The following is a 115,343-nucleotide window of genomic DNA, read 5'->3' on the forward strand; positions in this document are numbered from 1 at the left end:
GCCAGCCCGACGGCAACCGGCATTTTGTTTTGTAAGACTGCCATCGCAATCAGCATTTCGCCCTGAAATTGCGGCGGCAACTGACGCTGCAACCGCGCGAGGCGCTCGAAGTCGCCGCGCAATAAGGCTTGCCAAGCAACGAGCCCCATCAATTGCGGCCAGCTGTTGGATTCCTGATCCATCTGCTGACAAGCGTATTCGTACGCCAGACGGCAATCGAGTAACTCCCAGTTCGCTTTGACAAAAATATCCGTCAGCACCATGCCCTGATCAATCGGCCGGAGTTGAGAAAATAAGCGGATACCATCTTCATGCTGGAAAAATTCTGCACCAGGAATAAGCGCATGATCGTTTTTAACACTGAGAAATTTTTCACGCCATAGCAAGGCCTCATCTGTTCTGCCAAGCAGCACGGAAAACAGCATTTCACGACTGTAAAATTCTGCATCGTAGGATTTCCAGTGCTGATATTCGCCGTGCTTTTTCAATAAATCACGAATCTGGCTGATCCATAATTTCATACCGCCACTCTGCTGCAAACGCAGCAATACCGGCATGCGCCAGTCATCACGCAAGATATAACCCAGGCCAATTTCCTGCCGCAAAACCTGACGCTTGCACAAATCCAGCATCAGATCTTTGAGCAGCTTCGCATCGTAGGGATTACCCATCAGGGTTTTCGCACCGCGCAACTGCATTAACTCCAGCGCTTTGGTCTGGCTCAGCGGTGCGGTATATAAAGCCGTGGCATATACGATGGGTAATTCGTCGTCGGTGAGGCGGTCAAACAAATCCATAGAAAGTCAATGAGCTGAAATGAAGGATAAGAAAATTGGCAGACATGTACAGCATCTGTGTTTTATCACGTTTCCAATGGAAGATCACGCAAACAGATCAATGTGACGACAGCCACTTTTTTAATGCACGGTTAAGAAAAATACGCAGGCGGCAAGCAACGCCAATACGAACAGCCAGTGCAGCACCAGCATCAGAAAAAACCATCGCAGGAACGATCGCTTCACCGACTTGTGGCGTAGAAATTTGTGTGCCAGCAACGCCCCGGGCCAGCCACCGATCAGACTCAGCAACAATAGTTTTTTTTCGGGAACGCGTGATCTGCGCTGTATCGCCGCTTGCTTATCGTAAAAATAAACCAGAAAACACAGCAGACTGAGCAGCAGGTAGTAAGACAGCGTCAGCGCAAGTATGAGTAGATAGGACACCGGCTATGTGGAAAAAGAGAAACCATGCGATTCAGCGACATAAAAATACTCCCCCGGAGTATCCTAAAACCACCTTTATTTATAAGGACATCAGGGGTGTTTTACAAAAAACAGGGGGGAGTATCCAAATTTTGCTTCAATACCGCATGTATCATGCGGTATTGAGTGCTTACAGCATTTTTGCCAGCAAGGCTTTTTCGTATTTCGCATCCAGCGGAATGCGCACAGTATGACCTGCACCGCCAATGATGTTGAGTGACTGGTTTTCTTTGTTACGCATTTCGGACAGCGTCACGATTTCATTGCCATTCGGCGAAATGATTTCGATCTGATCGCCGACGGCGAAACGGTTTTTCACTTCTACTTCCGCCCAGCCATCAGCAACACTCAGCACCTGACCAACATACTGGCTGCGGTGCGCCTGCGATACGCCTTCCATGTAGTTCTGATGGTCTTGCGTGTGATGACGCTGATAAAAACCGTCGGTATAACCACGGTTCGCCAGACCATTCAACTCACCCAGCAATTGCGGGTTAAACGGACGACCAGCCACCGCATCGTCAATCGCACGACGATACACCTGAGCAGTACGCGCCACGTAATACAGCGACTTGGTACGACCTTCCACCTTCAGGGAATCCACACCGATTTTCGCCAGACGCTCGACGTGTTCCACCGCGCGCAAGTCTTTGGAATTCATGATGTAGGTGCCGTGCTCATCTTCCAGAATCGGCATCAGGCTGCCCGGCTTACCGGTTTCTTCGATCAGGTAAGGACGGTCTGCTAGTGGATGACGCTTCATATCGCCCATCGCAGAGAACGACTGATTCGCATCTTCCAGGGCTTTATTGAAATCGAACTTGATGGTTTCGACCGGAATATTCACCAGATCGCCGGTTTCGTTTTCTGATGCATTGGAAACCTTGTAATCCCAGCGGCAGGAATTGGTGCAGGTGCCTTGATTCGGATCGCGGTGATTGAAGTAACCGGACAACAGGCAGCGGCCGGAGTACGCGATACACAGCGCGCCGTGTACAAACACTTCCAACTCCATATCCGGGCATTCCTGACGGATTTCTTCGATTTCATCGAGTGACAGTTCGCGTGACAGAATCACACGGGTCAGGCCCATTTTTTTCCAGAATTTGACGTCTGCCCAGTTCACCGCATTCGCCTGTACCGACAAATGCACAGGGACTTCCGGCCATTTTTCACGTACCATCATGATCAGACCAGGATCAGCCATGATCAGCGCATCCGGTTTCATGGCGATCACCGGCTCCATGTCGCGCAGATAGGTCTTGAGCTTGGAGTTATGCGGGAAAATATTGCTTGCAACAAAAAACAATTTGCCACGTGCATGGGCATCATTAATCCCTTGCTGCAACACTTCCAGCGTCGAAAATTCATTGTTACGCGCACGCAGGCTGTAACGTGGCTGACCGGCATACACCGCGTCAGCACCGAAGTCGAAAGCGGCATGCATTTTTTCCAGCGAACCCGCTGGCAGTAAGAGTTCAGGGGCTTTTAACATAGCAGAACCATCCGAAAAAAATATTGGCGACTGATAATCGTACAAAATAACTGTACAAAAATAATCGCACTAAATAATTACATTAACAAATATAACAACAGGCTGGCACCATTACCGGACAACGCTGCATTATTCAGGATGCACTCTCGCGCATCGACGCCAGTTCATTCAGTATCAGCGCAATCAATACGATCGCCCCACCGGTGATCGTTGCCTGTGCGGGCATTTCACCCGCCCCCAGCCATGCCCAGATCGGTGCCAGCAGTACTTCCAGCAGGCACAGCAGGGAAATTTCCGGCGCGCTCAGACTGGCGGAAGCCCTGACCATCAACATGCACGGTAAGCCCAGTTGAAAAAAACCCAGAATTGCCAGCAACAATACATCATGCAACGATGCCTGCAATGGCAAGGCAAACGGCAGCATTACCAGCGCAGAAATAGAACCACCCAGAAATACTGCCGGAATCAGATCAACCGCATGCCCGCCTTTTTTCATCAGGATCACATTGACGGAAGCGGCAACCGGCACCCCCAGTGCAATCAGCATGCCGAGCAAACCGCGCTGATCGACCTCTGACAAACTGCCCGCAAACATCCATCCCATGCCGAGGCAGGCGGCAGCGATTGCCCACCATGTGCGTGCCGGTATCCGTTCACGCAAAATCATCCAGGCCAGAAATGCGGTAAATAAAGGCGCAAGGCTTTCCATGATCGAGGTATTCGCCACTGTCGTCATGGTCATGGCGATCATGAAACAGGAATACATGGTCGCCCACATACAACCGGATAAAAATCCCAGCTTACCAAGCAGGCGTAAGCGCGGAACAAAGCCACGTCCGTATTGTTTCAACATCACCACCATGACGAACACGGCCGCAAACAAACTACGCCAGAACGTTACTTCAAACCCTTTTGCCGAATCCAGATGCCGCGTAAAGACCCCGGCAATACTCCACAAAGTGGCGGTCACTATCATCAGAATCACCGCGCCACGGTGGCTTAGCTTGTTTGACATTCCCTACCTGCTTATCAATTGATCCAGCGATTACCGGTTCCGCAGTGTCGCTGTCGCCGCCCGGTGAATCAAACCCGGAGGCAGCCCGGTCTGCTCAATAGAAAAACCCGTTTGACTCCCACCTGTGGCAAGAGCGAAACGGGTTGATCTTCATGCGCCACAGCGCATGAATACCTCAGCAATTACGCTTCGCGTGATGCTTTTTTACGCTCGTGTTCTTTCAGGAAACGCTTACGCAAACGGATACTCTTCGGTGTCACTTCAACCAGTTCGTCATCCTCAATAAACTCAACTGCATACTCGAGCGACAATTGAATTGGCGGAACCAGACGCACAGCTTCATCTGTACCGGAAGCGCGAACGTTAGTCAGCTGTTTACCTTTAACCGGATTCACAACCAGATCGTTATCGCGGGAATGGATACCGATGATCATACCCTCGTAAACCGGGTCATTGTGGCTGACGAACATACGGCCGCGATCCTGCAGTTTCCAGATCGCATAAGCCACGGCTGCGCCGTCTTCCTGAGAGATCAGCACACCGTTACGACGACCAGCCAGCTCACCTTTGCTGTTGTCAACCGGTGCATAATCATCAAACACATGACTCATCAGACCTGTACCGCGAGTCAATGTCATGAATTCACCCTGGAAGCCGATCAGGCCACGGGCCGGAATACGGTATTCCAGACGTACACGACCTTTGCCGTCCGGTTCCATGTTTTGCAGATCGCCGCGACGACGACCCAATTCTTCCATGACGCCGCCCTGATTGGTTTCTTCAACGTCCACTGTCAGGTTTTCGTATGGTTCGTAACGCACACCATCCACCATTTTGAATACGACACGTGGACGGGAAACTGCCAGCTCAAAGCCTTCACGACGCATGTTTTCGATCAGAATTGTCAGATGCAACTCACCGCGGCCGGACACTTCGTAGCAGGAATCATCGCCTTCAGCCTGAACAACGCGCAACGCCATATTCGATTTCAGTTCGCGTTCCAGACGGTCACGGATCTGACGTGTGGTCACGAATTTACCTTCGCGGCCGGCCAGTGGTGAACTGTTGACCATGAAATTCATCGTCAATGTAGGTTCATCGATCTTCAGCATAGGCAAGGCTTCTGGCGCGTCCGGCGCACAGATCGTGGAACCGATGCCGATTTCTTCAATACCGTTAATGAGGACGATGTCACCTGCTTGTGCCTCATCAACCAGTACGCGATCCAGACCTTTGAATGTCAGCACCTGATTGATACGGGCTTTGGTTGGTTTGTCTTCCGGACCGTTCATCCAGACGACGTCTTGCAGACCACGGATACGGCCACGCAGGATACGGCCAACACCGATTTTACCAACGTAAGAGGAGTATTCGAGAGATGTGATTTGCAGTTGCAACGGACCATCCGGATCATCTTCGCGTGCCGGAACGTGTTTCAGAATCGCGTCAAACAATGGCTCCATGTTACCTTCGCGCACTGTGTCTTCCAGACCGGCGTAACCTTTGAAACCGGATGCGTAAACAATCGGAAAATCCAGTTGTTCATCGGTTGCACCGAGTTTATCGAACAGTTCGAAAGTCGCGTTAACTGCTTTTTGCGGATCAGCATTTTCACGGTCGATCTTGTTCACAACGACGATAGGCTTCAGACCCAGCGCGAGTGCTTTACGTGTCACGAAACGGGTTTGCGGCATCGGACCTTCTTGCGCATCGACCAGCAACAGAACCGAGTCAACCATAGACAATACACGTTCCACTTCACCACCAAAGTCAGCGTGGCCCGGCGTATCAACGATGTTAATGTGCGTACCTTTGTATTCCACCGCGCAGTTTTTGGACAGAATCGTGATACCACGTTCTTTTTCAATATCATTCGAATCCATCACGCGGGAATCGACCTGTTGGTTTTCGCGGAAAGTGCCGGATTGACGCAATAATTGGTCAACCAGTGTGGTTTTGCCGTGATCAACGTGGGCGATGATGGCAATGTTACGAATAGCGCGTTTTGTAGTGGACATGGTAACGTTCATTTGGGGTAAATCGGATAACCGACGATTATAACATGCTGCAACGCAAAAGCATAAAACACCTATTATTTCAAGGAGTTGCTACAAAGCGATGACAACGATAATGATGACTGGCGATGCTGTTGCAAGCTCACACCTGCTGCACAACATCCACAGTTAAACCTTATACGGATAACTATGATTCCTGCGTATTGATCAGACGTTCCGGCGCAAGGATACCGAATTCCTGTAACTGGGCTGAGCCCAGCAATTGCCCGTCAGAGTCCCGATACACCCGGACTCTGCCAATGACCTGCGGCAGACTGACAGTTTCTTTGCCCAACGCCAGCCTTTGCCCATGCAGAAAACGTCGGGCCAGTTCTTGATTCAAATGTACTACCGGAAAACTCGACAGCAAAGCGTCCACAGGATCAAGCAAGGCCAGTCGTTGCTCTTCAGGCAAAGACTCCAGAAAGTCCAGCGTAATGGACTTCTCCAATACCAGATGACCGACCTGAATCCGGCGCAGCTCTTTCAGATGCGCACCGCATCCCAGCGCCGCGCCGATATCTTCACCCAAGACGCGAACGTACGTCCCTTTACTGCATTTCACTCTCAGGCTGAGCAAGGGAGCATCATAAGCAAGAAATTCCAGCTCATGGATCACCACATGACGCGCCTCGCGTTCAAGGGTGACGCCGGCTCTTGCGTACTCATACAAGGGTTTACCATCACGCTTCAGCGCCGAATACATAGGAGGCACCTGCGCAATCGGGCCAGTGAATTGTTTTAAAACCTGCCGTATCTGCTCTTCAGAGACATCCACGCTTCTGGTTTCAAGTACATCACCCTCAGTATCCCCGGTCGTCGTGGTGACACCGAGATGGACGACAGTTGTATAGGTCTTATCAGCCTCCAGCAAGTCCTGAGAAAACTTGGTTGCCTCGCCAAAACATAGAGGCAACAAGCCAGTCGCAAACGGGTCCAGCGTACCCGTGTGACCCGCCTTCATCGCATTCAGCAAGCGTTTCGCTTTAATCAAGGCGTCATTACTGGAAAAGCCAACCGGCTTATCCAATAGCAAAACACCGTGCACAGGTACACGGGGACGTTTTTTAGTCTGAGTTGTCATAAGCCTGGAAAGCCGGAGAGAACTCCGGTCAGAGATCAGTTTTCGCCATCGTCTTTAGCACGGGTGGCATTCGCTTCATCAATCAGCTTAGACATGGCCATACCACGTATCGTTGATGTGTCATGGATGAAGTGCAATTGCGGCAGAGTATGGATATGCAAACGCAAACCCAATTGGGCTCGCAGAAAACCAGCGGCGCGCGCCAGCGCATCACTTGTTGCTTTAATGGCAGCCGGATCGTCTGCCAGTGTCGTGAAGAAAATTTTTGCGTGTGCATAATCAGGTGTGAGCTGCACCTCCGTCAGCGTGATCATACCAACGCGCGGGTCTTTCAACTCAGACCAGATGATTTCAGCCAGATCCTTCTGAATCTGATCAGCAACGCGCAAACCACGACCCGGTATATTTTTACTATGTTTTGCCATAAATTATTTTTTGCCTCTATAAACCAGAACCCCGGCCTGGGCCGGGGTTGGCTTGACTTACAGAGTACGTGCAATTTCCTGTACTTCAAATATTTCTAGGTTATCGCCAACCTGAATGTCGTTATAGCCTTTCAGCGACAAACCGCATTCCATACCGGCGCGAACTTCTTTAGCGTCATCTTTATAGCGTTTCAGGGAATCCAGCTCACCAGTCCATGTGACGACATTATTGCGCAACAGACGGACAGACGATGTCCGTTTCACCATACCATCAGTGACCAGACAACCTGCAATCGCACCGACTTTGCTGACCAGGAATACCTGCTTAACTTCAACCATACCGATGATCTGTTCACGTTTTTCCGGCGCCAGCATGCCGGACAAGGCCGCTTTCACTTCATCGACAGCATCGTAAATGATGTTGTAGTAGCGAATATCCACACCATTCGACTCTGCCAGCTTGCGTGCAGACGCATCAGCGCGGGTGTTAAAGCCAATAATAACGGCCTTAGAAGCAACCGCCAGATTGACGTCATTTTCAGAGATGCCACCAACTGCCGCGTGCACAACCTGCACACGCACTTCGCTGGTAGACAATTTCTGTAAAGACTGAACCAGAGCTTCCTGGGAACCTTGTACGTCGGTTTTGACGATGATAGGCAGATTTTTAACTTCACCCTCGCCCATGTTTTCAAACATGTTTTCGAGTTTAGCGGCCTGCTGTTTCGCCAGTTTGACATCACGGAATTTACCCTGACGGAACAAAGCAATTTCACGTGCTTTGCGCTCATCAACCATCACCATGACTTCTTCACCTGCCGCCGGCACTTCTGTCAGCCCCTGAATCTCCACCGGGATCGACGGACCAGCTTCAGTAATATTGACGCCATTCTCATCCAGCATCGCACGAACGCGACCGTAGGAAGAACCCGCCAGTACTACGTCACCACGTTTCAGAGTGCCGGACTGCACCAGAATAGTGGCAACCGTACCGCGACCTTTATCCAAACGCGCCTCAACAACCAGACCTTTGGCAGGCGCATCTTTCGGTGCTTTCAATTCCAGCACTTCGGCCTGCAGCAACACGTTTTCCAACAGCGAGTCGATACCAAAACCGGTTTTTGCTGACACCTGAACAAATGGTGAATCGCCCCCGTATTCTTCTGGGACGACGCTTTCAGCGATCAGCTCTTGCGTCACGCGATCTGCATTGCCACCCGGCTTATCAATTTTATTGATAGCGACAACCAGTGGCACACCTGCTGCTTTTGCATGCGCAATCGCTTCTCTTGTCTGCGGCATAACGCCGTCGTCGGCGGCCACGACCAGAATCACGATATCGGTCGCTTGCGCACCACGTGCACGCATCGCAGTAAATGCCTCATGCCCCGGAGTATCAAGGAATGTGATCATACCGCGCGGAGTTTCAACGTGATAAGCACCAATGTGCTGCGTAATACCGCCTGCCTCACCCGATGCCACTTTGGAACGGCGAATGTAATCCAGCAACGATGTTTTACCGTGATCGACGTGACCCATCACTGTTACCACAGGCGCACGCGGGAAAGACTCGTACTCAGTATGTTCAGCAGCATCAGTCAGCAAAGCTTCCGGATCGTCAAGTTTGGCGGCAAATGCTTTATGCCCCATTTCCTCAACCAGAATCATTGCTGTTTCCTGATCAAGAACCTGGTTAATCGTGCACATCTGGCCTAATTTCATCAGATGCTTGATAACCTCAGACGCCTTGACCGACATCTTGTGTGCTAACTCCGCGACTGTCAGTGTTTCCGGTACATAAACATCTTTTACTATCGCTTCAACAGGTACCTGGAAGTTGGACTCACGTTCTTCGTGATGACTATTACGGCGTCCTTTCGGACCACCTTTCCAGCCTTCACGACCACCGGAAGTATCGCCACGGGTTTTCAGACCACCGCTGCGTTTTTTAGAATCTTCCTGCCACGTAGAGGAGACATTCGCGGATTTAATCGCCTTCTTATCTCCGGTCGCCGGCTTTTTGTCATCCTTTTTGTCTGCACTTGCCACTGCTGGCTTTTTATCTCCGGCTTTTTTATCTGCCGGTTTATGCAAGGTACCTTCAGCCTTAGCTGTCACCGCAGGCGCAGATGGCGCTGCTTTAACTGGACGACGCGCTGCATTCATCATTTCTTTGATCTGCGCAACTTCGTCAGCTACTGCTTTTCTTGCCTTTTCTGTAGCCGCTGCACGCTCTGCGGCTTCTTTTGCTTCTAAGGCAGCTTTTTTCTTTGCTTCTTCTGCTTCCAAACGTTTTTTCTCTTCATCTGACTGGGAAGGCTTCGCCTCCACAGTTTTTGCTGCGGCAGCAGCGGCTGCGGCTTGCTCAGCCTTCAGCCGCTCTGCCGCTGCTTTGGCAGCTTCTGCTTCCGCAGCTTCACGCATTGCTTTTGCCTGAGCTTCCTTTTCAGCTTCCAGCTTGGCAAGACGCTCCTGCTTCTCACGCAACTCAGCCTCCTGACGTGCTATCAGTTCAGCTTCGCGGCGGGCCTCTTCTTCACTGACCGCTGGTTCTACCGGCTCGGCTGCAACAGCTCGTGCTGCAACATCATCCGCGGCCACTTCATCGCGTTTGACAAACGTACGCTTCTTACGGACTTCAACCTGAATGGTGCGAGATTTGCCTGTCGCATCCGCCTGCTTAATCTCCGTTGTCTCTTTACGAGTCACCGTGATTTTTTTCTTTTCAATGTCAACCGAAGATCCATGTGAACGACGCAGATGTTCCAGCAATCGGTCTTTATCTTCTTTTGTCAACGAATCTGACGTCGAATTTTTTTCGACACCCGCTCCACGCAATTGCGTGAGCAACAATTCCGCTGACATTTTCAGCTCGGTGGCAAATTGGGCAACGTTGTTACTCGCCATTCAGTCCTCTTTTTCTATGTGCGCGTTATGAATATGAAACCCGTGAATTACTTTGCTTCTACGAGTTTCCAGGCATTGGCTAACAAAGCCTTGGCCTGATCATCATATTTAGCGTCGATGAGCTTCATCTCATCATCGGTCACATCTTCAAATGCTTCTTTAATTAAATGGCGTGAACGGTCGGCAGACAATGCCAAAATCGCGCCAAATTCGTCGTACGCCAGACCAGCAAAGGCTTCCAGCGTCTTGATGCCAGCCAGCCCCAGCTTACCGGCGATCACACGCGTCATTCCTTCCAGGTTGATCAGTTTTTCGTCCATGCCCTCGAGCCCTTCTTCAGAAGCAATCGCTTCCGTCAGCAGCGCATCTCGTGCACGGTTACGCAGCTCATTAACCGTATCTTCATCAAACGCCTCAATTTCCAGCATTTCAGTGATAGGCACATAAGCTATTTCTTCCAGACTGGAGAAACCTTCTTCGACCAGAATCTCTGCAACTTCCTGATCGACATCGAGTTTTTCCATGAACAAAGCGCGAATACCGGCAGTTTCCTGCTCCGCTTTGCTGGCAGACTCTTCCGCCGTCATGATATTAATTTGCCAGCCAGTCAGTTCCGACGCGAGGCGTACATTCTGACCGCTGCGGCCGATGGCAATCGCAAGATTTTCTTCGTCAACCACCACATCCATACCGTGCTTGTCTTCATCGACCATGATAGAAGACACGTTCGCCGGCGCCAGTGCACCGATCACGAATTGAGCAGGATCTTCAGACCACAACACGATATCAACACGTTCGCCGCCTAGTTCGCCAGTGACAGCCTGAACGCGGGAACCGCGCATACCTACACAAGTACCGATAGGATCAATACGTTTATCGGCAGTATAAACAGCGATTTTCGCCCGAACACCTGGGTCGCGAGCTGCAGACTTGATTACCAGAGAACCCTGCTCAATTTCGGGCACTTCCAGCTCAAACAATTTCATGATGAATTCGGGCGCTGTACGGGACAAGATCACCTGCGGTCCGCGGGCATTGCGATCAATACGCAAAATATATGCACGGACACGATCACCAACACGCAAATTTTCTTTAGGAATCATCTGATCGCGTGGTAGGCGAGCCTCAATTTTACCAGACTCAACCACCGCGTCACCACGCTCCATACGCTTAATCGTACCGGTAACAAGAGAATCGCCGCGTTCAAGGAAGTCCGCCAGAATTTGTTCACGCTCAGCGTCACGGATGCGCTGCAATACCACTTGCTTGGTATCTTGTGCAAAACGGCGCCCGAAATCAACAGACTCGATTTCTTCTTCGATATAGTCGCCAATCTGAATTTCAGGGTCATCCTCAACCGCTTCGAAATGCAGAATTTCCTGATCCGGCAATTGCAAGCCAGCCTCATCAGGAACGACATGCCAGCGACGGAAAGAACGAAACTCACCGGTGTCGCGATCAATTTCAACGCGAATATCCACTTCACCTGGAAAACGCTTTTTTGTCGCTTGCGCTAAAGCATGCTCCAGCGCGCCGAAAACAACTTCTTCATCGACGTTTTTTTCGCGTGCCAGCACATCAACCAATAACAACAAATCACGACTCATGCTTTGCGACTCCTAAAATCCACTTGCGGCACCAGACGTGCCTTATCCACATCGGCGAGCGTAAACTCCAGCATGGCCGACCCATCTTTTACTTCAAATTCCAGCTTCAGATTATCACCCTCAGGCTCATGCAAAATGCCTTCGAAAGTTTTACGGTTTGGCGTACCAGGTAAAGGCATACGTAATTTCACGTTGGCTTTTTCACCGGCAAAACGCACATAGTCTGCAAGCTTCTTCAGCGGCCTGTCGAGACCCGGCGAAGATACTTCCAGACGATTGTAATTAACATTTTCAACCGTCAGCACATGCGACAACTGATGACTGACCTTCTCACAGTCCTCAACTGTGATGTTGCCCTTCTCAATATCGTCCGGCAAAAAATCGATGTATACCCTGAACAGGCCACGTTCAGCCTGCTCAAAATCCACCAGATCATATCCAGTGCCGTTGACAGTCTTCTCTATTAAATCCAGCAAAACCAAACTATTCTCCGAAAGTCACAAACCTGCACTCACACAAAATCAGTCATACCAAACGATAAGACCAAAAAAAAATGGGCAACTGCCCATCTTTTTTTCGTAGCACCCGAGCCAAACAACTCTTCAGGCATAATCCGCTAACTACCAGATTATAAACGATTATTTACCCCATCGCAATGGAAGACAGGGCAAAACAACGATAATTCATGCCACTAAATCAAGCACCACGCGCACGTCTGCGTGCGGCAATCCCCTGCCCTATCGCCTGTCCGCTGCCACGGATTGTTGGCCCACGGCGCTGTTGCCCCACATCAGGAAAACCCAGTGCTGTTTGTAGTGGATCAGGCTGCCTGCTGCGCTTATTCCCGGAACCTCCTGCGCTGCCAGACTTATTGCCACTAGTGTTACTACCACGACCTGAGCCATATTCACCACGCCCGCCGGACATAGGGAAAGATGATTGCTTTTGCGTAAAGGGCGTGACACCAAACGGCACTTTATTGCCGTAACTTTTGCCACTTTTTGCCGCAGGTTTATCAGAAGCCGCTTTTTCCAGCCCGCTTAATTTCATCAGGCTACGGACAGCATCCTCACCCAATTCTTCCCAGCGACCACGCTTCAGGTTGGCAGGCAATGTCATTGCACCGTAACGGGTACGGATCAGACGTGAAACGGTCAGACCAACCGCCTCAAACATACGACGCACCTCACGATTACGGCCCTCGCCAATAATCACGCGATACCACTTATTCACCCCCTCACCACCACCATCGGTAATTTTGGAGAACTGCGCCATACCATCTTCCAACTCCACACCAGCCAGCAGACGCTGACGCATCCCTTCTTCGAGCTCACCAAGAGTGCGGACCGCATATTCACGCTCAATACCGTAACGGGGATGCATCAGTCGGTTCGCCAGATCACCGGACGTGGTAAATAAGAGCAATCCTTCTGTGTTGTAATCGAGACGGCCAACTGCCAGCCACTTGCCGACCTTCATCGTCGGTAGGCTTTCAAATACCGAATTGCGTCCCTCAGGATCATTCGTACTGACAATTTCACCGGCAGGCTTATGGTAAATCAGGACGCGCGGCGGCTTTTTACTCACCTTGCGCATAATCGGCTTACCATTAATCCGCACCTGATCGGTAGGCAGAATACGCTGCCCGATATGCGCCGGCTCTCCGTTCACCGACACGCGACCGGCAACAATCAGATCTTCCATATCACGCCGCGAGCCAAGTCCCGCTTCCGCAAGAACCTTGTGCAACTTAGGCGCATCATCATCCGCCGTCAGATCACGACGCACAGACTTGGCATTACGCCCCTTCCCCTTCGACTTTTCATCTTCAGCAACGTCGGCATCAAACGCCTCGGATGTGACAAATGAAAACACATCATCCGGAGTATCAGCACCGCGACGAGCACCTTTAACCTGCTGCGGACGACGCCCGTTACCACGCGCACCAGCGGAACCCGCTTCACGTGCAGAGCGCTCAGCGCGGGCAGATGACTGTCCACCGTCAGCACGATCAGTACGCGACTTACGCTGACGATTCTGATTCGGGGAACGCGAACGCTCAGCAGCAGCATTTGACACAACAGACGACGCAACATCAGCGGACTCAGTCACCTCTGCTGACGCAACAACATCCGGTTTAGCTCGGGTTCTGCGCATATTGCGCGGACCGCGTACGCCGCGTTTGACTGGCTTTCCATTATCGGCGCCATTTTGCGCCTGATCGTTATTCACATCTTCAGGATTCATTGGATTCATTCTTCAATTCTATTTGAGACTGCTGAAGCAGATCAGCACCCGATTCCGTATCCGGCACCAGCCCTCCGGTCGCCTGATCACTTGTATTTTCAACAGCAACAAGCTCAACACCCACAACTTCAGGTGCATCTTCCTGCTCAGATGCAATCTCTTCAGAGGATGACTGCATCAAACTAAAACTTTCCTGAGCACCCGCACTCAACTGCTCCGCGAGACTACCCGGCACTGACTCTTCAGCGGACGCCTCAGGAGACTCATCCGCATCAGCCTTCGTAATTTGCTGCAGAGGCGGCAACTGATCCAGCGAGGCGAGACCAAGATCACTTAAAAACTGCTTTGTCGTTGCAAACAGAGCCGGACGCCCGGGGACATCACGATGACCGATCACCTCAATCCAGCAACGATCCTCCAGCGCCTTGATCATTTGCGAGGCAACAGTCACGCCACGAATTTCTTCGATATCACCCCTCGTCACAGGCTGGCGATAGGCAATAATAGCCAAGGTTTCCATCGTCGCCCGGGAATATTTGGGTGGCTTCTCAGGATTGAGCCGGTCAATATACGCGCGCATTTCAGGACGACTCTGGAAACGCCAGCCATTCGACAGACCAACCAGCTCAATCCCCTTATCCGACCAATCCAGACGCAGATCTTCCAGCATCGATTTAATGGTATCAGCACCGACCACGTCACCTTGATCATCAGTTTCCTGAAACAGCTTTTTCATGGAATTCACGGTCAGCGGCTCAGGCGCGCATAACAAGGCTGTTTCGAGGACTCGCTTTGCCTCAGCAGTATTCATGCAAATAGTAATTACACGGGTTTAATAGATGTCATACAGCAGGACGAAGCAGCAATGAACTTGCTTCAACCCACAACTTTATGCATTTAATTTTGTCGCACCCCATTCAGGTGACGACGCCCATCAAGAGGGCAGATCAGGGTGTATTTGAGAGCACAAAAAAATAAGTGGTGCCCGACCCGTCAAATCAGTAGATGCTAGATTGTAGTCCATATTGTGGAACACAATCAAAAATAATCATCGTTCAAATAAAAAAAAGCCACGTAACAACGCGGCTTTTTTTGTAATTTTGGTTGCGGGGGCAGGATTTGAACCTACGACCTTCGGGTTATGAGCCCGACGAGCTGCCAGACTGCTCCACCCCGCGTCTGAAGGGATAAACTATACACGTTTTTGCTGCTTTGCGCAAATCTTTCGCAATGCAATGACAATTACCAGTCAAAGCACGCCAAACGCGCGATGAATTGATACACTGCTGAGACCGCTTAATTTTTTCACCATTTACCATGAAATTCTGTTCCGATTGCGCGGCTCCCGTCGAGCTGAAGATCCCCGCTGACGATACCCGCGAACGTTTCGTCTGCACGTCTTGCGGCGCCATCCATTATCAGAATCCCAAGATGGTAGTCGGCTCAATACCGGTATGGGAAGAGAATGGCGAATTGAAAATCCTGCTTTGCAAACGGGCGATCGCGCCACGCTACGGCTACTGGACTTTACCGGCAGGCTTCATGGAAAACAATGAAACGACCGCACAGGCAGCACAAAGAGAAACGGAGGAAGAAGCCGGCGCCAATATCCAGTTACACGACTTATTCTCTATTCTGAATGTGCCGCATGTGCATCAGGTACATCTGTTTTACCGCGCCACTTTACTGGATCTGAATTACGCAGCAGGCACGGAAAGTCTGGAAGTGCAACTGTTCTCAGAAAAAGAAATCCCGTGGAATGAGATTGCCTTCCCAACCATCAGCTATACCCTGAAATTCTTTTTTGAAAACTACAGCCGTGCCCAGCAAGGTGAATGCTACAAACTCTACGCGCATGACATCTTTAAACCGATGCGACAAGAGGATTAAGCGATACCACGCAAAGATGCTTCAAAATAAAAAAGGGTGGAAATTCCACCCTTTTTTATTTTGAAGCCTCACCTCTCTCGCTGATACTCCAGCACTGCGATCGCCATCTTCAGCAGATATTACCAACTGGATTCGCGCTCTGCCGTCGATGAAATTTTATGTATCGACAAATCAGCCCCCTCGAATTCCTGCTCAGGATCGAGACGGATGCCCATGGTTTTTTTCAACAAACCGTAAATCGCGTAGCCACCGGAAAATGCAATCATAATGCCGAGCACGGTACCAAAGACTTGCGACAACAAACTGACGCCGCCCAGCCCGCCCAGCATCTTCTGACCAAAAATACCGGCAGCCATCCCGCCCCACGCGCCGCACAAACCATGCAAAGGCCAGACACCGAGCACATCATCCACCTTCCATTTATTTTGTGTCCAGGTGAACATCCAGACAAAAATAGCACCGGCCACACCACCGGTGATCAGCGCCCCCAGAGGATGCATCAGATCAGAGCCGGCGCAAACCGCGACCAGTCCCGCCAGCGGGCCGTTATACACAAAGCCGGGATCATTCTTCCCCATCAGCAAAGCGACCAGCGTTCCGCCCACCATCGCCATCAGGGAATTAATCGCCACCAGACCATTCATCTTATCCAGCGTCTGTGCGCTCATGACGTTGAAGCCGAACCAGCCCACCGTTAATATCCACGCACCCAGCGCCAGAAACGGAATACTGGAAGGTGGGTGCGCCGCAATCGCGCCATTTTTCATATACCGGCCACGGCGCGCGCCCAGCAGCAGCACCGCAGGCAACGCGACCCATCCGCCAAAAGCATGCACCACAACAGAACCAGCGAAATCATGGAACTCCTCAGAAAAAGCCGCTTTCAGCCAGTCCTGAATGCCGAAGCGGTGATTCCAGGCGATGCCTTCAAACAAAGGATATAAAACACCGACCAGCACTGCCGTTGCAATCAGTTGTGGATAGAATTTAGCGCGCTCGGCAATACCACCGGAAATAATTGCCGGTATCGCTGCCGCAAAGGTCAGTAAAAAGAAAAATTTCACCAGCTCAAAACCATTCTTTGCCACCAGCACTTCAGCGCCGGAATAAAACTGGATGCCATAAGCGATGCTGTAACCGACAAAGAAATAAGCAATCGTCGATACCGCGAAATCGACAATAATCTTCACCAGTGCGTTGACCTGGTTTTTTTTGCGCACAGTGCCTAATTCCAGAAACGCAAATCCTGCGTGCATTGCTAGAATCATGATTGCACCGAGCAAAATAAACAAAGCATTGGCGCCATCGATTTGTACGTTCATGCTGATACCTCCCATTAAATGTGCACTTCTGAATTAATTTCACACAGATAAAGCAATAAACATTCCAATTTGGTGCAAACACTTTAAGTCATTGAATTTTATGGATAATATCAATTTAACACGCACCATGCACAAGCATTTTGTACGCCACAAAAGCGCAGTTTTAGTGCAAATGCAGAAAGGAGTGCGATGATTCCCTGGCTGGAAGCGGAAACGCCCTTTCCTGATGCGGCGGCGGCACTTACTGAGCGGGATGGTGCGGCTGGCCTTCTGGCAGCAGGAGCAGATCTGTCGCCGCAGCGCCTTTTAATGGCGTACAAACAAGGTATTTTCCCCTGGTTTTCTGAAGGCCAGCCGATATTGTGGTGGTCCACCGACCCGCGCATGGTGCTGCAAATATCGGACTTCAGAATTTCAGACAGTCTGAAAAAAAGCTTAAAAAAAATCCGTACCGATCCTCGCTGGGAAATCCGCTTTGACTCGGCTTTTGAACAAGTCATGCGCGCCTGCGCGGCACCGCGCAAAGATGGCAACGGCACCTGGATATCCGAAGACATCGTGGCGGGCTACTCCGGCCTGCATCAGCTCGGCTATGCGCACTCATCCGAAGTCTGGCTCGATGGTGAGTTAGTCGGCGGCGCTTACGGCGTTTGCATCGGTCGCATGTTTTATGGCGAATCCATGTTTGCACGGGTATCGAATGCCTCCAAAATTGCGCTGAGTCACCTGGTATTTTTCTTACGTGAACACGGAGTGAAAATGATAGACTGCCAGCAAGAGACCGCGCACCTTGCTTCACTGGGCGCAAAACCCATCGCCCGCGCCGAGTTTATCCGTTGGATAGCACAGGCGACCACACAACCGATGATCGAGGAATGGCAACCGCTGAGGGCGCTATATCAATGACAGCAAAGTAAATCACCGTGACGCAACTCAACGAACTTCCTTTTGCGAGCATACAGTTTTATGCAACCGCGCCCTACCCTTGCAGCTATCTGGAAGGGCTGGAGGCGCGCTCGCAAGTGGCGACACCGGCGCATCTGATTAATGCAGACACATATTCAGAACTGGTCAGAAAAGGTTTCCGGCGCAGTGGTATTTTCATCTATCGCCCGTATTGCGACGCCTGCCGTGCCTGCACGCCGGTCAGAGTCAGGGTGGATGAATTCAGCGAAAACCGCAGCCAGCGCCGGGCGTGGAAAAAACACGCGAATCTGACAGCACGCGTGACGACACTCGCGTATTCGCACGAACACTATGAACTGTATCAGCGCTATCAGAATCAGCGTCACACCGGCGGTGGCATGGATAACGACAGCCGCGAACAATATGCGCAGTTTCTGTTGCAAAGCCGGGTCAATACCCGTCTGGTTGAATTCCGCGACGAACACCATGTACTGAAAATGGTCAGTATCATCGACGTACTGAGCGACGGCTTATCATCCGTCTATACTTTTTTTGAACCGGACGACGCGACTGCCTCGTATGGCACGTACAACGTTTTATGGCAAATTCGGCAGAGTGAGGAATTAAAACTGCCTTACGTTTACCTTGGCTACTGGATTGCCGCCAGCGCCAAGATGGCTTATAAAACCAATTTCAAGCCGCTCGATGCACTGATGCATGGACACTGGCAAACGCTGTCAGCCTGACTGGCTGCAAACTACCCGAAAATCTACCAATAATGCCGACAAACAGCACAAATATACTCCCCCCAGTATTTTTTAAAACTCCCTATTTACGCTGACAATCAGGCATTTTTCTTATATACCCCCATTTTCTATCAATATCATGGCAAATAACCTACTTTACTCGCTGGCACGTCCGCTGCTGTTCGCAATGGAACCGGAAGCCGCCCACCACTTTGCGCTGCCGGCTCTGCGAGGTTTCTGCAAGCTCGGTCTTGGTGGTCTGATCAGCAAACCTGCCGACGATGTGCGCACCGTCATGGGGGTGCATTTCCCGAATCCTGTCGGGCTGGCGGCGGGATTGGATAAAGATGGCGCCTACATCGACGGGCTCGCCGCGCTGGGTTTTGGCTCGATAGAAATCGGCACCGTCACGCCGCGTGCGCAGCCGGGTAATCCGCAGCCACGCATGTTCCGCCTGCAAAAAGCAGAAGCGATCATCAACCGCATGGGATTCAATAACGGCGGCGTTGATGCATTCGTCAACAACGTACAGTCGTCACGCTTTTATCAGGAAAAACAAGGCGTCCTCGGCCTGAACATCGGCAAGAACGCCGACACGCCGATAGAACGTGCCGCCGAAGATTATCTGCACTGCCTGCAAAAAGTGTATCCGTACGCGAGTTATGTGACGGTAAATATTTCCTCACCGAATACCAAAAACCTGCGTCAGTTACAAGGCGCTGGCGAATTAGACAGCCTGCTGTCGCAACTGAAAGACGCCCAGCAACGCCTGGCCGATCAGCACAAACGTTACGTGCCGGTGGCACTGAAAATTGCACCGGATATCGATGCCGAGCAAATCAAAACGATCGCTGACACCCTGTTACGTCACAAAATAGATGGTGTCATCGCCACCAACACCACCATCACACGCGATGCGGTGCAAGGTCTGCCGCATGCAGAAGAAGCCGGCGGTTTATCCGGCAAACCGGTCTTTGAATTATCGAATCGCGTGATCCGCGCGCTGAAAGCAGAACTCGGAGAAGAATTACCTATCATCGGCGTCGGCGGCATTTTCTCCGGCGAGGACGCGGTAGCAAAAATACAGGCGGGCGCATCGCTGGTACAACTGTATTCCGGCCTGATTTATCAGGGCCCGGCGGTGATCAGAGAATGTGCCGCCGCGTTGCACAACGTACGCTCGTATTAATTTAAAAATGCTGGAACAATGCTTGATGAATAATCGTTGAGAGAAAAAATGCAAACAACACACCTCGGCAACAGTGATTTAAAAGTATCCAAAATCTGCCTCGGCACCATGACCTTCGGTGAACAAAACACCGAAGCTGAAGCACACAGCCAGCTTGATTACGCCTTGGAACGCGGCATCAATTTTATCGACACCGCAGAAATGTATCCGGTCATGCCCCGCGCCGAAACGCAGGGAAAAACTGAACAATACATCGGCAGCTGGCTCAAAAAATCCGGCAAACGCCGCGACATTATTCTCGCCACCAAAGTCGCGGGTCCGGCCCGTGGCATGCAATGGATACGGCAAGGTCAGAATGATCTGAATGCAGCCAATATCCGCGCCGCTGTTGATGCCAGCCTCAAGCGATTGCAAACCGATTACATCGATCTCTATCAGTTGCACTGGCCAAGTCGCAACGCACCTATCTTCGGACAAAAGCAGTTTGACCCGGCGCTGGAACGCCCGCATACCGCAATTGCAGAAACGCTAAGCGTATTGGATGAGCTGGTCAAAGCAGGAAAAATCCGCGCCATCGGCGTCTCAAATGAAACTTCATGGGGCGTCAGCGAATTTATCCATCAGGCGGAAAAGCTGCAGGCACCACGCATCGCGTCGATACAAAATGCCTACCATCTGATGAACCGCGCCTTTGAACAAGGGCTGGATGAAACCTGTTTCCGTGAAAATGTCGGCCTGCTCGCCTACAGCCCGCTGGCCTTCGGCCAGCTGACCGGCAAATATGCGGATGATCTGAATGCGCATGGCCGGCTGACCCTGTTCCCGCCAAGCTGGAGCCCGCGTTACACCCGTCCGCTGGTATTGGAAACGGCGAAGCGTTATGCCGATCTGGCACGGGCAAACGGCCTGACGCCCACCCAGCTCGCACTCGCCTGGTGTTACTCACGCTGGTTCGTCGCCAGCACCATCATCGGTGCAACCAGCCTGAAACAACTCAAAGAAAATATTGATGCTTACGAAGTCGAACTCAGCGATGAGCTGATTGCCACGATAGAAAAAATCCACGAGGAGAGCCATAATCCGGCGCAGTGATGTAAATAACATCGATACAATCGCGCTCAAGGGCAGACGTACAGGCATCGATACGCCTGCCCGTTCTATCAATAAAATTGATCAAACTTTTTTGAGGCAGGATGTTTTAAAAATCATATTAAAAATCGTCGGCATATGCTGTCAGTCTCTGTAATTTGATAGATGTCTGCGCATTTTTTTGTCAGATCAAACCAGATCCTTAGCCACTGAGGAGCGCCATCAGATGCATCATAAAACAGATACCAATGCAAAATGGACGCACCGGCTTCTGGCGATTTTTTTTATTTCCTTGCTCGCTGTTTCCGCAATCCGCACAGCAAAGGCTGAGACGCTGGTTCTGGCCGCAGCAGACAGCCGGCCAACGGCCTACATGAAAAATGGCAAACCTGCAGGGCTATTGGTCGATATCGTTACCGAGGCATTCCGCCGTGCTGGCTATCCAATCAGAATAGAATTAAAACCATGGGCGCGTTGCCTTTCCGAAGTACGCGATGGCACCGTTGACGGCGTATTTTCTTCGTTCAAATCCCCCGAGCGTGAAGCATTTCTAAGTTTCACCGCCATACCTGTCATGACCCAGGTTGAAGCGCTATTCGTTCGCACAAATTCCACGATCCAGTTTGACGGCGACTTATCAAAATTAGCGCCGGTAAAAATCGGCGTCATTCAGAGCACCAGCTACGGCGAAAAAATTGATGGCATGATCAATACCGGCACTTGGAATAAGGTCAGCAAAACAATCAGTATCGATTCTTTAGTCAGAATGCTGGCAGCAGAACGTTTTGATCTTGCTCCCAGCTATCGCGATGTGTTTCTGACTGCAGCAAGAAAAGCAGGTGTGGCAGATCAAATCAGAGAACTAAGTCCCAGTGTTGAATCTGTCCCTAGCTATCTGGCATTCAATAAGAAAAAGGATTATTCCAGGACCATCACCGCCTTCAACAAAGCCATGGAAGAAATGAAAAAGGATAAAACTCTGGACATCATCACGGAGCAATACACAAAATAATCTGCATATCTATTAAGCTTCTGCTGGTTCAACAACACGGCCCCATCATCTGCAGGTATCAATAAAAAATATTTGCACAGTACTTTGTTTCACGATAGGCTTGATTACTGTCGTCATTTGCAAACTTCGTAGTCTGTCTTTTCGATCAAATCAAAAAGGAGTACCGACATGTTGCGCTCGTCATCTATCCTCAGCAAATCCCTGATTTGTCTGACTGTACTCACAGGCATTATTCTGATGTTCGCACAAAGTGCGGTACCGGATGTATCAGTCTGGAAAGTCCTGTTGTACGCATCTGGCATGATCAGCGCGCTGGCGATCTGCCTGTTATCGGTGATATTTGTGTGCGCCAGTTTCAATCAATGGAGTCTCAGACATCGTGCCATCGATACAGGGTGGCTGTGGTTCAATGCCAACCCGCCAGGCTTGGACACACTCAGAAAACCGGCGGGTGCTGTGACAGAAAATAAGACAGAAAAAATTCAGTAATGTCAGAGTGAATTTTTCCTCGCAATAAAAAAAGCACATTCAATGTGCTTTTTTTTATTTGTCGTCCACTTGATAGCAACAAGGAAGTATTCAGTTTTTTTGCTGGCGTACCGGTAAAGGCACATTGCATAAATCTATATAACCTGCCGGGACTTTATACCATTCGCCACCACGATTTCTCTGTGCTGCGACAATCGCTTTAAACGTCGCAGATTCAGTACGAATGATTTCCAGTTTGCTGCGTTCCGCTTCCGGCACATCCGCCGCAACTTTCATCGCAACGATAGGTGTTCGTTGTTCCGGCTTCTCATAAAAGCCCAGTGCCCCAGTGCCGCGTGGCAGTGTCGTCAGCAATTCCATGCCTTGCATGACGCGCCCGACTACGGTGATATTCCTGTCTAACTGACGTGGTGCATGGCCGGTCACCACATACAAGGACGTGCCGTTGCCACTGTTTGCTTCATTACCACGGGCAACGCCAACGCTGGCATAACAATGTGCGAGCCAGGCTCTGCCTGACTTAGGATCTCTGCCCGCTGCAAAGCCATTCGCATGTCCCACCTGCGGCGCATAACCATCCGCATCCGGCAAGCGAGTGAATGGCAATAGCGGGGAATAAGGCACCGTAAATTCCGGCTCCAGATTTTTCTTCGCGGTTTTCAGTTCCCGTTTTTCATCCGGGTCCGCCCATTGCACGACATAATTTTCCTGTGAACGCACAATAGCTAAACCATCGAAATAGCCTTCGCGTATCAGCGCCTTGATATTTGCCGCATGTTGCGGGGCGAAATCCGGTGCAAGCTCAATCACGACGCGGCCTTTTTCCAACTCCAGATACAAAGTATTTTCCGGATTCAAAGCACGCCAGTCCGCAGCAGAGGACGCCTTGATCAGTTCGGGCATGGTCTTCGCCGATTTGACTGGCAAATCTTTGGCCAGCGCCGGAATTGCAAAACTCAGCGCGGCGAGCATGGTTCCGGTAAGAACACGGGAAGCAACAACAGTACGGCGAGAAGACATAGACAGGCTCCTGAAGAAATGAGAAAAATAACTGCGCCGCCCGATGTTAATACAAATAATATAAAACAGAGCAACAATTTCCCGCTGGTGTGTGATCACATCAAACTGGCTATTACACTAAAAAAATATCGCTCATCTGATACCGCTCCGGGTTGACAACAGCACAGCAAATCGATCTGACATCCTGTCGCCATCGTAGCCGGTCAGACTGAAAAATTCGCCGAGCATTTACCTGAATTGCGTGCCAGCACGCCTGTTCTTCTTCAAGGATGAAGGAATCATTTTTACGAATCTATCGATCAGGCGCATCCCGAAAGCGACATGACCAAAAGACTGCATTCAATGCGTCTTGTCTTTTTTAAGCAATAAAAATTCCAGATATTTTTATCGTTTTTTTCTTATGACAAATTCTGTCGCTGCGTTTTACCTGTGACAAAGTCTCTGCGGAAATTAACTGGCACTAAATCATATATGCAAATATAAAAATAATAGTTCCTTGTTTTTTCTATCGAAGATTAAATCTCGTCTGAACGCCATTCCGCATTTAATCAGGAGCGTGGTCAGATTGAAATCTGCCTGCTCTGTATTTAACGAGACTTCTATGAAACAAGCAAAATTACAATTCAACATCATGGCATTGAGCTTGCTGACGGCATCCACTGCCTTTGCTACCGACGGCTATTTTTCTCATGGCTATGGTGTTAAAACTCAAGCCACCGGCGGTGCGGGCATCGCCTTGCCACAAGACAGCCTGGCGGCGGCCAGCAATCCCGCCGGGATTGCATGGACAGGAAACCGTGTTGACGGCGGGCTCAGCTGGTTTAGTCCCAGCCGCAATACCGAGATCACCGGAAACGGTGTTCCCGGAGTCAATGGCAGCTACGACGGAAATGATAAAAAGAATTTCTGGTTACCCGAATTGGGCTACACCAGACAGTTGAGCCGGGATATCAGTGTTGGTATTGCGGCTTATGGCAATGGCGGCATGAATACCGATTATGGTAAAAATCCTTACGCCGGATTTGGCAGTAAAGGCAGCGCCGGTGTCAATCTGGAACAGTTATTCATCTCACCGTCACTGGCATACAAAGTCAATGATCAGCATGCATTTGGTGCAGCCGTCAATTTTGCTTATCAACGATTTTCAGCAAAAGGCGTCAGTGTTTTTTCATCTGCGTCCATCGACAGTAAAAACCTGACCGATAACGGCAATGACAGCTCGACCGGCTGGGGACTGCGCTTGGGCTGGACCGGACAGATCACACCCGAGCTGACACTGGGTGCGACCTGGGCATCGAAAGTCAAAACAGGCAATTTTGAAAAATACCGTGGCCTGTTCGCGCAAGGCGGCGGATTTGATATTCCGGAAAATTACGGTGTTGGTCTGGCATACAAGGTACATCCGCAATTAACGCTGGCAGCCGATCTGCAACAAATCAAGTACGGCGATATCAGTTCCATCGCCAACCCTCTGGCAAACTTATTTGCCGGTAATCCACTCGGTTCTGAAAAAGGAGCAGGCTTTGGCTGGCGCGACATCACTGTCGTCAAAGTGGGTGCAATCTATGATTACAGCAATGATCTGACCCTGCGTGCCGGCTATAATCACGGCGGTCAAGCTGTTCCTGCAAGCGAAACTTTTTTCAACGTTCTCGCACCGGGTGTGGTGCAGGATCATCTGACGCTGGGCGCTACATACAAGCTTGCGAACGGTGCTGAGCTCAGTTTCTCTTATACGCACGGCTTCAAAAAGACTGTCAATGGCAACAATTCGATTCCTGCATCTTTTGGTGCCGGGAATGCGAATATCTCTCTCAGCGAAAATATTGCCGGCGTCGCTTACGGCTGGAAATTCTGAACGCTTCTGAGGTAGCAGTCTGCTTTCCTTACCTCAGCACATGTTCCCCCTGTTCCAGTTCAAAGGAACCACGGCTACCAGTGGCAACGAAAAGCGGTCGCACTCTTACAGCAAAGAAATCCCGACGCACACCCCAGCCAGCGTGAAATTGGAGTATCTGCCAGCGATAACATCAAAGAAACATGAAATACAAGCCGTATCCCTGAATGACACAGGAATACGGCTTTTTGACAGCTGCAATCAGAATTGACTGATGCCGCGACGCTGATTTGTCAACGACAGCCAGTCATTTTTTCTCAGCTTCGGCGGGTCGCCGACAAGCGTTTGACCACCGCGATCAGGCGGTCAATTTCATCGCAGGTATTGTAGAACGCGAACGAAGGACGCACGGTTGCCTCAACACCAAAGCGACGCAATATCGGTTGTGCGCAATGGTGCCCTGAACGTACCGCAATGCCTTCCTGATTCAGCGCATGCCCGACTTCTTCCGTTTTGTAGCCAGCGAGAACAAACGATGCGACACTCGCTTTGGCATGAGCCGTGCCTATCAGGCGTACGCCAGGTATGCTTTTCAGACCATGGGTTGCATACTCAAGCAAAGCATGTTCGTACAAAGCAATTTTTTCAAGACCGATACGTTCCACATAGTCGATCGCAGCGCCCAAACCTACGGCATCGGCAATATTGCCGGTACCAGCCTCAAAACGTGCTGGTGCAGGTTGATATTGGGTGTGTTCAAACGTCACATCCGCAATCATATTGCCGCCGCCCTGCCACGGTGGTAATTGCTCCAGTAAAGCCTTTTTACCGTAGACAACACCGATGCCGGTAGGGCCGAATACTTTGTGTCCGGAAAACACATAGAAGTCGGCATCCAGCGCCTGTACATTGACACGCAGGTGCGACACTGCCTGCGCACCATCCACCAATACTCGGGCGCCGGCACTATGCGCCAGCGCAATGATTTCCTGTACCGGTGTGATGGTACCCAGTGCATTCGACACCTGCGTGATCGAGACCAGACGGGTCTTGCTGTTGAACAGTTTGCGATATTCATCCAGCAGAATCTGGCCGCTGTCATCCACCGGAATCACCCGTATCACTGCGCCCTTTTCTGCCGCCAGCTGTTGCCAGGGAACGATGTTGGCATGATGCTCAAGTTGCGACACGATGATTTCATCACCGGCACCGATAAACTTTTTACCGAAAGTATTGGCGACCAGATTAATCGCTTCCGTTGCACCGCGAACGAAGATAATTTCCTCTGGCGACGCCGCCCCCAGAAAGCGTGCCACGGTATTGCGCGCACCTTCGTAAGCATCGGTTGCCCGCGCTGCCAATTCGTGTGCAGCACGATGAATATTGGAATTCTCGTGTGCATAGAAATAGCTGAGCCTGTCGATCACTGATTGCGGCTTTTGCGTCGTCGCGGCATTATCAATCCAGACCAGTTGTTTGCCATTCACACGCTCGGCCAATATCGGAAAATCGCGCCGTACGGCATGGATATCAAATGGTGCGGCCAAAGCAGGATTCGCAGCGCGGGGAGCAGCATCCCAGTAATTTTGCTCGCCTTGCTGAAAATAATACGTGGCCGACAATTCATTTGCCGGTGTGGTTGGCGTGGCTGTCGCCGTTTTTGCCGGATACAACTCTCCTAACAAACGCTGCAATTGATCCTGTCCTGGTAAGCCAAAAGCGCGGGCGCTGACCTGATCGCTTCCTGCCGCCTGCGCCGCCAGACTATCCAGCCCCGTATCCGCCGACGGATCAGCATGTTCCCCGCTTAAAAAATAATACGGCGAACCTGCCCCACCAGTCTGAGGCCGGGACGGCACAACGCTGCTACCACCGTTGTGCGGCAAGGCCGCCGCATAGATCGCGGGTACACCTTGCGCGATGCTCGGTTCTGCCACTGGTGCTACATGTGCAGACGAACTGATTTGTGGCTCGATAACAGGTGCTTTCCCGGCAGGAGACACCGGCGCTGGCTGCGGCTCGTTCAGGTACGACAATCCCGGCAGGAATTGCGCAGCCGCCTGAGCAGCACCTGGCACCAGCGCGAAGAATTCAGATGCCATGCGATTCAGCAGTGCCTCATCCGGCACACCGTCCGCAGACACCTGACTATTATTTGTAGGTGTCAGGATAGTCATGGTATTTACCGATCTCAACATCATCCAACACAGCCAGGGCATCATCCGTCAACACTGCCAATGAGCAGTAAAGAGAAATCAGATAGGAAGCAATCGCATTACGGTTAATGCCCATAAAACGTACTGACAAACCAGGGCTCTGTTCACCAGCCAGCCCGGGCTGGAACAGACCAACCACCCCTTGCCGTTTTTCACCGACGCGCAGCAAAATGATTTTGGTTTTGCCGTCTTCAATCGGTAATTTGTCAGATGGAACCAGAGGAACACCGCGCCATGTCAGGAATTGCGAACCAAACAGGCTGACTGTCGGTGGAGGAACACCGCGACGCGTGCATTCGCGGCCGAACGCTGCAATCGCCAACGGATGCGCGAGGAAAAAGCCTGGCTCTTTCCATACTTTGGTCAGCAGATCGTCTAGATCGTCCGGTGTCGGTGCGCCAGTCAGCGTCGATATGCGCTGATCATCATGCACATTCGCCAGCAGACCATAATCAGGGTTATTAATCAGCTCGCTTTCCTGACGCTCTTTGATTGTTTCTACGGTCAGACGTAATTGTTCTTTAATCTGATCGTGCGGGCTGCTATACAAATCGGAAATACGGGTATGCACATCCAGTACGGTAGCAACTGCATTCAGGAAATATTCGCGCGGTTGCTCTTCATAATCAACAAACGTTTGCGGTAATTCAGATTCGTCACGCTGAGAACAGGCAACGCGCACATCCTTAGGATTTTTTACTTTATTGAGCCGGTAAATACCTGCTTCAACAGGCAGCCATTGCAGCAGATGCACCAGCCAGCGTGGAGAAATGGTTGATAACTGCGGAACGGTTTTGGTTGCATTGGCTAACTGACGGGCAGCATTATCGCCCAGTGCAAAATTCGGCGAAGGTACATCAGACATAGGTCACTCCATGAGTAAGTGGATTTATCGGACTGCAAAAAATAACAACAAAAAAAATTCATCGGATAAGACAGTGTCTGATTCCCATCGCCCTCATTCAACATGCTATCGCCATCAAGGACATCTTTTGCATTGCCTGGGCATGGCGTACATCCTCACAGCGAGCCAGCAGTTCTGACATACGCAGACCTAATGCCAGCGCCAGCTTTTCCATCGTCACCAAAGACGGAATCACTTTTCCGCGCTCAATCTCGCCTATATAAGACCGATTCAGATTTGCTTTTTCCGCCAGCATCTCCTGCGACCACTGATGTGCATCTCGCGCCTGACGAACGGCAATGCCAAAGCAATTGCAAAGCTCTTTCATCATCACTCCGGACGAGGCGCTTCGACATTCTGTTCATGGCGCAAACTCGCCTGACTGACATGGCTGCCGGGTGCTACGTCATTCGTGACCCAGACATTGCCACCAATCGTCGCGCCACGTCCCAGCGTGATCCGTCCTAAGACGGTCGCACCGGCATAAATGACGACGTCATCCTCAACGATGGGGTGGCGCGGCAATCCTTTCTGCAAGTTGCCTGCTTCATCGGCGGGAAAACGTTTCGCTCCAAGTGTCACGGCCTGATAAATACGCACGCGCTGACCAATGACCGCGGTTTCACCAATCACCACACCAGTACCGTGATCAATGAAAAAACCGGGGCCAATCTGCGCACCGGGATGAATATCAATGCCGGTCTGGCTGTGTGCAATTTCTGCGACGATACGTGCCAGTAAAGGTACGCCCAGCAAATACAATTGATGTGCAACCCGGTGATAAATCATAGCCAGCACGCCGGGATAGCAGAGTAATACTTCATCGACACTGCGGGCGGCAGGATCGCCCTGATAAGCGGCAATCACATCGCTGTCGAGCAGGCTGCGTATCTGTGGTAAACAGCGGGAAAAAGTGCGTACGATAGATACCGCCTGGTCTTCGGTATGCAGCACATGATGATTGTTATAGCGCGACGCATAACTCAGTTCCAGTCTCACCTGCGCCAGCAATGAATGGAGAACAGAATCAAGGGTATGCCCGACGTAAAAATCTTCACTTTCCTGACGCAATTCAGGCGGACCAAGCCGCATGGGAAATAGCGCTCCGCGTAAATCTTCGAGTATTTTTGTCAATGCGTCCCTTGATGGCAGCTCGCGTCCACCCGGTTCTGCTGAGCGCACTTGGCGGCTGCGCCATGCCTGACGAACAGTAGCCAGCTCACTGACAACCTGCTCGATACCGAATAACGAACTACGCTGCTTTATGGGCGTATTCGATTGATTATCCGTTTTAATATTAGTCATCACTCTGCTCAGTTCAGGTGAGAAACAGCTTGCGGCTGACAAAATCAACAGGCGCCGTTGCTGGCTCTTTGCAATCCTTGATATCTGCCTAATCCTGAACCCAGGGTAAGGAATGCAGGCGCCAGCCGCCGATCTGACCGCGTTGCTGATTCTCATTAATTTCACCCTCAAACCCCTCGGTGATATTAAAGACGTTCACAAATCCAGCCTTAGTCAGCACTTCGGCCGCTGCTGCCGAACGTTTACCACTGCGACACAACAATACAAATACGGCGGTCTTATCTTTAAGTTTGCTTTCAAATTCCTTGACGAAGCGCGGATTACGGGTCAGCGCGGTACCTGTCGCCCACGCAATGTGCTGGCTGCCGGGAACATGGCCAACAAACTTACGTTCTTCATTTGTACGAACATCCACGAGAGAGGCGGCGCCAATCTGCACAAGACGCCATGCATCCACCGGTGTCATGCTGCCGGCAAAAGGTAATTGTTGTTGAATAGCATCCGCTTTTGCATAGGAAAGCAGGTTTGCTGCATCGTCAATGTGGTCAGCAGACGTAACACTGGCGGAAGAATAAGCATCATTAGGAGTCATCGCAGAATCTGTCATCACTATCTTTCAAAGCAAACGATGTATTGAATAAACATCGTTATGACAAAACTGTAGCGAAATCCCTAAGAGTGGAAAACGAATTAAAACGCGATTATTTATACAAATTCCGATGAACGATTTCTCTCGTCACTGCCGGCGTGCAGGCGACGCCAGTCAGCAAACGCAGATAAACGCCGGGATGAGCGCGTTAAAAAGCCCCCGCTAATGACGGCAGAGGCTTCAGATTGATCGTTCAGCATCTTCAGTTGTTGTTGCAGATAAGCAGAAAAAAGTCATCATTCATTTTTCAGCTTTTCACATCGCCCATCCTGATAAGGTCCAGCAACGCGTTCCCAGCCTTCACCGGGCGAAGTCTGCGAACAGAGTTCTGCCTCTTTGATTTTGCTTTTCCACTTGTACCACGCAGCAGGTAAAGCAAATGCCGTGCTTATCAAAAGAACGCAGCACACTGCCGTGAAAAAACATCGCTTGTTGTCAGTGATCGAATTGCGCATGATGAATACCCTGCTATGTCGTCGTTGCAACGCATTGCCCATCAGTCAATGGGCTGCTACCGTGACCAGAAATCATATTATCTCAGTCAGGCGAATTCCGGATACCCCGGTCTGTGGCGATAAGGCCCTGATTTGAAGCGAATCGCGCCCCCCATCCGGAGCGTGAGGAGCACAGCATCGCGATCAAACATCAGCAAATATCGATATATCAAAACAACATATAAGCAAATAAATACTAAGTAGTTTGGAATAGCGCTGAATTTCATTACGATCCCATGTACTTATTGTGGGGCGACATGAATTTAACTTATATATTTTCCGGTTTTGCAGTTGGCACCCTGGTCGGACTGACAGGTGTCGGTGGGGGCTCGTTAATGACGCCCCTGCTGACCCTGTTGTTTGGCGTTTCCCCGACTGTAGCAGTTGGCACCGACCTTGCATTCGCCTCCATAACCAAGGCCACCGGCACATTGACGCACCGTTTACGCGGTACTGTGGAATGGCGCGTGGTGCGCCTGCTGTGTTTAGGCGCTTTGCCTGCGGCGATCCTCGCCACCTTCGGTCTCAAGTATTTTGGCGGATTGAACAAAGAAATTGGTCAGCTCATCCGTTACTCTATCGCTGGCTCCGTCTTACTGACCGTGCTTGCGCTGCTCTTTAAAAGCAAGATGCTGGCGTGGCTGAATGAACATCCGGAAAAACAATTGTACGGGCGCAAACTGGATATGGCCACCATCTTTTCCGGTGCGCTGCTCGGTACACTAGTGACGATTTCCTCCATCGGTGCGGGTGCTATTGGCGCAACCTTACTGGTGATGCTGTATCCGAGAATGTCGTCAGCACATATTGCAGGTACAGATATCGCCTATGCCGTTCCACTGACCGCGATTGCTGCGTTCGGACACTGGTGGCTGGGATCGATAGACTGGGCATTGCTGGGAGCATTGCTGATAGGCTCGCTCCCCGGCATTACCTTGGGCTCGCTCGCAGCACGGGCGGTACCGGAAAAATTGTTACGTGGCATACTCGCGACAACGCTGACGCTGGTTGCCGCCAAACTCATACTGTAATCAATCATTCAGACAGCGCGATCCCAAGCGTATTTTAAGGACACACAAGATGTATCGTTACGACCAACACGATCACCAAATCATCAAAGAACGTATTGCGCAATATCGCGATCAGGTACGTCGCCGTCTCGCCAACGAATTGACAGAAGAAGAGTTTCTGCCTTTGCGTTTGCAAAATGGTTTATACCATCAGCGCCATGCATACATGCTGCGTATCGCGGTGCCGTATGGAATGCTCTCTTCTGATCAGTTGCGCAAGTTTGCGTTTATTGCACGTAAATATGATCGTGGTTATGGCCATTTCACGACACGTCAGAACATTCAGTTCAACTGGATTAATCTGGAAGACTCGCCAGCGATTCTGGAAGAATTAGCGACCGTTGAAATGCACGCAATTCAGACTTCCGGTAATTGCATGCGCAATATCACGTCCGACGAATTTTCCGGTGTTGCGGCTGATGAGCTGATTGATCCGCGTCCGTATGCAGAAATTCTGCGTCAGTGGACCACGTTCCATCCGGAATTTGCGTACCTGCCGCGTAAATTCAAAATTGCGATTAATGGCGCCAAAGAAGACCGCGCTGCAATTGCGGTGCATGACATCGGTCTGACAGTGGTGCAGAACGATGCTGGCGAAATCGGCTTTAAAGTCATGGTCGGCGGCGGTATGGGACGCACGCCTATCCTCGGCACCGTGATCCGTGATTTCCTGCCGTGGCAACATGTGATGACGTATCTGGAAGCGATACTGCGTATTTACAATCAGTACGGCCGCCGAGACAACAAATACAAAGCACGCATCAAGATACTGGTGAAAGCGATAGGTGCCGATGTCTTTGCGCAGCAAGTGGAAGAAGAATGGGCGCAAATTAAAGATGGTCCGGCGACGCTGACCGAAGCGGAGTTCCGCCGCGTATCCTCTTATTTCACTGCGCCTGCCTACGCAAGCCTGCCGGCAAGCGATGCTGCTTACGAACAACATCAAGCAGATAACAAGGCCTTCGCTAACTGGGTCAAACGTAATGTCAAACCTCATAAAGTCGCGGGTTACGCCAGCGTCGTTTTATCACTGAAAAAACCCGGCGTTCCGCCAGGTGATGCGACAGCAGACCAGATGGACTTTGTGGCAGATCTGGCTGATCGTTACAGCTTTGGTGAACTGCGTGTCACGCATGAGCAAAATCTGGTACTGGCCGACGTGCAGCAATCAGCGCTGTTCGATTTGTGGCAAGAGGCAAAAGCACATGGTCTGGCAACACCGAATATCGGCCTGCTGACCGATATGATCTGCTGCCCGGGCGGCGACTTCTGCGCACTAGCAAACGCGAAGTCGATTCCGATTGCGCTGGACATCACCGATCGTTTCAACGATCTGGATTACCTGCATGATATTGGCGATCTTGAATTGAATATGTCGGGTTGCATCAATGCCTGTGGTCATCATCACGTTGGCAACATCGGCATACTCGGCGTCGATAAAGACGGCAGCGAGTGGTATCAGGTATCGATAGGCGGCGCGCAAGGCAATAATGCAGCGATCGGTAAAATCATCGGACCTTCGTTCTCTGCAGGGCAAATGCCGGAAGTCATCGATCGTATCATTCAGGTGTATCTCCGTGAACGCATCGATAACGAGCGCTTCATCGATACCGCACAACGTCTGGGCATCGCACCGTTCAAAGACTTTGTCTATGCAACACCGATCAAAACGACCGAACACTATGGTGAAGACGCTGGTTCGCCGGTGGCTTATTAAACTGCGACAGAAGAAAGTAGATGATGCAAGAGATTATCAAAGACAAAGCCATCGTTCAGGATGACTGGACAGTATTGCGGCTGGCAGAAAATGAGACACCGGATGCAATTGATGTCCCGGCAGGCAAAGTCATCGTGCCACTCAAAGTCTGGCTGTTACAACGAAATGTGCTCGAAAAGCGCACAGATATTGGGGTTTGGTTTTCCAGCGACGAACAGGCAAAAGATTTAGGGGGCGACATTGCCCGTTTCAACCTGCTCGCGGTGGATTTCCCGAAATTCGCTGATGGGCGTGGCTATTCCATCGCTTATCACCTGCGTTCACGCTTTGGTTTTAGCGGCGAGTTGCGCGCGATTGGTGATGTGCTGCGTGACCAGCTGTTCTACATGCAGCGCGTAGGCTTCAATGCCTTCGCTGTGCGCGCCGACAAAAATATCCATGATGCGATCAAGGGTCTGACCGATTTCTCTGAGAAATATCAGACTTCCTGGGATGAAAAAAATCCCCTGTTCCGTCGCGCTGAACGTCCAGGAGTCGCCAGATGACTGACTTTGACACACGACTGGCAACAACCAAAGCAACGCTCGAAAAAATTGCTGCAGAATTTACGCCGGCAGTTTTCGCATCGAGTCTGGCGGCAGAAGATATGGTGCTGACCGATCTCATTTTGCGCAACAAACTGAACATCGGCATATTTTCTCTGGAAACCGGTCGCCTGCACGCAGAAACACTGGGGATGCTGGATGCGGTTAAAAATACTTACGGTACTGCGATCACGCTATTCAAGCCGGAGGCCGCGGCCGTTGATGCCTATGTCCAGCAACACGGCTTGAATGCATTTTATGACAGCGTGGAACTGCGTAAAGAATGTTGTCGTATTCGCAAAGTCGAACCACTGAATCGCGCGCTCGCAGGAAAAAAAGCCTGGGTGACAGGACAGCGCCGCGCGCAGGCTGCCACCCGTACCGAACTCGCGGTACAGGAAGACGACATCGCGCATGGCATGCAAAAATTCAACCCGCTGGCGGACTGGTCGGAAGAAGATGTCTGGCACTATATCCGCAGCAATCATGTTCCGTACAACCCTTTGCACGACAAAGGCTTTCCATCGATCGGGTGCGAGCCTTGTACGAGAGCGATACAGCCAGGAGAAGATGTACGCGCAGGTCGCTGGTGGTGGGAAAATCCTGAATCAAAAGAATGTGGTTTGCATGTCGTCGATGGCAAACTGATCCGTATAAAACCGGCAAACTAAATAAGCAAACCGTGCAAGCGGGCTGAAACTGCAGACCCTGAGTTGACAAAGAAACGAGAAGTGATCATGAATACTGTCGTCGAACACCATTTTATTGATGCTGCGAGCAATCGCCATCTGGACTGGCTGGAATCTGAAGCCATCCATATCATGCGCGAAGTCGCTGCTGAATGCAGTAACCCTGCCCTCTTATTTTCCGGAGGCAAAGACTCCATCGTCTTATTGCGTCTGGCTGAAAAAGCTTTCCGTCCGGGTAAATTTCCGTTTCCGCTGGTACATATCGATACGGGCCATAACTTCCCTGAAGTGATCGCCTTTCGCGACAAACGCGTCGCTGAACTCGGTGAGCGGCTGATCGTCGGCTCGGTTGAAGAATCCATCAAGCGTGGCACCGTGCGCCTGCGCAATCCGGCAACGGATTCACGCAACGCGGCGCAGGCGGTGACATTGCTGGAAACCATCGCTGAACACAAATTTGATGCCTGCATTGGTGGCGCGCGTCGCGACGAAGAAAAAGCCCGCGCAAAAGAACGCATTTTTTCTTTCCGTGATGAATTCGGTCAATGGAATCCGAAAGCGCAGCGCCCTGAATTATGGGATTTGTATAATACCCGCGTACATCCGGGCGAAAACATGCGCGTCTTCCCGATTTCAAACTGGACCGAACTCGACGTCTGGCAATACATCGCGCGCGAAAAACTCGAACTGCCACAAATTTATTTTGCCCACGAGCGCCAGGTCATTCCGCGTAACGGCCTGCTGGTGCCGCTGACTGATCTGACACCGCCACGCGACGGCGAAACCATAGAAACGCAGATCGTCCGTTTCCGCACCGTTGGCGATATCTCCTGCACCTGCCCGGTCTCGTCCGATGCAGCGACAGTTGAGGCAATTATTGCCGAAACAGCGATCACACAAATTACCGAACGCGGCGCAACCCGCATGGATGATCAGACATCAGAAGCATCGATGGAAAAACGTAAAAAAGAAGGATATTTCTAATGAGTGCCGTTGAACAAATAAACGCCAATATCAATAAAGAACGCGGCTTGTTACGTTTCATTACGGCAGGCTCAGTTGATGATGGCAAGAGCACTTTAATCGGTCGTCTGCTGTTCGACAGCAAAGGTATCTTTGCGGATCAACTCGATGCAATTTCCCGCGCCAAACATAAGCGCACTGTCGGGGACACGATAGACCTTTCTTTACTGACCGATGGTCTGGAAGCGGAACGCGAACAAGGCATTACAATTGATGTCGCCTACCGTTATTTCGCCACGCCCAAACGTAAATTCATTATCGCGGATACTCCAGGTCACGAGCAATACACACGCAACATGGTGACAGGTGCATCGACTGCCGATGCCGTCATTATTCTGGTCGATGTCTCGAAAGTGAAGCTGAATGCGGATGGCAGCGTTGATCTGCTGGTACAGACCAAACGTCATTCAACAATCGCCCATTTACTCAAAATTGAACACGTAATCGTCGCAGTCAATAAAATGGATCTGGTCAACTATGATCAGAGCGTCTATGACCGCATCGTCGCTGAGTACAAGAAATTCGCAACGCAATTAGGACTGACCGATATTCATGCTGTGCCGTTGTCCGCACTGGCAGGTGATAACGTAGTAACAGCGACCGATAAAATGCCCTGGTATCAGGGACCAACTCTGATTGACCTGCTGGAATCACTCAGCGTCTATGATGCCAGCCACGATGAACCGTTCCGCTTTCCAGTGCAACTGGTGGCGCGTCACAACGGCCATGAAGCAAACGACTTCCGCGGTTATATGGGTCGCATAGAAGCAGGAAAAGTCAGCAAGGGCGATAAACTGATCGTTCAGCCTGGTGGCCAGACTGGCGCGGTCAAAGACATACTGACACTGGATGGCTCACTGGATACCGCAGTTGTGGGCCAGTCTGTGACGATACTGTTGAATGAATATCTGGATATTTCCCGTGGCGACATGCTGGCAGGTGCAGATCGTCCCGCGACACTGCTAAAAACAGTCAAAGCAGATTTATGCTGGTTGTCAGAAGATGCTCTGGATGTGCGTCGCAAATACATACTCAAACACACGACCCGCCAAGTATCTGCCAGAGTGACTGCCGTTGATACGCTGCTCGACATCAATACACAGCAACGGCATCCGGCCGACAGTCTGAAACTGAATGATATTGCGACGGTCTCCATCAATGTTCAGCAAGCATTGGCGGCCGATGCTTACGATGATTTGCGCTCGACAGGCGCATTCATCCTGATCGATGAAGTCACGCACCAGACCGTTGCGGCAGGCATGATTCGTCTGGAAGCTTAACGCGATGACAGCGTCATACGGCAAGGTCTATCTGATTGGTGCGGGACCGGGTGCCGCCGACCTGATCACGGTGCGCGGTGCTCGCTTGCTGGCGAGCGCAGATGTCGTGCTGTATGACGCTTTAGTCACTAATGAAATGCTGGAACTTTGCCGGCAAGCAGTCCAAATCCCCGTTGGTAAACGGAGTGGTCAGCGCTCAGCCGCACAGGAACATATCAATCAGCAGCTGATCGAGAACGCATCCAAATACCAGCTGGTCGTACGACTGAAAGGGGGAGATCCTATGCTGTTCGGACGTGCAGATGAAGAGCTGACTGCGTTAGAAAAAGCGGGGATTGCATACGACATTGTTCCGGGCATTACGACGGCACTCGCCGCTGCAGCCAGCATCCGCCAACCACTGACCAAACGTGGCGTCGCACGCAGTGTCGCCTTATTCACGTCCAGTACCGCCCCGGGGGAAACAGCAGATACCCGCATTCCTGAATGCGACACCTTGGTTCAGTATATGGGTGGCCGCGAGGCGATGCTGACAGCACAGCGTATGCTGGATGCCGGCTACCCAGCCAGCTGGCCTGTCCGTATCGTTGAAAACTGCAGCCGGAAGGATGAGCATCAGGCCAGCCTGAATCTCGGTGAATTAGCACGGGGTTTGCCAACCGGTAGCGGCCCGGTGCTGGTGATGATGGGGGAAGCGATGCGCCCCCGTCAAACTGAGCAAACAGATTACCAGCAGTCATTAGATAATAATGCTGGTAATACTGCCTGATAGCGCCGAATACTGCTTATATCTGGCTGAGGCAATAATCCCGGATCGCGTTCAGTACAGTTTCATCCTCGCCGACGGCTGTTGACAGCTTCAGTTCAAGCGCGGGATATTCGGTACGTAACTGATCCAGCAATACCGGTAAATCGCGTAAAACGTGACCACCCTGTCCCAAAAAAATCGGTGTGACAGTGATATTGCGAATTCCATCCGCTGTCAGACGGCGCACAAGCTCAGGCAAGGCCGGTGACATAAATTCTAAAAATGCCAGCTCCACACTGATGTCCGGAGAGGCTTCCTGGGTCATTTTTTGTAAGCGCTGAAACGGACCAGCCCAGCGCGGATCGCGGGCACCATGCGCAAAAAGTATCAATGCCGAAGTTTTATTCATCAGTTTCTTTCAACATAGCGCAGGCCTGCCAGCGCCAACCCTAAAAATAAAACACTGGGTACCAGAGCGGTCACGGCAGCTGGCCAGGTGTTCAGTAAGCCTATATGTGAAAATAAGCTGTTAATCAGGTAAAACACCATGCCTATCATGATGCCGCTGAATATCTTCAGACTGATCCCACCACTGCGCACATGCAGATAGGCAAACGGTAAGGCTAAGGCCATCATGACCAGCGTTGCAAACGGATAGGTCACTTTCTTCCAGAATGCGATTTCATAACGTTCACTGTCTTGTTTATTGTCATTCAGATGCTGAGTGTAGGCGGCCAGATCCAGTGCGGACATACGATCTGGATCAGCGAACAAGACCGAAAGAATATCCGGCGTGACCTCAGAGACCATGTCGCTGGTGCTTAACGGCTGGCTTTTTACGTTGGCGATATCTTCGGCTGACAATGTCTTGGGAAACGAGGTTTCAATCACATCCGACAAGCGCCAGACGTTACTGCCCTGATATACTGCACTGCCGGCAGTAACTTCTCGTACGAGTTGAAAATTTTTATCAAACTCAAACATCTTTACGTCTTTTAATTGACGATTAGGCAGAATTTCCCTGACATTCAGAAAACGCGAGCCAATCACTTCACCGCTGAGACCATGTTCACGAATCAGGTCTTTCGTCCACAGGCCCGTTCTGAATTGCTGAGTTTCAGATGCACCAATCGCTGTCAGTTTGATGCGCTCGGCCAGCTTGGTCGAATAAGGTGCAATCACCTCACCAAAAAGAAAAGTCAGAGCAACGAATACCAGGCCGATTTTGATTAATATCGTTCCGGCCATCACCGTTGACATACTCGCTGCCCGCATGATGGTGAATTCAGAATTCGATGCAAACTGCGCAAGCACATAAATCGTTCCGATCAGAACCGCAATTGGCATAAATTCGTAAATGTAGCCCGGCATACCAAGACTGACATACAGCAGCGCATGTTGCAGACGATAACCACCTTTATTCACTGACGGCAATTCGCTCATCAGATCAAAAAAGGAAAATAAGGCAAGCAAGGCGACCATGACGAAGAGAACCGCACGCACGATCTCTGAGGCAAAATATTTTTGCAAAATTCTCATGCGACGCTTTCTTTCTCTTTGCTACGTAAACAAGCTTTACCTCTGGACCACAATACCAGCGGATGCCAGCGATGATTGACTTCAATTCGCCAGAAAAACAAGACTAATGTCATCAAGATAGCTATCAGATGCACTGGCCACCATGCCATAGAAAATTCAATGCGTCCCTGCGATACCATCGCCTGAAAGATGTTGACCACGTTCAGATAAATAATCACGACCAGCAAGGCGACAATTAAATTCGCCGAGCGTCCCACGCGCGGATTCACATACCCGAGCGGAATCGCCAGTAACATCAACGCCGTACACATCAGCGGCAGTGAAATCCGCCACAAAAATTCCGCTTTTTTATTAGCATCAGGCTTATCGAGCAATATTGTCAGCGGCATCGATTTGGCCGACTGATCGCCAACGATAGGACCGTTCTGACTTGAGACGAGAACGCCGTATTTTTGGAACTGCATCATTTGAAAGTCGGGCGCGGTAGGCAAGCCATCGTAACGACTACCCTGGCTCATCACCAGAAATTTATCACCGTATTTATCAATCTCTATCATGCCTTCTTTGGCGACAACCACACTCGACTTTCCATCGCGTACGGTATTGATAAAAATATTCTGCACCTTGCTCAGATCGCCGGCGACTTCTTCAACGAAAAACACACGATCCGAAGACGAAGATTCCTGAAATTTACCCGGCGAGACTTTGGCAATATCCGAGCGTTTATCGTAGCGCTCACGAAATTCCACACTTTGCTGGTTCGCCCACGGAGTGACGATAAAACTGAGCAAGCCCGTTAAAACTATCCATGGCATACCGAAGCGTAAAACCGGGCTTATCCATTGCCGCAGACTCAGCCCTGAAGCAAACCAGACCACCATTTCAGAATCCTGATATGCCCTGGTCACCACCAGTAGCACCGAAATAAAGCCGGTCAGAATCAGCAAAATCGGCATGTTCATCAGAGACGTGAACGCGATCAGCGCAAGTACATCGCCAGATGCAACTTTTCCGCCGGCGGCTTGTCCGAGTATTTTGATGAGCATCACCGTAATCGTGATGACGAAAAGTGTTGCAAAGACGGCGCCTGCGGCACTGAGTAATTCGCGTCTGAGCGAGCGTTGAAAAATCATGGGAGGGATTATAATGCCTGTTTTACGAGACTTACCAAGAGGAGTAATAAGTGGACTTTAGCATAAAAACAATCGACGCAAAAAGTGCCTCAACTGCCTACAAGACGATGAAAACTGCCTGTATCGTCGCCGGCGTATTCGAAAATAAAAAACTGTCTGCCGCAGCAGCAAGTCTGGACAAGCAAGGCCTCATTGCCGCAGCATTGAAATCCGGTGACATCAGCGGCAAACCGGGTTCCTCATTATTGCTCCGTAACGTCGCAGAAACGGCAGCAGAACGGGTGTTACTAGTTGGTCTCGGTGAAGCAGCCGATACGGTTTCAGAAAAAGCGTTTCAGCAAGCAGTGCAAGCCGCGGCCCGCAGTTTAGCAAACCTTGGTGCAAATGATGTCGTTATTGCGTTGCCGGAAGTAAAAGATCGTGACATTTCATGGTCTGTGCGCACAACCGTTCTGGCTTTCCGCGAAAGTACTTTCCGGACGGACGGCTTGAAAAGCAAAAAAGACACGGCAACTACCGGAGTCAAAAAAATCACTGTTGCCGTCGCTTCCACTCAAGCGGCAGCGGCTAAAACTGCTTTATTGCAAAGCGAAGCCATGGCGAATGGCATGGATCTGACCAAAGAACTGGGTAATCTTCCACCAAACATTTGTACACCGACATATCTGGCAACCACCGCCAGAAAAATTGCGACCGATTATAAAATGGTCGCTGAGATTCTGGATCGCAAACAGATTCAGGCACTCAAAATGGGCAGCTTCTTGTCGGTCACCAACGGCACAGTCGAACCACCTAAATTTATCGTACTGAAACACAATGGCGGCAAAGTCAAAGACGCTCCAGTTGTATTGGTCGGCAAAGGCATCACTTTTGACTCTGGCGGTATTTCCCTGAAACCCGGCGCAGGCATGGATGAAATGAAATACGATATGGGCGGTTCTGCGTCCGTACTCGGCACGATGCGCGCTATCGGTGAGATGAACCTGAAACTGAATGTGATCGCGATTATTCCTACGTGCGAAAACATGCCTTCCGGTAGTGCCACCCGTCCTGGTGACATCGTCACATCGATGTCTGGTCAGACAATTGAAATCCTGAATACGGATGCCGAAGGTCGCCTGATTTTATGTGATGCACTGACGTATGCGGAGCGCTTCAAACCGGCGGCAGTGATTGACGTCGCCACACTGACTGGTGCCTGCGTTACAGCACTTGGCCATCATAATTCCGGTTTATTCACACGTCACGATGATGCACATGACAAACTGGCGGCAGAATTGCTGGCTGCTGGTAAAGAGACTGGTGACACCGCATGGCGTATGCCGATAGAAGAAGCATATAACGAGCAACTGAAATCAAATTTTGCCGATATGGCCAATATTGGCGGCCCGGCTGGCGGCAGTATTACAGCAGCCTGCTTCCTCGAACGCTTCACCCGCAAATATACCTGGGCGCATCTGGACATCGCTGGTACGGCATGGAAATCAGGTGCAGCAAAAGGAGCGACCGGACGTCCTGTGCCCTTGCTCACGACATTCCTGATCAACCGCGCAGGCTGATGAGATAAACACTCTTCATTTGCGATCCGCTTAATCCACGGACAAGCCGCGCTCCCGGAGTGATCCTGAGTGCGGTTTTCTTTTTTTATATCAATGCCATGAAACTAAGCACCTGGAATGTGAATTCCCTGAAAGTCAGATTACCTCAAGTCCTGCAATGGCTGGAAAGCAATCCTGTGGATGTGCTGTGCATACAGGAGACAAAACTTACAGACGATAAGTTTCCAAAGGCAGAAATTGAAGCCGCTGGCTATTACGTTGCTTATACAGGGCAAAAGACGTATAACGGCGTGGCGATTTTATCCAGACACCCTATGTCGGATATACAAAAGAACAATCCTCGGTTTGAAGATGAACAGCAGCGAATTATTGCCGCCACAATACAAGGTATGAGGATAATCTGCGCCTACGTACCCAATGGTCAGGCCGTCGGTTCCGATAAATTTCAGTACAAACTGCAATGGCTGGCTTCACTGAAAAACTGGGTGGAAGGAGAATTGCAGCGCTATCCTGAACTTGCTTTGCTCGGCGATTACAATATTGCGCCGGAAGATCGCGACGTACATGACCCGGCAGCGTGGGAGGGGATGAATCTGGTCTCCCCGGAAGAACGCGCAGCGTTGCAGGCATTGCTGGACTTAGGAATGACGGATAGTTTCAGGCAGTTTGATCAGCCGGAAAAATCCTACAGCTGGTGGGATTATCGTGCTCTGGGATTCAGATTAAATAAAGGTCTGCGCATCGACCATATTTTATTATCCAAACCGCTGGCTCTGCGCTGCACTGCATGTGTCATCGACAGAATTCCGCGTAAATGGGAGCAACCATCCGATCATGCGCCAGTGATTGCCACCCTTGATTAAATGCAGAGAAAGACGGTTTATTCGTCGTAATCCAGCCTTGGAGTGCCAGAATGCTGCGCTCCCCGCTTTACCATAGCGGGGCGCACCGATGGCTGGCTTTGCTCCATACGGAAAGCAGACATCGCGGTTTTCAGCAGATTCGCCTGTTCCTCCAGAGATCCAGCTGCCGCTGCGGCCTGTTCAACCAGCGCCGCATTTTGTTGTGTCGCTTCATCCATATTCGCCAGAGCCAGGTTGACTTGCTGGATGCCATCACTCTGTTCAGCTGATGCAGACGTGATTTCAGAAATAATCGCAGCAACCTGATCAACCGCTGCAACTATTCTGGTCATCGCCTCACCGGCCTTGTCGACAAGTTCAGACCCCTCAGTGACCTTCGCGACAGAATCCTCTATCAGGTTTTTGATTTCCTGCGCAGCCGCTGCACTACGCTGGGCAAGTGTGCGAACCTCGCTGGCGACAACGGCAAATCCACGCCCCTGCTCTCCCGCCCGCGCTGCTTCAACGGCAGCGTTCAGCGCCAGAATATTCGTTTGAAAAGCAATACCTTCAATCACACTGATAATATCGACAATCTTACGCGAGCTGTCTGAAATTCCATGCATTGTGGTCACAACCCGGCTGACAACTTCACCTCCATGCGTGGCAACATCAGACGCATTGACTGCCATCCGGTTAGCTTCGCGGGCATTGTCGGCATTATTTTTGACTGCAGCGGTCAATTCTTCCATGCTCGCTGAAGTTTCTTCAAGGGAAGACGCCTGTTGCTCAGTTCGTCCTGATAAATCCATATTACCGGTTGCAATTTCTGTTGCACCGACAGTAATTGATTCCGTTGCCTTGCGTACTTCAACCACCATCACGCGAAGCTGTTCAATGAAGCGGTTAAACGCGTTGGCCGTCTGAGCAACTTCGTCTTCACCTTCAACCTCAATTTTTCGGCTCAGATCACCACCACCGGCAGCGATCTCTGACATCGCATCGCGAACCCTCTGTAAGCCTGCCATCATGCGACCAACCAACCATGCCGACAGCGGTACCATCACGCCCAGCAATACAGCAAGAACTACAGCTGCGATCAGCAGCAGCTGATCCAGTGAAGCAAGCGCTTTATGCTTATCCACCACCAGCGCCAGATACATATCGGAGCCGCTGATGGGCTGTAAAAACAGAAAATTGGTTTTGCCGGCAATCTCGACCTGAGTCGGATCTGTGCGCTTTGACAGGTTACCCAAATTATCCAGATTCAATTCGACCGCTATCTCTTTCGCGGGCTTTAATACTTTGGTCTGGTCTGCATGCGCCAGTACCTGGCCAGACTTATCCAGTAAAAACGCATAGCCATCACCCGCCAGTTTAATGGTCAGAATCTGCTCCACTATTTTCGTCAGAAAGACGTCAGCAGCAACCACGCCAGCCTCGCCGCCGTTGACAGGCGCGGCAAACGAAATCATCAGTCCGGGAGGATTGACGCCCATGTAAGCCGAGGTAACGATAGGCTTCTTAGCATCCATTGCCGCCTTATACTAGGGGCGAACGGTGGGATCGTAACCAGCCGGCGGTGGATTCGCAGGGAAATTAGTAAAGGTCTTATCTGGCTGCCCGAGATACACGCTTAAAAAATTACCGCCGCGGCTGACCATTTTAAGGCTGGCCTGCAAATCATTACCTTCTGTCAGGCCTTTGGACAAACTATCGACCAACGAGGTATTTACCTGTATCCAGTTGCTGAGCACGGCGTTATAGCTCGACGCGACGCTGCGTATCTCATTACTCAGGTCATTCTCAATCTGTGCTTTCATCCTCAGGTAGCTGCCAATGGTAAGCACTGCGGTACACAGCGTTACAAGCAAGGCAATCACTACTATCAGTCTGGTTTTAAGTGACTTCATCGTTCGCACTCCATTCATGATCAATCAAAAAACATATCTCAGATGGTTAGCAGATAAGATAAAACCGTCCGCACCGTTTAATTAATATTACACTTCAAGTATTGAACAGAACGAAATTTTCCCGAAGAAACTGTTGTTCGTATTGTCAAAAAATGTTACCTGGCCGATGATAAAAATCGGCTTTTGTCCCTTATCTGACTCATTTTATGCACATCATTTCAAGCAACAGACTGATTTTAAGACTCTTTAACACAAGCGATGCAGCCTTCGTGCTTGAATTGCTGAACGATCCGGGCTGGATCAAAAACATAGGTGACCGGGGTATACGCAATCTCGATCAGGCGCGCGACTGGATACTGACAAAACCGCTGGAAAGTCAATCCAGATGCGGTTTCAGTTTTTACGTAGTGGTACTCAAAGATACGCAGACAGCGATCGGCATCTGTGGTCTGATCAAGCGCGAAATGCTGCAAAATGTTGATATCGGCTATGCATTTTTACCGCAGTATGGCGGACAGGGTTACGCCATAGAAGCAGCCCGAGCGACGATGCAGCATGCCAGACAGGATTTAGGTCTGAGCCAACTTGCTGCAATTACCTCTCCGGGCAATGTCAAATCAAACAGTCTGCTCAAAAAACTGGGTTTTACTTTAGAAGAGGTACTGGTACTTCCGGGAGAGGAAAGGGAAACAAATTTGTACGCTTATCGTTTCCCTGTGCAGGAATAACTGCATCTGAATCGCGTATTACAAGAAACGGTCCAGAATTTTACGGCTGTGTTTATCCATACTGAACATATCCCGGATTAAAAACTGGATGCCGTGATTATCCGTGACCAGCAATGACATCCCGCCGATACGACGAATGTCTTCGTCACCTTTTAAAACAAATTCTGTCTCGCCACGGTCGGTAAGCACTTTCCATGTACAAGGTAAAGCAAAGCTGGTGACATCAAGAATCTGTTGAATTTCAGGCATGAACTCTCGTCCCTCGAGCTCTTCCAGAACCAGTTTTTTTGTGTCATCAGACAAATCAGATAACTGATCTATCCACGCGACCTCGCGCCCATCCCCCTGAACCATCGAGATACTCATCAGTGGCGACTGAATCGGGAATGCACGCACCGGGCTGACCCCTTCAAACACTTCCCCCTCTTCAGTGGTCAGTATCAGTTTTCCGAAAGAGTTGCGCCGTAATTCAAATTTACTTGTTGCCATGCTGATTATTCTTCCCCGACCAATTCTGCGTTTCTAGCCTGCGCCTGATACAAATCATAGTAAGCCCCCTGGTTCGCCATCAGTTCATCATGACTACCGACTTCAACGACCTGCCCGCGATCCAGCACGACCAGACGATCCGCTTTATGCAAGGTGGACAAACGGTGGGCAATCGCAATCGTAGTACGACCCTGTACCAGATTATCAAGCGCTTTTTGTATTTCTTTTTCTGTTTGCGAATCAACAGATGATGTCGCTTCATCCATAATGAGAATACGTGGATCAATCAGCAGCGCCCGTGCAATCGAAATACGTTGCCGTTCTCCTCCGGACAAACCCTGGCCACGTTCACCAACCATGGAATCGTATCCTTGCGGCAGGCGCAATATGAATTCATGCGCATGAGCAGCCCGTGCCGCTGCGATAATCTCATCCCGTGTTGCATGTGGTTTGCCATACGCAATATTCTCAGCAATCGTACCAAAGAAAAGAAAAGGCTCTTGCAACACAAGACCGATCTGACTGCGGTAATCCGATACTGCGTATGAGCGTATGTCTTTTCCATCGAGCAGAATCGCGCCCTCTGACACGTCGTAAAAGCGGCAAATCAGATTAACCAGAGTACTCTTGCCAGAACCACTGTGGCCGACCAGTCCTATCATTTCACCGGGTTGTATGGTGAGGGAAATACCGCGATTCACGGCACGATTACCATAACGGAAGCCTACTTCACGCAATTCGATTTTGCCCTGAACGTCTTGTACTTTGACCGGATCCTGCGGATCAGGCACGCTCGACACATGATCCAGAATATCGAAAATACGCTTGGCAGCCGATGCCGATTTCTGGGTTACCGATACGATACGACTCATAGAGTCGATACGGCCATAGAAGTTACTGATAAAGGCGACCGCCGCGACCAGTGCACCGACTGTAATCTCTTCATGGGCAACCTGCCAGATACCGAAGGCCCAGACCACCAGAATCCCCAGATCGGTCAGGAAAGAAACCGTTGGCGAGAACAGTGACCAGACTTTATTCAGACGGTCATTCACCGCCAGATTATGTTTATTCGCCTCACGGAAACGACCTGCTTCACGCTGTTCCTGCGCGAAGGCCTTCACCACACGGATACCGGGAATGGTATCAGCCAGCACGTTGGTCACTTCCCCCCAGACCCGGTCTATCTTCTCGAAGCCTGTACGCAATTTGTCACGGACCAGATGGATCATCCAGGCGATAAACGGCAGCGGTAACAAAGTCACCAGCGCCAGCTTGGTATTGATCTGTAACAGTGCGACCGCAGTCATGATAAACATCAGCACATCGGTTGCGAAATCGAGTAAATGCAGCGACAGATACACACATATACGGTCACTCTCGCTACCAATACGTGACATCAGGTCGCCGGTACGCTTACCGCCGAAGTATTCGAGTGACAATTTCAGCAAGTGCTCGTAAGTCGCAGTCCGCAGATCGGCACCGATACGCTCCGATACCAGTGCAAGTATGTAAGTCTTACCCCAGCTCAGCAACCAGGCGATGACGGCCGATCCGAGCAGCCCGCCGATATACAGATACACCAGCTTAGGGTCAACAAAATCTTTATGCTGGAACGGAATCAGGACTTCATCTGTCAGTGGCTTGGTCAGGTAACGCGGAATCATATGCGCCGCAGTTCCCAGCAGCATCAGGGCGAAACCGATAAATAACTGCAAGCGATAAGGATGAGCAAAACGCCACAGACGTAATAAGGTCCAGGTCGAGGGCGGTGTATAAATTACTTTTGTGCAGACCGGACATTCTTCCTGATCCGGCTCCAGCACAGCTTTGCAACTTGGGCAAATATTCTGCTCCGCCCGGATCACGGGCTGACCAGTCAGAACACTTTGCAATTGTTCATTGAAATGATCTAACAGCCGGATCGCGTGCAGATTTTGCCCCAGCGTAAAACGCCAGCTTGCCAGCAAGCCTTGTCCGTCACTCAGTTGTAAATGACCGACACCGGCATGATCATGATGCGTCAGAGTCATGCCAGGTTTGTAATCCCAGCTCTGCCATGCACCGCCGCCCGCCGGAAATGTGCGTATGCCTTTGTCGGTAACAACGATCAGGCCCTTGACAAAGCGAAGCTTATTATCAAGGTCAACCTCAAAAGCACTTAAAACGTTTTCATTGTCAGTAATTTGCTTGCTCAGCTCACTTTGCCATTGCGGCGAAATTGATAAAACTGGCTGCCCGGCACTGATTTTTGTTGTGGTCATTGTGAAGCAAACTCCGGCTCAAGAGCGTGTCCCGTGTGGTTAGACAAGGGCTGAATTTTTGAAAAAAATCGATTACTTGAATCCGTTAGAGGCGCAAGCCATATCACGGAAGCAGCAATTTACGGTATTCTATCGAAAGAAGAATAATCAGATGAAACTGATCAAGAGGATTAATGCTGTTTGCGCTAAAGCGCAAGTATATCAGTAAGACCGTCTTTCTATTCTGCTTTGTAATGAATAAATGAATACCGGTAAAGTGAAGCTGGTTCGTTTGTTTAAACTCAGCAAAAATTTTTCCTGACAAGAGAAAATGCTCTACATTTGACAAGATCAGGTCTGTTGCTCCCGATCTATAAGAAATTACTTACATGACGACAAAGAAGAAAGACATCAGCATTCTCCGTGTAAATCATTTGCGCGGACCGAATATCTGGACTTACCGGCCAGTCATAGAAACGTGGCTTGATATAGGGGCGCTGGAAGATACGCCGTCTAATATGTTGCCGGGTTTGTACGAGCGTTTAATAGCCTGGCTGCCGGGCTTAATCGAACATCGCTGCGGTGTGGGTGAACGAGGCGGATTTCTTGAGCGCCTGCGTGAAGGCACCTGGGCTGGTCACATCCTTGAGCATATCGTACTGGAATTACAAAATCTCGCCGGAATGCGCACAGGTTTCGGACAAACCCGTTCAACCGGGGTTACCGGTGTCTACAAAATGGCGTTCCGTACACGTGAAGAGCAAGTCGGCCGTACAGCCCTCGCCACAGGACGCGATTTGCTGATGGCAGCGATCGAAGATCAGCCATTTGATCTTGAAGCCCGACTCAATATATTGCGTGACATGGTTGACGCTCGTTGCCTGGGACCGAGCACTGCCAGCATCGTCGATGCGGCAACGAATCGCGGCATCCCTTCGTTGCGTCTGACGGATGGCAATCTGGTGCAACTGGGGCATGGTGCAGCACAGCGCCGTATCTGGACAGCTGAAACTGACCGTACCAGCGCCATTGCCGAAAGCATTGCCTCAGATAAAGATCTGACCAAAACTCTCTTGAAAGCCTGCGGCGTCCCTGTACCTGAAGGATGTATCGTCCGCAGCGCCGAAGAAGCATGGGAAGAAGCGCAGGACATCGGCCTGCCTGTCGTTGTCAAACCCTATGACGGTAACCACGGACGCGGCGTATCACTGAATCTGATGACGCAGGCAGACGTGGAAGCAGCCTATCATCTGGCAGCACGTAAAGGTGACAGCAAAAGTGTGATCGTCGAACGCTTTATCGCTGGAGATGAACATCGCGTCCTCGTGGTTGGAAATAAAGTGGTTGCCGTTGGCAAGGGGGAATCACTGTGGATTAAGGGTGATGGAAAATCCACTGTTCAGCAACTGGTTGATACTCAGATTAATACCGATCCGCGCCGCGGCACGACAGAAGAATTCCCACTCAATATTATCCAGCCGGCCGTTGCTGCAGAAGTAATTCTTGAGCTTAAGCGTCAGGGCATGGATGCCGATTCCGTACCGCAGGAAAATCAAAAAGTATTAATTCAGCTCAATGGCAACGTCGCTCTGGATGTGACTGAGATTATTCATCCCGATGTTGCTTATGCAGCCACGCTTGCTGCGCGTATTGTCGGTCTGGATATCGCTGGTGTTGACCTTGTCACCGAAGATATCAGCCGCCCGCTGACTGAACAACGTGGTGCCATCATCGAAGTCAATGCCAGCCCGGGTTTACTGGCACACATCAAACCGGCCAACGGTGCAGGACGTGATGTTGGCAAGGCGATCGTCGATCATCTGTTTGCCGAGGACGAAACCGGTCGCATGCAAATCGTCGGCGTTGCAGGTACACGCAATACCGACCTGATTTCTAGACTGATCGGCGGTCTGCTGAATATCGCCGGAAAGGAAACCGGCGTTGCCTGCCGTCAGGGTCTGTACCTGAATAAACGTCTGGTCACCGAAGGCAATTGCGCAAATTGGGAATCCGGCCAACGTTTGCTGATAAACCGCTCAGTGGAAGCTGCGGTGTTTGAAACTAATGCGCGCGCGCTGTTGACGGACGGTCTGCCCTACGACAAGTGTACTGTCGGCATCGTCACAGATTTTGATGGTCACGAAGATCTCGGTGAGTTTTATATCAGCGATGCCGAGCAGATGCGCAAAATTATGCGTACCCAGGTTGATGTTGTGCTGCGCACCGGTACTGCGGTTTTGAATGCCGCAATACCTGCCGTAGCGGATCTGGCCGAGTTGTGTGATGGCAAAGTGATTTTCTACGCACTGGATGAACATCTCGATGCTCTCACAGCACATCGTGCATCGGGCGAACGCGTCGTTTTCATACGAGACAATAATATTGTCCTGGCAAGTGGTGCAGAAGAAACAGCGCTGCTGCCGCTATCGTCACTGAAACCGACCAAAGCTGCACAGCCTGAAAGTATCATGGCTGCGGTCGCAGGGGCCTGGGCTCTGGACGTCAGTCCGGAGCTGATCGGTGCCGGGCTCAGAACTTTTGATTCCAGCCCGAAGACAGTATATTGAAACAGGGATGCTTCATCGCTCTATCAATTTCGCTGAATTAACTTAAATAAAAAACACAGGTAGCCTGCCGCTTTTACGGATGAAAATATATCGCCCCCGGCAACGCTACCTGATTAACTGCCCCTTTCAACAGGACTAAGTTTTATGGAAGTATCACGCATCCGTGCCCTGCGTGGCCCGAATCTCTGGAGCCATCATACGTCGGTAGAAGCCATCGTTGCCTGCAACGAAGCTGAATGTTCAATTGCAGAACTGGTCGGTTTTGAAGACCGTTTGCGTGCGTTATTCCCCGAGCTGAGCATTTTGCAACCGACTGGCTACAATGATGCAATCTCGATTGCGCATGTGTTTGAACTGACTACCCTGGGCTTACAGGCACAGGCAGGATGTCCGGTCACCTTCAGCCGCACGACACAGACCGTCGAGCCCGGAATTTTTCAGGTCGTCGTTGAATATTCCGAAGAAGCCGTCGGTCGTCTCGCGCTCGAACTGTCAGAAAAACTGATTAATGCGGCACTGAATAACACGACGTTTGATCTGCAAGCCGCTCTCGATCAGTTGCGCGAACTCGATGAAGATGTGCGCCTCGGCCCATCCACCGGTTCCATTGTCAACGCTGCTGTTGCGCGTAATATTCCGTATCGCCGTCTGACCGATGGCAGCCTCGTTGCGTTTGGCTGGGGTTCGCGGCAGCGTAAAATTCAGGCGGCGGAAATGGATGGCACCAGCGCCATCGCAGAAGCGATCGCGCAAGATAAAGAATTAACCAAAAAACTGCTGCATGCAGCCGGTGTACCAGTACCGCTTGGCCGTTCTGTGGATGGCCCCGACGATGCCTGGGCTGCTGCGCTGGAAATCGGCTTGCCTGTGGTGGTCAAACCTAAGGATGGAAATCAGGGTAAAGGCGTCACCGTCAACGTCACTACACGTGAACAGTTGGTTGCAGGCTACCATGCTGCAACCGAGTTCCGCGACGACATTCTGGTTGAGCGCTTCTTGCCGGGCAACGATTTCCGTCTGCTCGTGATCGGCAACAAACTGGTCGCCGCTGCACGTCGTGACCCGCCGCAAGTCGTCGGCGACGGCAAACAGTCAGTGCGTCAGCTGGTGGAACAGGTGAATAAAGATCCGCGTCGCGGCAGCGGCCACTCCACCTCGCTGACCAAGATCCGTTTTGATGATATCGCGCTTGCGAGTCTCGCCAAACAAGGTCTGGAGGCTGACTCCATTCCACCGAAAGGTCAGCGCGTGATCTTGCGTAACAATGCGAATCTCTCTACCGGCGGTGCTGCGACTGACGTGACCGATGATGTCCATCCTGAAGTCGCAGCGCGTGCGGTTGCCGCAGCGCAAATGATCGGTCTCGATATCTGCGGCGTTGATCTGGTGGCAGACAGCGTGCTGAAACCAATAGAACAGCAAAATGGCGGTATCGTCGAGGTTAATGCTGCGCCGGGTTTACGTATGCATATTTCCCCGTCGTTCGGCAAAGGACGCGCTGTTGGCGAGGCCATCGTCAGCGCCATGTTTGAGGATGGTGACGACGGTCGTATTCCTATCATTGCCGTCACCGGTACCAATGGAAAAACGACGACTGTCCGTCTGATCGCTCATCTGATGACGACCAGTGGCTTACGTACCGGCATGACTAACACCGATGGTGTTTATATCGGCAACCGTCAGATCGATAGCGGCGACTGCAGTGGTCCGCGCAGCGCACGCAATGTGCTATCGCATCCTGATGTGGATGCCGCGGTCTTTGAAACCGCCCGTGGTGGTGTCCTGCGCGAAGGTCTCGCTTATGACCGCTGCCAGGTTGCCGTCGTTACCAATATCGGCTCCGGTGATCACCTCGGTCTGAATTACATCACGACGGTGGAGGATCTGGCCGTTCTGAAACGTGTCATCGTCCAGAACGTGGCAGATAATGGTTATGCCGTTCTGAATGCGGCGGACCCTATCGTTGCCAGCATGGCGGCAAATTGCCCGTCGGCAGTGATTTTCTTTGCTGCTGACAGTCAGCATCCGATCATGGCAGCACATCGTGCACAAGGTAAGCGTGTCGTGTATATCGAAAACGGCGAACTGATCGCTGCCGAAGGCAAATTCCGCCACAGTATACCGCTGGCCGACATCCCTATCACCCGTAACGGCAGCATCGGCTTTCAGGTCGAAAACGTCATGGCCTCTGTTGCCGCAGCATGGGGCGTCAATCTTGGCTGGGATGACATCCGCACCGGCCTGAAAACCTTTGCGAATGAAGCAGATAATGCACCTGGTCGTTTCAATGTGTTCCAATACCGCGGTGCCACCCTCATTGCAGATTACGGTCACAATCCGGATGCGATTCTGGCGCTGGTGCGTGCTGTCGAAACCATGCCAGCCAAACGTCGCTCGGTTGTCATCAGTGGCGCCGGTGACCGCCGCGATCAGGACATTCGCCAGCAAACACAGATTCTCGGTGAAGCCTTTGATGATGTCGTACTGTATCAGGATCAGTGTCAGCGCGGCCGCGCTGATGGCGAGGTGATCGCCCTGCTGCGTGAAGGCTTGAAAAATGCTTCGAAAACCAGCCGAGTTGATGAAATTTACGGCGAATTTATCGCGATTGATCTGGCAATGGACAGACTGGAAGAAGGTGATCTGTGCCTGATTCTGATTGATCAGGTCGAAGAAGCACTGGCCCACATCGCGAAACGGGTTGCAGCAGACTGATTCCGCTTTTCACTCTGACAGCGTATCAATGCCGGGTTAATCCCGGCATTTTTACTGGATGATCAATCCCGTACGCAACCGCTCGATGCTTTTCAGCACCGCCTGTCATCAGACAACGCAGGCTTTCAGATGCCGAATACGATCTGCTCGCAGTCGATTGCGCGTATCACCGGGCCAAAGCTGGTGATATTTTCCAATGTGATTTGTGATGCCAGCGTATCTGTAAGGCACTCGCATGTGCCTTGTCGTGTGTGGTGTGCGCATCGGCAGCGATGATCACAGGATAACCAAGTGCGGCGGCACGGCGGCTGGTGGTATCGACACAAAATTCACTGGCATACCCGCAAATCACAAGCAACTCGGTTCTCCACTTCGCCAGCAGACTACCCAGCTCGGTACGCAAAAAGGAATCCGGTGTCGTCTTGCGCAAAATGGTGTCACCGTCTTCCAGCACCAGCCGCTGCTCCAGTTGCCAGTTGTCGGAGCCAAACGCCAGTTCGTCATTCTCTGTTTCATGCTGAACGAACACAACCGGGGTTCCGGCATGGCGCGCACGGTCAGCGAGCACATTAATGCGGTCAACGACCACGTCGGCTTCATAAGGTCGCGGCTCGTGATCAAACAAACCGCGTTGCACGTCGATAATCAGCAAAGCACATTTCATCGTGAGCCTTTATGCAAGTGAAGCATTGATCTTAGCGCATAACATCATGGAAAAGCATCTTCCACCTCCAGACCAGGCCATCGACCATCACGTTTCGCGGGCATAAACGCCGCTATTGTTCATCGACTACGCAGATAGAGCACTCCCGGTACAGAAATAAAGCAGCGCGATCTTACGATGGTCGATAGCGGAATCAGCGTCAAGTGGAAAAGAATAAGCTTGCGGGCGTTCACAGAGCAAAAATATACTGGGGGGAGTATATTCAAAAGCCCTTTGTTCATCTTGAGAAGAAGGCGAAAATGACGTTTTAAGGGGGGAGTATGCGCTCCGCCGCAAAAAAATACCGGGCTGACTGCACCCGGTGAATTTGCGCTGCTGCTAAACAGACATCAAATTAAAAAGCGAGTCATCTCCTGCTGCGATTCCCGTACACCTGCCAATGGCAGATTTTTATCGGTGGAAATATCTCCTTCCACCATCAGCGATGTGTACCGCAGACAACAAACGCGCAGAAAAGAACTGAAATTATCGATATGACCGCGATATTCAATCAACTCATCATAGAGCCTGGTAATGAGTTGATTGGTGTTCATACCATCGCGTTCAGCGATTTCCTGCAGGGTCAGCCAAAACAGTTTTTCGAGACGAATCGAAGTAACGACGCCATGTAAGCGCAGCGAGCGCGCTTTGGATTCATACAAGCCAGGGTCGGCTTTGACAAAAATTTCACACATGATGTACCCCGCAAATCGTCAGGCAAACTTTCTGTTGATGATTATACGGGTAATGTCATTTTTATAAATGGATTTTTGTTCCAAGCAAAACAAGGAATTGCGCAAGCCATGCCGGATGCGCAGGCCACGCCGGTGCGGTGACAAAATTTTTGTCGGTGACGGCCTCGGTCACGGCAATTGGTGCATATACGCCGCCAGCCAGCTCCACTTCGGGCTGACAGGCGGGATAGGCTGAACAGCGCACGCCATCCAACACCTTCGCCGCCGCCAGAATCTGCGCACCGTGGCAGACTGCGGCAACCGGTTTCTGTTGCTGTGCAAAATGGCGTGTAATTTCGATCACGCGCGGATTCAGACGCAGATATTCCGGCGCCCTGCCGCCGGGAATCAACAAGGCATCGTAGTCGTGTTCGTTAATGCGGGCAAAATCATGTGTCAGAATAAAACGATGCCCTGGCTTTTCTGTGTAGGTTTGCTGCCCCTCGAAATCATGAATGGCCGTAGCAACGTAGTCACCGGCTTTTTTATCCGGGCATACGGCATGTACTTCGTGTCCTACGGCAAGCAGCGTCTGGAAGGGTACCATTACTTCGTAATCTTCGACAAAGTCCCCTACCAGCATAAGAATTTTTTTTGCAGCCATGATGTCTCCTGTTATCGGTGAAATGCGGAAACTGATTGTTAAGCGGATTTCCATCCGGATGGTAATGACGGGATACTACATGTCGCCGTATCCTCCTGTAATCGATGTCAGTGATCAAACATCCGGACGCTCAGGTGCTGTTAATTCCGCTCAATAACAGCGAACAACATGGTTATGTCTTTTTTTCGCCATAATTTTATTTTTGCCGCTGAGGAAATCAGATATTTCAGCCGGAATACAAAAGATGGAGAGTAATCTCGTATAAAATTCATCACAGCAACATCGTTTCATTTAATGGTATTACGCCAATGTGCGCGCATACGGAGAAGCAATGGCAGAGGCAGGGTTGTTATTTAAAAATCAGGTAAAACTGCTGGCACAAACCTTTTTCATTAAAGATAATAAAAAAGAACTTCTGCTCTGCGCGCATAAGTACGATTTCGACATACGCTTTTTCGATCAGATGAGCGATTTTGTCAGCGCCGTCGAGCATGCAGCTGATCAGGATTTATTTGTGATTGATCTCGACGTGCTCTACAACATGCAAAACGACATGCAGCAACAACGTCGTCAGACCATGTTCCTCAGCGATCTGTTGCAAAGACTGCCCGCGCACCACAATTATGTTTATCTGCAAACTGTCAGGCAGGGTGAACGCTTTTTACTGCAACAAAAACTGGTTGAAAGTCATTGTCTGGCTTATGCTGAAAAGCCAATCAGCAATGAAGTGCTGGTCGATAAACTATTCAACCTGTTTGGCCGTCACAAACGCGGCGATACCAATACCATCGTCTATCTTGGCGATAAGCTGCCGCTCAACACGGAGTTACTTGCAGAGCACAGTGTTCAGTTGCTGCATTCACAGGATGCACGCTCATTACACGTCAAAGTCAAAGAAATGCAGCCGGACATCGTGCTGATCGATCAGGCGCATTTCTTAAATACGGAAGCACTGGTACGTGTATTAAAAAAGAATATTGAATTCGATCAGAGTCGTGAAATCATCATGCTGCAGCAACATGCAGATACCGGGCTCGCCCGTCATGCACTCGACAGCGGCTTCGATGAAATCATACAAAACACAGACAGCGACATACTGACCCGCCTGTTGCTCAATCGTATCGATAAAATCCGCGCCAGCAAAGATCTGATCAGCCGCGACCGCGCAACCGGCCTGCTGAATAAAATCGGTCTGCAAAAGAAGGCGCAGGAATTAATCCGCCGCGCCAATCGCGAAGGAAAATGCCTGGCCTACGGCATCCTGGATATCGACAAATTCAAGGTCATCAACGATACCTGGGGACATTATTTTGGCGATATCGTCATTAAACGTTTGTCGCTGGTGCTTTCAGGCTTATTGGGTGAGCATGACTTGCTAAGTCGTTTCGGTGGCGAAGAATTCGTGGTGATATTCTGGGATTGCGACCGCGAACAAGGCAAGCAAAAGCTGGATGCAATGCGTGAGGCTTTCAGCAAGATCATGTTTACGACCAGACCTGGCGAAAACAAGCAATTCACCTTCAGCGGCGGCATCTCGGATTTCCCTTGCTGCAAGACTGAAAACGATATGTTTCTGCAAGCCGATGCAGCACTGTATCAGGCCAAACAAGCAGGACGTAATCAGGTTTGTCTGATGCAGGATTTACCCGAAATCAGCAATAAACGCTGGCAGTATTAATGCCCGTCATTATTGGTGTCCGCATGACGTCCACCTGCAAGTAACAGCGGAGTGCCGGGTGAATATGACTGGCGTCATATTTACCCCGTGCAGCAAGCGTACTGTGTTTTATCGGGTCCTCATGCTGGTACATTATCGCTGCCACCTGCTCCAAACAATTGTTGTTTCAAATGGGCGAGTTGATCCCGCACTTGTGCGGCTTTCTCGAATTCCAGATTTTTAGCGTGATCCAGCATCAGTTTTTCCAGGCGCTTGATTTCGCGACTGATTTGCTTCTCACTCATGACTTCGTATTTTGCCTGCTCCTGCGCGGCGACAAGATCGTCCCTGGCTTCCTGCTGGTGATACACGCCATCAATAATGTCTTTAATCTGTTTGCGGACACCGGTAGGAGTAATGTTATTTTCGAGGTTAAACGCGAGCTGCTTGTTGCGACGACGTTCAGTTTCACCTATGGCACGACGCATGGAATCGGTGATTTTGTCAGCATACAAAATTGCTTTCCCGTGCAGGTTACGTGCGGCACGACCTATGGTCTGAATCAGGCTGCGCTCTGAACGCAGAAAACCTTCTTTATCGGCGTCCAGAATCGCGACCAGCGAAACTTCAGGAATATCCAGCCCCTCACGCAGCAAGTTAATACCGACCAGAACATCAAAGGTCCCCAGACGCAGATCACGGATAATCTCGACCCGCTCAACAGTATCGATATCGCTGTGCAAATAACGGACTTTAATACCGTTCTCAGTTAAAAATTCGGTTAATTGCTCTGACATGCGTTTGGTCAGAGTCGTGACCAGTACCCGCTCATTTTTCTTTACGCGATCGGTGATCTCACCCATCAAGTCGTCAACCTGCGTTAATGCCGGCCGCACTTCGATTTCAGGATCGACTAAGCCAGTCGGACGCACAACCTGCTCCACCACCTGATCGGCGTGCTCGTGCTCGTAATCTCCCGGTGTCGCTGAAACGAACACGGTCTGCCGCATTTTGCTTTCAAATTCGGCAAACTTTAAGGGGCGATTATCGAGTGCAGAAGGCAAACGGAAACCGTAGTCAACCAGATTCGTTTTCCGCGCCCGGTCACCGTTATACATGCCGTTTAATTGTCCGGTCAGCACGTGTGACTCATCCAGAAACATCAAGGCATCGGCTGGTAAATAATCAACCAGTGTCGGTGGTGGTTCACCCGGCTTGGCACCACTCAGATGACGCGAGTAATTTTCAATCCCTTTTGTAAAACCAATCTCCGCCATCATTTCTAGGTCAAAGCGGGTACGTTGTTCGATGCGTTGCTCTTCAATCAGCTTGTTTTCGCGCCGGAAGAAATCCAGACGCTCACGCAACTCTTCTTTAATGGTTTCTATCGCCCGCAAAACCGTCTCGCGTGGAGTTACGTAATGTGACCCCGGATATACGGTGAAGCGAGGGATTTTCTGCTTAATACGCCCCGTCAACGGATCGAACAGCTGTAAATTTTCAATCTCGTCATCGAACATTTCCACACGAACCGCGAGTTCGGCATGTTCGGCGGGAAAAATATCAATCGTATCGCCCCGCACCCGGAAAGTGCCGCGGCCAAAGTCTACGTCATTACGTGAATACTGCATCTGTATCAGACGCGCAATAACATCGCGCTGGCTGACTTTGTCTCTGGCACGCAGAGTCAGAATCATTTTGTGATATTCGTTAGGATTACCGATACCGTATATGGCCGACACGGTAGCGACGATAATCACATCCCGGCGTTCCATCAGGGATTTAGTGCACGATAAGCGCATCTGCTCGATATGCTCATTGATCGCAGAATCTTTTTCAATGAACAAATCCCTTTGCGGTACATAAGCCTCGGGCTGATAGTAGTCGTAGTAAGACACGAAATACTCAACCGCATTGCGCGGAAAAAACTCCCTGAACTCGCTGTACAACTGCGCCGCCAGGGTTTTATTCGGTGCAAATATAATCGCCGGACGCCCCGTTCTGGCGATGACATTCGCCATCGTGTACGTCTTACCTGAGCCTGTCACCCCCAGCAGAGTTTGAAAAAATAGCCCGTCATTGATGCCCTCCACCAACTGAGCAATGGCTGCTGGCTGATCACCAGCAGGCTGAAATAACTGATATAACTGGTAAGGAGAATCAGGAAACGATATAAACTTTGCTTCATCCAATTGATCAGATAAAGCGACTGAATTCACGGGAGCAACCGCCATGGTTCTGTTACCTTTGCTAGAATATGAGGCTGATAGGATTTACGCAAAACAAACGTGAAAACGCGATATCCCCGCGTTAACTCTTTAGTATCACCCTTACTGATAACCACTGTCTTGTTCAGCATACCTGGTCTGAACGATTTTACGTAAGCCCTATGACATTCGTATTTTTTACCATTCCAACCATTACTGTCGGCAACGGCAGATAATTTTCAATATTATCATGACAGCTTCTACCTCCTCTCCTCTGTTCTCCGCCATTGAGATGGCTCCCCGTGATCCTATCCTGGGCATTACCGAAGCATACAACGCCGATCAGAATCCGGCGAAAGTCAATCTCGGTGTTGGTGTGTACTATGATGATAATGGCAAGGTTCCGCTGCTCGAGTGCGTTAAAAAAGCCGAAGCCATTCTGATCGAAAAATATTCCCCGCGCACATATTTACCGATTGAAGGGCTTGCTGCCTATGACAAGGCAGTGCAGGAATTAGTCTTCGGTGCAGACAGCGCCGTGGTAAAAGAAAAGCGCGCAATTACAGCACAAGCAATTGGTGGGACAGGTGCATTGAAGTTGGGCGCTGACTTTTTACATCGTTTCACGCCAGACTCTCAGGTCTGGATCAGCGACCCAAGCTGGGAAAATCATCGTGCGCTGTTCGAGTCCGCCGGCTTCAAAGTCAACAACTATCCTTACTATGACGCTAACACCCGGGGCGTGAATTTTGCAGGTATGTTAGATGCATTGAAAACTATGCCTGCTGGCTCTATCGTGTTGCTGCACGCCTGCTGCCATAATCCAACCGGTGCAGACCTGACGGACGATCAATGGACACAAGTTATCGAAGTCGTCACCCAACGCGGTTTAATTCCCTTCCTGGATATGGCTTACCAAGGTTTTGGAGATGGTATAGAAGCCGACGGTAAAGTGGTGCGCCGTTTCGCTGAAGCAGGTGGTGCGTTGTTTGTATCGAACTCCTTCTCCAAGTCATTCTCGCTTTATGGCGAACGCGTCGGCGCACTCAGCATTGCGGCATCCAATGCAGATGAAGCGGTGCGCATCATGTCGCAATTAAAACGCGTTATTCGGACGAACTATTCAAATCCACCGTCACACGGCGGACAAGTTGTGGCAACAGTATTAGCCACGCCAGAATTACGCCAACTTTGGGAAGAAGAGTTGGCCGGCATGCGCGTCCGCATACGTGAAATGCGCCACGCTTTCGTTGCTAAACTGAAAGAAAAAGCCCCTGCTCACAACTTCGATTTTGTTATTCAGCAACGCGGTATGTTTTCTTATTCTGGTTTAACTAAAGAACAAGTCAGCAAACTCCGTGAAGGCAATTCGATTTATGCCGTTGACACAGGGCGCATCTGCGTCGCTGCTTTGAATAGCAAAAATATCGATAACGTCATTGATGCTATCGCCAAGGTTTTGTAAGTTTGAATGGCTTGAGTCGTTGACAAGTGAAGGGGCAACGAATATAATCTTTGTCTCTGTTCCCTGATAGCTCAGTCGGTAGAGCGACGGACTGTTAATCCGCAGGTCCCTGGTTCGAGTCCAGGTCGGGGAGCCAAAGAATTTGAAGTAAGCAGTGAACTTAATAACAAATCACTGTGCATAAAAAGCTAAATGAAGATGTAAATCTTCTATTCCCTGATAGCTCAGTCGGTAGAGCGACGGACTGTTAATCCGCAGGTCCCTGGTTCGAGTCCAGGTCGGGGAGCCAAAATACGTAGGAAAATAAAAAAGAGTTACTCGCTTAGGCTTGTAACTCTTTTTTATTCTGCACACATTTTACGTCCGGGGAGTCGCTCTCTCCGGACGAAGGATGATAAATTTCGGGCTCGACTTGCCGGATAGTGCGGTATCGCCGGTTTAGGTACCTCTCCGGTTAAAGAAAAACGTACACCCCCATCCAATCAAAAAACTTATTGACTTCCCGAGCCGTTACTAGCCCCTGAAGATTCATCGTAACACTCTTTTGAGTCTGCAATACCTTAGTTCCCCGTAGCATTATCTGCACAAGTTTTCAAATCTGTATCGGGATTACAGATGCGTGCACGGCCGAGAAAATTGACTTTTACCCGCCGGATTGCAGTTCCAAGTTTAAATGATACTGTACCTGCCTGAGGTTGCTGGCTGCTCGTATTCGTTCTGCTTCGGCCATTTCCTGTAAATGAAACATAAGGTGATGCTGAGTCTGTAAATTGCCCGGTCACTTCCATATTTTTGGTAGTCGCATCATGAGTGAAGATCGTTGTTTCACCAGTATCCGGACGAGCGTTACCATTCGTATCAACAAATACTGTCCACCCTGAAGTCCAGCTGGCCCCGTCGTTAGCAGCAAGTGTTACCTGCGCCCCTCTTTTGATTGCTTCAGACCTGGTCATATTGACCGCGGAATAAAACTCCGTAGCCGTGGTCAATAGTTTCTGGTTATCAATGAAAATTTTAAAACTAGGCGCTGCAATTGCCATTAAGATCGCCGCGATAGCGACGGTCACCATAAGTTCGACCAGAGAAAATCCGCTTCCTCCGATAACAGATTTAAATATTTTTTTCATTTTACCAACACTCTTCTTTTGTTCCAGTTGTGCTGGTAAAACCCTTTACTCCTGTGCTTGTTAATGTCAGGTTGCCACAAACAGTGTCCTTAAATTTACCATCAACATTTGTTGTGCCCGGTGTTGCCGTCAATAAAACACAATTTTGTATGGTATCTCCCGTACAAGCCGTCGCCTTAATTTCATAAGCACTCTTCTTTGCTGAATCGCCTGAAAACCAGTTAAATTTGGTTTCGTTCGCGTCAGTGGATGCCTGAGAGAATACGATATAGCTATTATTTTGCGTATAAAAACGTTCCTCCTGCTGCATCAACTTCATCAATGCAGATTTTCCTTCAGAACGCTTTGCTTTTGTCATCGCAGAACTATATGAGGCATAAGCAATCGCAGACAAAATACCCATAATGGCGATTACAGTCATTAATTCAATCAAAGTAAAGCCAGCTTTTTTATTTTTTTCCATATCATTCTCAATTATCAAAGATTACTTTCCGCCCGAGATCATCGTTTTACGCATTTCATCGTAATTTTCCAGCTCCCTCCAGCTTAAACGACCTGCTCGGGTTGTTGCACTCGGAGCGGAGACGTTTTCACTGCCTTTAGGCCCACTACTTCTTACGGAAATACCCGTAGTGATTCGACGACCTCCGACTGCATTTCTATCTCCGACTGTGGTCGACATATTGATAACAATCGGTGACGTCAGCAAACCGATGGTCGACAATGTTCCGGTAACGTCAGAACTTAAACCAGTTAATACATCGACCATGTACTTTCTGCCAGTACCTCCGGAGCAAGGATCATTACTAGGGATTAGTGTATTAAAGAAATAATAATTTCCCGCTGTTGTACCTGGCAACGTGTGATGTATACGCTCGCCGGTATTTTTAGAATCATAGAAATCAAAATACCAGCCTTTTTTGGTTCCAGTCGCGGTTCCATAGGTAAATTTATCGCCAGTTAAGGTTAAACCGGTACCAGAGAGAGTCACAGTTCTCGGCACTAACTGGCTACGCCCCGTTACGGCATCCGCAGCATATGTAGTATCGAGTATTGCGTAATAAGTATTAACAAGATAATTCGCTGGTGTAACATCATAGGTTTCTACGTATTTACCAGTACCGAATAACAGAATATATCCGCCGCCTGGGGCAAAAACGATCTGCGGCTGCACAGTAATCGGCTGCGTTTCGCCTGTCGGTGTTTTTGCAGTGAACACAGGTGTAGTTGCAGTTTTGGCTTTTGTTAAATCGTTACCGGCAAATTCAAAACGCCACATATTCCCCTGTAAATCGCCTGCATAAGCGAAATTAACAGCACCATCATTACCATAAGTAATATTTGGGGCTCCCAATCCGTTTTTCTGTGTAACGTCTTTAATCGGGGTCATTAACTTGAAATAATTCGAATTAATTACCCAAGGATCTCCTGGGTTTTTATCCAGGGAAAGTAAAAATAATGCGCCCTTGCCCGTCGCAGACGGATTCGAATCGTAATTATTAAAACCACTGGAGATGACGACGAAATTCGAATAAGTTGGATTGCTTGCGGATCCGCCAGTTCTGAATTTCGCAATGATAGGAGGAGCGAGCACATATCCCATATCCGCATCATTCTTATCCGAGAACTCCCAAATTGCTCCTAATCCACCGGAAAAATTAGCCGGATTCGTCACATCGAGTGCAAAAACACCTTTGTTCCCTGCGCCAAACCCGGAAATTAACAAAGTTTTCCAATTACCTTTGACTTGCGCTTCTTTCACCGTAATCCGGCCATCGACAAACGCCTGATGATTATAGTAAGGATCGGTCAGTTGATTTAATTTTGAAATTAACGCGTTTGGTACATAAGCAAACAACTCATTACCATTAACGGCATCAAATGCGTGCAACATGCCGTCATTCGATCCAACATAGACAGCTTTCTGACGGTTCACATATGTTTTGTAAAAATCGGTATATCCCACACCGGAAATATTTTTTGCTGGGGCGCCGTAGTAAACGGGTGCACTATTGATAAGGTCGCCTAAAACGCTATCTCTGGCCCTGAATTTACCGATGGCATTACCAGCAGCATCTTTAGATTGCTCCTGGCTACGGTCTCCGCGTAAAAAATTAATCCTGTCCGTCGCAAAGTTATCAACCGTCCCAGTGTGCGGATCTGTATTGAGCGCCTGAAGATCTGCGACACTAAAGTTTCCACCCGAGGAGGTAAATGGTACTAAAGACAGAGACCCATCTGCTGCGACTTTTGACGTGTAAATATTGCGACTGTCTGGCAAAGGAGATGGAGCTACGGCAGGTTTTGCAACGGGGTCGCCCGTCAGAATCACGCCAGCATCCCATACAGGTGTTGGATTGGTTCCGATTGCCGATATTTTCTTCAGGCTACCAGACCATTTCTCCGCCATGAATCCTGGTTCATAAACATATGGATTATCACTCGCGCTGGTCGAGGAAATTCCCACACCAGCGAGATTTCCGCCACTCGATGCAACCGTCTTAAAAATGTTATCAATCGCTGACATCATTTTCTTAGGTTCGCTGGCAAGGAAGAAATTGTCAGGATCAGTACCATTGCCACTCGCCCATTCTTTATTATTATTGACGACGGTTTTTCCGTCTGAGCCGAATGTCTTGAACGGATTTAAATCAAGATTAAGGTCATTAAAGCCACCATATTTTGCCGTCAGATAAAGCTGAGACAGTCGCGGAGCCGTAGCGTCTCTCGACGCATAATCGATAGAGCCATTCCCATTTTCATCAACGTCAATCGTAAAGGTTTTAACGCGCACGGGCTTATCAAGGCGAATATCATTTGTATGCGCCCAATAGGCGGCACCAACCATATAAAAAGTACCCGCCCCCGTCCCTAACTTCGACCCCGACCCGGTATATGTCGTCGCCATATTAGCCAGTGAACTAGCTGGTGCCGAATTACCCGACGAAGATGAAGACTCCAAGGCTGCAACTAGAGCAGTCTGCGTTGCCACATTAAAAGCCGGCCACTGTGTTGTTGCTGTATCTGCTGCACGTTTACTACGACTGGCTCCGGTTAAAGTTCCGCCTGGAATATAAGTATCTTGGTGAGTATTGGCGTCACCAATAACAATAATATAATTTTTTTGACATGAAGCCTCTACCGGATCAACCCAGTTTGTCAAAACCTGAAAGTTATCTTGCTCCGTCGTTGTCATGGAGGAATAAGCGTTTGATGTAGGCTGTCTTCCTTGTAAATAGCGGATACTCTCATAGTACAGTTCGCTCAAAGGATCATAACCTTTGTAATTTCCGGTACGACCAAACTTATTGAGATAGTTAATAACACCACTGTTTCCGGTAGTATCATTTTCTGGATTAGCAACAAAAATCCCTGTATTAGGGTCCCATTCAGGTCGATCATTCACTTCTTCGGTAAAACCATTGGCGACACGATATTGCTTGCTTCCGACATACTTCAACGGAGCACGCAACACACCACCATAGCGAGTATTCACGTTATTCATCAGATAACCAAACGCACCATACCTGACGTTATTCTGATTTCGCTGCATATTTCCTACAGGCTTATAACTACCGTTAGGATATTTGAGACACAAATCCGTCCTCGTAGATGCTTCGTTTGCATCGCAAACTTGTACGCGAACAAGAAACTCTCCCAGCGTTCTGTCCGTACCAGAAATCAATTTTGTGTCATTTGCCGAAACATTCGTGGGATACGTCCTATTCGTTGAGCAGCCCTTTGTCGTTGAAACGTCATTGAACAGAATTTTATTGTCACAATTTAAAATATACAAAGTCGTCACCGAATACGGTGTAACCTTATTCGGAGCGCTTTGCGTTGCCGACGCGGCGATAGATTTTTGCTTGAAATACCCCGAGCTATAAAACGAGTTATATAAAAAAGCGCGTTGCAGTATGGTTTGTGTCGCACCATCGTATATTCGGTCACCGCCAGTCAGCGAAAGACGCAACATATCAATAGCTGATGAGGAAGCCCAATTCATAAAATTTCCGCTGAATGAACTTCCGTTACATTCATAATTACTATCAGCATCGCCAGAAATTTTAAAAAAAGAATCGGGAGCATTTTCTACCGTTGGTTGCGTATTAGACCAACTTGCCGTCTTAGGCCCCCCACTAACGGATTTTCCTGAAGTGTCAACCAATGCGTAGCTCTTGGTACCACCATTCACATAGCATTTCTTAGAATTAAAATATCCTAGGTATTCAATAGTTTTGTTGTAATCACTCGCATTATTGTATGCCGCCTTTACTGTCGGAAACTCAACAGAAAGATCCAGCAGTAAATTAGGTCTAACGCTACCACCGCCTGAATAAAGAGGAATGTTGGCCAGATTAACTACAGGTGGTGCTGCAAGCGCGAAAGTATTAGCAAGTAAAAAACAACTTGAAATAACAGATTTGATTATTTTTTTCATATCAGCTCTCCGGCCAGAGTCTTATCTTCAACTCTGGTAGTGCAAAATTTTATGACTTAACAGCTTTTCTGTAGAAAGATTGCAAAACGACCTTGGCATTGGAATTCGGACCAAAACCCACCGCAGTTATGCGAAAAATATATTTAGTTTGATCATCAGCCTTTCCACCCGGATCAACGTCCTGTACTGCCTCAATAATATAACGCGGCAATTTTGCAGGAAAAGAACCTTTTCCAGTCACCATCGTCTGTCCTGTAAAACGTCCGTATTTAACCGAGGGAGAACCGGCACTATCGTCAGCAATATCAGCGGTTATCCATGTTGGCTGTTGTCCTTCAGTTGCAGCTGCGCACATCCCCTGATAAAGATTACCGTCGCCAGACGCACAACCTGCTTCAAAAAACAATGTGGATGTCGCATCAAATAAATCACTTCTGCCGTTTGCCAATGCGACCTGAGGATCAATGTCCATTTCAGCATCTTTCAGCGCAGCTTCGGCTGCATTCAATGCAATCTGACGATCCCGATCACTCCTTGAAGCTTTCTCTCCCTGCAAAGAAACCATTGCAAGAGAAATACTTAACATCAAAACGACAATTAGCATCAGCAATGAAACAATCAGAGACGCACCTCTTTGCCGCTTACGCAGCAGCAACCGAGGGAAATCAAGACCTTTAACAGGCATTTTTTTTACTTTACGCATATTATTGAACTCAGTTTGGAGGAAGGCAGGTACCGCGATCTGGATCTACATTACATACGTTACGTACCAAAACGGTTGCGTTATAAACTTTACGGATACGGTTTTGTCGTGAAGCTGGCAAATCGGCTTCTCTAATTGTCGTTCCCTTATCAATACCGGAATTCGCAGCGGCGTAGCTAGCCCCAAACAAGTTGTAAGTAGTTTTCGCATCATCTTGTCTCGAATTCTGCGCACCACTCACGAGCAAAGCGATTTTTATTTCAGTAATTTTTTTCCAATAAGTTTTACGATTCAGATCTTCCGCTTTTTGATCTGCCGTATCGCCAACGAGAACCAGTGTGGCATCTAAAGCATTTAAAGCGGTCGCAGTTAAAAATTTGTTAGCACTACCATCAGTGGGATTACTTGTATCGACACCATAAAGTACCTGGAACGACTCAACGCCTCTAACGATAGATTGAGCATTCCATTTTCCGGTATCCGGACTATAGTACTTACAAAAAAGTTCTGGTTCACCATTCGCATCATTTGCGACGTAATATATACTCCAGCCGCGATCCTGATCTGCAGTGTTTGAAGAGACTGGTTCTGGGACCGAGAATCCCGCGCAATTACTCACAGTTCCATCTCCACTACCCGTCTTACCTGATCCAAAAAACCGGATTGCCAATAAATCACTGAAATTTACAGCTGACCCGGTTGGCGATGAAATATCATCCGAAGTTGCGGTAACACTGTTTGCATCCATTCCAATAATGTCGGCCTTGGCCTTGGCGGGAGTTATTTGGAAAGAGTTACTAAAATCATAATTAACATAACCAGCACGGCGAATGGAGCGGGAAATGTTGTCCAACGCAAAACGCGTAGTATCCTGAGTCTCATTTCCTTCGGTCTGACTCAGAAACAACTTTTTCGTTGAGACAACCAAGCCAGTTGCAGCCAACACCACAAGCAAACCGACGGTAATTGAAATTAACAATTCAATTAAAGTTAAGCCATACTGATTAGCTTTTGCGGGATTGGCGAAGGAAGATTTATAAGTAATTTTAGACATAACTATTTCACGTAGGATTCAACTGTCAACGCAACACTTGGAGGTGTGACACCACTACTTGTGACAAAACTTCCATCTGGATTTTTACTTTTCCAACCAATTTTTATCGTCAGTCCCGCGTTAGAATCTGCGGTACAAGTCCATGTCAGCGCTTTACTGGAGGTGTCAAATGGCGCTGAATCGCGACAAACTAAAACTCTGCCGCCAGGGAGTAGTTTTTTGACGTTGACTAACCATTCGTAAATATCTGCATTTGCCAGATCCGTTGTACTGCAATTAGCTGATGAGCTGTAACACAGCGTCGGGGCCGTAGGATCTGAATCAGAAGTAGAGTCATATTTAATATTTGCAAACACATTTGCCGAATCGGGTAACTTCATTTGAGCATCACTTGATCGCATTTTATCCGCCAGCTCATTTGCTAGTTCTACGGCAATAGTTTGATAGCCACTTTGCTGAGACGTACGAACAGCTGCGAGTTGCAATCCTGCTGCACCAATCACCCCTAGCGCCAGCACAAATACAGCAATAAGCACCTCGACTAAAGAAAAACCTTTTGCTTGGGTAGAAATCATGATTCTCATGTTAGATATTTTTCGATAATCTATTTTAAGCGCTCCAGCGTATCAATCTTTACCACTCATCAAGTAATTATTACCTCTCGTCGGATGCGGGAGGTAACGTTCTGATTATTACTGAGAGAAGCAAGGACAAGACAAAGGAATTGATACAGAATCATAATGTCCTAGGGCGAAATGAAATGGAAGACCATCGAAGAAGGGGCGAAAGCCCCCTTTTTATTGTTACGTTCAGGAATCAGTGTCCGGCATCAGGCAAACCGGCTGAGAGTGAGCCTGTACGAACCGATCAACGGCCATCACAGCACCGCCAATGCGTAAGGACATCGGCGATCAGATGAACGCATTCAAAGCAAAGCCTAAAAGCAAAACCCCCCGTTACGCTGGGTAACGGGGGGTTCGCAGAATACAAGCCTGACGATAACCTACTTTCACACTGGTTGCAGCACTATCATTGGCGCAGAGTCGTTCACAATTGGCGTATGGCCTTAAATCGTTTTATGATTGAGTTTGGTGATCGCATTCAAAAATACGATCACTGACTTGTTCCGTGGCATTTACACAGAAATTCTTACAGGCTCGATAAATCATATTTTTCAGCATCGCATAAAGCCTTAATAATTTTCAAAAGAGTATTTCGTTCTCGAGAAGAAAAATCCTTTTCATCATCGAGATCACCAGTTAATAATTGGTCGGATACCTTTGGTTCTTGGTCACCAGGTTCAGAAACTGAATCAATCAAACTTCCCGAAGCAATTAGAGGATGCGAAATATCTAAATTCATGCCACTTGCTCGCTCAAATCTTTCAATTTCTTCCCTCAGGAAGACAACATAATCAGAATCACCAATATGATCATCCCCACAATTAAATTGAACCGCTTCATCCAAACGCCACATTCTGCCACCCCATTCAGCTGATGGGTGTCTGTCCCTAACATGATAAGCATCAAGCTCGAGTGGAGATTGTCGCTGAAACCTCAAGTAATAGTATCCATTTACTTCTGTGGCTCGGAAATTATCGTCAAACTCGCTTTCGATTTGTTGAACTACCCATTTCATATAATCATGTTCTTTCGCGATTAACTTCCAACCACGACCCTGATCACCAGATTCAAACACATCATAGAATCCATTTAAAAAAATCGAAGGAAATAACTTTTTATCTGCTATCAGATGAAATAGGTCAGTTTTATTAATTTGCCAGCGTTCTAACAATTCACTAAACGTCAAATGTCCTTTAATAAGCGAAGTCATTTATTCCCCTACCCCCTTTAATTTGAAACCATGCCAGAAGCAAAAAAGGGGCAAATGCTTTTTTCCGTTGATCCAGTAGACATGATTTATTTGCACATACCGAACAGTAAAGGTATGTTTCGAAGGTGTTAATTTAGGCCGCCGCCTTTCCAAATGAGCCAATAAGCACATTGCCACGCTCAATTTGCTCCAGGTAATCAGCATAGTGTTGCATCATCTCTTTGCGCTCCTCTAAGAACTCCTCGCGATCATAGGCTCCACCGTATGCTTCCCCAGAGGCATGGGATAGCTGACGCTCGATTCGATCAACAGGATATTTCAATGTTTTCAACACCCCCTTAGCAAGTGATCTAAAGCCATGGCCTGTCATCTGACCTCCATATCCCATTCGCTTTAGTGCCTGCAAAATCATACCGTTACTCAATGGCTTTTCATGATCGCGTCGATTCGGGAATAGATGTTTGCTGCCACCTGTGTATTCGTGCAACTCTCTTAGCAATTCCCAACCTTGACGCGGCAAAAATGGATGGTGATCGACCATACGCGGGTTAATTCGTTTCGCCCCCATCTTCATCCGCTGCCATGGAATGATCCATTGTTCATTTTCAAGATCAATTTCACTCCATGGCGTTTCTATCAGTTCACTTGTACGCACGAAGGTTAGCAACATCAGGCGCAAAACTATGCGGTTCGGCGGGTACATGCGACCTTCATTTTTACCAATAGCTTTGAGTAAGTCGGGCAACTCTGCGACTGTAATGGCGGCATGGTGCCCTTTTGTTCTCGGTTTCAAGTGGTCTTTTAACGCGGGGATAGGATCATATTTCCGAAATCCTTTGACGATTGCATATCGGAATACTCCACTAGCAAGAGCTGCAATGCGCTTTGTTACTTCCAACGCTCCCCGCTTCTCCACCTGCTGCAAGACTTCCAACATGAGCGGAGTTTCTATTTCCGATATGGGCAATCTGCCGATTTGGGGAAATAAATCCCTCTCCATTGCTTTAATGTTCTGGTCCGCGGTCTGGGGTTGCCATGCGCTTTCAGCTTTCTTCTTATGCCACTCTCTTGCGATGACCTCAAAAGTATTCGATGCCAATGTATTTGCAGCGCGTTTTTTTTCCTCGCGGTCTTTGGCAGGGTCTATACCGCCCTTGAGTAACTTTCGAGCAGCTAGGCATTTATCCCTGGCGTCAGCTAGGGAAACCAAAGGGTATTCACCAAAAGTTAAGCGATTATTCTTACCATTAGGCTGCCTATATGCCATGCGCCATCTTTTCTTACCCGTGGGCATTACTTCTAAGTACATACCATTACCATCAGCTAAGGTATAGGTCTTATCCTTAGGTTTGGCATTTCTAACTTGAATGTCAGTGAGTGGGGTCGCTAGTTTTGGCATTTTGCATCCATGATTTTTGTATCCATAAGGCTATGGATGAAAGCATGGATGCAAAAAACATGGGTGTCAATAGTCAAACTTTGGCGCTATTGGCGTAAAAAAACCCCTAAGTGTTTGATTTCTTAGGGGTTTCTGGGCAAACTTGGTTAAAGTTTGCGGTGTTCTTGGCGGAAGCTGTGAGATTCGAACTCACGAAGGCTTTAACACCTCGCCAGTTTTCAAGACTGGTGCATTCAACCGCTCTGCCAAGCTTCCGAGCCTCGCATTATATCCTGATAGCGATATGCAAAACAAGCCTGGAGGGAAACTTTTTGTCTTAAAAGACTTTGGTTATCAAATTCGTGATCTCTTGCGGCGATGTCGGTCGGGAAAACAAGAAACCCTGCACCTCGTCGCAAGATGCAGCGCTCAGGAATTGATACTGTTCCGGTGTTTCAACCCCTTCTGCGACGACCTTCAGTTGCAACTGATGCGCCATGACAATAATCGCACTGGCAATCGCACAGTCACTCGCATCCGCCGGAATTCCCTGCACAAAAGAACGGTCAATTTTAATTGATGAAATTGGAAAGCGTTTCAGATACGAGAGACTGGAATAGCCAGTGCCAAAATCATCCAGTGCCAGGCTGACACCGAGCGCGACCAATTGCTCCATAATCGCAATCACGCTCTCGGTGCTGTTCATCAACATGCTTTCGGTAATTTCCAGTTCCAGCCAGGCGGGTGAAATCTGATGCTGCCGCAGCAGTGCTTCAATTTTCGATGGCAAAGCGCTGGTAAATTCTTTGGCTGACAGATTCACCGCAATTCTGAACGGCGTCAGACCTGTATCCTGCCACGACTTTGCTTGCCGACAAGCAGAGTTTAAAACCCAGGCATCAATCTGCAGAATCAGCCCGGACTCTTCGGCGATCGAAATAAACTCGACTGGCGAAATTAAACCGCGTTCAGGATGCTGCCAGCGTAGCAGCACCTCGACACTGACCAGAGTACGCGACCGGACATCAATCTTAGGCTGATACACCAGAAAAAACTCTTGCTGATCAAGCGCCTTGCGTAAGCCTGACTCCAGAAATAATTTGCCGGCAATATGTGCATCCATGTCCTGACTGTAAAACGCGTAACTGCCTGAAATACCTGCGCTGTTGCGTTTTGCCTTAAACATCGCAATATCTGCACGCTGCAATAAACTGTCCGCATCCATTCCGTCTTCCGGAAACAGGCTGATACCAATGCTGGCACTGACGCGTAATTCATGTATGCCAATATCAAATGCAGCATCAAGCGCAGAAAGAATTTTTTGTGCGACGAGACTGGCGTGATAATACTGATTCACATCGGTCAAAGCGACCGCAAATTCATCACTACCCAGCCGGGCAATCATGTCTTCGTTCCGCAAAGTCTGCTGGATACGTCTGGCAACTTGCGTCAGCAAAGCATCACCGACCTGGCGTCCAAATGTATCATTTACCGGCTTGAATCGGTTTAAATCGATAAAGAGCAAGGCACCGCTTGTTTGCTTGCGTCGCAATTGCTGCAAAGACTGATCGACCAGTTGTTTGAACAAGCTGCGATTCGGAAGCTGCGTCAGCGTGTCGAAATAAGCAAGACGATTTATTTTTTTCTCAGCTTCTTTGCGCTGGGTGATATCGCTCAGGTATCCGACGATGCCGACCGGCTGATTGTCAGGATTGATCAGCGGAGACAAAGTCAGACTTGCCCAGAATACCTCGCCTGATTTTTTGCGACGACGCACTTCCATTTCGCGGCCACCGTGCTCCAGAAAGTGATCGAAAAATGCTGACATACCATCGTCTGACTCTTCGTCGTCATATAAAAACAGTATGTTTTTTCCAAGAACTTCGTCAGAACGGTAACCAAATAATTTTTCAGCACCACGATTCCAGCTGAGTATAAAGCCGGCCAGATCCATCGTAATCACGGATTCATGTATCTGATCCAGTATCTGCATCTGCAGCATCTGCTGCTGCAAATTCAGGTCTTGCTGTTGCAACAGATGCTGACGTTTGGCAAACAAGCGCGCCGTCAGCGCTGCCAGGGCATTCATTTTCTCCAGATCCGCCTCGGAATAAATTCCCTGTCTGGCGGCAAGCAGATAATACGTTTCAGGAGACACAGAAATGCGAAATCCTTGCTCAGACATACCGGATGTGACATGACCACGCTCGTAAGTGACGGCACCATCAGAAAATAATGTGTGCGCAATCCGGTTGATTTCGTTGTCCAACGCGCTCTCGTCCAGACTGAGAACCGCCTCCCCCAGAGTAACACCAAGGCCCAGATTCACTAGATCCGCAGATGTTTTCATCATCACATATCCCGGCAAACATGATTGACCCACACATAAGCGTCAAAAACACAATCGCAGTAACTATCAGCTTCCAACTGCAGCGATGCGGATTGCTCGTGCAAAGCGATGTTGTTCGTGCGGTCAGCTAATTCAACCAGATGAAGACACTGCCCCAGTCTGCCAGATTTGTATAGCAAGGCCTGCAGAATATCCTCTCGCAAGTGTAAAGGACGCAATACCTCGGTCAACTCGCTGCCAAATAATTTATCGAGCAAGGAAAACATACCGACCATGAATGCACTATCGAGATCGTCTTTCGCTGCGCCAAGCCTCAGAAATACAGCTTCCATCATACTGGCGCGAAAAGCAGCCCGCACCATCAGGGGATTAAGGGCGCCGCCCTGGCCCTGCTGACGTGCGTACAGAAGTAACTGCAGCCACCGCTGCAGTTGCCTGCGCCCTAATAAATTGAGCGCCTGAGCAAAAGTCGAAACACGCACCTGCTGGCTGAACGCAGCAGAACTGACTAACTTGAACAGCATAAAAGACAAGGTGGGATCTTGTTTAATCAAATTTTCAAGTTCATCCGAGTCGGCATCGCGCGACACCAGTCCAAGCAGTTTCAGTAAACGGGTTCGTGCTGAGCTGTCCGCTGCTTTATTTTGTGCTGGCGGGTGAAATGCGTAATCGCCTGAAAATAAAGTAAAACCTGCCTGCACTGCCTGCTCCAGATCATGTGACGACGACAGATGTTTAGCCCAGTGCTGGCCGTTATTGAGGCGTGTCATCCAGGGTTTGCAACTTAATGGTACGCCGTTAGCACAGTCAACACCGATGTGCCGGGTATCGCCCCAGTACAATTCGGCCTGAGCCTTAAACTGATCAGTAACGACCCTGAATCCGGCTCTGATAATATTATTCAAACCAGTCTGAACAGGCTCGATGGCACACCGTTCTTCAGGCACACATAATACGATCCGAGCAGGGGGCAAACTCATATGCAGCTCTGCCGGAATCTGCTGCGGATCCTGTACAGAAATCAGATAGCTGATATCAGGTAGTCTGTCGAAAATACCTCTCAGTTGCCATTGCTCCAGCATGGCAAAGACGGCACTCTGTTCAATTTCGCCGAAATCCGGGTAAATCGCAGCCAATTGCTGCTGCGAATTCATGACGGGTAAAAAAGACGGGATAGTTGATTGGTACATCTGATTACGCGTCACGCAAGAAAATTTCCTGAAGATCATTCAAAAACAGGCTACCCGCCGGCGTCGGCGAAATAGTCTGATGATCTCTCTGTATCAGCCCTTTTTTTTCAGCCAGCTGTAATTCTTTTTCTATAGAATTGAGCAACAGACCGGTTCGGTCCTGGAATAAATTGACAGGGAATCCCTGATTCAGGCGCAGGGCATTCAGCATAAATTCGAATGGCAGATCACGCACATCGACCTCATTTGACTCCTGAACGGCATTACCAGCCATACTTGCTTCAATGAATGCTTTCGGCTGTTTGTAACGCGCCTGACGGATAATCCGATGTGGGAACGACAGCTTGGAATGCGCTCCGGCGCCAATCCCCAGATAATCACCAAAAGTCCAGTAATTCTGATTATGCCGGGAGGCTTTACCTGGTTTCGCATACGCCGATACTTCATAGTTAACATATCCGGCGCCAGCCATCTTCGCGTGTATTAAGTCCTGCATTTCAGCGCTGGTATCATCGTCAGGAATCGCCGGCGGGAATTTGGCGAAATAGGTATTCGGCTCCAGCGTCAGGTGATACAAGGATAAATGCGGCGGAACAAAAGATAACGCGCTCTGAATATCTTGTTCAGTTTCCGCCAAAGTCTGCCCCGGCAATGCAAACATGAGGTCGAGATTGAAATTATCAAAATGCGTCGCGGCAATGTCGACTGCGCGTTTTGCTTCATCGCCATCGTGAATGCGGCCAAGAGCAGCGAGGTGGCGTGAATTGAAACTTTGTATTCCCACCGACAGACGGTTAATTCCGCTTTGTCTGAACGAACGGAATTTTTCGGTTTCAAAAGTTCCGGGATTGGCTTCCAGCGTTATTTCTGCCGCACCATCGAGCGGCAGCAAAGAACGGAGGTCAGACAGCAACCGGTCAACACCCGCAGCCGACATCAGGCTTGGTGTGCCACCACCGATAAATACCGTATAAATTTTCCGGCCCCAGATCAGGGGTAATGAAGCTTCCAGGTCTGCACGCAACGCCGTCAGATAAGCATTCTCATCAAAACTACCCTTCACTTCATGCGAATTAAAATCGCAGTAAGGACACTTCCTGACGCACCAGGGGAAATGAATATACAAAGACAGCGGCGGCAACACCGACAGATTCAGACTACCCGGGGACAAAAATTTTGCAGCAACATCTTGTGGAATCTGTGAGATATCTGCCGTTGAACGTAGGTTGTCAGTCAATTGAGAAACCGGTTTTATCGGGATCATTTATTTCAACTTCTCAAACAATGCACGCAACGCCTGTCCCCGGTGAGACAACTGATTTTTTTGTTCTGCTAACAGTTCGGCAACAGTCTTGTTCAATGAAGGAATCCAGAAATGCGGATCATATCCGAATCCATTTTCACCACGCGGCGCGGTAACGATCTCACCATTCCAGACACCATCAGCGATCACCGGCTGCGGATCATGTTCTGAACGAACCAGAACCAGCACACAATAATAGTAGGCAGATTTATCGCTCTCATGTTGCAGATCGGCGATCAGTTTCTGATTATTTCTCAGATCAGATTTCGGTTCTCCGGCATATCGGGCCGAAAATACGCCAGGGGCACCTTGTAAGGCATTCACGCATATGCCCGAATCATCGGCCAGTGCGGGTAAACCTGTCAGTTTTGCTGCGTGACGCGCTTTGGCAAGCGCATTCTCCACAAAAGTGAAAAAAGGCTCATCCGCTTCCGGTACATTAAACTCTGACTGCGAATGCAGATCCACACCAAGAGGCGACAGGATCTGGTAAAACTCTTTCAGCTTTCCCTGATTATTGGAAGCCAGTACGATTTTTTTTGTCATTACAATCTGCTCAGCTTTCCAACAAACCAAGCACCTGCTTTTGTAGAGCGATCAAATCACTGATGCCGCTTTCAGCAAGGTCAAGCAATTGATTCATCGTTGCCCGATCAAACGCAGCACCTTCGGCTGTTCCCTGGACTTCAATAAAATGTCCGGCATCCGTCATTACAACATTCATGTCGGTATCGCAATTGGAATCCTCAAGATAATCAAGATCGAGCACAGGCAAACCCTGATACACACCGACCGACACCGCTGCGACAAAATGTTTCAGAGGAACCTGAGCAATCACACCATTGGCGACCAGTTTAGAGAATGCATCATAAGCAGCGACCATTGCGCCGGAAATGGCCGCCGTACGCGTTCCGCCATCCGCCTGAATCACATCACAATCGAGGTGCAATGTACGTTCGCCAAACGCATTCAGATCAAATGCAGCACGCAAAGAACGTCCGATCAGGCGCTGAATTTCCTGAGTGCGTCCGGATTGCTTGCCTTTTGCCGCTTCGCGATCCATGCGGGTATGGGTCGATCTTGGCAACATACCATATTCAGCAGTGAGCCAGCCCTGCCCTTTGCCCTTCAGAAAGCCTGGCACTTTATCTTCAATGCTGGCAGTACAAATAACACGGGTATCGCCAAACTCTATCAGTACTGAGCCCTCTGCATGCTTAGTAAAATGACGGCTGATCACAACAGGCCGCAAGGCTTCCGCTGCGCGGCCACTGGGGCGTTGAATATAAAACTGAGACATAATTAATCTTTAGAAGTAAGACGGGATGATTTATGGATCGCATTGCGAATTTCAGCAATGGCTTTTTCGATCTCTGCATCATTGAAAATATCGGGTTCTGCGTTATCCATAGCAACATCCGGATCAACAGGGGCCTGTATGGTAGTCGTAATAGAACCGATAGGTAAAGTGTTGGTAGTAATAATAGAGGAATCCTCCAACCTGTTGTCTCCCTCCCACATCAGCGCCAGCGCTGTTGTGTTGTCACTGTTTTTACCGGCAATACTGACCGCAGACCTGATCAGTTCCGGAATTGCACGAACGATCGTGTGCTCGTACAAACGCTGTGCAAGCATATGGTCCGGCAACATAGACCAGAAACCATCAGAACAAAGCAATATGATATCGCCGGGCTGCAGGGCAGCGCGCCGCGAAAGTTCAACGATGGGGGCATTCGGCGCCCCAAGACAGTTAAATAGCTTATTACGGTCGGGATGTGTATGACGTTCCGCCGGGTCAACTTTTCCCTGGGCAATCAGGGTTTCCAGACGGGAATGATCTTTCGTCCGCAATAATATCTGCCCCTGGCGCATCCAGTACAGACGGGAATCGCCGCAATGCGCCCAATACGCATAACCATTCTGAATCAGACAGGCAACAATCGTCGTGCGTGGTGTTTCCGGTAAATTATTTGTTGTGTGATAACGATGTATTTCCTGGTGTGCTGCTAAAAAACTGTCTTCCAGAAATCGTTCCGGACGTCCGACCAAAGGATGCGCCTGTTGCTGAAAAAGCGAACCTATCGTCTGCATGGCAATCGCTGCCGCCATCTCGCCCATGATATGACCACCCATACCATCAGCCAGCAGCAGCAAAATCGCATCGCGGGTAAAACTGTAACCCATACGATCCTGATTGACCTTGCGGCCGCCAATATGACTTTCTTGATAAACGGAAAAGCGCATGAACAGTAGTAATTATTAAGAAAAGAATGATGAATAAAAAAAGCTGACGCGACTATACCGGCTCACACATAATCAATTCAGTGTGCTCTCTTGTATTGTTGTATGGTCATTCTCTGGCTTTTTTTTCTGATATTTTTTAAAGAAAGTTGTGATTTTCAATTTTATTTTTTCGACAGCACTCAGCTCCGGTGCTGGCTGAGCTTTAATCGCCAGCGCTTTTTGCAACGCAAATACGCTTTGCGGGCGCTCCAGCGGGTCCAGTTTCAGACACCAGCGAACAACTTCTATCAGCTCCGGCGAATACATCCCTTCCAGCTTACGGTAATGCGCCTCCATCTTGTCGTTGGTCTGGCGCTGATCGGCCGGCTGAGGAGGAGCGCCTATCATGCAGGCAAAAATAGAGGCTCCTATGCTATAGATATCGGTCCACGGGCCGAGGCTGCCGTTTTTCTGATATAACTCCGGCGCAGCAAATCCGGGGGTGTACATAGGATACAGTTTCGGAATATCGGTTTTTAATGTCTGGCGCGCAGCACCGAAATCGAGCAGTATCGGTGTACCATCGAGGCGCAGATAAATATTGGCAGGCTTCAGGTCAAGATGCAGCAGCTTGTTGGTGTGAACTTCACGCAAACCATTCATTACCTGATTAAACATACGGCGGATAAAGCGCTCGGAAACCAGCGGCTTTTCTCCCTTGTCACGGCGACGCAGAATATGCTCCTGCAATGATCTCCCTGACTCATATGCCATCACCATATACACCGTTTCATTCGCACGGAAAAAATTCACAACGCTGACCACATTCGGATGTGAGATGCGTGCCAGCGCCCTGCCTTCTTCGAAAAAGCATTTCAGACCGATGCGGTAAATCGGCAGATTTTCGTTTGAAATTGCTGGTACCAGCTCACCCTGCTGACGCAACGCAAGCGAACTAGGCAGGTACTCTTTGATAGCAACGGCATTGCCGTCTTCATCCGAAGCCAGATAAACGATACTGAAGCCGCCGGAAGCAATTTTCTTTACAATGCGGTAACCGGCGATTTCCAGTCCATCTGGCAAAGGCGCGTTATTTTGTGCTGCCATTGTTATTCCCATCCTTTAGACAAAAGCGATTGTGTGGATAATCGCACTGTTTGTAAAGACTATAATGGTTTGTAACAACTTCTTACGCCCTTTTGCGCCTATCAGCATATTCTCTATAAGGAAATAACTTGAGCATTTACAGCATGACTGGTTATGCGACCAGCACCCAGGAAACCGATGCGGGCACGATCACCATAGAAATCAAGAGCGTCAATTCCCGCTTTCTTGATCTGCAGTTCCGCATCAATGACGATTTCCGCTCCGTAGAATCCTTGTTCCGCGAAGCAATCTCGCGCAAGCTGGCGCGTGGCAAAGTTGAGTGTCGTTTCAGTTTTGGAAAAAAAACCAACGAAACCAGCAATAAAGCACTCAATACCACGGTGCTCGGACAGCTGGCTGCTTTTCAGAATAATCTGAAAACCCATTTTCCAGATGCAGCCCCATTTACAGTCAATGAATTATTGCGCTGGCCGGGCGTGATTGAGGAAGCGGAAATCAATGCTGAAAGCCTGCAGAATACGATCATCCGTAGCATAAACGACACATTAGATGCATTCATCACCAGTCGAGAACGTGAAGGCGCAGCGCTGGAACAGGTGCTCCTCAGCCGGGTGGCAGCGATGGAAGAAATCGTCGAAAGAATCACGCCGCTGATGCCGCAAATGTTGCAGCAGTTTCAGCAGAAATCGATTGCACGTCTCGAAGAGGCGCTGGGATTAGCACAACCCGCCAATGGCAACGCCGCCGCCCAGACCATTACCCGCGAAGAAGCGTTCGACAGAATTCGTCAGGAAGTCACTGTTTACGGTATCCGCGTTGATGTCGCGGAAGAACTAGCCCGCTTATCCGCTCACCTGACAGAAACCCGCCACATCCTGAAAAAAGGCGGCCAGGTCGGTAAACGCCTGGATTTTATGATGCAGGAACTCAACCGCGAAGCGAATACACTGGGTTCCAAGGCTGCACTCAAAGAACTGGCTGATGCCTCCATGGAATTGAAACTGTTGATAGAACAAATGCGCGAGCAAGTACAAAACCTTGAATAACGCGGCACATTTGCTTATACTGCCGCCGATATTTTAAGAAGCGACAACGCCGGCGGCACACAATGCCGCCGTTGTGTTTTTATAACTCCGACTTCACGACGATACCGTCCAGAGATCTCTATGCGCCCTATTACATCCACTGCAGGCAGCCTGTTTATTGTTGCGGCACCATCCGGTGCTGGCAAATCCACACTGGTGAATGCTTTACTGGCGCAGGAACCGCAAATCAAGCTTTCCATTTCCTCTACAACACGGGCACCTCGCCCGGGCGAGCAGGATGGTCGTGAATATCATTTCACTACGGTTGAGGATTTTATCGCCCGTCAAAAAGCCGGTGAATTTCTGGAGCATGCCGAGGTTCACGGTAATTACTACGGCACCTCCCGCGTGGTCATCGAGGAACAGATGCGGGCTGGTACAGATGTTTTGCTGGAGATTGACTGGCAAGGTGCGCAACAGGTACGCAAACAATTTCCCGACGCTGTCGGCATCTTCATTTTGCCACCATCCATTCCGGCTCTCGAAGAACGCCTCAAGAAACGGGGGCAGGATGAACCGCACGTGATTACACGCCGTATTTTGGCCGCCGGCGGAGAAATGGCGCACTCGCCTGAGTTCGAATATGTTATTATCAATCAGGACTTTACTATCGCATTGTCTGAATTGAACGCTATCGTTAAAGCGACCCGCTGCAGATTCACTCAACAGGCGGCACGGAACAGCGAATTGTTTGCCCAGCTTGGCATTCACGCCAATCCGGATTAATTCAGAAAAATTATTTGTATCATTTGTATTTAGGAAAAAACATGGCACGTATTACCATTGAAGACGCGTTAAAACAAATCCCTAACCGTTTCCAGCTGACTCTGTGTGCGACCTATCGCGCACGTCAGTTGCTGCAAGGTCACACGCCAAAAGTCGAAGCTAAAGATAAGCCGACTGTTGTTGCTCTGCGTGAAATCGCAGCGGGTAAAGTCGGTCTCGAGATGCTGAAAAAAGTTCCTATGTAATTCGCATCGCGCGAAGAATCAAAGCAACCACCTTCATCGGCCGGAAAAAACAGAATGAACGCAACAGAAACCTCTTCATCTCTGAGTAATCCGGCCGAATCTGATACTGCCGCGCCCCCGTCCGCCATTGCCCAGCAGAGCAGCGCAAAAAAAAACACTGTAACTACACCTGAGTCTCCGGTAAAGCCACCAATACCGGCGCCGGTCGTCGGCGTTGCCTCGACGACGGCACTGTCTGCCCGTTTGGCAGAATACATGTCGCCGGGCGATCTGAAGCTGATCAAGGAAGCCTATCGTTTTTCTGACGAAAAACACCTCGGTCAGGTGCGCAAATCAGGTGAACCTTATATATCGCATCCCATCGCTGTCGCCGAAATCTGTGCGGAATGGAAGCTGGATGTGCAAGCCATCATGGCGGCACTGCTGCATGACGTCATGGAAGATCAGGACGTCAAAAAAGAAGAGCTGATCGAGCGCTTCGGTGCGCCGGTCGCGACGCTGGTAGATGGTTTATCGAAACTTGAAAAGATAGAGTTCCAGAGCCAGATTGAGGCGCAGGCAGAAAATTTCCGCAAAATGTTGCTGGCGATGGCGCGCGATGTACGCGTTATTCTCGTCAAATTAGCGGACCGTCTGCACAATATGCGCACGCTGGGCGTGATGCGCTCGGAAAAAAAACGCCGCATTTCTCGCGAGACAATGGATGTCTATGTGCCCATTGCGCACAGACTTGGCCTCAACAATATTTACCGCGAATTACAGGATCTGGCATTCTCGCATCTGTATCCGATGCGTTACCGTACCCTGTCCAAAGCAGTAAAAGCCGCGCGGGGTAATCGGCGCGAGGTGGTCAGTAAAATTCTGGAAGCAGTGAAAAATTCGCTGAAAGAAGCAGGTCTGAAAGCAGAAGTCTATGGCCGCGAAAAAACCTTGTACGGTATTTACCGGAAAATGCAGGACAAACATCTGAGCTTTTCTCAGGTGCTTGATATTTACGGCTTTCGCATCGTCGTCGAAAATTTCCGCGAGAGTTATTACGCTCTAGGCACCCTGCATGCGCTCTACAAGCCTATGCCGGGCAAGTTTAAAGACTATATTGCCATTCCAAAAACCAACGGCTATCAATCGCTGCACACCACACTGATCGGTCCGTATGGCACTCCGGTTGAGTTTCAGATCCGCACCCAGGAAATGCACCGGATCGCTGAATCAGGCGTGGCAGCGCACTGGCTATACAAAGATTCCGACGGCAGCCTGACCGATCTGCAGCAACGTACACATGCATGGCTGCAGTCTTTGCTCGATATCCAGAAACAGACCGGCGACTCAGCAGAATTTTTAGAACACGTGAAGATCGATCTGTTCCCCGATTCTGTCTATGTATTCACACCGAAATCCAAGATTATCGCCCTGCCACGCGGCGCCACGGCGCTCGATTTTGCGTACAACATTCATACCGATATCGGCAATCAGGCGATCGCGACGCGTATCAATCACGAGCCGGTACCATTGCGCTCAGAATTAAAAAATGGCGACATCATCGAGATCATCACGTCGCCCGGCTCCCGCCCTATGCCGAACTGGCTGACGTATGTCCGTACCGGCAAAGCCCGTTCCGCGATCCGCCATTATTTGCGCACGATCAACCTGAATGAATCGACCGAACTCGGAAAACAATTACTCGCTCAGGCACTGGTGGCAGTTAACCTGAATCCGGACCTTCCACCCGCGCTGATCGATAAATTACTGAATGAATCGACGGCCAAAGAAATGGATGAAATCTATACCGACATCGGTATAGGTAAACGGATGGCGACGCTGGTGGCACGGCACATTCTGGATCTGGTTGAAGACGATGCCCCTTTCCCATTCCAGCAATTCGGCGATAAGCAAAACTACAAGCGCGAGCCTGTCATTATTTACGGCAGCGAAGGTTTATCGGTGCAGCTGGCGCCGTGTTGTATGCCGATTCCCGGCGACAATATCATTGGTCAGCTGAAACGCGATCAGGGTCTGGTGGTGCATACCGATGACTGCGAGCATGCAAAACGTATGCATTTCAAAGAGCCGGACCGCTGGATCGATGTCACCTGGGGTGAAGAACTGAACCGCAGTTTTGATACCCGCATCGTCGTCACCGTCAACAATGAACGCGGCGCACTCGCACGTATCGCAGCAGGCATAGGCGAGTCAGAAGCAAATATCAGTTATGTGAATATGGAGGATGGTGACGCCAACGACATGACGCATATCCACTTCACCATTCAGGTCGAAGATCGCACCCATCTCGCGAAAATCATGCGCAGCATTAAACATCTGAATGGCGTCATCCGCGTTGTGCGCGTCTGACAACTCTGACACACCTGATTTATCCTGCCTGCCGACGTTTCCTTCCGTTTTCCGCGTAAAACTGCGCTTTTTAATATACTCCCCCTGTTTTTTGTGAAAACTCCCTGATTGCCAGCGAGTTGACTGGGCTTTCAAATATACCCCGGGGAGTATATTTGAATCGATTTTAAGCGCTGAACGAACACGGGCAGGCAAGCGCTGCGGCCACTTGCAGAATCAGCGTGCAACAGGCTTACTCAGATACACACACTAATCCATGCGCACAGCATCAGCAACACCGGATACGCTCAGATACAACAGAGCTTACCGGGCAAAGCTTAGTGCAATTTTTTATGCATGCGGCGCAAACCCAGCCAGACACAGACCGCAATCACCGGTATCAGGGTTCCGGTCAGCAGATCAGGATTGATTTCCAGCCCCATCGCCTTCAGACCTTTGCCGGTGTACAAAAATAAACCGGCGACGTAGTAACTGATCGCGGCGACAGACAAACCTTCGACGGCCTGCTGCAAGCGCAGCTGCTGTGCGGCGCGCGCGTTCAGGCTTTGCAGGATCTTGCGGTTTTGCTGTTCCTGTACGATGCCGACACGGGTACGCAATAAATCATTGGTATGTGCAATTCTGGCCGCCAGCGCTTCCTGTCTGCGTACAATCGCCTCACAGGTATGCATCGCCGGCGCAAGGCGACGTTCCATGAATTCTTCTATCGTCGGAATGCCGTCGATACGCGATTCGCGCAGCTCACCGATACGCGCATTCACCAGACTGAAATACGCTTTGGATGCAGAAAAACGATAGCTGTTTTCCAGCGCCAGCTTTTCTATGCGCGCCGCCAGATCAATGATCTGTCGTAAAACGCCCTGCTCCGCGTCCGTATCCGCCAACTCTCCATCAATGCCACTTGCCAGCGTCATGGTGGACGTGATCTGCACCAGTTCATTTTCAATGGCATTCAGCACGGGCGCTGCCGCCTGCGCCTGTGGCAACCCCAGCAAAGCAATCATGCGGTAGGTTTCTATTTCCAGTATGCGCTGCACGGTACGTCCCGCCTGCTGATCGAGAAAGCCCTGATCCTTGACGATGAAACGACTGAAGCCATCGGCCTGAATCAGGAAATCAGTCCAGACCTGACCACGGTCAATCACCTGACTGCCGACCAGCACACTGCCTTCAAACATCCCGCGCATCGCCGCCGTACCGACCGGAGGCGTGACATCAAGCGGGACAGCAGCCGGAATCAAAGCCACGTGTGCTGCCACCATGACTTTCCCCTGTAAACCGGCAAGCCATTGTTGGGGCACATGCCGTAACGGTACCTGCGCGAATACTTGTGCTATATCCGGCGCGGTATGGGCATTCAATGTGGACTCTTCCTGATTATCCAGAAATGTGTAGGTCGCAAATTCGGTATGACATTCCCATTTCAGACGGAAACGACCGAAATCATGAAAAAAATATTTCGCTTCACCGCCGGGACTGGCAACGCCGAAATATCCGCAAAACTGGCTGAGTATCTCTAATTGCAGGTGCAGATTATCACCACCGGTGCGACCCTGATTGTTCGCAAAAACGGCGATATGGGTCAGCACTTCCGGTGCATTCAGACGCAATGAAGGACGCGAATGTACTTCGGCCGCCAGCGGAATCCGCAAAGGATGATTGATATTGGTGTAGTTGAGCGCCATGATAGATGCCGTAAAAGTGTTCAATTAAATTCGCAGAACGCCGCTTATCCCGGAACAGATCAAGCTGGGTAAATAACGTCGAGTATCGTCAGTTCATCCACTCCCGCCGGGGTTTTCAGAATCACAGTATCACCGGTGCGTGCTTTGGTCAGCGCGCGGGCAACCGGAGAAATCCAGCTGATTTTTCCTTGTAACGGATCAAACTCATCAACACCGACGATGGTGATGGTGGTTTCTTCGCCTTTTAAATTTTCGTAAACAACGGTCGCACCGAAAAACACCTGATCGGAACCGTGATGCACGCGCGGATCAACCACTTCGGCGATATCCAGACGTTTACTTAAAAAGCGTATGCGGCGGTCGATTTCGCGCAGACGCCGCTTGCCGTAAATGTAATCACCGTTCTCGGAGCGGTCTCCGTTTGATGCAGCCCACGAGACAATACTCACCACTTCCGGGCGCTCGACGTCAATCAGACGCAGGAATTCATCTTTCATACGCTGATGACCTTCCGGCGTCATGTAATTTTTTGCGCCGGCGGGAATCGCAGGAGCACCAATCTCTTCGTCGTCTTCCTGTTCCGTTTCTTTTATAAAAGCTTTACTCATTTATTTTTATCTTCTGTCGAAGCAGATCAAATTAATCGTTATCTTCTTACCGCTGCTCTGCCATCCCTTATAAAATAAGCGATCGCGCTGTTCTGATCAATACTGAATCTGCATTGGCAGCAGTCGTCAGAGCGCGGATTCTGGCAAGTACCGGGACTTCTCACTGTAAAGCAAAACTCCCATAATAGCGAAAGTCTGAGAGAGAAATGGAATATGCATGGCTGAATATGCGTCAATTAAGTTAATGATTGTGGATGACCGCGTTGTGGTCAGAGAAGGAATCAAAGGAATCATCGCCGCCACTTCAGATATTGCGATCGTCGGCGAAGCAACCAACGGCCTGGAAGCTGTGCGCTTATCCAGAAAACTCGACTACCATGTCATGGTGCTCGACATCGCACTACCGGATAAAAACGGTATCGAAGTGCTGAAGCAAATCAAAGCAGAAAAACCGGAAGTGAATGTACTGATGTTCTCGAATTTTCGCGAAGACCAGTATGCGATACGCTGTCTGAAAGCGGGCGCATCCGGCTATCTGAATCAACATTGCAGCAGCGATGAATTCCTCGCTGCGATACGCCAGGTGGCTAACGGTTTGAAATATATCAGCACGGCACTGGCGCAGGACTTAGCCAACAACCTGAATCAGGAACATGAAGACGAACCCCATAAAGCCCTGTCAGACCGCGAATTTCAAACTCTGACCATGATTGCATCAGGTAAATCGGTCAGCGACATTGCCAAAGAATTATCATTGTCAGTAAAAACCATCAGTGAATACCGCTCAAGGATTTTGTTAAAGATGAAATTACGGCACAATGCAGAACTGACACACTACGCAATCAAGAACCAGCTTGTCGATTAGTATTTATTTTTGTTATTTACCGTTTATCGTTTCTGACCAGACTACATGTCGACCAAACCTCCTTCGTCACAACTCAAAAGTCCTTCAGACATTGCACGTGAGACCTTCCGTCAATTGGCGATACAGCGAATTGCGCCGACACCGGATGCCTACCGAAAACTGTATAACGAAGTTGCCGGCATCAACGAAGTAACAGCGACGACTACTACAGAAACACAGGAGTCAGATAAGCCATCAGAAGTGGAAAATCTGCTCGCCAGCTTTGCCAGCAGCCTGCAGGCATCGCAAGGTGACTTGTCTACTTTTGGCCATCGCTTCAGCCGTGCCGTTAAAACCGGTAACTGGGATGATTACAGCAAAGGGCTGAAACTGCTGATGCAACGTATCGACAGACCTGTGTCAGGTCATCAGATCAGCCTCGTTGATCCGGCGCCATCCGGCAGCAACAATCCTGTGTCAGTCTCTTTAATCGACACACCGGAACAAGAAGACCCTTGCCGGCGCGTACTGAAAGACTTACTGTACCGGACGCTGACCTTAGCGCTGAGTTCCCTGCTCAAACCGAATCCCCCACTGGCGCTTGAGTCGGAAGCGCTGGGTCTGGCAGTCAGAGAAGCGAATAATGAACCAGAATTGAATCAGATTGCGACTCGCCTGAAACAACTTTGCTTTCAGATTGAATTGCAAAGCGGTGATAGTGGCGAACAACACGAATTATTGTTGCGCCTGTTTGACCTGTTGCTGACCAATATTCACGACCTGCTCGACAACGACAACTGGTTGCGCGGTCAGATTGAAGTTGTGCAAAATCTGATCTCCGGCCCGATAGATCATCGTGCATTGCAGGAAGCAACCCGCAGCCTGAAAGATGTGATCTATAAACAGGGCGTGCTCAAAAACAGCATCGATGAATCGAATACTTCCGTCAAAAACATGATGACGGCATTTATCGACAGATTGAACGCGATGGCAAATAGTACCGACGTCTATCAGGACAAGATGGATGCCTACGCCAACAAAATCAGAAATACCAGTGACGCTAATGAAGTCAGCCTGATCATCAGTAACATTCTGGATGAAACGCGAGTCGTTCAGTCGGAAACCCTGCGCTCACGGGACATCATCGTCGCCGCACAAAAAGAAGTGACGGAAGCAGCTGAAAAAATTAAAGGTCTGGAAAACAAACTGGCGCAGATGAGTGAACTGGTGCGCGAAGATCAGCTGACCGGTAGTCTGAACCGGCGCGGTATGGAAGATATCTTCGAGCGTGAAGCGGATCGTGCCGATCGCCGCAGCACACCGCTTTGCATTGCGATGCTGGATCTCGATAACTTCAAGAAACTCAATGATACTCACGGCCACAACGCCGGTGACGAAGCACTGGTGCATCTGGTGCGGGTGGTGAAACAAACCCTGCGCTCTATTGACGTTATCGCCCGCTGGGGCGGTGAAGAATTCATCATTATCATGCCGGAGACCGGCTTAGAAGAAGCAGCCCAGGCGATGGTCAGAGTGCAGCGCGAACTGACCAAACATTTCTTCACGGCAGATGAACAACGCCTGTTTATCACGTTCAGTGCCGGTGTTGCCCTTCGTATGCCAAATGAATCTCAGGAATCGTTGGTCAAACGCGCAGACAAAGCAATGTATGAAGCAAAACAGTCAGGCAAAAATCGAGTGGTCAAAGCCTTATGATTAAACATCGCTATGTACTAGAAATCGTGAGGGATCACTTTATAATCATTCCTTGACCTGTGGGCAACTCTAAAACTCGATATCCTCTTTTCGCAAACCAAGGATCCTCAGCCATTTTTTGCTCACGATAATATAGCCAACCATAGTCATCTAATATCATCACCGCGCCAGGTACCATTCTGTCAAACAGTGCTTCTAAAGCGCCGATTTCAGCGTCGGCATTATTGATATCTAAATGCATGAACGCAATTTTTTCAGGTGCTGCAATTTTCAGACTATCAGGAACACGCCCCTGAGTAATGCGCACATTAGAAAATTCAGAAAACCTTTGTTGCACTCGGCTATATAATTCCTTGCTGTGTTCTGGCATCGCATGATGTGGCATTGTTTCATCATGTTCAAACAAATCGTATAAGAAATACTGTTTTTCCGAATGCTGTTTAAAGTCAACATAGTCACAAACAATTCGAGCGGTAGTTCCTTTGTAACAGGCAATTTCTACAAAATCGCCCTCTAATCTCATTCCATTATTAGCAGCCCAACATACAGTAGCAATTCTCCAAATAATAGATCGCTCTACGTCGGTAGTTGCGTGTTTATTAAAAGCTGACATAAATTTTTCGTCAGTCAGAAAACTAAGGTTTTTGTTATAGGTAAATAATTGATCGCCTGTAAAGATTCCAGTTTGCGATGAAATTTGGTTTACCGAATGTTGAATACCGTTAATGAATTCTTTATGGTTTTCTAAACCGTAAAAAGTCTTAGTAGACCAGCTGTTCATACCTCATCCTTAAGATAACTATTAAAAATACGATCCTAAAGCACTTTTTTCAGGAAGCCATCCGGTGCAACTGTGATCTGCAACTTATGTTGCATCGCTTTGTCGATTTCAAACTCGGGATGATTCTGAATATATTGATGCACTGCGGTTTTTGGACTGTTTCCCGGTGCCCACGGCCGTTGATCAAACACATCTGCCGGCACATCTTCGACAAAGGTATCAAATACCACGCAGTAGCTACCCTTGCTGACGAGCGGCGCATACGCTTCGAGTTCAGCCAGGACGTGCTCATGGGTATGATTCGAATCAAGAAAAACCATGATGCGCTGCTTACCTTCGGCCGCGGCACGTACTTGCGCAACAATATCCGGTGCCACGCTGGAACCTTGCAGCATCGTGATGCGTTTAGACATCGGGTGTTTCAAGATCGCCTGTTTGTTATGTTCACGGATATCGATATCAATGCCGAGTACATGCGCATCAGGATTTCCTCCGCAGGCAGCATTGAGCTCCAGCATTGATGCGGAGAAGATGATGGAGCCACCATGTGCGATTCCTGTCTCAATCACCAGATCAGGTTGTACCGTCCACATCAGTTCCTGCATTGCCAGTATGTCGATGGGGTTCTGGATAATCGGACGACCGAGCCACGAAAAATTATAAACATACTGCTTGCGCATGCTCTGTTCCAGCCAGTCGCGGGACTGCGCCTGAAATTCACGGTCTTGTCCGAGTTGTTCTATGCGCGCCGCGCGTTCGGCTTCAAATTGCTGAATAGGATTCATGGTATCTCGCAGTAGTGTGAATAAAGTGTAGGCAAATCCATTGCCAGTTTGTGATGAGGCGCGCCACAAAGTGCGCTTGTTTTTGCAATATTAATGTCTGGAAATGAGATATCCGGTGCATTTTCCAGAAACTCGCAACGCACGCCCAGTTTTTGCAGGATCGCAGCAATATAGGCATTCGATACATTGACGCCGCTGGCCAGATTATAAATTCCGCATGTACCATGCGATGCGATAACGGGCAAACAACGCACCACATCCTGTACCGCGATATAGTCTTTTTGCGATGCAGGCGAACTGCGAAAGACGACATGCTTGTCTTTCGCCGCTGCCGTCAGCACTTCAGCCAGAAAATTCTGCCGCTGCATTCCCGCACCGTACACGTTAGACAAGCGAACCACTCTCACCTCCCGCTGGCTAGCCAGACACAGGCTTTCGCCCATGAGTTTAGACAGATTATACAAATCACCCGGAATATGGGAGCGCACCTGCAAGACGGTATCTTCAGTCGTTGACGGTGCTTCCGCATAGACGCGTGTGCTTGAGAAATACGTGAGACTGGAAAACGTGCTGTGCCGGAGCACCTCAGATAACATCGTCACATGCGCTTCGACAGTGTCATAGGGCCGCTGACGAAAATCAGCCGTCAGTCCTGCGCAATAAAATACATGGCCAAGATCCTGCTGAGCCAAAGGCGTATTCCGTAACGGTGCGTCAATTGTCCAGCCCAGGCTGCGCAATTGTGCCTGCAAATGACGCCCGATAAATCCATGACCGCCAATCAGGGTGGCATGCATCGCTGCGGTCGGCACGCTCATTCACGCCACCCGACCCGGCGTAAAGGAACGCCGACATTAATCGAAAAGGCAGGCACCTCAGAGCGCACAACTGAGCCCGCGCCAATCACACAACCCTGCCGCAACACCGCACCATCAAGAATCACGCAATTAGCACCAATCCAGACGTCATCTTCAATCACAATACCGCCCTTGCTTGGCAAAAAGCCCTGCTGATTGATCCGTCGGTTTTTATCCTGATACGCATGATTAACGGGGGCAAAAGTACAGTTTGCCGCGATCGCCACATCGTTGCCAATGCGAATGCCGTTGCCGGTGTAAAGCACGCAACCGGAATTAATCGTGGTGCGCTCACCGATCACGACATCACCACTGCCGCCGGCGGGTTTAAATTTAACAAAGCTGTCGATACTGGACGATGCACCGATCACGATACGGGTACCGCGCACAGAATCTTCAATATCAGCCAGCCTGGAAATACGCGCATCAGGATGAATCTCGATCACAATAAACTCCTTTACAGAAGATGCAATTGTGGAATAGCGACCACGAAGCGGGCATTCCATTCTTTGACCGCCGCCAGATCATGCATGATTTCTTCCTGCAGGTTCCACGGCAAAATCAGAATTCTGTCAGGTTTATCGGCCAGCAAATGCGCCAGACTGACAATCGGAATCCGGCTACCGGGAAGAAACTTACCCTGTTTGTGCGGATTAATATCCACGACATAAGGCAATAAGTCAGGCCGGATGCCGGAAAAATTCAGCAGGGTATTTCCTTTAGCAGCTGCACCGTAGGCAGCGACGCGCAGATTCTGGCGCTTACAATCGAGCAGGAATTGCAAGAGATCGAATTTCGCCTGCTTCGCCCTGCTTTGCACATCGCGGTAAAACGGCAGCGCATTCATACCGGCAACCCGTTCTTTCGCCAGAATATCCCCGACGCTTGGCAGCACAGATCTGGCTTTAGCATCCAGACGTTGCGCCAGCACGCGCAAGCTGCCGCCATGTGTAGGCCATTCCTGCACATCGATGATCTGCAAACCATTGTGTTCGAAAATCGTTTGCACCGCATGCAAAGACAAATACGAATAATGTTCGTGATATGCGGTATCAAACTGATTTTGCTGCACCATATTAAGAAGGTGCGGAAACTCAAAACTCGCCACGCCTGCGGGTTTTAACAGCAGCGCGAATCCGGCAACAAAGTCATTAATATCAGGCACATGTGCCAGCACATTATTCGCCACGGTCAGATCAGCCGACTGCCCTTGCGCGACCAGTTCTGCGGCAAGCTCACGTCCGAAAAAGCGCTCGACAACAGGAATACCTTTGGCTCGCGAAGCATTGGCGGTGCTGTGCGTAGGTTCTATACCCAGACAGGGAATACCTGCCGCCTGAACGTATTGCAGCAGATAGCCGTCATTCGCAGCAACTTCCACCACCATGCTGTTGGAATCAAGCGCCAGCTGCGCGCGCATGGTCGTAACAAACCGTTCGGCATGACGCAACCAGCTCGACGAACATGAACTGAAGTAGGCATAGTCAGCATCAAACAGATTTTCGCGTCCGGTAAAATCCAGCGTCTGCACCAGCCAGCATGCATCGCACACCATCAGTGTCAATGGCAGCCAGACTTCAGCCTGATGCAATGCCTCGGCAGTCAGGTAAGCGTTCGACGGCGGCGCGCTCCCCAGATCCAGAAAAGGCTGCGTCAGAGCCTGACCACAATGCCGACATTTCATACGTTTACTCCTTCAAAATATGCATCCAGCAGCGGCCACTGCCGGTCTTTGTCAGACATCGCTGTCACAGCTAAAGGCCAGCCTATCGCCAGTCGCTCGTCAAAGACATTCAATCCCATTTCCGCCGTTGGCTGATAAGCGTGACTATGGCAATACAACATTTCAACATGGTCCGTCAGGGTCTGAAAACCATGCGCAAACCCTTGTGGTATCAGGAATGAGCGCTTATTGTCGGCAGACAGCACTTCGGCATGCCATTGCAAAAATGTAGGGGAATCTTTACGCAGATCGACGGCGACATCCCAGACCGCTCCTTGCAGGCAAGTAATCAGTTTCATTTCGGCGTGAGGGGGCAATTGCAAATGCAAGCCGCGCACACTGCCCTTTTCCAGCGTCTGAGTGTGATTCACTTGCGCGACACCTTGCGTCCAACCGAATTCCACCAGTTCGTCTGCGCAAAATAGACGCTGAAAATAGCCGCGCGCATCCGCCAGCGGCCGTCGCTGCAAGAGCGACAAACCGATGATCGGTGTCGTCAACAGTTCAAATCGTTGTGCCATACATTTTTATCTTCATCAGCCCGGCATTCCCTATCTAATTTAGCGTTACAACTGTCTGTTTTCATATACTCCCCCCACTTTTGAGAAATTCCGCTCTCATCTCCTTGAAAATAAAGGAGCCTGGAATATACCCCCGGGAGTATATAGGAAGCCATTTTCCTGCTTTTTTCCCTCGTTCTACTTACTTTTGCGCCGGATATTCTGCCCGCATCCTTATTCTGTACCGAGTAAAAATGCGTCCAGATCGCGCTCGCACAAATCGCTGGCGCTCAGACCCTGCTCAAAATCGCGATACCAGCACATCGTGCGGCGCACCGCATTCTGTAAATCCCAGCGTGCGCGTATACCTAATTCCCGCCGCGCCTTGCTGACATCCAGCGCCAGCAGACCTGCTTCATGTGGCCCGCTGATATCACGCGCGAAATCGACCTCTCCGCCGCCATAAGCGCCCTGCGCCAGTTCAACAACCTCACGCACGGTGGCGACTTCGTCCGGCCCAAAATTCCAGGCTTCGCCCAGCCCCGGTAAATGATAAGCCCGTTGCGCCAGGGTCAGATACGCCGAGACGGGCTCCAGTACATGTTGCCATGGTCGCACTGATTCCGGACGACGTATCTGCAGACGTTGATGCCTTTGCCATGCCCGCACTGCGTCCGGCAGCAAACGATCTTCCGACCAGTCGCCGCCACCGATGACATTGCCCGCTCTGGCAACCGCCACCGTCACGCCTTGCTCGGCCAGAAACGCCGAGCGATAACTCGCAATTACCAGCTCAGACGCCGCTTTACTCGCGCTGTACGGATCATGTCCACCCAGTTCAGCGGTTTCCGGATAGGGCGTCAGTAATTCGCGGTTACGGTAGACTTTGTCGGTCGTCACCATCAGTGCCAAGCGGACACTGTCGATGCCGCGCAAAGCATCCAGCACGTTGGCGGTGCCCATCACGTTGCTTGAAAAGGTATCGAGCGGATCTTGATAACTGGGCCGCACCAGCGCCTGCGCCGCCAGATGCAAAACGATTTCCGGCTGACCTTCGGCCACGATCTGACGCACCAGCGCAGCATCACGGATGTCACCGATGTGACTTTGCATACGCCCGGCCAACCCAAGCGCATCGAATAAATCCGGAGAAGTACGCGGTGCCAGCGCCAGACCAGTCACCGTCGCGCCCATGCGCAGCAACCAGAAAGCCAGCCAGGCGCCTTTAAAACCAGTGTGCCCGGTCAGCAAGACCCGTCGCCCCTGCCAGAAACTGGGTTCAGGTGCAGGAAATGCGCTGATAGTCCCGGGACTAACTACGTCGCGATTTACCATGTTCGCCATGGCGCCTGCCCTGATTGCCATAAATCTTCCAACAGATTTTTCTCGCGCAGCGTATCCATAGGCTGCCAGAAACCGGCGTGTTCGTAGGCCATGAGTTGCTGTTGCTGAGCTAATCTGGCCAAGGGTTCCGCTTCCCAGCTGACGCTGTCGTCAGCGATAAAATCAAGCACTTTGGGAGACAGCACAAAATAACCGCCATTGATCCAGCCGCCATCGCCGCGAGGTTTTTCCGTAAAACCGGCGACCTGATCGCCGACACGCTCCAGCGCACCGTAGCGCCCTGGTGGCAATACCGCCGTTACAGTCGCAAGCTTGCCGTGATTTTTATGAAATGCGATCGAGGCAGCGATATCGAGATCAGACACACCATCGCCATACGTGAAGCAAAATGCCTCCTCGTCCTGTACGTAACGCGCGACACGTTTGAGCCGCCCGCCTGTCATCGTGTCTTCGCCGGTATCCACCAGCGTGACCTTCCATGGCTCGGCATGTCTTTCGTGGACCTCCATACGATTGTGCTGCATATCGAAGGTGACATCTGACATATGCAAAAAGTAGTTCGCAAAATATTCTTTGATCAGATAGCCCTTGTAGCCACAGCAAATCACAAATTCATTCACACCATGCGCTGAGTAGCTCTTCATGATGTGCCACAAAATCGGATGACCGCCGATTTCTATCATCGGCTTGGGCTTGAGATGGGTTTCTTCTGATATCCGCGTTCCCAGACCACCCGCCAGAATCACTGCTTTCATTGCGCATTCTCCTTGCAATAGATCTCCCACATGCCGCGATAGGCTTTCTCCACATCGCGGGCAAAACCCTCTTCATCCATCAAAGGGGAGGCTTCCATCTCGGCGCGTAATGTCTGCCGTAAATGCACAAGGCCATCGATATCATGCGCGAGGATCAGCGCTTTCTGCGCATATTCCATTTCAGTTTGCGCTACCCATTCGTCGCGCCCCAGCGCTCTTAACACACTGGCGCCGATACGGCCGACCGATGGACGATCTGCCAGGGTGATGAAAGGTATTCCCATATACGCACTCTCCAACAGCGTTGTCCCTGAATTATGCGGGAAACAGTCCAGGCCAATATCGATTTGTTTTAACACTTCCCATGACGGGCTGGTAAAACCGATCTCCAGCCTTGAACGGTCGATACCATATTGCATGAAACGCGACGCCATTTCATCCTGCACTTTGACGTCTTTAAAATCACCACTGTTGATAATCAGTCGGGAATTCGGCATCGCATCTAATATTGCTGACCAGACCTTCACTACTTTATGATTGATACGAACTGAGCGCGACAGACTGCCAAAAGTAATCACACCTGTTTCCAGCACCGGTGGCGGCACCAGCTCTGCTTTACGGACATCCGGACGATAGGTATAAGCCGGCCCATCCAGACACCAGACTTTTTCAGAAAACAGGTGGGCACAGTTATCGGTGACAGTGGCTTTGTCGGTCAGGTAATAATCAATCGCGGTCAAACCCGTGGTGTAGCCGTATTCCAGCCAGTGAAGGGAGACCGGTGCAGGTTTGCGCGCAAAGACGCCGAGGCGGTTGCTGTTTGTGTGTCCGGCAACGTCGATCAACACGTCAATGCCGTCTGCACGGATACGTTCTGCCAGTTCTGCATCGGTCATTTCACGAGTGTAAATCCAGTGGTCAACCGACTTTTTATAATATTCCGTTGTTTCGTCTTCAAACGGCGGATTCGCATAGGCATAAACCTCGACCTGACTTTTATCGTGTTTTTCAAGCAAAGGCAGCAGAAAATATTTACAGACCTGGTTATAAAACGCCTGCGCGACATACCCGACCTTTAAACGTTTATTCGGATCGCGTACGTTATCAAAAGGACGCCAGAAGACCTTATTGGGCAAACCAAAACGTTGATCGAAATCCTGATACGCGCCGAAAATCACTTCCGCCGGCAAATCCGGGTGGTAATTTAAACAGAACAATAAATTACTGAATATTTTGCGATTAAACGACGACTGCGAGTCTTTTTTAAATGACAGCGCCCGCATGTAGGCTTCGATTGCGGGATCAAGATGATTAGCCTCGCGCAGGGCATCGCCGTAGCCACCCCAGAATTCCGGGATGTTCGCACAACGGTCCATCGCTTCATTGCCGCACTCAATCGCGCGCTGTACCTCACCATTTTGTCTCAGGGCATCAATCAGATTCGGGTACACCTGAATCAGATCGGGCTGCAATTCCAGCGCGCGATAAAAACATTTAATCCCCTCGGCACATTGCGCATTCTCACGATAAGCCAGCCCCAGATTATTATGAACATAAGCCAGACCGGGATTAAGGCGTACGGCGGTTTGTAATGCCTCAATCGCTGCCTCAGTCTGCCCTATCATCCGTAAGGAGTTACCGAGATTATTCTGCGCCACCACCATTTCCGGATCAAGCGAGACTGCTTTTTTTAGATAAGTGGTGGCCTCAGCACAGCGTTCCAGAGATATCAAAGCGTTGCCGATATTTGCCAGCACATGAGGATTGTTCGGTAATAGCGCGACCGCATGTTGAAGCGCATCGTAGGCTTCGGAATATTTTCCCTGCTCCAGACGGCTGATACCAAGATAATCCCAGGCAATGCCATCTTTAGGATTAAATGCAGTCAGCCACAGACTGGCGGCTTCCAATTGTTCAAAAGAACGACTCTGTATATACCGATTGAGCACCTGATAATAAGCATGCTTATCTGCATTGAATTGCTGCGCTCCGGTAAACGCTTTTTGCAAAAACTGCAGTGATTCTTCGTTGAGTCCGGCTTCAAAAGCCAGTTTGGCGAGAAAGTAATTGGCATCCTGATGTAAAGGGTATTGCTGCACTATCCTTAAACACAGCGCTTTTGCTTTTTCTGGCTGATTTGCCTTGTATAAAGCTTTTGCTTCTTTAAATGCATTTCCCGGATGCAAACCAGCTTTACTCATTATGTGTCCTCTTTAAGGTGGCAAAGACCAACAACATGACTAAAAAATAATGTTTTTGGACATGATGGCTACTAAAATTCATTTTAAATGGAAAAAAGTAATTGCTTAAGCCTGAATAAAGGGGTGAAAGATATTTAAATTAAGCCCTCAAGAAATTTTAAAAGCTGTCGTTGAGCGGAATATGGGAGAAAACTTAAGCAAAAAAAATAGTATTTATTTGCGGAAACTAGCTAAAAGTTTTTGATTCGCGTCCGTAACCCTTCACAACGGCGGTGCAACAGTCAACAGACAGACCGAAGTTTGAGGTTTTAACGCCGAATTTAATAACTTAGGTAAGGAGTATCAAAATGGCTTCATATATCAATACCAATATTGCATCCATGAATGCACAACGCAGCCTGACTACATCTCAAGGCTCACTGCAAACATCCATGCAACGTCTCTCATCCGGTCTGCGTATTAACAGCGCAAAAGACGACTCCGCTGGTCTCGCAATTTCCCAACGTATGACTTCGCAGCTGAATGGTCAAAACCAAGCTGCACGTAATGCAAATGACGGTATTTCCCTGGCTCAGACAGCTGAGGGCGATCTGCAACAAATCGGTTCCAACTTACAACGTATTCGTGACCTGGCAGTTCAGGCAGCCAACGGTTCTAACAGTGCATCTGACCGTGCATCCCTGAATAACGAAGCCAGCCAGCTGATCTCCGAGATCAACCGTGTTGCAAGCTCTTCTAACTTCAACGGCGTAAATCTGCTGGACGGTAGTTTCGCCAACCAAACTTTCCAGGTTGGTGCTAACGGCAGTGCAAACGATCAAATCAGTATCTCATCAATTGCAAGCGCTAAATCTTCGGCTCTTGGTGTCGGCTCCACATCCAGCTACAAAGCAACCGTAGCAGGCGCAGGTGCTGTAACTACAACAGCGCTGGCATCCGGTGACTTATCCATCAATGGTTACCAAGTCGGTAAATCTGTTAGTGACGGTGTTTCCTTCTCTAACGCAGATGGTAGTGGTATCGCTAAAGCAGCGGCAATTAATGCGATCAGCGGTCAGACTGGTGTCACTGCAACAGTGGGTGCAACATCAGTTGCCGGTACAGCATCTACCAGTGCGACAGCAATTGCTTCCGGCGACATCACAATTAACGGTGTCAATCTGGGTGCATTGAGCAGCTCGACTTCAGGTGCTCAGCGCGGTGCGCAAGTTGCTGCTGCTGTTAATGCGATCAGCTCTCAAACTGGTGTCACAGCAACATTTGACACATCGACTGGTGCTGTTGCCCTGGCAGCTGCTGATGGACGTAATATCACAGTGACAGCAAGTACTAATGCAGCTGCTGCTGCAGCCAATACAGGTATCACCGTATCTGCACTTGGTGCGACAGACATTGCTACATCAACACTTTCCCTGTCTTCCACAAGCTCTACTGGTATCACTCTGGCAAATGGTACAGGTACAGGTTTGACAGCTGCAAACTTGACAGGTGGCTTCACTTCAGCAGCAGTCACAGTCGGTGCAGGTGTATCCTCTCTGAATCTGAGTACGGCGGCAGGGGCGCAGTCAGCTCTGGCAACCATCGATTCGGCGATTGCATCGGTCAATAGTTCCCGTGCTGCTCTGGGTGCGATACAAAACCGCTTTACCTCTGCTGTGAACAGCTTGCAAACATCACAAGAGAACCTGGCTTCTGCACGTAGCCGTATTCAAGATGCTGACTTCGCATCAGAAACAGCAAACATGACTCGCTCTCAAGTGTTGCAACAAGCTGGTACTGCAATTTTGGCTCAAGCTAACTCATTACCTAACGGTGTTCTCGCACTGCTGCGTTAATCAATAGCTTCAGTTTTCTATTGATGTAGATAATTCCCCTGATCAGTTATGATCAGGGGAATCTAACTTTGAAGGAAATGATCATGGACATCCCATCGATTGGCAACCCGCCTCAATCGGGGCAATTGATCAGCGACAAAAGCGCTGTCGTCAGCACGCGCTCAGCCCCTCCTGCCAATAACATCAGCACGACTACGGCAACTGCCGCCGACAAGGCTGATAACAAAAAGTTTGACAGCACCGAAGTTAATAAAGCGATTGCTCATATTAATGATGCGTTGCAGACCCGCTCACAGGATTTGCGCTTCAGCGTTGATACTGACAGTAAGCGTGTCGTTGTCAAAATTATTGATCAACAAACCAATCAGGTATTACGCCAGATCCCTACGGAAGAGGCACTTGAAATATCTAAATCCTTAGATAAATTAAAGGGATTACTCATTAAGAACGAAGCTTAATCAGTAACGATCTTTTTAAAATAGCAGGTAAAAACCCTTCTTTCATCTCAATTGAACAAGAATCAGATTTGATATAGTAAGGACTTCAAAAGGAGAATTATTGTGGCCATACAATCCACCGGTGTAGGTTCTGGGCTAGATGTAAATACCATCGTCAGCAAGCTCATGGCCATTGAGAGTCTGCCGCTAGCATCGATTCAAAAAAAACAAACCAGCTATCAGGCGGATGTCACTGCGCTAGGTGCGTTAAGTGGCTCAGTCAGCTCCTTCCAGTCCTCCCTGATTGCACTGAGTAGTGATTCCACCTTCAAAACACTGGCAGCTACAGCGAGTGATACCGCCGTTGCCTCAGTCAGTGCAAGCAGCACCGCAAGCGTCGGAACTTACAACGTCAATGTGACGCAACTTGCGCAGTCGCAGACGATATCCAGCGCTGGTCAGGTGAATACCACAGCCGCTATCGGAAGCGGTGCAAGCACAACATTAAGTTTTCAGTTCGGCACCATTTCAGGTGGAACTCAGACCGGCGGTATCTATAGCGGCGCGACATTTACACAAGATGCAAGCCAGGCAACCGGTACCGTAACAATTGATAGCTCGAATAACTCGTTGCAAGGTATACGCGACGCTATTAATAGTGCAAAAATCGGCGTGAACGCGTCCATCGTTGGCGATGGCAGCGCAACCCCTTACCACTTAGTACTGAGTTCAGCATCAACAGGGGCTACATCGAGCCTGAAAATCAGCGTTTCCGGAGATGCAAGTCTGCAAAATCTGCTTGCTTATGATCCTACCGGAACTCAAAATTTTAAAGAAGTTACTACTGGTCAGAATGCCAACCTCACTGTCAACGGTATTGCTGTCTCCAGCGCGAGCAATAAGGTAGCAACCGCGATTCAAGGGGTGACTATCACCGCACAGAAAACAGGCACCACATCAATTACGGTCAATACCAACACATCTGCGGTACAAAATAGCATTAACTCTTTTGTTTCTGCCTACAACAGTCTGAACAGTACCATTTCACAACTGACATCGTATAATCCGACGACCAAAGTTGCAGGGGCTTTACTTGGCGATCCAACGACCCAGGCAATCCAGAATCAGATACGAAATACGTTATCAACAGCCGTCAATGGTCTGGGTGGCGGATTCACAAGCCTGGCACAGATTGGTATCAGCTTTCAAAAAGACGGTTCTTTGGCTGTTGACTCCTCGAAACTTCAAACCGCATTAACAAATAATTTCAATGATGTTGGCGGATTATTTGCAGCGATGGGAAAAACGACGGACAGCCTGACCAGTCTGTCCGGGTCAACGGCAGCAACGCAGCCTGGAGACTATGCTGTTAAAGTAACCCAAATCGCGACTCAAGGCGTACTGACAGGTGATGTCAACTTAAACGCCGGACCAACGACGATTGCCGCCGGAACAAAAATCGATGTCAAAATTGACGGTCTTTCTGGTACCGTGAGTCTAGCGGCAGGCGACTACACTGCAACCCAACTGGCCTCGATGATACAGTCATCGATTAATGGTACCGCCAGTTTTTCTAACGCAGGTGTATCGGTTACGACCTCGATCGACAGCAATGGCTTTCTTAACATTACATCCGGCAGTTTCGGCAGTGCATCCAATGTCAGTCTGACCAGTAATGCCGGAACAAGCATCACTGCCTTGACTGGAACCGTCAGCACGGGAACAACCGGTAAAAATGTTGCCGGCACATTCAATGGCATTTCTGCAACAGGCTCAGGTCAGATACTAACTGGCGCATCAGGATCTCCGTCTGAAGGCCTGCAAATTGTTGTCAACGGCGGCGCAACCGGTGACCGTGGCAAAGTCAGTTTCTCCCAGGGTTATGCATACAAACTGAACAATCTTGTCACTAGCTTTCTTGGTACGACCGGCACGATCAGCAGTGCGACAAAAGGCATTAACAGTACACTGACATCATTGCAAAAACAGACGGATGACCTTAATGCTCGTCTGCTTAAAACCCAGGCTCGCTTACAAGCACAATATTCATCACTGGACACCGTTATCTCGAATTTAAATGCTACACAAAGCTTTTTAACCGCTCAAATCGGCATATTGAACGGCACAACGAACAAGTAACTCATATATAGAATACTCAAAGGACTAGCTATGTTTGGCTCATCAAAATCCTATGGTGCAAGCGCATATACAAAAATTGGTGTGGAAACTGGCGTCATAGCTGCCAGCCCCCACAAACTGATCGTCATGTTGTTTGACGGTGCGATCACTGCAATTGGAAATGCACTTCAGCAAATGCAGAAAGGAGAAATCGCCGCGAAAGGAAAGTCTATTTCTCACGCCATTTCTATTATTGATAACGGCTTGCGTGCAAGTCTGGATAAGCGGGTAGGCGGTGAAATCGCGTTGAATCTCGATGCGCTGTACGAATACATGAGCAGACAGCTGTTGCTGGCTAATCTGAATAAAGATGAAGGAAAGTTACTGGAAGTACAAAACTTATTGCGCGATCTGAAGCAAACTTGGGAAACCATTGAGCCCGTTGCTCAGCAACCGGCGGCACCTGCTGTCAGCGAACACGATCCATTACAACCACGACAAGTTCACGTTTTTGAGGCCTGATTCATAATGGAAAGCATAGAAATTATTACATTGTACGAACATATCGCCGTTATCACCGATAAAATGTTGAATGCTGCGCGTAACCGTGACTGGGAACGGTTGACAGAGCTGGAAAACGATTGCAGCTCCAAGGTTCAAAAAATTCGAGATAATGAGAGTCCGGCAATACTCCCCCCTGAACTCAAAGAAAGAAAAATTCGCGTCATCAAAAAAATACTGGCTGACGACAGAGAGATTCGAGACATTACAGAACCATGGATGGCCGAATTATCTAATCTGATGAGAGCGTCAAGTGCCGAACGTAAATTGAACCATGCTTATGGAGTCGCAAATTCAGCGTAACTGACATGCCTTATCGCCTCGATAACTCGATCACGACTGCCGATATCGAGGCGACATCGGCAAGTGCGGGACTCAATTCGCTCAGGCAGGAAGTTGCCTCAAAACTCGCGCAGCTCGTCGTGGGTCAACAACTCAACGGAGAAGTCCTTAGCCGGCAAAAAGATGGAAGCTTTAACGTCCGGGTTGCCAACCTGAGTGTTCGCATGCAACTTCCGGAGGGCGTGCATGAAGGTGATTCCGTCTCCTTGCGCTTAATTTCAACCGATCCAAGACCGACTTTTGCCTTAGAAAGCAGACAACAGAGCGTAGAAAATTTCATTACAGAACAAACCTACACACCGGGAAAAAAAACACTTTCTGATTTCTCTGCGTCACCCCAGCCCAGACTGGAAGAGACTAACAAGTTAGTTTCTGCAAAAGCAATCCTCCAGGCCACTACCGGCCCTCTTGCTCCGGACAGCGGCATTCACACTGATAGCAGCGTTACCACATTAAGCAACGCCAGCAAACTGATAGGTACTATCCTTCAAGCTGATAACGACAACGCCGAAAGCAGTGCTATTGTCGGGAAAACCGCGATACTAAACACACAATCAGATTTAAACAACATCGAAAAAACAGCCGTATTATTAGAAAAAAAAATCAGCCAGAGCGGTCTGTTTTACGAATCTCATCTTGCTGAATGGATAGACGGGAAAAAGAATCTCAGCGATTTGAAAACCGAGCCTCAGTCAGTACTCTCAGCACTGAGCCAGAATGTTAGCGGCGAAGAAAATAGTCTTATTTCAGGCAATAAAGAAATCATTCAGCTCATCCAGCAGCAGTTACGTACACTGGAAGATCAAAGCATTCGTTGGCAAGGCGAACTGTTTCCGGGGCAGTATATAAAATGGGAAATCAAGAGAGAGAAACCCTCTGAACAAACCAAAGGATCATTACCCGAGGATAATAATCACTGGCAAAGCACAGTAAAGTTTGATTTACCCTCTTTGGGCGTAGTTTCGGCGACGTTTAATTTTCACGCGAATCATTTGAGTCTGAGCATCAATGCAGAAAAAGAAGATACGGTGAACACGCTAAGAACGTACGCAGGACAACTTTCATCTTCCCTTTCTTCTTTGGATACGATTCTGGATAGCCTCAGTGTCAGAAAAGATGACAGCAAATAAACCCACCGATAAGCACGCCGTCGCCCTCGCCTACCATAGCGGAGACAGCGCTCCTCGTGTTGTCGCCAAAGGCAAAGGTATCATTGCCGAAGAGATAATCGCCCGTGCAAAAGAGCACGGAGTTCACGTACACGAATCAAAAGAGTTGGTATCGTTATTAATGAAAGTTGATCTCGATGAAAACATCCCTCCGGTTCTGTATATCGCGGTTGCAGAACTGCTCGCTTGGCTTTACCATATCGACACCGAAAAGTCTGACATCACTCATCAGACGCAAGCTTCAGCCCCTGCTATTTCAAAATTTTGACAGATAAGAGCAAATAAACACATGCAATCCCCTCCTTCTCTCGGGACTGAAAACCAAAGTCCATTCCAGGTTGACTCCCGCCGGGAAATTATCTCCCTGTTGCGCGGTCTGAAAGATAGCAACCAGTTCATCAGCATGTTGATTCATGATGGAGCTGAGGTGTTTATCACATCGATTCTGGACGTCGACGATAGCAATAATACTGTTACCGTTGACTCTGCGCCCGGGCAATTAGCGAATCAAAGAATAGTTGAAGCACATCGGGTTTCATTTGAGGGATTATTAGATAAAATCGGTATCCAATTTTCAACAACGGGCGTACATCTTGCCAATTTTGAAAATCGTCCCGCTTTGCAATTCAGCATTCCATCGAGTCTGATCAGACTGCAACGGCGTGAGTATTACCGGATTAACACACCTGTCTCTACGCCAATAAAAGTAGGTTTCCCTGTCGAACTGAATGATAAGCCTGAAGTCTTAAAATTATCATTGGTTGATATCAGTTGCGGTGGTATTGCGGTGCTGGACGAAAGGAAGATACTTGATTGCACACCGGGAAAAATCTACGAACATTGCACACTGGAATTACCAACGTTCGGTACGATTGACGTCACACTGGAAATCAGAAACTCCCAAGATCTGGTTTTATTAAATGGAAAAACGAATCGTCGTATTGGTTGTCAGTTTTCAAATTTATCTAATTCTATGCTGACCAGCGTTCAACGCTACATCATGAAATTAGAAAGAGAGCGGAATTCCAAATTGACTGGAATCCGCTGATACACCATCACTTCAGTTGTTTTCAGGATCAAATCTGCATATTCATGATGTCATGATATGCAGTGACTAATTTATTCCTGACTTGTACAGTCGTCTGAAATGAAATGTTTGCTTTTTGCATAGAGATCATGACGTCAGACAAACTGACTTTATCATCTCCCATCGCAAATTTTTCTCCCAATTGTTGCGACGTCAGCTGAACCTTGTTCACCTGATCTAGGGACGCTTTGAGTGCATCAGCAAAATCTAAGCGCTTAGGCGCATCGCTCTCTTCAGTGCGGTGGATGCCTGCCCCCGCCTCCATTTTTGCAGCCGTCGCTTTTAACTGAGCAACCATTGCATCAATGCGACTGCTGTCAATGCCAGCCATTTTCATACATTCTCCATAGTCAATAAAGATTGATCTGGCATCTACCTTATCATTTGGAAAATTCTTCATTTCGATAATAAGATGGACAAATGCATGCTTGCTCCTCTGATTGAAATTTGGAATCCAGTGCAAAATCGGTAGTAAGGAAAAAACCAAAATGGCTTCATAACATGACGCAAACAGACTTCTCATTTTTCAATGCTGATCAGGTGATTTATGGCGACCGCTGAAAATATGATCATGGCTCCGGATGAGCTTGCGGAACCTAAAAAAATATTCGGGATACCACAAACGCCAGGCGTCCGTACAGCGATGCTGTCAGCAGGTGCAGCACTGATACTGGCAATCATGGCCGGTATCTGGCTGTGGGGGCAACAACCTGAATATAAAGTTTTATTTTCAAACTTTAACGACAGGGATGGCGGCGCTATCGTCGCATCTCTGCAGCAAATGAACGTTCCGTATAAATACTCGGAAAGCGGTACCGCAATTCTGGTACCTGCAAGTCAGGTACATGATGCCCGTCTGAAACTCGCGTCACAGGGCTTACCCAAGGGCGGCAATGTTGGTTTTGAATTAATGGAAAATCAGAAGCTCGGGATTTCGCAGTTTCTTGAGCAAGTCAATTTTCAACGCGCACTCGAAGGTGAATTAGCGCGCTCAATTCAGGCGGTCTCTGCTGTGCAGTCAGCAAGAGTACATCTTGCCATCCCTAAGTCTTCTGTTTTCATACGTGATCAGCAAAAACCAACGGCATCCGTGCTATTGAACTTGTATCCCAGCCGGGTCCTGGACCAACAACAAGTCAGCGCAATTCTGCATCTGGTTGCCAGCAGCGTTCCGGAACTGTCAACGAAAAATGTATCGATCGTCGATCAAAACGGTAATTTGCTTTCGGATATGAATAAGCAAGCCGGGAGCAATAACCTGGATCCGTCGCAGCTTAAATACGTGCAGGAGTTCCAACAAAATATCGTCAAACGCATTGAATCTATTATTTCACCTATAGTCGGCGCCAATAATGTCCGCGCAGAGGCGAGTGCAGACATCGATTTTTCCAAAAGCGAACAAGCTGCAGAAAGTTACCGCCCTAATTCACCGCCCGAAGCATCCACGATACGCAGTCAGCAATCCAGCGAGAGCTACAGCAAAAATAACAATGCATCCGGTATTCCAGGCTCACTGACAAATCAGCCGCCGGTGCCCGTCACCGCGCCAATCGTAGCCAGCGGCGCAGCAACATCAACGTCAGCATCCAATACCGGACTGGTACAAAAAGACTCAACTATCAACTATGAGGTTGATAAAACCATACGTTACACACAGCAGGGAATGGGAGGCGTGAAGCGGCTGTCCGTAGCGGTTGTTGTGAACTATAAGAACGAAACGGATAAATCCGGAAAAATCATATCAAGACCGCTAACGGATATTGAAAAAACACAGATTACCGATCTGGCACGTGAAGCGATGGGATTTAATAAAGACCGGGGTGACACGCTGAATGTTGTTAATAGCCCATTTGCCGGTCCGGAAAAAGAAACTATAGTGGAAGTACCATTCTGGAAACAGCCGGAAACCATACAATTAGTAAAAGAACTGGGCAAATATTTATTAATTGCCGCTGTATTAGCCTACCTTTTCTTCGGATATCTGAAACCCCTGTTGTATAAAATTATGGGGAAAGATGTCGCTGCAGAGAAAGCGAAAAAAGAGGCAGAAGAAGCTGAAAAACTTGCTGCTGAAAAAGAGGCAGAAGATGAAGACGAAGAGGAAGATACCTTCGTTGAACTCTCCAGTGAAGAAGAATTACAAGCGGCAAAACAAGGAAGTGCCTACGAATTAAATATGGATATGGCCAGAGAATTAGCCAAAAATGACCCGAGAATTGTTGCTAACGTAATCAAGACATGGATTAACAATGAGTGATGATGGAGTACAAAAAGCGGCAACCTTTATGCTTGCGCTGGGTGAGGACGGTGCCGCTGAGGTAATGAAATTTCTGGGACCGCGTGAGGTACAGAAAATTGGTGCGGCCATGGCGACAATAGGTGCAATCCCTCACGAGCGCATCGCTAAGGTGCTCGAAGAATTCAAAGCTGCCGCAGACCTGAGTTCGTCCGTCGGCCTGGATTCCGATGAATACATCCGCAATGTTCTCACAAAAGCACTGGGAGATGATAAGGCGTCATCCCTGCTGAATCGTATTCTTGGCGGTAAAGATGCCAGCGGCATCGAGAGTCTGAAATGGATGGACTCAGCGTCTGTTGCCGACCTGATTAAAAATGAACACCCTCAGATCGTTGCGACGATCCTGGTTCATCTGGAAAGCGATCAGGCTTGTGAAATTTTAAATAATTTCTCGGAGCGCTTACGAAATGACGTTGTTTTACGCATTGCAACGCTTGACGGTATTCAGCCAGCCGCACTGAGAGAACTTAACGATGTTCTGACCAAATTATTGACCGGCAACGAAAGCCTGAAGAAAAAATCGATTGGCGGCGTCAGAGCAGCGGCAGAAATACTGAACTTCATGAGTGGTGAAAATGAAGCATCGGTCATGGATAATCTGCGTAAATATGACGGTGATATGGCAGAAAAAATCATGGATGAAATGTTTGTCTTCGACAACATCATGGACATCGATGACAAGGGCATTCAGCTCTTGCTGCGCGAAGTCCAATCCGATTCGCTCATCATCGCACTCAAGGGCGCAAGTCAGGATATGCGAGAGAAAATATTTAAAAATATGTCTCAGCGTGCTGCGGAAATGATGCGTGAAGATCTGGAATCTAAAGGTCCAGTAAGATTGTCTGAGGTTGAAGCTCAGCAAAAACAAATTCTGCTCGTCGTACGGCGACTTGCAGACGAAGGTCAGATTATGCTGGGTGCAAAAGGTGAGGACGCTTATGTCTAGTGTCTTACGAAAAGATGACGTCTCAGCCTACCAACGCTGGGAAATGGCGTCGTTTGGTGAAACTCGCCCTCATCATATGCCAGAGCCCAAGCTTGACCCTGTTCCCGCCAGATTAGTCCCGACAGTGTCAGAACAAGAACTGGAGGAAATCCGCGAAAAAGCTCGACAAGAGGCCTACGCCGTCGGCTATCAGGAGGCTTATGAACGGGGGCTGCGTGAAGGACAAGAAGCAGGACAGATGATGGCGGCAGAAAATATGCAGCCCGACATACAAAGCATGCATATTCTGTTAGACAAACTCTCGGCGGAATTGAAAGAAGTCGGAAAAACGACAGGCAAGGAATTGCTGGATCTTGCCATCAGTCTGGCATCCGCAATTTTAAAGACCAGGGTTGAACTCGATCAGAATATTATCCTTCCCATCGTTGAAGACGCGATCGCTCAACTGCCATCTGCACAAGTCAACGCGAGCATCAGCTTGAATCCTGCTGACGCTAATATCGTTAAAAAAAATCTTGGTGACACCTTGATAGCCAACGGCTGGCGTATCGTCCCCGATCAGCAATTGTCACGGGGCGACTGCAAAATTGAAACATCGCAAAATCTTATCGATTCAAGCATTGATACGCGATGGGAGCGGTTGACTGCTATTTTGCGAAAAAACGCCTCGGAAGCTGAGTAAACAATATGGAAAGCACTTTCACAGATCAATGGAAATCAATACTGACAGGCGGTAAGGATTTACTGTCGGGTAATGACGAAATTCCAATTGCCGGCAGAGTCACTAAAGTCACAGGTCTGGTCATGGAAGCCGTCGGTCTGCGCTTACCGGTCGGAAGTGCGTGTTCCATCCATTTGGCGAGCGGCGCAAAAATAGACGCTGAAGTAGTGGGATTCGACGGCGACAGGCTTTTTCTGATGCCGCACAGCGATCTGGAAGGCGTGACTCCAGGCGCGCCCGTTTTTGCGGAAGAATCAAGACCTAAATCTAATCACCCTATGCGAAGGCCCAGCGACAGGAGCCGCCAGCTTCCGGTCGGCTACCAGTTATTAGGACGGGTACTAGATGGCAACGGACGGCCGTTAGATACGCTCGGCCCTCTGAAAACAACTGAATCTGCTCCACTCGCGGCAAGAATTTACAATCCTCTGGAACGGGCGCCGATTGTTGATACCCTTGATGTCGGCGTCCGTGCAATCAATAGCATGCTTAGCGTCGGACGAGGACAACGTCTGGGATTATTTGCGGGTTCAGGGGTTGGTAAAAGTGTTCTGCTGGGGATGATGGCAAGGTTCACCACAGCAGACGTTATCGTCGTCGGACTGATTGGCGAACGCGGACGCGAGGTAAAAGAATTTATTGAACAGATTCTTGGCGAAGAAGGACTGGCAAGGTCAGTAGTCGTCGCGGCACCGGCAGATGCTCCTCCACTATTGCGATTGCAAGGCGCTGCGTACGCAACAACAATCGCCGAATATTTCAGAGATCAGGGACATAGTGTTTTGCTGATCATGGACTCCCTAACCCGATATGCGATGGCGCAACGTGAAATCGCGCTGGCGATCGGCGAACCGCCGGCGACCAAGGGCTACCCTCCCTCGGTTTTTGCGAAATTGCCCGTACTTGTTGAGCGCGCCGGTAACGGGAAAGAAGGCGGAGGTTCGATTACTGCATTTTATACAGTGCTGACTGAGGGGGATGATCAGCAGGATCCGATTGCAGACTCGGCTCGAGCAATTCTTGATGGACATATTGTGTTAAACCGGACCTTAGCTGAGAGCGGACATTATCCGGCAATTGATATTGAACAATCAATCAGCCGTGCCATGCACAGCATTACGACGCCTGAACACCAGCAACTTGCCAGAAAATTGAAACAACTCTACTCACGATATGAACGCAGCCGCGATCTGATCAGCGTCGGCGCGTATGCACCCGGCTCAGACCCGTTGCTTGATGAAGCGATACGCTTACATCCGAGAATCATTGCATTTTTGCAGCAGGATATTACTCAAAAATGCAGCATATCGGAGAGCTTAGAGGGACTTCGGGCTCTATTCCAAGGATAAATAATTTTAGTTCGTCCTATACTTAGTTACAGATGGCAAAGAGATCACCAATCAATACCTTAATTGAGATCGCAGACCGGGAAACCGATGATGCGGCTAAGCGTCTCGGACAAGCTATTCGTTATCATGAAGAAACGCAAAGCAAGCTTGATCTGCTGATTCAGTATCGTGCTGATTACGACAGTAAATTTAAGGCTGCTGCCGCTGCCGGCATCAGCGCGAGCCAGTATGGAAATTTTATGAGCTTTTTAGCGAAACTGGATAGCGCAGTCGAAGGACAAAAAGAAGTGATTCGCAATGCAGAGTCGAAAGTTCAGGCTGCAAAGATTGACTGGCAAGGAAATGAAAAAAAGCGTTTGTCATACAACACGCTTGATCACAGACTAAAAACGGTGCAGCAAAAAAAAGAAGCTAAATCCGATCAGAAACAAACCGACGATTTTGCCGCACGGGCGTATTTTTACAAATCAGAGTAGCAACTTAAAACGTCAGAATTTATGCAAACACTCAATATTATCAGCGCACCAAGCAATCCAAATAGTGCGACGAAATCAGTCAAGAGCAATCCTGTGGTGAATGCTGAAAATTCTTTTAACAAGCTGCTCAAAAAAGAAATCAACGGCAATAAGGCGACATCTGCGTCAGCGCCACAGGATACGAATGGAAAAATACCTGCAAAAAATAGTGAGCCCCCAAAACAAGACCCCGCGACTCCGCCTGAAGAATTAAACGGTGCCACTACTGGTTCAAAAAAAACTGAAGACACAGAAAAAGACGACAACCAGACCGAAAAAAAAGATGTCAACGACAGTGATCAACAACTGATTCAACTTTTTAATGCCTTAAATGACATTTCAAGGTCAGCACTACCGAAATCTGGTGGTGACGTCACCATTAAGAGTGATAAAAGTGCCGGTATAGATGCAACATCCAGTGGATTGTCATTACCACCATTGACTGAAAAAAATGCCTTTCCTACGACTGAAGCATCAAAAGAAGCAGCTTTTGACGTCATTGTGAGCAATGCCCTGTCAGCACATAATGAAACCGGCACCGAGAATATTGCGACGCTGACACCCGTTACTACGGATACATCGTCGCCCGTTAAAAGCAAAGAAACCATATCTGACACCCCTCTTTCATTTGCGGATCAATTGAACGTCAAGTCTGAAAAAAGCGATCCAGTCAAACTGCAAGCAGGCGTTCAACAGGATGCAGCGCAAAAAACAAGTCTATCTGCCGAAAAATTGGAACGATCCGTTGATAAGCTTGCGTTCGTCATGCCTAAAGATGAACCTGTCAGCCCGGTCAGTGTCCAGCAAGCTACGCCACAACAACAGCTGAACGCCACGCAGAATGCGACGATTACCGGTGTCGTTTCTGCAAACCAGATTTCACCTCCGTTGAATACTTCCGCATGGGATAAAGCAGTAGGACAAAAAGTAATCTGGATGGTTGGCGCAAGCATGCAGTCTGCGGAATTAACGCTGAATCCACCTGATCTGGGGCCATTGCAAATCGTCTTGAATGTCACAAACGATCAGGCAAATGCAACATTTATATCGGCCCATCCGGACGTCAGGGATGCATTGGAGGCATCTTTGCCGAAATTGCGTCAGATGATGGATGATGCCGGGGTTCAGCTATCCGGCTTTTCAGTCAACGCTGAAGCATCCCATCAGGGACAGCAAAGTCGCGAATTCGGACATGCAAATCGGGCGACATCGACTGTCTCAAATAACACGAACGATATTCACATTGGCAATCAACCGATATCGGATGCAAAGGCAAGCAAAATCATCTCCCGCATTGGCGCAGTCGACACCTTTGCATAGCGCTTAGTTGTAAAACTTGTCTCTCAAACAGGTAGAATAAAGAAATAAAGCGTTTCACCGGAATAATGCATCTGTTTTATATGTTGATCGCATTATTTTTCAGAATCGAAAAGATGAGCGGTATTTGCCCGTCTTTTCTTCTGTTATTCCGTGCTTTATTTAGAAGATAATATAAAAAATAGCGGAAAAACACCGCTGCTTGAGAGGAAAAACATGGCAAAAAAACCTGCTAAAGCAGCGCCCGAAACGGGCGATGCTGCTCCGGCAAAATCAAAGAAAAAGCTCATTATTATCATTGCAGCCGCAGTACTGCTTCTCGGCGGTATCGGTGGCGGTGCTGCTTTCTTTTTATCAAAAAAATCTGCCTCCAAAGAAAAAGAGCACAAAGAAGAACCTGCAAAAGCTCCCGTTTTTCTTCCCTTGGACGCATTTACGGTGAACCTGCAATCGGACAGTGGTGATAAATATTTACAAATCGCGATGACGCTTCAGGTTGAAGGTGAAGATCAGTCATCCCTGATTAAAGCAAATATGCCCCAGGTACGCAGTCGCCTGCTTTTACTCTTGTCGAGCAAAGATGCCAATGACATCCTCTCTACTGAAGGTAAAGATAAGCTGGTAGAAGAGATCATTGAAAAAGTTAATCAACCTTTTACTGCGAAAGGTGAGCCACAAAAAGTAAATGGCGTTTTCTTTACTTCCTTTGTAGTTCAATAGCACTATGTCAGATAATTTCCTCTCCCAGGAAGAAGTTGATGCCCTTTTAAAAGGCGTCACGGGAGATCAAGATGACTCTCAGTCTCAAGAAGACACATCGGGTGTACGCCCCTACAACCTTGCGACGCAGGAACGCATTGTTCGTGGTCGCATGCCGACTCTGGAAATTATTAACGAGAGATTTGCGCGACTCTTACGCATAGGCCTGTTTAACTTTTTGCGACGCAGTGCAGAAGTTTCCGTTGGTACGGTCAGGGTATCCAAATACAGCGAGTTCATCCGTAACCTGGTTGTACCAACCAATCTGAATCTGGTGCACATGAAACCGCTGAGGGGGACCTCTCTGGTTGTACTTGACCCTGGTCTGGTGTTTCTTCTGGTCGATAATCTGTTCGGTGGTGATGGCCGCTTTCACACTCGTGTTGAGGGTCGGGATTTTACCCAGACAGAACAAAGAATTATTCAGCGTATTCTGGAAATTATTTTCGAAACCTATGCAAAGTCGTGGGAGCCAGTTTATCCGGTGGAATTTGAATACATCCGGTCCGAAATGAATACCCAGTTTGCCAATATTGCGACACCGAACGAGGTAGTCGTTTCCACAACCTTCACGATAGAATTGGGGCCAGTCAGTGGTGAAATGCACATTTGCATGCCCTATTCTACGATTGAGCCTATCAGGGATATTCTGACCAGTAGTCTGCAAGGCGAAACACTGGAAGTGGACAAACGCTGGGTACGTCTGATGACGCAACAGATTCAGATCGCGGAAGTGGAAATAGTTGCAGATTTAGGCACAACCCGTGTCACACTGGGCGATATTCTGAATATGAAAACGGGAGACATCATTCCTTTGAATATTCCGGAAGTTATCTCTGCCAAGGTTGACGGTACTCCGGTGATGGAGTGCAAATATGGTGTATTCAACGGACAATATGCGTTACGCGTGGAAAAACTGATCAGTTCCAGCGTACAAGAAGTAGCAGCACAAGGAGAAAGTCATGGATGAAAATACCGATAGCCCGATCAGCGAAGACGATTGGGGCGCAGCGATTGCTGAACAGGAAAAAGCCGATGCTGCTGCAGCGGCTGCCGCTGCAGCAAACCAAAAATCTGAACCACCAGCAAGCCCAGCGATATTTAAAGAGTTCAGTGCAAAGGGAAGTTCGACTGAAACGCACAATGATATCGACTTCATTCTCGATATTCCTGTACAACTGACGGTGGAACTGGGAAGAACTAAAATCGCGATTAAAAATCTGCTGCAACTGGCGCAGGGCTCAGTCGTAGAGCTCGACGGCCTGGCTGGTGAGCCGATGGATGTGCTGGTAAATGGCTGTCTGATCGCTCAAGGTGAAGTGGTGGTCGTTAACGATAAGTTCGGTATTCGTCTGACCGATATTGTCACGCCAGCAGAACGTATTCGCAAACTGAACAAATAATGAAACCAGACAGCAAATTCATATCGTTATTTTTTCTGGCTGTTTCCGGCAACACCTTTGCTGCTGAAACAGCAACGCTAACACCCGGAGCTGGATTGCTCCAAATCAGTCTGGCACTGCTTTTCGTTCTCGGTTTAATGTTTTTGGTGGCCTGGGCGTTCAAACGAATTAATCCGGCAATCTCAGGAAACAAGATACC

The 115,343-nt window shown here is 49.3% G+C and carries 104 protein-coding genes and 4 tRNA genes (2 of these 108 only partly in view); 49 read left to right on the plus strand and 59 right to left on the minus strand.

From position 1 onward, the window contains the following. The 13 genes from ACPAOP_RS08580 to ACPAOP_RS08640 all read right to left on the minus strand — a co-directional run. Positions 1–797, minus strand: the beginning of a protein-coding gene (locus ACPAOP_RS08580; RefSeq protein WP_423709956.1) for a DEAD/DEAH box helicase. Its footprint begins 3,283 nt before the window's first position; the window shows 797 of its 4,080 coding nt (coding positions 1–797); it begins with the start codon at positions 795–797; the stop codon falls past the left edge of the window. A 120-nt stretch (positions 798–917) separates the two neighbouring features. Beyond that, a complete protein-coding gene (locus ACPAOP_RS08585) occupies positions 918–1,223 on the minus strand; it encodes a DUF1294 domain-containing protein (protein ID WP_423709957.1) in 306 nt (101 codons plus the stop codon). A 169-nt stretch (positions 1,224–1,392) separates the two neighbouring features. Then, entirely contained in the window at positions 1,393–2,757 is a 1,365-nt protein-coding gene (gene yegQ, locus ACPAOP_RS08590) for a tRNA 5-hydroxyuridine modification protein YegQ (RefSeq protein ID WP_423709958.1), read from the minus strand. Between the two features lie 133 nt (positions 2,758–2,890). Further along, positions 2,891–3,772 (minus strand): DMT family transporter, encoded by an 882-nt coding sequence (locus tag ACPAOP_RS08595; RefSeq protein WP_423679699.1) that lies wholly within the window; start codon positions 3,770–3,772, stop codon positions 2,891–2,893. 182 nt (positions 3,773–3,954) lie between these two features. Next, the gene (gene typA / locus ACPAOP_RS08600) at positions 3,955–5,790 is read right to left on the minus strand and encodes a translational GTPase TypA (RefSeq protein WP_423679700.1); all 1,836 of its coding nucleotides are present in this window, start codon (positions 5,788–5,790) and stop codon (positions 3,955–3,957) included. Between the two features lie 184 nt (positions 5,791–5,974). Continuing rightward, the gene (truB, locus tag ACPAOP_RS08605) at positions 5,975–6,910 is read right to left on the minus strand and encodes a tRNA pseudouridine(55) synthase TruB (protein WP_423709959.1); all 936 of its coding nucleotides are present in this window, start codon (positions 6,908–6,910) and stop codon (positions 5,975–5,977) included. A gap of 35 nt (positions 6,911–6,945) precedes the next feature. After that, complete coding sequence (rbfA, locus tag ACPAOP_RS08610; RefSeq protein ID WP_423679702.1) at positions 6,946–7,335, minus strand: 30S ribosome-binding factor RbfA; 390 nt, start codon at positions 7,333–7,335, stop codon at positions 6,946–6,948. Positions 7,336–7,392: 57 nt separating this feature from the next. Beyond that, the gene (gene infB / locus ACPAOP_RS08615; protein WP_423709960.1) at positions 7,393–10,242 is read right to left on the minus strand and encodes a translation initiation factor IF-2; all 2,850 of its coding nucleotides are present in this window, start codon (positions 10,240–10,242) and stop codon (positions 7,393–7,395) included. A gap of 47 nt (positions 10,243–10,289) precedes the next feature. Then, positions 10,290–11,849, minus strand: a complete 1,560-nt coding sequence (gene nusA, locus ACPAOP_RS08620) for a transcription termination factor NusA (protein ID WP_423679704.1) — start codon at positions 11,847–11,849, stop codon at positions 10,290–10,292. Continuing rightward, the gene (gene rimP, locus ACPAOP_RS08625) at positions 11,846–12,331 is read right to left on the minus strand and encodes a ribosome maturation factor RimP (protein WP_423707643.1); all 486 of its coding nucleotides are present in this window, start codon (positions 12,329–12,331) and stop codon (positions 11,846–11,848) included. The genes nusA and rimP overlap by 4 nt, the downstream gene beginning before the upstream one ends. 214 nt (positions 12,332–12,545) lie before the next feature. Continuing rightward, positions 12,546–14,105 (minus strand): pseudouridine synthase, encoded by a 1,560-nt coding sequence (locus ACPAOP_RS08630; protein ID WP_423707645.1) that lies wholly within the window; start codon positions 14,103–14,105, stop codon positions 12,546–12,548. Next, positions 14,086–14,907 carry an SMC-Scp complex subunit ScpB gene (scpB, locus tag ACPAOP_RS08635; protein WP_423707646.1) on the minus strand — a complete coding sequence of 274 codons (822 nt, stop codon included), beginning with the start codon at positions 14,905–14,907 and terminating at the stop codon, positions 14,086–14,088. Before scpB ends, ACPAOP_RS08630 begins: the two co-directional genes overlap by 20 nt. A gap of 290 nt (positions 14,908–15,197) precedes the next feature. Next, positions 15,198–15,274 (minus strand) — tRNA-Met (locus tag ACPAOP_RS08640). 139 nt (positions 15,275–15,413) lie between these two features. On the opposite strand from ACPAOP_RS08640, the gene ACPAOP_RS08645 reads away from it, so the two are divergent. Beyond that, positions 15,414–15,986 carry an NUDIX hydrolase gene (locus tag ACPAOP_RS08645; protein ID WP_423679708.1) on the plus strand — a complete coding sequence of 191 codons (573 nt, stop codon included), beginning with the start codon at positions 15,414–15,416 and terminating at the stop codon, positions 15,984–15,986. Positions 15,987–16,105: 119 nt separating this feature from the next. On the opposite strand, the gene ACPAOP_RS08650 is transcribed toward ACPAOP_RS08645, so the two are convergent. After that, complete coding sequence (locus ACPAOP_RS08650) at positions 16,106–17,308, minus strand: ammonium transporter (protein WP_423707648.1); 1,203 nt, start codon at positions 17,306–17,308, stop codon at positions 16,106–16,108. Positions 17,309–17,497: 189 nt separating this feature from the next. Between ACPAOP_RS08650 and aat the strand changes: the two genes are divergently transcribed. The 6 genes from aat to ACPAOP_RS08680 all read left to right on the plus strand — a co-directional run bounded on the left by aat (position 17,498) and on the right by ACPAOP_RS08680 (position 22,739). Continuing rightward, the gene (aat, locus tag ACPAOP_RS08655; RefSeq protein WP_423707649.1) at positions 17,498–18,214 is read left to right on the plus strand and encodes a leucyl/phenylalanyl-tRNA--protein transferase; all 717 of its coding nucleotides are present in this window, start codon (positions 17,498–17,500) and stop codon (positions 18,212–18,214) included. 17 nt (positions 18,215–18,231) lie between these two features. After that, positions 18,232–18,960: an arginyltransferase gene (locus tag ACPAOP_RS08660; protein WP_423707650.1), complete on the plus strand. Its 729-nt coding sequence runs from the start codon at positions 18,232–18,234 to the stop codon at positions 18,958–18,960. Positions 18,961–19,099: 139 nt separating this feature from the next. Beyond that, positions 19,100–20,149: a quinone-dependent dihydroorotate dehydrogenase gene (locus tag ACPAOP_RS08665; RefSeq protein WP_423707651.1), complete on the plus strand. Its 1,050-nt coding sequence runs from the start codon at positions 19,100–19,102 to the stop codon at positions 20,147–20,149. 48 nt (positions 20,150–20,197) lie between these two features. Continuing rightward, complete coding sequence (locus ACPAOP_RS08670; RefSeq protein ID WP_423707652.1) at positions 20,198–21,241, plus strand: aldo/keto reductase; 1,044 nt, start codon at positions 20,198–20,200, stop codon at positions 21,239–21,241. A 223-nt stretch (positions 21,242–21,464) separates the two neighbouring features. After that, positions 21,465–22,250: a substrate-binding periplasmic protein gene (locus ACPAOP_RS08675; protein ID WP_423707653.1), complete on the plus strand. Its 786-nt coding sequence runs from the start codon at positions 21,465–21,467 to the stop codon at positions 22,248–22,250. A 168-nt stretch (positions 22,251–22,418) separates the two neighbouring features. After that, on the plus strand, positions 22,419–22,739 hold the full coding sequence (locus tag ACPAOP_RS08680) for a hypothetical protein (protein WP_423707654.1): 321 nt from the start codon (positions 22,419–22,421) through the stop codon (positions 22,737–22,739). A 90-nt stretch (positions 22,740–22,829) separates the two neighbouring features. Here ACPAOP_RS08680 and ACPAOP_RS08685 read toward each other — a convergent pair whose 3' ends face one another. After that, positions 22,830–23,759 carry a peptidylprolyl isomerase gene (locus tag ACPAOP_RS08685; protein ID WP_423707656.1) on the minus strand — a complete coding sequence of 310 codons (930 nt, stop codon included), beginning with the start codon at positions 23,757–23,759 and terminating at the stop codon, positions 22,830–22,832. 601 nt (positions 23,760–24,360) lie between these two features. Here ACPAOP_RS08685 and ACPAOP_RS08690 point away from each other — a divergent pair. Then, entirely contained in the window at positions 24,361–25,617 is a 1,257-nt protein-coding gene (locus tag ACPAOP_RS08690; RefSeq protein ID WP_423707657.1) for an OmpP1/FadL family transporter, read from the plus strand. Positions 25,618–25,913: 296 nt separating this feature from the next. On the opposite strand, the gene ACPAOP_RS08695 is transcribed toward ACPAOP_RS08690, so the two are convergent. The 5 genes from ACPAOP_RS08695 to ACPAOP_RS08715 form a co-directional block, all read right to left on the minus strand. Then, positions 25,914–27,773, minus strand: a complete 1,860-nt coding sequence (locus ACPAOP_RS08695) for a family 2A encapsulin nanocompartment cargo protein cysteine desulfurase (protein ID WP_423707659.1) — start codon at positions 27,771–27,773, stop codon at positions 25,914–25,916. Next, positions 27,748–28,677 (minus strand): family 2A encapsulin nanocompartment shell protein, encoded by a 930-nt coding sequence (locus ACPAOP_RS08700; protein ID WP_186885682.1) that lies wholly within the window; start codon positions 28,675–28,677, stop codon positions 27,748–27,750. Before ACPAOP_RS08700 ends, ACPAOP_RS08695 begins: the two co-directional genes overlap by 26 nt. Before the next feature lie 97 nt (positions 28,678–28,774). Then, positions 28,775–29,047 carry a helix-turn-helix domain-containing protein gene (locus ACPAOP_RS08705; protein WP_423707661.1) on the minus strand — a complete coding sequence of 91 codons (273 nt, stop codon included), beginning with the start codon at positions 29,045–29,047 and terminating at the stop codon, positions 28,775–28,777. Next, positions 29,047–30,021, minus strand: a complete 975-nt coding sequence (epsC, locus tag ACPAOP_RS08710; protein ID WP_423679720.1) for a serine O-acetyltransferase EpsC — start codon at positions 30,019–30,021, stop codon at positions 29,047–29,049. Before epsC ends, ACPAOP_RS08705 begins: the two co-directional genes overlap by 1 nt. Before the next feature lie 88 nt (positions 30,022–30,109). Beyond that, on the minus strand, positions 30,110–30,628 hold the full coding sequence (locus ACPAOP_RS08715; RefSeq protein ID WP_423707663.1) for a rhodanese-like domain-containing protein: 519 nt from the start codon (positions 30,626–30,628) through the stop codon (positions 30,110–30,112). A gap of 793 nt (positions 30,629–31,421) precedes the next feature. Between ACPAOP_RS08715 and ACPAOP_RS08720 the strand changes: the two genes are divergently transcribed. The 7 genes from ACPAOP_RS08720 to cobA all read left to right on the plus strand — a co-directional run bounded on the left by ACPAOP_RS08720 (position 31,422) and on the right by cobA (position 38,296). Beyond that, on the plus strand, positions 31,422–32,195 hold the full coding sequence (locus ACPAOP_RS08720; RefSeq protein WP_423707665.1) for a sulfite exporter TauE/SafE family protein: 774 nt from the start codon (positions 31,422–31,424) through the stop codon (positions 32,193–32,195). Positions 32,196–32,244: 49 nt separating this feature from the next. Then, a complete protein-coding gene (locus tag ACPAOP_RS08725) occupies positions 32,245–33,951 on the plus strand; it encodes a nitrite/sulfite reductase (protein ID WP_423707666.1) in 1,707 nt (568 codons plus the stop codon). A 23-nt stretch (positions 33,952–33,974) separates the two neighbouring features. Continuing rightward, positions 33,975–34,496 carry a DUF934 domain-containing protein gene (locus tag ACPAOP_RS08730; protein ID WP_423707668.1) on the plus strand — a complete coding sequence of 174 codons (522 nt, stop codon included), beginning with the start codon at positions 33,975–33,977 and terminating at the stop codon, positions 34,494–34,496. Next, positions 34,493–35,206 (plus strand): phosphoadenylyl-sulfate reductase, encoded by a 714-nt coding sequence (locus ACPAOP_RS08735; protein ID WP_423679725.1) that lies wholly within the window; start codon positions 34,493–34,495, stop codon positions 35,204–35,206. Before ACPAOP_RS08730 ends, ACPAOP_RS08735 begins: the two co-directional genes overlap by 4 nt. Positions 35,207–35,272: 66 nt before the next feature. After that, a complete protein-coding gene (gene cysD / locus ACPAOP_RS08740) occupies positions 35,273–36,208 on the plus strand; it encodes a sulfate adenylyltransferase subunit CysD (RefSeq protein ID WP_423707670.1) in 936 nt (311 codons plus the stop codon). Continuing rightward, complete coding sequence (locus ACPAOP_RS08745; protein ID WP_423707672.1) at positions 36,208–37,527, plus strand: sulfate adenylyltransferase subunit 1; 1,320 nt, start codon at positions 36,208–36,210, stop codon at positions 37,525–37,527. Before cysD ends, ACPAOP_RS08745 begins: the two co-directional genes overlap by 1 nt. Before the next feature lie 4 nt (positions 37,528–37,531). Continuing rightward, on the plus strand, positions 37,532–38,296 hold the full coding sequence (gene cobA / locus ACPAOP_RS08750; protein WP_423707673.1) for a uroporphyrinogen-III C-methyltransferase: 765 nt from the start codon (positions 37,532–37,534) through the stop codon (positions 38,294–38,296). Between the two features lie 16 nt (positions 38,297–38,312). Here the strand turns inward: cobA and ACPAOP_RS08755 are convergent, their stop codons facing one another. Genes ACPAOP_RS08755 through lptF form a run of 3 tightly spaced genes read right to left on the minus strand, consistent with a single transcriptional unit; the run spans position 38,313 to position 40,947 of the window. After that, positions 38,313–38,684 carry a sirohydrochlorin chelatase gene (locus ACPAOP_RS08755; RefSeq protein ID WP_423707674.1) on the minus strand — a complete coding sequence of 124 codons (372 nt, stop codon included), beginning with the start codon at positions 38,682–38,684 and terminating at the stop codon, positions 38,313–38,315. Further along, positions 38,684–39,814 (minus strand): LPS export ABC transporter permease LptG, encoded by a 1,131-nt coding sequence (lptG, locus tag ACPAOP_RS08760; protein WP_423679730.1) that lies wholly within the window; start codon positions 39,812–39,814, stop codon positions 38,684–38,686. Before lptG ends, ACPAOP_RS08755 begins: the two co-directional genes overlap by 1 nt. Next, positions 39,811–40,947 (minus strand): LPS export ABC transporter permease LptF, encoded by a 1,137-nt coding sequence (gene lptF, locus ACPAOP_RS08765; protein WP_423707675.1) that lies wholly within the window; start codon positions 40,945–40,947, stop codon positions 39,811–39,813. Before lptF ends, lptG begins: the two co-directional genes overlap by 4 nt. A 50-nt stretch (positions 40,948–40,997) precedes the next feature. Here lptF and ACPAOP_RS08770 point away from each other — a divergent pair, with 50 nt between their 5' ends. Together ACPAOP_RS08770 and xth are read left to right on the plus strand one after the other, a co-directional pair. Beyond that, positions 40,998–42,506 carry a leucyl aminopeptidase gene (locus tag ACPAOP_RS08770; protein ID WP_423679732.1) on the plus strand — a complete coding sequence of 503 codons (1,509 nt, stop codon included), beginning with the start codon at positions 40,998–41,000 and terminating at the stop codon, positions 42,504–42,506. Between the two features lie 98 nt (positions 42,507–42,604). Then, positions 42,605–43,369, plus strand: a complete 765-nt coding sequence (xth, locus tag ACPAOP_RS08775) for an exodeoxyribonuclease III (protein ID WP_423679733.1) — start codon at positions 42,605–42,607, stop codon at positions 43,367–43,369. A gap of 17 nt (positions 43,370–43,386) precedes the next feature. On the opposite strand, the gene ACPAOP_RS08780 is transcribed toward xth, so the two are convergent. Both ACPAOP_RS08780 and ACPAOP_RS08785 read right to left on the minus strand, forming a co-directional pair. Continuing rightward, positions 43,387–44,883 (minus strand): methyl-accepting chemotaxis protein, encoded by a 1,497-nt coding sequence (locus tag ACPAOP_RS08780; RefSeq protein ID WP_423707677.1) that lies wholly within the window; start codon positions 44,881–44,883, stop codon positions 43,387–43,389. A gap of 12 nt (positions 44,884–44,895) precedes the next feature. Next, entirely contained in the window at positions 44,896–45,261 is a 366-nt protein-coding gene (locus ACPAOP_RS08785) for a hypothetical protein (protein ID WP_423707679.1), read from the minus strand. Between the two features lie 206 nt (positions 45,262–45,467). Between ACPAOP_RS08785 and ACPAOP_RS08790 the strand changes: the two genes are divergently transcribed. Beyond that, positions 45,468–45,989, plus strand: coding sequence for a GNAT family N-acetyltransferase (locus ACPAOP_RS08790; protein ID WP_423707680.1), 522 nt, complete (start codon positions 45,468–45,470; stop codon positions 45,987–45,989). Positions 45,990–46,007: 18 nt separating this feature from the next. On the opposite strand, the gene ACPAOP_RS08795 is transcribed toward ACPAOP_RS08790, so the two are convergent. Next, the gene (locus ACPAOP_RS08795) at positions 46,008–46,478 is read right to left on the minus strand and encodes a DUF1854 domain-containing protein (protein WP_423707682.1); all 471 of its coding nucleotides are present in this window, start codon (positions 46,476–46,478) and stop codon (positions 46,008–46,010) included. A 5-nt stretch (positions 46,479–46,483) separates the two neighbouring features. Next, positions 46,484–48,742: an ABC transporter ATP-binding protein gene (locus ACPAOP_RS08800; protein WP_423707684.1), complete on the minus strand. Its 2,259-nt coding sequence runs from the start codon at positions 48,740–48,742 to the stop codon at positions 46,484–46,486. A gap of 368 nt (positions 48,743–49,110) precedes the next feature. Here ACPAOP_RS08800 and cphA (ACPAOP_RS08805) point away from each other — a divergent pair, with 368 nt between their 5' ends. After that, positions 49,111–51,288, plus strand: a complete 2,178-nt coding sequence (cphA, locus tag ACPAOP_RS08805) for a cyanophycin synthetase (RefSeq protein WP_423707686.1) — start codon at positions 49,111–49,113, stop codon at positions 51,286–51,288. 144 nt (positions 51,289–51,432) lie between these two features. Beyond that, on the plus strand, positions 51,433–54,003 hold the full coding sequence (gene cphA / locus ACPAOP_RS08810; RefSeq protein WP_423707687.1) for a cyanophycin synthetase: 2,571 nt from the start codon (positions 51,433–51,435) through the stop codon (positions 54,001–54,003). A gap of 166 nt (positions 54,004–54,169) precedes the next feature. On the opposite strand, the gene ACPAOP_RS08815 is transcribed toward cphA (ACPAOP_RS08810), so the two are convergent. The 3 genes from ACPAOP_RS08815 to ACPAOP_RS08825 form a co-directional block, all read right to left on the minus strand. After that, complete coding sequence (locus tag ACPAOP_RS08815) at positions 54,170–54,667, minus strand: cysteine hydrolase family protein (protein WP_423707689.1); 498 nt, start codon at positions 54,665–54,667, stop codon at positions 54,170–54,172. A 389-nt stretch (positions 54,668–55,056) separates the two neighbouring features. Continuing rightward, positions 55,057–55,401 (minus strand): ribbon-helix-helix domain-containing protein, encoded by a 345-nt coding sequence (locus ACPAOP_RS08820; protein WP_423679742.1) that lies wholly within the window; start codon positions 55,399–55,401, stop codon positions 55,057–55,059. Between the two features lie 61 nt (positions 55,402–55,462). Continuing rightward, the gene (locus ACPAOP_RS08825) at positions 55,463–56,044 is read right to left on the minus strand and encodes a DJ-1/PfpI family protein (protein ID WP_423679743.1); all 582 of its coding nucleotides are present in this window, start codon (positions 56,042–56,044) and stop codon (positions 55,463–55,465) included. Positions 56,045–56,375: 331 nt separating this feature from the next. On the opposite strand from ACPAOP_RS08825, the gene ACPAOP_RS08830 reads away from it, so the two are divergent. Further along, positions 56,376–57,722 (plus strand): GGDEF domain-containing protein, encoded by a 1,347-nt coding sequence (locus ACPAOP_RS08830; RefSeq protein ID WP_423679745.1) that lies wholly within the window; start codon positions 56,376–56,378, stop codon positions 57,720–57,722. Between the two features lie 119 nt (positions 57,723–57,841). Here the strand turns inward: ACPAOP_RS08830 and uvrB are convergent, their stop codons facing one another. After that, the gene (gene uvrB, locus ACPAOP_RS08835; protein ID WP_423707691.1) at positions 57,842–59,935 is read right to left on the minus strand and encodes an excinuclease ABC subunit UvrB; all 2,094 of its coding nucleotides are present in this window, start codon (positions 59,933–59,935) and stop codon (positions 57,842–57,844) included. 223 nt (positions 59,936–60,158) lie between these two features. Between uvrB and ACPAOP_RS08840 the strand changes: the two genes are divergently transcribed. The 3 genes from ACPAOP_RS08840 to ACPAOP_RS08850 all read left to right on the plus strand — a co-directional run bounded on the left by ACPAOP_RS08840 (position 60,159) and on the right by ACPAOP_RS08850 (position 61,662). After that, positions 60,159–61,373, plus strand: a complete 1,215-nt coding sequence (locus tag ACPAOP_RS08840) for an aromatic amino acid transaminase (protein WP_423707693.1) — start codon at positions 60,159–60,161, stop codon at positions 61,371–61,373. Between the two features lie 60 nt (positions 61,374–61,433). Then, a tRNA-Asn gene (locus tag ACPAOP_RS08845) sits at positions 61,434–61,509 on the plus strand. Positions 61,510–61,586: 77 nt separating this feature from the next. Beyond that, a tRNA-Asn gene (locus ACPAOP_RS08850) sits at positions 61,587–61,662 on the plus strand. Positions 61,663–61,933: 271 nt separating this feature from the next. Here ACPAOP_RS08850 and ACPAOP_RS08855 read toward each other — a convergent pair. From ACPAOP_RS08855 to pilV, 6 genes are read right to left on the minus strand one after another with little or no spacing between them, the layout of a single operon-like run. Further along, positions 61,934–62,500 carry a GspH/FimT family pseudopilin gene (locus tag ACPAOP_RS08855; RefSeq protein WP_423707694.1) on the minus strand — a complete coding sequence of 189 codons (567 nt, stop codon included), beginning with the start codon at positions 62,498–62,500 and terminating at the stop codon, positions 61,934–61,936. Between the two features lies 1 nt (position 62,501). Beyond that, positions 62,502–62,963, minus strand: a complete 462-nt coding sequence (locus ACPAOP_RS08860; RefSeq protein WP_423707695.1) for a type IV pilin protein — start codon at positions 62,961–62,963, stop codon at positions 62,502–62,504. Between the two features lie 21 nt (positions 62,964–62,984). Next, positions 62,985–66,941, minus strand: a complete 3,957-nt coding sequence (locus ACPAOP_RS08865) for a pilus assembly protein (RefSeq protein WP_423707696.1) — start codon at positions 66,939–66,941, stop codon at positions 62,985–62,987. Between the two features lie 49 nt (positions 66,942–66,990). After that, positions 66,991–67,644 (minus strand): pilus assembly PilX family protein, encoded by a 654-nt coding sequence (locus ACPAOP_RS08870; RefSeq protein ID WP_423707698.1) that lies wholly within the window; start codon positions 67,642–67,644, stop codon positions 66,991–66,993. 10 nt (positions 67,645–67,654) lie between these two features. Beyond that, complete coding sequence (locus ACPAOP_RS08875) at positions 67,655–68,698, minus strand: PilW family protein (protein WP_423707699.1); 1,044 nt, start codon at positions 68,696–68,698, stop codon at positions 67,655–67,657. Positions 68,699–68,700: 2 nt separating this feature from the next. Continuing rightward, positions 68,701–69,273, minus strand: coding sequence for a type IV pilus modification protein PilV (gene pilV / locus ACPAOP_RS08880; RefSeq protein WP_423679753.1), 573 nt, complete (start codon positions 69,271–69,273; stop codon positions 68,701–68,703). A 180-nt stretch (positions 69,274–69,453) separates the two neighbouring features. On the opposite strand from pilV, the gene ACPAOP_RS08885 reads away from it, so the two are divergent. After that, complete coding sequence (locus ACPAOP_RS08885) at positions 69,454–69,597, plus strand: hypothetical protein (RefSeq protein ID WP_423707700.1); 144 nt, start codon at positions 69,454–69,456, stop codon at positions 69,595–69,597. A gap of 250 nt (positions 69,598–69,847) precedes the next feature. Here ACPAOP_RS08885 and ACPAOP_RS08890 read toward each other — a convergent pair whose 3' ends face one another. From ACPAOP_RS08890 to ACPAOP_RS08935, 10 genes are all read right to left on the minus strand, one after another. Further along, positions 69,848–70,531, minus strand: coding sequence for a hypothetical protein (locus ACPAOP_RS08890; protein WP_423707701.1), 684 nt, complete (start codon positions 70,529–70,531; stop codon positions 69,848–69,850). 133 nt (positions 70,532–70,664) lie between these two features. Further along, positions 70,665–71,930, minus strand: a complete 1,266-nt coding sequence (locus ACPAOP_RS08895; protein WP_423707702.1) for a tyrosine-type recombinase/integrase — start codon at positions 71,928–71,930, stop codon at positions 70,665–70,667. A gap of 165 nt (positions 71,931–72,095) precedes the next feature. Continuing rightward, positions 72,096–72,185 (minus strand) — tRNA-Ser (locus tag ACPAOP_RS08900). Between the two features lie 61 nt (positions 72,186–72,246). Further along, positions 72,247–74,262: a putative bifunctional diguanylate cyclase/phosphodiesterase gene (locus ACPAOP_RS08905; protein WP_423707703.1), complete on the minus strand. Its 2,016-nt coding sequence runs from the start codon at positions 74,260–74,262 to the stop codon at positions 72,247–72,249. Continuing rightward, complete coding sequence (locus tag ACPAOP_RS08910) at positions 74,262–75,413, minus strand: EAL and HDOD domain-containing protein (protein ID WP_423707704.1); 1,152 nt, start codon at positions 75,411–75,413, stop codon at positions 74,262–74,264. Before ACPAOP_RS08910 ends, ACPAOP_RS08905 begins: the two co-directional genes overlap by 1 nt. 40 nt (positions 75,414–75,453) lie before the next feature. Next, on the minus strand, positions 75,454–76,713 hold the full coding sequence (gene hemW / locus ACPAOP_RS08915) for a radical SAM family heme chaperone HemW (RefSeq protein ID WP_423707705.1): 1,260 nt from the start codon (positions 76,711–76,713) through the stop codon (positions 75,454–75,456). Continuing rightward, complete coding sequence (gene rdgB / locus ACPAOP_RS08920; protein WP_423707707.1) at positions 76,714–77,298, minus strand: RdgB/HAM1 family non-canonical purine NTP pyrophosphatase; 585 nt, start codon at positions 77,296–77,298, stop codon at positions 76,714–76,716. It lies immediately after the preceding gene. Positions 77,299–77,308: 10 nt separating this feature from the next. Continuing rightward, positions 77,309–78,052 carry a ribonuclease PH gene (rph, locus tag ACPAOP_RS08925; RefSeq protein ID WP_423682118.1) on the minus strand — a complete coding sequence of 248 codons (744 nt, stop codon included), beginning with the start codon at positions 78,050–78,052 and terminating at the stop codon, positions 77,309–77,311. Positions 78,053–78,054: 2 nt separating this feature from the next. Further along, on the minus strand, positions 78,055–78,996 hold the full coding sequence (locus ACPAOP_RS08930) for a PP2C family protein-serine/threonine phosphatase (protein ID WP_423682117.1): 942 nt from the start codon (positions 78,994–78,996) through the stop codon (positions 78,055–78,057). 72 nt (positions 78,997–79,068) lie between these two features. Further along, the gene (locus ACPAOP_RS08935) at positions 79,069–80,082 is read right to left on the minus strand and encodes a serine/threonine protein kinase (protein WP_423682116.1); all 1,014 of its coding nucleotides are present in this window, start codon (positions 80,080–80,082) and stop codon (positions 79,069–79,071) included. Between the two features lie 143 nt (positions 80,083–80,225). On the opposite strand from ACPAOP_RS08935, the gene ACPAOP_RS08940 reads away from it, so the two are divergent. The 4 genes from ACPAOP_RS08940 to ACPAOP_RS08955 all read left to right on the plus strand — a co-directional run bounded on the left by ACPAOP_RS08940 (position 80,226) and on the right by ACPAOP_RS08955 (position 84,487). Further along, positions 80,226–81,128 carry a YicC/YloC family endoribonuclease gene (locus tag ACPAOP_RS08940; protein WP_423709998.1) on the plus strand — a complete coding sequence of 301 codons (903 nt, stop codon included), beginning with the start codon at positions 80,226–80,228 and terminating at the stop codon, positions 81,126–81,128. A gap of 120 nt (positions 81,129–81,248) precedes the next feature. After that, entirely contained in the window at positions 81,249–81,893 is a 645-nt protein-coding gene (gmk, locus tag ACPAOP_RS08945) for a guanylate kinase (RefSeq protein ID WP_423707709.1), read from the plus strand. A gap of 41 nt (positions 81,894–81,934) precedes the next feature. Next, positions 81,935–82,138, plus strand: a complete 204-nt coding sequence (gene rpoZ, locus ACPAOP_RS08950) for a DNA-directed RNA polymerase subunit omega (RefSeq protein ID WP_423682114.1) — start codon at positions 81,935–81,937, stop codon at positions 82,136–82,138. A gap of 54 nt (positions 82,139–82,192) precedes the next feature. Further along, a complete protein-coding gene (locus tag ACPAOP_RS08955; protein WP_423707710.1) occupies positions 82,193–84,487 on the plus strand; it encodes a RelA/SpoT family protein in 2,295 nt (764 codons plus the stop codon). A 317-nt stretch (positions 84,488–84,804) separates the two neighbouring features. Here the strand turns inward: ACPAOP_RS08955 and ACPAOP_RS08960 are convergent, their stop codons facing one another. Both ACPAOP_RS08960 and greB read right to left on the minus strand, forming a co-directional pair. After that, positions 84,805–86,172 (minus strand): DUF3422 family protein, encoded by a 1,368-nt coding sequence (locus ACPAOP_RS08960; protein WP_423682112.1) that lies wholly within the window; start codon positions 86,170–86,172, stop codon positions 84,805–84,807. 59 nt (positions 86,173–86,231) lie between these two features. Continuing rightward, positions 86,232–86,780 carry a transcription elongation factor GreB gene (greB, locus tag ACPAOP_RS08965; protein ID WP_423682111.1) on the minus strand — a complete coding sequence of 183 codons (549 nt, stop codon included), beginning with the start codon at positions 86,778–86,780 and terminating at the stop codon, positions 86,232–86,234. Between the two features lie 217 nt (positions 86,781–86,997). Between greB and ACPAOP_RS08970 the strand changes: the two genes are divergently transcribed. Next, a complete protein-coding gene (locus tag ACPAOP_RS08970) occupies positions 86,998–87,645 on the plus strand; it encodes a response regulator (protein WP_423682110.1) in 648 nt (215 codons plus the stop codon). Positions 87,646–87,690: 45 nt separating this feature from the next. Then, positions 87,691–89,340 (plus strand): GGDEF domain-containing protein, encoded by a 1,650-nt coding sequence (locus ACPAOP_RS08975; RefSeq protein WP_423707712.1) that lies wholly within the window; start codon positions 87,691–87,693, stop codon positions 89,338–89,340. A 34-nt stretch (positions 89,341–89,374) separates the two neighbouring features. On the opposite strand, the gene ACPAOP_RS08980 is transcribed toward ACPAOP_RS08975, so the two are convergent. The 9 genes from ACPAOP_RS08980 to ACPAOP_RS09020 form a co-directional block, all read right to left on the minus strand. Next, positions 89,375–90,121, minus strand: a complete 747-nt coding sequence (locus tag ACPAOP_RS08980; RefSeq protein WP_423707714.1) for a TylF/MycF/NovP-related O-methyltransferase — start codon at positions 90,119–90,121, stop codon at positions 89,375–89,377. Between the two features lie 35 nt (positions 90,122–90,156). Then, positions 90,157–90,906, minus strand: a complete 750-nt coding sequence (locus ACPAOP_RS08985; protein ID WP_423707716.1) for a cephalosporin hydroxylase family protein — start codon at positions 90,904–90,906, stop codon at positions 90,157–90,159. Further along, complete coding sequence (locus ACPAOP_RS08990; protein WP_423707718.1) at positions 90,903–91,724, minus strand: NAD-dependent epimerase/dehydratase family protein; 822 nt, start codon at positions 91,722–91,724, stop codon at positions 90,903–90,905. The genes ACPAOP_RS08985 and ACPAOP_RS08990 overlap by 4 nt, the downstream gene beginning before the upstream one ends. Beyond that, a complete protein-coding gene (locus tag ACPAOP_RS08995; RefSeq protein WP_423707719.1) occupies positions 91,721–92,209 on the minus strand; it encodes an acyltransferase in 489 nt (162 codons plus the stop codon). The genes ACPAOP_RS08990 and ACPAOP_RS08995 overlap by 4 nt, the downstream gene beginning before the upstream one ends. A gap of 11 nt (positions 92,210–92,220) precedes the next feature. Then, positions 92,221–93,447 carry a methyltransferase domain-containing protein gene (locus tag ACPAOP_RS09000; protein WP_423707720.1) on the minus strand — a complete coding sequence of 409 codons (1,227 nt, stop codon included), beginning with the start codon at positions 93,445–93,447 and terminating at the stop codon, positions 92,221–92,223. Next, positions 93,444–94,007: a dTDP-4-dehydrorhamnose 3,5-epimerase family protein gene (locus ACPAOP_RS09005; RefSeq protein ID WP_423707721.1), complete on the minus strand. Its 564-nt coding sequence runs from the start codon at positions 94,005–94,007 to the stop codon at positions 93,444–93,446. The genes ACPAOP_RS09000 and ACPAOP_RS09005 overlap by 4 nt, the downstream gene beginning before the upstream one ends. 213 nt (positions 94,008–94,220) lie before the next feature. Next, the gene (gene rfbG, locus ACPAOP_RS09010; protein WP_423682100.1) at positions 94,221–95,351 is read right to left on the minus strand and encodes a CDP-glucose 4,6-dehydratase; all 1,131 of its coding nucleotides are present in this window, start codon (positions 95,349–95,351) and stop codon (positions 94,221–94,223) included. After that, a complete protein-coding gene (gene rfbF / locus ACPAOP_RS09015; RefSeq protein ID WP_423682099.1) occupies positions 95,315–96,085 on the minus strand; it encodes a glucose-1-phosphate cytidylyltransferase in 771 nt (256 codons plus the stop codon). The genes rfbG and rfbF overlap by 37 nt, the downstream gene beginning before the upstream one ends. Then, positions 96,082–98,286: a tetratricopeptide repeat protein gene (locus tag ACPAOP_RS09020; RefSeq protein ID WP_423707723.1), complete on the minus strand. Its 2,205-nt coding sequence runs from the start codon at positions 98,284–98,286 to the stop codon at positions 96,082–96,084. The genes rfbF and ACPAOP_RS09020 overlap by 4 nt, the downstream gene beginning before the upstream one ends. 347 nt (positions 98,287–98,633) lie before the next feature. On the opposite strand from ACPAOP_RS09020, the gene ACPAOP_RS09025 reads away from it, so the two are divergent. The 8 genes from ACPAOP_RS09025 (at position 98,634) to ACPAOP_RS09060 (ending at position 105,796) form a co-directional block, all read left to right on the plus strand. Further along, on the plus strand, positions 98,634–100,121 hold the full coding sequence (locus ACPAOP_RS09025; RefSeq protein WP_423707725.1) for a flagellin: 1,488 nt from the start codon (positions 98,634–98,636) through the stop codon (positions 100,119–100,121). Positions 100,122–100,204: 83 nt separating this feature from the next. Continuing rightward, the gene (locus tag ACPAOP_RS09030; protein ID WP_423682095.1) at positions 100,205–100,579 is read left to right on the plus strand and encodes a flagellar protein FlaG; all 375 of its coding nucleotides are present in this window, start codon (positions 100,205–100,207) and stop codon (positions 100,577–100,579) included. Positions 100,580–100,681: 102 nt separating this feature from the next. Further along, on the plus strand, positions 100,682–102,697 hold the full coding sequence (gene fliD / locus ACPAOP_RS09035) for a flagellar filament capping protein FliD (protein WP_423707727.1): 2,016 nt from the start codon (positions 100,682–100,684) through the stop codon (positions 102,695–102,697). Between the two features lie 30 nt (positions 102,698–102,727). Beyond that, the gene (gene fliS, locus ACPAOP_RS09040) at positions 102,728–103,198 is read left to right on the plus strand and encodes a flagellar export chaperone FliS (RefSeq protein ID WP_423682092.1); all 471 of its coding nucleotides are present in this window, start codon (positions 102,728–102,730) and stop codon (positions 103,196–103,198) included. 6 nt (positions 103,199–103,204) lie between these two features. After that, entirely contained in the window at positions 103,205–103,540 is a 336-nt protein-coding gene (locus ACPAOP_RS09045; RefSeq protein WP_423682091.1) for a flagellar protein FliT, read from the plus strand. A 5-nt stretch (positions 103,541–103,545) separates the two neighbouring features. Beyond that, on the plus strand, positions 103,546–104,709 hold the full coding sequence (locus ACPAOP_RS09050) for a flagellar hook-length control protein FliK (protein ID WP_423707729.1): 1,164 nt from the start codon (positions 103,546–103,548) through the stop codon (positions 104,707–104,709). After that, positions 104,696–105,016: an EscU/YscU/HrcU family type III secretion system export apparatus switch protein gene (locus tag ACPAOP_RS09055; RefSeq protein WP_423710000.1), complete on the plus strand. Its 321-nt coding sequence runs from the start codon at positions 104,696–104,698 to the stop codon at positions 105,014–105,016. The genes ACPAOP_RS09050 and ACPAOP_RS09055 overlap by 14 nt, the downstream gene beginning before the upstream one ends. 21 nt (positions 105,017–105,037) lie before the next feature. Next, positions 105,038–105,796, plus strand: coding sequence for a flagellar brake protein (locus tag ACPAOP_RS09060; protein WP_423707731.1), 759 nt, complete (start codon positions 105,038–105,040; stop codon positions 105,794–105,796). 28 nt (positions 105,797–105,824) lie between these two features. On the opposite strand, the gene fliE is transcribed toward ACPAOP_RS09060, so the two are convergent. Beyond that, a complete protein-coding gene (fliE, locus tag ACPAOP_RS09065) occupies positions 105,825–106,358 on the minus strand; it encodes a flagellar hook-basal body complex protein FliE (protein ID WP_423707733.1) in 534 nt (177 codons plus the stop codon). A gap of 24 nt (positions 106,359–106,382) precedes the next feature. Here fliE and fliF point away from each other — a divergent pair, with 24 nt between their 5' ends. The 10 genes from fliF to fliO form a co-directional block, all read left to right on the plus strand. After that, positions 106,383–108,092 (plus strand): flagellar basal-body MS-ring/collar protein FliF, encoded by a 1,710-nt coding sequence (fliF, locus tag ACPAOP_RS09070; RefSeq protein WP_423682086.1) that lies wholly within the window; start codon positions 106,383–106,385, stop codon positions 108,090–108,092. Continuing rightward, the gene (gene fliG, locus ACPAOP_RS09075; RefSeq protein WP_423682085.1) at positions 108,085–109,080 is read left to right on the plus strand and encodes a flagellar motor switch protein FliG; all 996 of its coding nucleotides are present in this window, start codon (positions 108,085–108,087) and stop codon (positions 109,078–109,080) included. Before fliF ends, fliG begins: the two co-directional genes overlap by 8 nt. After that, a complete protein-coding gene (locus tag ACPAOP_RS09080; protein ID WP_423707735.1) occupies positions 109,073–109,762 on the plus strand; it encodes a flagellar assembly protein FliH in 690 nt (229 codons plus the stop codon). Before fliG ends, ACPAOP_RS09080 begins: the two co-directional genes overlap by 8 nt. A 5-nt stretch (positions 109,763–109,767) precedes the next feature. Further along, the gene (gene fliI, locus ACPAOP_RS09085; protein WP_423682083.1) at positions 109,768–111,150 is read left to right on the plus strand and encodes a flagellar protein export ATPase FliI; all 1,383 of its coding nucleotides are present in this window, start codon (positions 109,768–109,770) and stop codon (positions 111,148–111,150) included. Between the two features lie 32 nt (positions 111,151–111,182). Further along, positions 111,183–111,626: a flagellar export protein FliJ gene (gene fliJ / locus ACPAOP_RS09090; protein ID WP_423682081.1), complete on the plus strand. Its 444-nt coding sequence runs from the start codon at positions 111,183–111,185 to the stop codon at positions 111,624–111,626. A gap of 21 nt (positions 111,627–111,647) precedes the next feature. Then, positions 111,648–112,985 (plus strand): flagellar hook-length control protein FliK, encoded by a 1,338-nt coding sequence (locus ACPAOP_RS09095; protein ID WP_423707736.1) that lies wholly within the window; start codon positions 111,648–111,650, stop codon positions 112,983–112,985. A 213-nt stretch (positions 112,986–113,198) separates the two neighbouring features. Beyond that, complete coding sequence (fliL, locus tag ACPAOP_RS09100) at positions 113,199–113,702, plus strand: flagellar basal body-associated protein FliL (protein ID WP_423682079.1); 504 nt, start codon at positions 113,199–113,201, stop codon at positions 113,700–113,702. Positions 113,703–113,706: 4 nt separating this feature from the next. Continuing rightward, complete coding sequence (fliM, locus tag ACPAOP_RS09105) at positions 113,707–114,711, plus strand: flagellar motor switch protein FliM (protein WP_423682078.1); 1,005 nt, start codon at positions 113,707–113,709, stop codon at positions 114,709–114,711. Then, on the plus strand, positions 114,704–115,144 hold the full coding sequence (gene fliN, locus ACPAOP_RS09110) for a flagellar motor switch protein FliN (RefSeq protein ID WP_423682077.1): 441 nt from the start codon (positions 114,704–114,706) through the stop codon (positions 115,142–115,144). Before fliM ends, fliN begins: the two co-directional genes overlap by 8 nt. Further along, on the plus strand, positions 115,144–115,343 hold the beginning of the coding sequence (gene fliO, locus ACPAOP_RS09115) for a flagellar biosynthetic protein FliO (protein ID WP_423707737.1). It continues 235 nt past the right edge of the window; 200 of the gene's 435 nt are visible here — the first part of the coding sequence; the start codon lies at positions 115,144–115,146; its stop codon lies off the right edge, out of view. Before fliN ends, fliO begins: the two co-directional genes overlap by 1 nt.

The organism is Undibacterium sp. WLX3042 (genome assembly GCF_049544825.1).
Taxonomy (GTDB): Bacteria; Pseudomonadota; Gammaproteobacteria; order Burkholderiales; family Burkholderiaceae_D; genus Undibacterium.

Excerpts from the sequence above, each read along its gene's own strand:
- ACPAOP_RS08990 (WP_423707718.1), bottom strand. The coding sequence starts at position 91,724 with ATGAGCGTGCCGACCGCAGCGATGCATGCCACCCTGATTGGCGGTCAT.
- ACPAOP_RS08665 (WP_423707651.1), top strand. The coding sequence starts at position 19,100 with ATGGCAAATAACCTACTTTACTCGCTGGCACGTCCGCTGCTGTTCGCA.
- truB (WP_423709959.1), bottom strand. The coding sequence starts at position 6,910 with ATGACAACTCAGACTAAAAAACGTCCCCGTGTACCTGTGCACGGTGTT.
- fliN (WP_423682077.1), top strand. The coding sequence starts at position 114,704 with ATGGATGAAAATACCGATAGCCCGATCAGCGAAGACGATTGGGGCGCA.
- typA (WP_423679700.1), bottom strand. The coding sequence starts at position 5,790 with ATGTCCACTACAAAACGCGCTATTCGTAACATTGCCATCATCGCCCAC.
- pilV (WP_423679753.1), bottom strand. The coding sequence starts at position 69,273 with ATGATTTCTACCCAAGCAAAAGGTTTTTCTTTAGTCGAGGTGCTTATT.
- ACPAOP_RS08695 (WP_423707659.1), bottom strand. The coding sequence starts at position 27,773 with ATGACTATCCTGACACCTACAAATAATAGTCAGGTGTCTGCGGACGGT.
- cphA (WP_423707686.1), top strand. The coding sequence starts at position 49,111 with ATGACGACAAAGAAGAAAGACATCAGCATTCTCCGTGTAAATCATTTG.
- rfbF (WP_423682099.1), bottom strand. The coding sequence starts at position 96,085 with ATGAAAGCAGTGATTCTGGCGGGTGGTCTGGGAACGCGGATATCAGAA.
- cphA (WP_423707687.1), top strand. The coding sequence starts at position 51,433 with ATGGAAGTATCACGCATCCGTGCCCTGCGTGGCCCGAATCTCTGGAGC.
- fliF (WP_423682086.1), top strand. The coding sequence starts at position 106,383 with ATGGCGACCGCTGAAAATATGATCATGGCTCCGGATGAGCTTGCGGAA.
- ACPAOP_RS08725 (WP_423707666.1), top strand. The coding sequence starts at position 32,245 with ATGTATCGTTACGACCAACACGATCACCAAATCATCAAAGAACGTATT.
- ACPAOP_RS08870 (WP_423707698.1), bottom strand. The coding sequence starts at position 67,644 with ATGCGTAAAGTAAAAAAAATGCCTGTTAAAGGTCTTGATTTCCCTCGG.
- ACPAOP_RS08930 (WP_423682117.1), bottom strand. The coding sequence starts at position 78,996 with ATGCGCTTTTCCGTTTATCAAGAAAGTCATATTGGCGGCCGCAAGGTC.
- ACPAOP_RS08650 (WP_423707648.1), bottom strand. The coding sequence starts at position 17,308 with ATGAACGTACAAATCGATGGCGCCAATGCTTTGTTTATTTTGCTCGGT.
- ACPAOP_RS08940 (WP_423709998.1), top strand. The coding sequence starts at position 80,226 with ATGACTGGTTATGCGACCAGCACCCAGGAAACCGATGCGGGCACGATC.
- ACPAOP_RS08970 (WP_423682110.1), top strand. The coding sequence starts at position 86,998 with ATGGCTGAATATGCGTCAATTAAGTTAATGATTGTGGATGACCGCGTT.
- lptF (WP_423707675.1), bottom strand. The coding sequence starts at position 40,947 with ATGATTTTTCAACGCTCGCTCAGACGCGAATTACTCAGTGCCGCAGGC.
- ACPAOP_RS08700 (WP_186885682.1), bottom strand. The coding sequence starts at position 28,677 with ATGTCTGATGTACCTTCGCCGAATTTTGCACTGGGCGATAATGCTGCC.
- ACPAOP_RS08910 (WP_423707704.1), bottom strand. The coding sequence starts at position 75,413 with ATGAATTCGCAGCAGCAATTGGCTGCGATTTACCCGGATTTCGGCGAA.
- ACPAOP_RS08975 (WP_423707712.1), top strand. The coding sequence starts at position 87,691 with ATGTCGACCAAACCTCCTTCGTCACAACTCAAAAGTCCTTCAGACATT.
- cysD (WP_423707670.1), top strand. The coding sequence starts at position 35,273 with ATGAATACTGTCGTCGAACACCATTTTATTGATGCTGCGAGCAATCGC.
- ACPAOP_RS08720 (WP_423707665.1), top strand. The coding sequence starts at position 31,422 with ATGAATTTAACTTATATATTTTCCGGTTTTGCAGTTGGCACCCTGGTC.
- ACPAOP_RS08790 (WP_423707680.1), top strand. The coding sequence starts at position 45,468 with ATGCACATCATTTCAAGCAACAGACTGATTTTAAGACTCTTTAACACA.
- ACPAOP_RS08855 (WP_423707694.1), bottom strand. The coding sequence starts at position 62,500 with ATGAAAAAAATATTTAAATCTGTTATCGGAGGAAGCGGATTTTCTCTG.
- ACPAOP_RS09030 (WP_423682095.1), top strand. The coding sequence starts at position 100,205 with ATGGACATCCCATCGATTGGCAACCCGCCTCAATCGGGGCAATTGATC.
- ACPAOP_RS08955 (WP_423707710.1), top strand. The coding sequence starts at position 82,193 with ATGAACGCAACAGAAACCTCTTCATCTCTGAGTAATCCGGCCGAATCT.
- rpoZ (WP_423682114.1), top strand. The coding sequence starts at position 81,935 with ATGGCACGTATTACCATTGAAGACGCGTTAAAACAAATCCCTAACCGT.
- ACPAOP_RS08875 (WP_423707699.1), bottom strand. The coding sequence starts at position 68,698 with ATGTCTAAAATTACTTATAAATCTTCCTTCGCCAATCCCGCAAAAGCT.
- ACPAOP_RS08630 (WP_423707645.1), bottom strand. The coding sequence starts at position 14,105 with ATGAATCCAATGAATCCTGAAGATGTGAATAACGATCAGGCGCAAAAT.
- ACPAOP_RS08670 (WP_423707652.1), top strand. The coding sequence starts at position 20,198 with ATGCAAACAACACACCTCGGCAACAGTGATTTAAAAGTATCCAAAATC.
- ACPAOP_RS09045 (WP_423682091.1), top strand. The coding sequence starts at position 103,205 with ATGGAAAGCATAGAAATTATTACATTGTACGAACATATCGCCGTTATC.
- ACPAOP_RS08935 (WP_423682116.1), bottom strand. The coding sequence starts at position 80,082 with ATGGCAGCACAAAATAACGCGCCTTTGCCAGATGGACTGGAAATCGCC.
- rdgB (WP_423707707.1), bottom strand. The coding sequence starts at position 77,298 with ATGACAAAAAAAATCGTACTGGCTTCCAATAATCAGGGAAAGCTGAAA.
- cobA (WP_423707673.1), top strand. The coding sequence starts at position 37,532 with ATGACAGCGTCATACGGCAAGGTCTATCTGATTGGTGCGGGACCGGGT.
- lptG (WP_423679730.1), bottom strand. The coding sequence starts at position 39,814 with ATGAGAATTTTGCAAAAATATTTTGCCTCAGAGATCGTGCGTGCGGTT.
- fliG (WP_423682085.1), top strand. The coding sequence starts at position 108,085 with ATGAGTGATGATGGAGTACAAAAAGCGGCAACCTTTATGCTTGCGCTG.
- ACPAOP_RS08860 (WP_423707695.1), bottom strand. The coding sequence starts at position 62,963 with ATGGAAAAAAATAAAAAAGCTGGCTTTACTTTGATTGAATTAATGACT.
- ACPAOP_RS08780 (WP_423707677.1), bottom strand. The coding sequence starts at position 44,883 with ATGGATGCTAAGAAGCCTATCGTTACCTCGGCTTACATGGGCGTCAAT.
- ACPAOP_RS08675 (WP_423707653.1), top strand. The coding sequence starts at position 21,465 with ATGCATCATAAAACAGATACCAATGCAAAATGGACGCACCGGCTTCTG.
- fliI (WP_423682083.1), top strand. The coding sequence starts at position 109,768 with ATGGAAAGCACTTTCACAGATCAATGGAAATCAATACTGACAGGCGGT.
- ACPAOP_RS08685 (WP_423707656.1), bottom strand. The coding sequence starts at position 23,759 with ATGTCTTCTCGCCGTACTGTTGTTGCTTCCCGTGTTCTTACCGGAACC.
- ACPAOP_RS08730 (WP_423707668.1), top strand. The coding sequence starts at position 33,975 with ATGCAAGAGATTATCAAAGACAAAGCCATCGTTCAGGATGACTGGACA.
- ACPAOP_RS08715 (WP_423707663.1), bottom strand. The coding sequence starts at position 30,628 with ATGACAGATTCTGCGATGACTCCTAATGATGCTTATTCTTCCGCCAGT.
- ACPAOP_RS09050 (WP_423707729.1), top strand. The coding sequence starts at position 103,546 with ATGCCTTATCGCCTCGATAACTCGATCACGACTGCCGATATCGAGGCG.
- ACPAOP_RS08830 (WP_423679745.1), top strand. The coding sequence starts at position 56,376 with ATGGCAGAGGCAGGGTTGTTATTTAAAAATCAGGTAAAACTGCTGGCA.
- ACPAOP_RS09060 (WP_423707731.1), top strand. The coding sequence starts at position 105,038 with ATGCAATCCCCTCCTTCTCTCGGGACTGAAAACCAAAGTCCATTCCAG.
- ACPAOP_RS08865 (WP_423707696.1), bottom strand. The coding sequence starts at position 66,941 with ATGAAAAAAATAATCAAATCTGTTATTTCAAGTTGTTTTTTACTTGCT.
- fliL (WP_423682079.1), top strand. The coding sequence starts at position 113,199 with ATGGCAAAAAAACCTGCTAAAGCAGCGCCCGAAACGGGCGATGCTGCT.
- nusA (WP_423679704.1), bottom strand. The coding sequence starts at position 11,849 with ATGAGTCGTGATTTGTTGTTATTGGTTGATGTGCTGGCACGCGAAAAA.
- uvrB (WP_423707691.1), bottom strand. The coding sequence starts at position 59,935 with ATGGCGGTTGCTCCCGTGAATTCAGTCGCTTTATCTGATCAATTGGAT.
- ACPAOP_RS08980 (WP_423707714.1), bottom strand. The coding sequence starts at position 90,121 with ATGAACAGCTGGTCTACTAAGACTTTTTACGGTTTAGAAAACCATAAA.
- ACPAOP_RS09020 (WP_423707723.1), bottom strand. The coding sequence starts at position 98,286 with ATGAGTAAAGCTGGTTTGCATCCGGGAAATGCATTTAAAGAAGCAAAA.
- ACPAOP_RS09055 (WP_423710000.1), top strand. The coding sequence starts at position 104,696 with ATGACAGCAAATAAACCCACCGATAAGCACGCCGTCGCCCTCGCCTAC.
- ACPAOP_RS08985 (WP_423707716.1), bottom strand. The coding sequence starts at position 90,906 with ATGAATCCTATTCAGCAATTTGAAGCCGAACGCGCGGCGCGCATAGAA.
- ACPAOP_RS08645 (WP_423679708.1), top strand. The coding sequence starts at position 15,414 with ATGAAATTCTGTTCCGATTGCGCGGCTCCCGTCGAGCTGAAGATCCCC.
- infB (WP_423709960.1), bottom strand. The coding sequence starts at position 10,242 with ATGGCGAGTAACAACGTTGCCCAATTTGCCACCGAGCTGAAAATGTCA.
- scpB (WP_423707646.1), bottom strand. The coding sequence starts at position 14,907 with ATGAATACTGCTGAGGCAAAGCGAGTCCTCGAAACAGCCTTGTTATGC.
- ACPAOP_RS09000 (WP_423707720.1), bottom strand. The coding sequence starts at position 93,447 with ATGAAATGTCGGCATTGTGGTCAGGCTCTGACGCAGCCTTTTCTGGAT.
- ACPAOP_RS08905 (WP_423707703.1), bottom strand. The coding sequence starts at position 74,262 with ATGATGAAAACATCTGCGGATCTAGTGAATCTGGGCCTTGGTGTTACT.
- ACPAOP_RS09080 (WP_423707735.1), top strand. The coding sequence starts at position 109,073 with ATGTCTAGTGTCTTACGAAAAGATGACGTCTCAGCCTACCAACGCTGG.
- ACPAOP_RS09025 (WP_423707725.1), top strand. The coding sequence starts at position 98,634 with ATGGCTTCATATATCAATACCAATATTGCATCCATGAATGCACAACGC.
- ACPAOP_RS08825 (WP_423679743.1), bottom strand. The coding sequence starts at position 56,044 with ATGGCTGCAAAAAAAATTCTTATGCTGGTAGGGGACTTTGTCGAAGAT.
- ACPAOP_RS08755 (WP_423707674.1), bottom strand. The coding sequence starts at position 38,684 with ATGAATAAAACTTCGGCATTGATACTTTTTGCGCATGGTGCCCGCGAT.
- ACPAOP_RS08815 (WP_423707689.1), bottom strand. The coding sequence starts at position 54,667 with ATGAAATGTGCTTTGCTGATTATCGACGTGCAACGCGGTTTGTTTGAT.
- ACPAOP_RS08800 (WP_423707684.1), bottom strand. The coding sequence starts at position 48,742 with ATGACCACAACAAAAATCAGTGCCGGGCAGCCAGTTTTATCAATTTCG.
- rph (WP_423682118.1), bottom strand. The coding sequence starts at position 78,052 with ATGTCTCAGTTTTATATTCAACGCCCCAGTGGCCGCGCAGCGGAAGCC.
- ACPAOP_RS09005 (WP_423707721.1), bottom strand. The coding sequence starts at position 94,007 with ATGGCACAACGATTTGAACTGTTGACGACACCGATCATCGGTTTGTCG.
- ACPAOP_RS08680 (WP_423707654.1), top strand. The coding sequence starts at position 22,419 with ATGTTGCGCTCGTCATCTATCCTCAGCAAATCCCTGATTTGTCTGACT.
- hemW (WP_423707705.1), bottom strand. The coding sequence starts at position 76,713 with ATGATCCCGATAAAACCGGTTTCTCAATTGACTGACAACCTACGTTCA.
- yegQ (WP_423709958.1), bottom strand. The coding sequence starts at position 2,757 with ATGTTAAAAGCCCCTGAACTCTTACTGCCAGCGGGTTCGCTGGAAAAA.
- greB (WP_423682111.1), bottom strand. The coding sequence starts at position 86,780 with ATGAGTAAAGCTTTTATAAAAGAAACGGAACAGGAAGACGACGAAGAG.
- fliS (WP_423682092.1), top strand. The coding sequence starts at position 102,728 with ATGTTTGGCTCATCAAAATCCTATGGTGCAAGCGCATATACAAAAATT.
- epsC (WP_423679720.1), bottom strand. The coding sequence starts at position 30,021 with ATGACTAATATTAAAACGGATAATCAATCGAATACGCCCATAAAGCAG.
- ACPAOP_RS08795 (WP_423707682.1), bottom strand. The coding sequence starts at position 46,478 with ATGGCAACAAGTAAATTTGAATTACGGCGCAACTCTTTCGGAAAACTG.
- rfbG (WP_423682100.1), bottom strand. The coding sequence starts at position 95,351 with ATGGCAATCAGGGCAGGCGCCATGGCGAACATGGTAAATCGCGACGTA.
- ACPAOP_RS09095 (WP_423707736.1), top strand. The coding sequence starts at position 111,648 with ATGCAAACACTCAATATTATCAGCGCACCAAGCAATCCAAATAGTGCG.
- ACPAOP_RS08890 (WP_423707701.1), bottom strand. The coding sequence starts at position 70,531 with ATGACTTCGCTTATTAAAGGACATTTGACGTTTAGTGAATTGTTAGAA.
- ACPAOP_RS08595 (WP_423679699.1), bottom strand. The coding sequence starts at position 3,772 with ATGTCAAACAAGCTAAGCCACCGTGGCGCGGTGATTCTGATGATAGTG.
- xth (WP_423679733.1), top strand. The coding sequence starts at position 42,605 with ATGAAACTAAGCACCTGGAATGTGAATTCCCTGAAAGTCAGATTACCT.
- ACPAOP_RS08735 (WP_423679725.1), top strand. The coding sequence starts at position 34,493 with ATGACTGACTTTGACACACGACTGGCAACAACCAAAGCAACGCTCGAA.
- ACPAOP_RS08705 (WP_423707661.1), bottom strand. The coding sequence starts at position 29,047 with ATGATGAAAGAGCTTTGCAATTGCTTTGGCATTGCCGTTCGTCAGGCG.
- ACPAOP_RS08745 (WP_423707672.1), top strand. The coding sequence starts at position 36,208 with ATGAGTGCCGTTGAACAAATAAACGCCAATATCAATAAAGAACGCGGC.
- gmk (WP_423707709.1), top strand. The coding sequence starts at position 81,249 with ATGCGCCCTATTACATCCACTGCAGGCAGCCTGTTTATTGTTGCGGCA.
- fliE (WP_423707733.1), bottom strand. The coding sequence starts at position 106,358 with ATGAGAAGTCTGTTTGCGTCATGTTATGAAGCCATTTTGGTTTTTTCC.
- fliJ (WP_423682081.1), top strand. The coding sequence starts at position 111,183 with ATGGCAAAGAGATCACCAATCAATACCTTAATTGAGATCGCAGACCGG.
- ACPAOP_RS08960 (WP_423682112.1), bottom strand. The coding sequence starts at position 86,172 with ATGGCGCTCAACTACACCAATATCAATCATCCTTTGCGGATTCCGCTG.
- aat (WP_423707649.1), top strand. The coding sequence starts at position 17,498 with ATGATTCCCTGGCTGGAAGCGGAAACGCCCTTTCCTGATGCGGCGGCG.
- ACPAOP_RS08885 (WP_423707700.1), top strand. The coding sequence starts at position 69,454 with ATGAAATGGAAGACCATCGAAGAAGGGGCGAAAGCCCCCTTTTTATTG.
- ACPAOP_RS08840 (WP_423707693.1), top strand. The coding sequence starts at position 60,159 with ATGACAGCTTCTACCTCCTCTCCTCTGTTCTCCGCCATTGAGATGGCT.
- fliM (WP_423682078.1), top strand. The coding sequence starts at position 113,707 with ATGTCAGATAATTTCCTCTCCCAGGAAGAAGTTGATGCCCTTTTAAAA.
- ACPAOP_RS08820 (WP_423679742.1), bottom strand. The coding sequence starts at position 55,401 with ATGTGTGAAATTTTTGTCAAAGCCGACCCTGGCTTGTATGAATCCAAA.
- ACPAOP_RS08785 (WP_423707679.1), bottom strand. The coding sequence starts at position 45,261 with ATGAAGTCACTTAAAACCAGACTGATAGTAGTGATTGCCTTGCTTGTA.
- rbfA (WP_423679702.1), bottom strand. The coding sequence starts at position 7,335 with ATGGCAAAACATAGTAAAAATATACCGGGTCGTGGTTTGCGCGTTGCT.
- ACPAOP_RS08690 (WP_423707657.1), top strand. The coding sequence starts at position 24,361 with ATGAAACAAGCAAAATTACAATTCAACATCATGGCATTGAGCTTGCTG.
- ACPAOP_RS08895 (WP_423707702.1), bottom strand. The coding sequence starts at position 71,930 with ATGCCAAAACTAGCGACCCCACTCACTGACATTCAAGTTAGAAATGCC.